General features: G+C 48.4%; 109 protein-coding genes and 1 other RNA gene (1 of these 110 running past the window's edge). 58 read left to right on the top strand and 52 right to left on the bottom strand.

Annotation, left to right across the window (positions count from 1 at the left end):
* Positions 1-98, bottom strand: the 5' end (the start) of a protein-coding gene (locus SD53_RS00540) for a translation initiation factor (protein ID WP_046518392.1). Its footprint begins 301 nt before the window's first position; the window shows 98 of its 399 coding nt (coding positions 1-98); the start codon lies at positions 96-98; its stop codon lies beyond the left edge, outside the window.
* Between the two features lie 265 nt (positions 99-363).
* Here SD53_RS00540 and SD53_RS00535 point away from each other — a divergent pair, with 265 nt between their 5' ends.
* From SD53_RS00535 to SD53_RS00525, 3 genes are all read left to right on the top strand, one after another.
* Positions 364-1,053 carry a GAF domain-containing protein gene (locus SD53_RS00535; protein WP_046518246.1) on the top strand — a complete coding sequence of 230 codons (690 nt, stop codon included), beginning with the start codon at positions 364-366 and terminating at the stop codon, positions 1,051-1,053.
* A 52-nt stretch (positions 1,054-1,105) separates the two neighbouring features.
* Positions 1,106-2,299 carry an amino acid aminotransferase gene (locus SD53_RS00530; protein ID WP_046518245.1) on the top strand — a complete coding sequence of 398 codons (1,194 nt, stop codon included), beginning with the start codon at positions 1,106-1,108 and terminating at the stop codon, positions 2,297-2,299.
* Positions 2,300-2,444: 145 nt separating this feature from the next.
* On the top strand, positions 2,445-3,179 hold the full coding sequence (locus SD53_RS00525; protein WP_241481725.1) for a substrate-binding periplasmic protein: 735 nt from the start codon (positions 2,445-2,447) through the stop codon (positions 3,177-3,179).
* Here SD53_RS00525 and fldB read toward each other — a convergent pair.
* On the bottom strand, positions 3,176-3,712 hold the full coding sequence (gene fldB, locus SD53_RS00520; RefSeq protein WP_046518390.1) for a flavodoxin FldB: 537 nt from the start codon (positions 3,710-3,712) through the stop codon (positions 3,176-3,178). The two genes, SD53_RS00525 and fldB, sit on opposite strands and share 4 nt — an antisense overlap.
* A 93-nt stretch (positions 3,713-3,805) precedes the next feature.
* On the opposite strand from fldB, the gene xerD reads away from it, so the two are divergent.
* The 17 genes from xerD to rpoS all read left to right on the top strand — a co-directional run bounded on the left by xerD (position 3,806) and on the right by rpoS (position 20,455).
* Positions 3,806-4,711, top strand: coding sequence for a site-specific tyrosine recombinase XerD (gene xerD, locus SD53_RS00515; RefSeq protein WP_106693113.1), 906 nt, complete (start codon positions 3,806-3,808; stop codon positions 4,709-4,711).
* Positions 4,712-4,732: 21 nt separating this feature from the next.
* Positions 4,733-5,440, top strand: a complete 708-nt coding sequence (gene dsbC / locus SD53_RS00510) for a bifunctional protein-disulfide isomerase/oxidoreductase DsbC (RefSeq protein WP_046518244.1) — start codon at positions 4,733-4,735, stop codon at positions 5,438-5,440.
* A 21-nt stretch (positions 5,441-5,461) separates the two neighbouring features.
* Positions 5,462-7,183 carry a single-stranded-DNA-specific exonuclease RecJ gene (recJ, locus tag SD53_RS00505; protein ID WP_046518243.1) on the top strand — a complete coding sequence of 574 codons (1,722 nt, stop codon included), beginning with the start codon at positions 5,462-5,464 and terminating at the stop codon, positions 7,181-7,183.
* 135 nt (positions 7,184-7,318) lie between these two features.
* Positions 7,319-8,417 (top strand): peptide chain release factor 2 gene (gene prfB, locus SD53_RS00500; protein ID WP_162198662.1). Its coding sequence is split into 2 segments (ribosomal slippage): positions 7,319-7,393 and positions 7,395-8,417, totalling 1,098 coding nucleotides; the frame shifts between segments, so codons are not numbered across the junction.
* A 27-nt stretch (positions 8,418-8,444) separates the two neighbouring features.
* Positions 8,445-9,971, top strand: coding sequence for a lysine--tRNA ligase (gene lysS, locus SD53_RS00495; RefSeq protein WP_046518241.1), 1,527 nt, complete (start codon positions 8,445-8,447; stop codon positions 9,969-9,971).
* Between the two features lie 195 nt (positions 9,972-10,166).
* A complete protein-coding gene (gene pyrG / locus SD53_RS00490; RefSeq protein WP_046518240.1) occupies positions 10,167-11,804 on the top strand; it encodes a CTP synthase in 1,638 nt (545 codons plus the stop codon).
* A gap of 61 nt (positions 11,805-11,865) precedes the next feature.
* Positions 11,866-13,161: a phosphopyruvate hydratase gene (gene eno / locus SD53_RS00485; RefSeq protein ID WP_046518239.1), complete on the top strand. Its 1,296-nt coding sequence runs from the start codon at positions 11,866-11,868 to the stop codon at positions 13,159-13,161.
* Positions 13,162-13,245: 84 nt separating this feature from the next.
* The gene (locus SD53_RS00480) at positions 13,246-13,890 is read left to right on the top strand and encodes a hypothetical protein (protein ID WP_046518238.1); all 645 of its coding nucleotides are present in this window, start codon (positions 13,246-13,248) and stop codon (positions 13,888-13,890) included.
* Positions 13,891-13,983: 93 nt separating this feature from the next.
* A complete protein-coding gene (gene ftsB / locus SD53_RS00475) occupies positions 13,984-14,268 on the top strand; it encodes a cell division protein FtsB (RefSeq protein WP_046518237.1) in 285 nt (94 codons plus the stop codon).
* A complete protein-coding gene (ispD, locus tag SD53_RS00470; protein ID WP_046518236.1) occupies positions 14,265-14,954 on the top strand; it encodes a 2-C-methyl-D-erythritol 4-phosphate cytidylyltransferase in 690 nt (229 codons plus the stop codon). Before ftsB ends, ispD begins: the two co-directional genes overlap by 4 nt.
* A complete protein-coding gene (ispF, locus tag SD53_RS00465) occupies positions 14,954-15,433 on the top strand; it encodes a 2-C-methyl-D-erythritol 2,4-cyclodiphosphate synthase (protein ID WP_046518388.1) in 480 nt (159 codons plus the stop codon). The genes ispD and ispF overlap by 1 nt, the downstream gene beginning before the upstream one ends.
* On the top strand, positions 15,433-16,485 hold the full coding sequence (gene truD, locus SD53_RS00460; protein ID WP_046518235.1) for a tRNA pseudouridine(13) synthase TruD: 1,053 nt from the start codon (positions 15,433-15,435) through the stop codon (positions 16,483-16,485). The genes ispF and truD overlap by 1 nt, the downstream gene beginning before the upstream one ends.
* 27 nt (positions 16,486-16,512) lie before the next feature.
* The gene (gene surE / locus SD53_RS00455) at positions 16,513-17,265 is read left to right on the top strand and encodes a 5'/3'-nucleotidase SurE (protein ID WP_046518234.1); all 753 of its coding nucleotides are present in this window, start codon (positions 16,513-16,515) and stop codon (positions 17,263-17,265) included.
* A gap of 3 nt (positions 17,266-17,268) precedes the next feature.
* On the top strand, positions 17,269-17,907 hold the full coding sequence (locus tag SD53_RS00450) for a protein-L-isoaspartate(D-aspartate) O-methyltransferase (protein WP_046518233.1): 639 nt from the start codon (positions 17,269-17,271) through the stop codon (positions 17,905-17,907).
* Positions 17,908-17,929: 22 nt separating this feature from the next.
* Positions 17,930-18,508: a YqaA family protein gene (locus SD53_RS00445; RefSeq protein WP_046518387.1), complete on the top strand. Its 579-nt coding sequence runs from the start codon at positions 17,930-17,932 to the stop codon at positions 18,506-18,508.
* 192 nt (positions 18,509-18,700) lie between these two features.
* Positions 18,701-19,360, top strand: a complete 660-nt coding sequence (locus SD53_RS00440) for a peptidoglycan DD-metalloendopeptidase family protein (RefSeq protein ID WP_241481724.1) — start codon at positions 18,701-18,703, stop codon at positions 19,358-19,360.
* 96 nt (positions 19,361-19,456) lie between these two features.
* Positions 19,457-20,455 (top strand): RNA polymerase sigma factor RpoS, encoded by a 999-nt coding sequence (gene rpoS / locus SD53_RS00435; RefSeq protein ID WP_046518231.1) that lies wholly within the window; start codon positions 19,457-19,459, stop codon positions 20,453-20,455.
* Between the two features lie 52 nt (positions 20,456-20,507).
* On the opposite strand, the gene SD53_RS00430 is transcribed toward rpoS, so the two are convergent.
* Both SD53_RS00430 and mutS read right to left on the bottom strand, forming a co-directional pair.
* Positions 20,508-22,451, bottom strand: a complete 1,944-nt coding sequence (locus tag SD53_RS00430; RefSeq protein ID WP_046518230.1) for an alkaline phosphatase D family protein — start codon at positions 22,449-22,451, stop codon at positions 20,508-20,510.
* A gap of 42 nt (positions 22,452-22,493) precedes the next feature.
* Positions 22,494-25,076, bottom strand: coding sequence for a DNA mismatch repair protein MutS (gene mutS / locus SD53_RS00425; RefSeq protein WP_046518229.1), 2,583 nt, complete (start codon positions 25,074-25,076; stop codon positions 22,494-22,496).
* Positions 25,077-25,108: 32 nt separating this feature from the next.
* Here mutS and SD53_RS00420 point away from each other — a divergent pair, with 32 nt between their 5' ends.
* The 5 genes from SD53_RS00420 to metH all read left to right on the top strand — a co-directional run bounded on the left by SD53_RS00420 (position 25,109) and on the right by metH (position 31,589).
* The gene (locus tag SD53_RS00420) at positions 25,109-25,600 is read left to right on the top strand and encodes a CinA family protein (RefSeq protein WP_046518228.1); all 492 of its coding nucleotides are present in this window, start codon (positions 25,109-25,111) and stop codon (positions 25,598-25,600) included.
* A gap of 66 nt (positions 25,601-25,666) precedes the next feature.
* Positions 25,667-26,725: a recombinase RecA gene (gene recA, locus SD53_RS00415; protein WP_046518227.1), complete on the top strand. Its 1,059-nt coding sequence runs from the start codon at positions 25,667-25,669 to the stop codon at positions 26,723-26,725.
* A gap of 249 nt (positions 26,726-26,974) precedes the next feature.
* Positions 26,975-27,901, top strand: coding sequence for a homoserine O-acetyltransferase MetA (metA, locus tag SD53_RS00410; protein ID WP_046518226.1), 927 nt, complete (start codon positions 26,975-26,977; stop codon positions 27,899-27,901).
* On the top strand, positions 27,898-28,962 hold the full coding sequence (locus SD53_RS18985; RefSeq protein WP_046518225.1) for a homocysteine S-methyltransferase family protein: 1,065 nt from the start codon (positions 27,898-27,900) through the stop codon (positions 28,960-28,962). The genes metA and SD53_RS18985 overlap by 4 nt, the downstream gene beginning before the upstream one ends.
* A complete protein-coding gene (metH, locus tag SD53_RS00400) occupies positions 28,962-31,589 on the top strand; it encodes a methionine synthase (RefSeq protein WP_046518224.1) in 2,628 nt (875 codons plus the stop codon). Before SD53_RS18985 ends, metH begins: the two co-directional genes overlap by 1 nt.
* Positions 31,590-31,620: 31 nt before the next feature.
* Here the strand turns inward: metH and SD53_RS00395 are convergent, their stop codons facing one another.
* Positions 31,621-32,316: a flagellar brake domain-containing protein gene (locus tag SD53_RS00395; RefSeq protein ID WP_046518223.1), complete on the bottom strand. Its 696-nt coding sequence runs from the start codon at positions 32,314-32,316 to the stop codon at positions 31,621-31,623.
* Positions 32,317-32,531: 215 nt separating this feature from the next.
* Between SD53_RS00395 and SD53_RS00390 the strand changes: the two genes are divergently transcribed.
* Positions 32,532-33,698: a tetratricopeptide repeat protein gene (locus SD53_RS00390; RefSeq protein WP_052749193.1), complete on the top strand. Its 1,167-nt coding sequence runs from the start codon at positions 32,532-32,534 to the stop codon at positions 33,696-33,698.
* Positions 33,699-33,716: 18 nt separating this feature from the next.
* A complete protein-coding gene (locus tag SD53_RS00385) occupies positions 33,717-34,655 on the top strand; it encodes a M28 family peptidase (protein WP_052749192.1) in 939 nt (312 codons plus the stop codon).
* 14 nt (positions 34,656-34,669) lie between these two features.
* Here SD53_RS00385 and SD53_RS00380 read toward each other — a convergent pair whose 3' ends face one another.
* From SD53_RS00380 to SD53_RS00365, 4 genes are read right to left on the bottom strand one after another with little or no spacing between them, the layout of a single operon-like run.
* Positions 34,670-35,938, bottom strand: a complete 1,269-nt coding sequence (locus SD53_RS00380) for a pirin family protein (protein ID WP_082101732.1) — start codon at positions 35,936-35,938, stop codon at positions 34,670-34,672.
* 59 nt (positions 35,939-35,997) lie between these two features.
* Positions 35,998-37,515: a cryptochrome/deoxyribodipyrimidine photo-lyase family protein gene (locus SD53_RS00375; protein WP_173425674.1), complete on the bottom strand. Its 1,518-nt coding sequence runs from the start codon at positions 37,513-37,515 to the stop codon at positions 35,998-36,000.
* Positions 37,512-38,855 carry an FAD-binding domain-containing protein gene (locus SD53_RS00370; RefSeq protein WP_046518222.1) on the bottom strand — a complete coding sequence of 448 codons (1,344 nt, stop codon included), beginning with the start codon at positions 38,853-38,855 and terminating at the stop codon, positions 37,512-37,514. The genes SD53_RS00375 and SD53_RS00370 overlap by 4 nt, the downstream gene beginning before the upstream one ends.
* Complete coding sequence (locus tag SD53_RS00365) at positions 38,852-40,375, bottom strand: cryptochrome/photolyase family protein (RefSeq protein ID WP_046518221.1); 1,524 nt, start codon at positions 40,373-40,375, stop codon at positions 38,852-38,854. The genes SD53_RS00370 and SD53_RS00365 overlap by 4 nt, the downstream gene beginning before the upstream one ends.
* Positions 40,376-40,558: 183 nt before the next feature.
* Between SD53_RS00365 and SD53_RS00360 the strand changes: the two genes are divergently transcribed.
* On the top strand, positions 40,559-41,116 hold the full coding sequence (locus tag SD53_RS00360) for a ZrgA family zinc uptake protein (RefSeq protein ID WP_052749191.1): 558 nt from the start codon (positions 40,559-40,561) through the stop codon (positions 41,114-41,116).
* A gap of 105 nt (positions 41,117-41,221) precedes the next feature.
* On the opposite strand, the gene SD53_RS00355 is transcribed toward SD53_RS00360, so the two are convergent.
* A complete protein-coding gene (locus SD53_RS00355) occupies positions 41,222-41,779 on the bottom strand; it encodes a DUF3299 domain-containing protein (protein ID WP_046518220.1) in 558 nt (185 codons plus the stop codon).
* 67 nt (positions 41,780-41,846) lie between these two features.
* On the opposite strand from SD53_RS00355, the gene SD53_RS00350 reads away from it, so the two are divergent.
* From SD53_RS00350 to SD53_RS00340, 3 genes are all read left to right on the top strand, one after another.
* Positions 41,847-42,542, top strand: a complete 696-nt coding sequence (locus tag SD53_RS00350; RefSeq protein ID WP_046518381.1) for an ABC transporter ATP-binding protein — start codon at positions 41,847-41,849, stop codon at positions 42,540-42,542.
* Positions 42,536-43,795, top strand: coding sequence for an ABC transporter permease (locus tag SD53_RS00345; RefSeq protein WP_046518219.1), 1,260 nt, complete (start codon positions 42,536-42,538; stop codon positions 43,793-43,795). Before SD53_RS00350 ends, SD53_RS00345 begins: the two co-directional genes overlap by 7 nt.
* Positions 43,796-43,950: 155 nt before the next feature.
* Positions 43,951-45,606 (top strand): diguanylate cyclase, encoded by a 1,656-nt coding sequence (locus SD53_RS00340; protein ID WP_046518218.1) that lies wholly within the window; start codon positions 43,951-43,953, stop codon positions 45,604-45,606.
* 42 nt (positions 45,607-45,648) lie between these two features.
* On the opposite strand, the gene SD53_RS17860 is transcribed toward SD53_RS00340, so the two are convergent.
* Complete coding sequence (locus SD53_RS17860) at positions 45,649-49,503, bottom strand: PAS domain S-box protein (protein WP_052749190.1); 3,855 nt, start codon at positions 49,501-49,503, stop codon at positions 45,649-45,651.
* A 250-nt stretch (positions 49,504-49,753) separates the two neighbouring features.
* Here SD53_RS17860 and SD53_RS00330 point away from each other — a divergent pair, with 250 nt between their 5' ends.
* On the top strand, positions 49,754-50,650 hold the full coding sequence (locus SD53_RS00330; RefSeq protein WP_046518217.1) for a carboxylesterase family protein: 897 nt from the start codon (positions 49,754-49,756) through the stop codon (positions 50,648-50,650).
* Positions 50,651-51,156: 506 nt separating this feature from the next.
* On the opposite strand, the gene SD53_RS00325 is transcribed toward SD53_RS00330, so the two are convergent.
* The 7 genes from SD53_RS00325 to smpB form a co-directional block, all read right to left on the bottom strand.
* Positions 51,157-51,552: a protein-export chaperone SecB gene (locus tag SD53_RS00325; protein WP_046518216.1), complete on the bottom strand. Its 396-nt coding sequence runs from the start codon at positions 51,550-51,552 to the stop codon at positions 51,157-51,159.
* Entirely contained in the window at positions 51,552-51,788 is a 237-nt protein-coding gene (locus SD53_RS00320) for a hypothetical protein (RefSeq protein ID WP_046518215.1), read from the bottom strand. The genes SD53_RS00325 and SD53_RS00320 overlap by 1 nt, the downstream gene beginning before the upstream one ends.
* Positions 51,789-52,334: a hypothetical protein gene (locus SD53_RS00315; protein WP_046518214.1), complete on the bottom strand. Its 546-nt coding sequence runs from the start codon at positions 52,332-52,334 to the stop codon at positions 51,789-51,791.
* 241 nt (positions 52,335-52,575) lie between these two features.
* Positions 52,576-53,667, bottom strand: a complete 1,092-nt coding sequence (locus SD53_RS00310; RefSeq protein ID WP_052749189.1) for a tyrosine-type recombinase/integrase — start codon at positions 53,665-53,667, stop codon at positions 52,576-52,578.
* Positions 53,664-54,023, bottom strand: a complete 360-nt coding sequence (locus tag SD53_RS18560; protein WP_046518213.1) for a hypothetical protein — start codon at positions 54,021-54,023, stop codon at positions 53,664-53,666. The genes SD53_RS00310 and SD53_RS18560 overlap by 4 nt, the downstream gene beginning before the upstream one ends.
* Before the next feature lie 39 nt (positions 54,024-54,062).
* Positions 54,063-54,421: a transfer-messenger RNA gene (gene ssrA, locus SD53_RS18155) on the bottom strand.
* A gap of 167 nt (positions 54,422-54,588) precedes the next feature.
* Positions 54,589-55,071 carry an SsrA-binding protein SmpB gene (smpB, locus tag SD53_RS00300; protein WP_046518212.1) on the bottom strand — a complete coding sequence of 161 codons (483 nt, stop codon included), beginning with the start codon at positions 55,069-55,071 and terminating at the stop codon, positions 54,589-54,591.
* A gap of 120 nt (positions 55,072-55,191) precedes the next feature.
* Here smpB and SD53_RS00295 point away from each other — a divergent pair, with 120 nt between their 5' ends.
* Positions 55,192-55,635, top strand: coding sequence for a type II toxin-antitoxin system RatA family toxin (locus SD53_RS00295; protein WP_046518211.1), 444 nt, complete (start codon positions 55,192-55,194; stop codon positions 55,633-55,635).
* Positions 55,628-55,993: an RnfH family protein gene (locus SD53_RS00290; RefSeq protein WP_046518210.1), complete on the top strand. Its 366-nt coding sequence runs from the start codon at positions 55,628-55,630 to the stop codon at positions 55,991-55,993. Before SD53_RS00295 ends, SD53_RS00290 begins: the two co-directional genes overlap by 8 nt.
* A 63-nt stretch (positions 55,994-56,056) precedes the next feature.
* Here SD53_RS00290 and SD53_RS00285 read toward each other — a convergent pair whose 3' ends face one another.
* From SD53_RS00285 to nadK, 3 genes are all read right to left on the bottom strand, one after another.
* Positions 56,057-56,407, bottom strand: coding sequence for an outer membrane protein assembly factor BamE (locus SD53_RS00285; RefSeq protein ID WP_082101731.1), 351 nt, complete (start codon positions 56,405-56,407; stop codon positions 56,057-56,059).
* Between the two features lie 127 nt (positions 56,408-56,534).
* Positions 56,535-58,202, bottom strand: a complete 1,668-nt coding sequence (gene recN / locus SD53_RS00280; protein ID WP_046518208.1) for a DNA repair protein RecN — start codon at positions 58,200-58,202, stop codon at positions 56,535-56,537.
* A gap of 79 nt (positions 58,203-58,281) precedes the next feature.
* A complete protein-coding gene (nadK, locus tag SD53_RS00275) occupies positions 58,282-59,175 on the bottom strand; it encodes an NAD(+) kinase (protein ID WP_046518207.1) in 894 nt (297 codons plus the stop codon).
* Between the two features lie 188 nt (positions 59,176-59,363).
* Here nadK and hrcA point away from each other — a divergent pair, with 188 nt between their 5' ends.
* The 5 genes from hrcA (at position 59,364) to SD53_RS17855 (ending at position 64,705) form a co-directional block, all read left to right on the top strand.
* The gene (hrcA, locus tag SD53_RS00270; protein WP_046518206.1) at positions 59,364-60,389 is read left to right on the top strand and encodes a heat-inducible transcriptional repressor HrcA; all 1,026 of its coding nucleotides are present in this window, start codon (positions 59,364-59,366) and stop codon (positions 60,387-60,389) included.
* Between the two features lie 29 nt (positions 60,390-60,418).
* On the top strand, positions 60,419-60,988 hold the full coding sequence (grpE, locus tag SD53_RS00265; protein WP_046518205.1) for a nucleotide exchange factor GrpE: 570 nt from the start codon (positions 60,419-60,421) through the stop codon (positions 60,986-60,988).
* 141 nt (positions 60,989-61,129) lie between these two features.
* Positions 61,130-62,410: a PqiA/YebS family transporter subunit gene (locus SD53_RS00260; protein ID WP_046518204.1), complete on the top strand. Its 1,281-nt coding sequence runs from the start codon at positions 61,130-61,132 to the stop codon at positions 62,408-62,410.
* Positions 62,403-64,157: an intermembrane transport protein PqiB gene (gene pqiB / locus SD53_RS00255; protein WP_046518203.1), complete on the top strand. Its 1,755-nt coding sequence runs from the start codon at positions 62,403-62,405 to the stop codon at positions 64,155-64,157. Before SD53_RS00260 ends, pqiB begins: the two co-directional genes overlap by 8 nt.
* Positions 64,157-64,705: an ABC-type transport auxiliary lipoprotein family protein gene (locus SD53_RS17855; protein ID WP_052749187.1), complete on the top strand. Its 549-nt coding sequence runs from the start codon at positions 64,157-64,159 to the stop codon at positions 64,703-64,705. The genes pqiB and SD53_RS17855 overlap by 1 nt, the downstream gene beginning before the upstream one ends.
* Before the next feature lie 20 nt (positions 64,706-64,725).
* Here the strand turns inward: SD53_RS17855 and SD53_RS00245 are convergent, their stop codons facing one another.
* Both SD53_RS00245 and SD53_RS00240 read right to left on the bottom strand, forming a co-directional pair.
* Positions 64,726-65,835: an anhydro-N-acetylmuramic acid kinase gene (locus SD53_RS00245; protein ID WP_046518202.1), complete on the bottom strand. Its 1,110-nt coding sequence runs from the start codon at positions 65,833-65,835 to the stop codon at positions 64,726-64,728.
* On the bottom strand, positions 65,835-67,142 hold the full coding sequence (locus SD53_RS00240) for a peptidoglycan DD-metalloendopeptidase family protein (protein WP_046518201.1): 1,308 nt from the start codon (positions 67,140-67,142) through the stop codon (positions 65,835-65,837). The genes SD53_RS00245 and SD53_RS00240 overlap by 1 nt, the downstream gene beginning before the upstream one ends.
* A gap of 162 nt (positions 67,143-67,304) precedes the next feature.
* Here SD53_RS00240 and tyrS point away from each other — a divergent pair, with 162 nt between their 5' ends.
* Positions 67,305-68,507, top strand: coding sequence for a tyrosine--tRNA ligase (gene tyrS / locus SD53_RS00235; RefSeq protein WP_046518200.1), 1,203 nt, complete (start codon positions 67,305-67,307; stop codon positions 68,505-68,507).
* Between the two features lie 58 nt (positions 68,508-68,565).
* Here the strand turns inward: tyrS and SD53_RS17850 are convergent, their stop codons facing one another.
* A complete protein-coding gene (locus SD53_RS17850) occupies positions 68,566-69,108 on the bottom strand; it encodes a MerR family transcriptional regulator (protein ID WP_082101740.1) in 543 nt (180 codons plus the stop codon).
* 167 nt (positions 69,109-69,275) lie between these two features.
* Here SD53_RS17850 and SD53_RS00225 point away from each other — a divergent pair, with 167 nt between their 5' ends.
* Both SD53_RS00225 and SD53_RS00220 read left to right on the top strand, forming a co-directional pair.
* Positions 69,276-70,127: an SPFH domain-containing protein gene (locus SD53_RS00225; protein WP_046518199.1), complete on the top strand. Its 852-nt coding sequence runs from the start codon at positions 69,276-69,278 to the stop codon at positions 70,125-70,127.
* Between the two features lie 12 nt (positions 70,128-70,139).
* Complete coding sequence (locus SD53_RS00220; RefSeq protein ID WP_046518198.1) at positions 70,140-70,322, top strand: type II toxin-antitoxin system antitoxin; 183 nt, start codon at positions 70,140-70,142, stop codon at positions 70,320-70,322.
* Here SD53_RS00220 and SD53_RS00215 read toward each other — a convergent pair.
* On the bottom strand, positions 70,319-70,909 hold the full coding sequence (locus SD53_RS00215) for a TetR/AcrR family transcriptional regulator (RefSeq protein ID WP_125060832.1): 591 nt from the start codon (positions 70,907-70,909) through the stop codon (positions 70,319-70,321). The two genes, SD53_RS00220 and SD53_RS00215, sit on opposite strands and share 4 nt — an antisense overlap.
* Positions 70,910-70,998: 89 nt before the next feature.
* On the opposite strand from SD53_RS00215, the gene SD53_RS00210 reads away from it, so the two are divergent.
* Positions 70,999-71,499, top strand: a complete 501-nt coding sequence (locus SD53_RS00210) for an HPP family protein (protein ID WP_068226318.1) — start codon at positions 70,999-71,001, stop codon at positions 71,497-71,499.
* Here the strand turns inward: SD53_RS00210 and SD53_RS00205 are convergent.
* Both SD53_RS00205 and SD53_RS00200 read right to left on the bottom strand, forming a co-directional pair.
* A complete protein-coding gene (locus SD53_RS00205) occupies positions 71,456-72,367 on the bottom strand; it encodes an AEC family transporter (protein WP_046518196.1) in 912 nt (303 codons plus the stop codon). The genes SD53_RS00210 and SD53_RS00205 overlap by 44 nt on opposite strands.
* A gap of 27 nt (positions 72,368-72,394) precedes the next feature.
* On the bottom strand, positions 72,395-72,730 hold the full coding sequence (locus tag SD53_RS00200) for a GIY-YIG nuclease family protein (protein ID WP_046518195.1): 336 nt from the start codon (positions 72,728-72,730) through the stop codon (positions 72,395-72,397).
* Between the two features lie 73 nt (positions 72,731-72,803).
* Between SD53_RS00200 and SD53_RS00195 the strand changes: the two genes are divergently transcribed.
* Positions 72,804-74,066, top strand: coding sequence for a DEAD/DEAH box helicase (locus SD53_RS00195; RefSeq protein WP_046518194.1), 1,263 nt, complete (start codon positions 72,804-72,806; stop codon positions 74,064-74,066).
* 12 nt (positions 74,067-74,078) lie between these two features.
* Here SD53_RS00195 and SD53_RS00190 read toward each other — a convergent pair whose 3' ends face one another.
* From SD53_RS00190 to SD53_RS00160, 7 genes are all read right to left on the bottom strand, one after another.
* Positions 74,079-74,600 carry a GNAT family N-acetyltransferase gene (locus SD53_RS00190; RefSeq protein WP_046518193.1) on the bottom strand — a complete coding sequence of 174 codons (522 nt, stop codon included), beginning with the start codon at positions 74,598-74,600 and terminating at the stop codon, positions 74,079-74,081.
* A 24-nt stretch (positions 74,601-74,624) separates the two neighbouring features.
* On the bottom strand, positions 74,625-74,903 hold the full coding sequence (locus SD53_RS00185; protein ID WP_046518192.1) for a peptidylprolyl isomerase: 279 nt from the start codon (positions 74,901-74,903) through the stop codon (positions 74,625-74,627).
* A 137-nt stretch (positions 74,904-75,040) separates the two neighbouring features.
* On the bottom strand, positions 75,041-75,583 hold the full coding sequence (locus SD53_RS00180) for a serine protease external chaperone (protein WP_046518191.1): 543 nt from the start codon (positions 75,581-75,583) through the stop codon (positions 75,041-75,043).
* A gap of 18 nt (positions 75,584-75,601) precedes the next feature.
* Positions 75,602-77,896 carry a S8 family serine peptidase gene (locus SD53_RS00175; protein ID WP_046518190.1) on the bottom strand — a complete coding sequence of 765 codons (2,295 nt, stop codon included), beginning with the start codon at positions 77,894-77,896 and terminating at the stop codon, positions 75,602-75,604.
* A 264-nt stretch (positions 77,897-78,160) separates the two neighbouring features.
* Positions 78,161-79,267, bottom strand: coding sequence for an agmatine deiminase (gene aguA, locus SD53_RS00170; protein ID WP_046518189.1), 1,107 nt, complete (start codon positions 79,265-79,267; stop codon positions 78,161-78,163).
* 1 nt (position 79,268) lies between these two features.
* The gene (gene aguB, locus SD53_RS00165) at positions 79,269-80,159 is read right to left on the bottom strand and encodes an N-carbamoylputrescine amidase (RefSeq protein WP_046518188.1); all 891 of its coding nucleotides are present in this window, start codon (positions 80,157-80,159) and stop codon (positions 79,269-79,271) included.
* Positions 80,160-80,441: 282 nt separating this feature from the next.
* Complete coding sequence (locus SD53_RS00160) at positions 80,442-81,086, bottom strand: peroxiredoxin-like family protein (RefSeq protein ID WP_052749185.1); 645 nt, start codon at positions 81,084-81,086, stop codon at positions 80,442-80,444.
* 154 nt (positions 81,087-81,240) lie between these two features.
* Here SD53_RS00160 and SD53_RS00155 point away from each other — a divergent pair, with 154 nt between their 5' ends.
* On the top strand, positions 81,241-82,401 hold the full coding sequence (locus SD53_RS00155) for an FAD-dependent oxidoreductase (RefSeq protein WP_106693111.1): 1,161 nt from the start codon (positions 81,241-81,243) through the stop codon (positions 82,399-82,401).
* Between the two features lies 1 nt (position 82,402).
* Here SD53_RS00155 and SD53_RS00150 read toward each other — a convergent pair whose 3' ends face one another.
* Genes SD53_RS00150 through SD53_RS00140 form a run of 3 tightly spaced genes read right to left on the bottom strand, consistent with a single transcriptional unit; the run spans position 82,403 to position 87,142 of the window.
* On the bottom strand, positions 82,403-84,739 hold the full coding sequence (locus tag SD53_RS00150; RefSeq protein ID WP_046518187.1) for a beta-L-arabinofuranosidase domain-containing protein: 2,337 nt from the start codon (positions 84,737-84,739) through the stop codon (positions 82,403-82,405).
* Positions 84,740-84,781: 42 nt separating this feature from the next.
* A complete protein-coding gene (locus SD53_RS00145) occupies positions 84,782-85,729 on the bottom strand; it encodes a glycoside hydrolase family 43 protein (RefSeq protein ID WP_046518186.1) in 948 nt (315 codons plus the stop codon).
* Positions 85,730-85,759: 30 nt separating this feature from the next.
* Positions 85,760-87,142 (bottom strand): MFS transporter, encoded by a 1,383-nt coding sequence (locus SD53_RS00140; protein WP_046518185.1) that lies wholly within the window; start codon positions 87,140-87,142, stop codon positions 85,760-85,762.
* Between the two features lie 322 nt (positions 87,143-87,464).
* Here SD53_RS00140 and SD53_RS00135 point away from each other — a divergent pair, with 322 nt between their 5' ends.
* The 3 genes from SD53_RS00135 to SD53_RS00125 all read left to right on the top strand — a co-directional run bounded on the left by SD53_RS00135 (position 87,465) and on the right by SD53_RS00125 (position 92,010).
* On the top strand, positions 87,465-88,502 hold the full coding sequence (locus SD53_RS00135; RefSeq protein ID WP_206539872.1) for an arabinan endo-1,5-alpha-L-arabinosidase: 1,038 nt from the start codon (positions 87,465-87,467) through the stop codon (positions 88,500-88,502).
* 107 nt (positions 88,503-88,609) lie between these two features.
* Entirely contained in the window at positions 88,610-90,004 is a 1,395-nt protein-coding gene (locus tag SD53_RS00130) for a family 43 glycosylhydrolase (protein WP_046518183.1), read from the top strand.
* Between the two features lie 122 nt (positions 90,005-90,126).
* Positions 90,127-92,010 carry a family 43 glycosylhydrolase gene (locus SD53_RS00125; RefSeq protein ID WP_162198661.1) on the top strand — a complete coding sequence of 628 codons (1,884 nt, stop codon included), beginning with the start codon at positions 90,127-90,129 and terminating at the stop codon, positions 92,008-92,010.
* 61 nt (positions 92,011-92,071) lie between these two features.
* Here SD53_RS00125 and SD53_RS00120 read toward each other — a convergent pair whose 3' ends face one another.
* The 3 genes from SD53_RS00120 to SD53_RS00110 all read right to left on the bottom strand — a co-directional run bounded on the left by SD53_RS00120 (position 92,072) and on the right by SD53_RS00110 (position 95,311).
* Positions 92,072-93,685, bottom strand: coding sequence for a methyl-accepting chemotaxis protein (locus SD53_RS00120; protein WP_046518182.1), 1,614 nt, complete (start codon positions 93,683-93,685; stop codon positions 92,072-92,074).
* Positions 93,686-93,749: 64 nt separating this feature from the next.
* Positions 93,750-94,163 (bottom strand): type 2 periplasmic-binding domain-containing protein, encoded by a 414-nt coding sequence (locus SD53_RS00115; protein ID WP_046518181.1) that lies wholly within the window; start codon positions 94,161-94,163, stop codon positions 93,750-93,752.
* A gap of 11 nt (positions 94,164-94,174) precedes the next feature.
* On the bottom strand, positions 94,175-95,311 hold the full coding sequence (locus SD53_RS00110) for a porin (protein ID WP_046518180.1): 1,137 nt from the start codon (positions 95,309-95,311) through the stop codon (positions 94,175-94,177).
* A gap of 588 nt (positions 95,312-95,899) precedes the next feature.
* Here SD53_RS00110 and SD53_RS00105 point away from each other — a divergent pair.
* Positions 95,900-96,709, top strand: coding sequence for an NAD-dependent epimerase/dehydratase family protein (locus SD53_RS00105; protein ID WP_046518179.1), 810 nt, complete (start codon positions 95,900-95,902; stop codon positions 96,707-96,709).
* 15 nt (positions 96,710-96,724) lie between these two features.
* Here SD53_RS00105 and SD53_RS00100 read toward each other — a convergent pair whose 3' ends face one another.
* Positions 96,725-96,925 carry a heavy-metal-associated domain-containing protein gene (locus SD53_RS00100; RefSeq protein ID WP_046518178.1) on the bottom strand — a complete coding sequence of 67 codons (201 nt, stop codon included), beginning with the start codon at positions 96,923-96,925 and terminating at the stop codon, positions 96,725-96,727.
* A 161-nt stretch (positions 96,926-97,086) separates the two neighbouring features.
* On the opposite strand from SD53_RS00100, the gene SD53_RS00095 reads away from it, so the two are divergent.
* Together SD53_RS00095 and cueR are read left to right on the top strand one after the other, a co-directional pair.
* On the top strand, positions 97,087-99,264 hold the full coding sequence (locus tag SD53_RS00095; RefSeq protein WP_046518177.1) for a heavy metal translocating P-type ATPase: 2,178 nt from the start codon (positions 97,087-97,089) through the stop codon (positions 99,262-99,264).
* Position 99,265: 1 nt separating this feature from the next.
* Positions 99,266-99,667: a Cu(I)-responsive transcriptional regulator gene (cueR, locus tag SD53_RS00090; RefSeq protein ID WP_241481723.1), complete on the top strand. Its 402-nt coding sequence runs from the start codon at positions 99,266-99,268 to the stop codon at positions 99,665-99,667.
* Positions 99,668-99,732: 65 nt separating this feature from the next.
* Here cueR and SD53_RS00085 read toward each other — a convergent pair whose 3' ends face one another.
* The 5 genes from SD53_RS00085 to SD53_RS00070 all read right to left on the bottom strand — a co-directional run bounded on the left by SD53_RS00085 (position 99,733) and on the right by SD53_RS00070 (position 105,741).
* On the bottom strand, positions 99,733-101,511 hold the full coding sequence (locus SD53_RS00085; protein WP_241481722.1) for a S8 family peptidase: 1,779 nt from the start codon (positions 101,509-101,511) through the stop codon (positions 99,733-99,735).
* A 387-nt stretch (positions 101,512-101,898) separates the two neighbouring features.
* On the bottom strand, positions 101,899-103,284 hold the full coding sequence (locus SD53_RS00080; protein WP_046518176.1) for a multicopper oxidase family protein: 1,386 nt from the start codon (positions 103,282-103,284) through the stop codon (positions 101,899-101,901).
* Between the two features lie 12 nt (positions 103,285-103,296).
* Complete coding sequence (locus SD53_RS17845) at positions 103,297-104,688, bottom strand: TolC family protein (protein ID WP_162198660.1); 1,392 nt, start codon at positions 104,686-104,688, stop codon at positions 103,297-103,299.
* Positions 104,672-105,358, bottom strand: coding sequence for a hypothetical protein (locus tag SD53_RS18700; protein ID WP_162198659.1), 687 nt, complete (start codon positions 105,356-105,358; stop codon positions 104,672-104,674). The genes SD53_RS17845 and SD53_RS18700 overlap by 17 nt, the downstream gene beginning before the upstream one ends.
* Positions 105,359-105,441: 83 nt before the next feature.
* Positions 105,442-105,741, bottom strand: coding sequence for a hypothetical protein (locus tag SD53_RS00070; protein ID WP_046518175.1), 300 nt, complete (start codon positions 105,739-105,741; stop codon positions 105,442-105,444).
* 290 nt (positions 105,742-106,031) lie between these two features.
* Here SD53_RS00070 and SD53_RS00065 point away from each other — a divergent pair, with 290 nt between their 5' ends.
* Together SD53_RS00065 and SD53_RS00060 are read left to right on the top strand one after the other, a co-directional pair.
* Entirely contained in the window at positions 106,032-106,391 is a 360-nt protein-coding gene (locus SD53_RS00065; protein WP_046518174.1) for a DUF3703 domain-containing protein, read from the top strand.
* 67 nt (positions 106,392-106,458) lie between these two features.
* On the top strand, positions 106,459-108,024 hold the full coding sequence (locus SD53_RS00060) for an ATP-binding protein (protein WP_046518173.1): 1,566 nt from the start codon (positions 106,459-106,461) through the stop codon (positions 108,022-108,024).
* A gap of 53 nt (positions 108,025-108,077) precedes the next feature.
* On the opposite strand, the gene SD53_RS00055 is transcribed toward SD53_RS00060, so the two are convergent.
* From SD53_RS00055 to SD53_RS00040, 4 genes are all read right to left on the bottom strand, one after another.
* Positions 108,078-108,707 (bottom strand): glutathione S-transferase family protein, encoded by a 630-nt coding sequence (locus tag SD53_RS00055; RefSeq protein ID WP_046518172.1) that lies wholly within the window; start codon positions 108,705-108,707, stop codon positions 108,078-108,080.
* Positions 108,708-108,715: 8 nt separating this feature from the next.
* Entirely contained in the window at positions 108,716-108,925 is a 210-nt protein-coding gene (locus SD53_RS00050) for a hypothetical protein (protein WP_046518171.1), read from the bottom strand.
* Positions 108,926-108,983: 58 nt separating this feature from the next.
* The gene (locus SD53_RS00045) at positions 108,984-109,283 is read right to left on the bottom strand and encodes a DUF1330 domain-containing protein (protein ID WP_046518170.1); all 300 of its coding nucleotides are present in this window, start codon (positions 109,281-109,283) and stop codon (positions 108,984-108,986) included.
* A gap of 165 nt (positions 109,284-109,448) precedes the next feature.
* Entirely contained in the window at positions 109,449-110,315 is an 867-nt protein-coding gene (locus SD53_RS00040) for a helix-turn-helix domain-containing protein (RefSeq protein WP_052749183.1), read from the bottom strand.
* Between the two features lie 75 nt (positions 110,316-110,390).
* Between SD53_RS00040 and SD53_RS00035 the strand changes: the two genes are divergently transcribed.
* Complete coding sequence (locus tag SD53_RS00035) at positions 110,391-110,777, top strand: VOC family protein (RefSeq protein WP_046518168.1); 387 nt, start codon at positions 110,391-110,393, stop codon at positions 110,775-110,777.
* Here the strand turns inward: SD53_RS00035 and SD53_RS00030 are convergent.
* Entirely contained in the window at positions 110,774-111,100 is a 327-nt protein-coding gene (locus SD53_RS00030) for a DUF4144 family protein (RefSeq protein WP_046518167.1), read from the bottom strand. The genes SD53_RS00035 and SD53_RS00030 overlap by 4 nt on opposite strands.
* Positions 111,101-111,568: 468 nt before the next feature.
* Here SD53_RS00030 and nhaR point away from each other — a divergent pair, with 468 nt between their 5' ends.
* Positions 111,569-112,480 carry a transcriptional activator NhaR gene (gene nhaR, locus SD53_RS00025; protein WP_046518166.1) on the top strand — a complete coding sequence of 304 codons (912 nt, stop codon included), beginning with the start codon at positions 111,569-111,571 and terminating at the stop codon, positions 112,478-112,480.
* Here the strand turns inward: nhaR and SD53_RS00020 are convergent.
* On the bottom strand, positions 112,477-113,691 hold the full coding sequence (locus tag SD53_RS00020; RefSeq protein WP_046518165.1) for a methyl-accepting chemotaxis protein: 1,215 nt from the start codon (positions 113,689-113,691) through the stop codon (positions 112,477-112,479). The two genes, nhaR and SD53_RS00020, sit on opposite strands and share 4 nt — an antisense overlap.
* Positions 113,692-113,866: 175 nt before the next feature.
* Here SD53_RS00020 and SD53_RS00015 point away from each other — a divergent pair, with 175 nt between their 5' ends.
* From SD53_RS00015 to SD53_RS00005, 3 genes are all read left to right on the top strand, one after another.
* A complete protein-coding gene (locus SD53_RS00015; protein ID WP_046518164.1) occupies positions 113,867-114,097 on the top strand; it encodes a ParD-like family protein in 231 nt (76 codons plus the stop codon).
* Positions 114,066-114,857 carry a type I methionyl aminopeptidase gene (gene map / locus SD53_RS00010; protein ID WP_046518163.1) on the top strand — a complete coding sequence of 264 codons (792 nt, stop codon included), beginning with the start codon at positions 114,066-114,068 and terminating at the stop codon, positions 114,855-114,857. The genes SD53_RS00015 and map overlap by 32 nt, the downstream gene beginning before the upstream one ends.
* A partial coding sequence (locus tag SD53_RS00005) for an SDR family NAD(P)-dependent oxidoreductase (protein ID WP_046518162.1) occupies positions 114,854-115,343 on the top strand: 490 nt, incomplete at its 3' end. The genes map and SD53_RS00005, both read left to right, overlap by 4 nt.

The raw sequence follows: 115,343 nt of genomic DNA, 5'->3' as shown, positions 1-115,343 counted from the left end.
CTGTAGACCAAATCGTGCGTTGCTGCTGTTGCTGCAGGTTCGGCGGGCCGTCCTAATTGGTGTTGCCAGTCGGCCAACGAAATTTTTTTGCCACTCATAAAATAATCTGTGTAAGTCGTTAGAAGGCGCACGATAAACAACAAATAAGTAAACAGCAAGCTCTATCCCCGTCGTTCTTGAAGCTGCAGCTTTGTTACCTGCGCGCTCTCGCCCAAGTCACATAGTGGCCTATGCTCCTTGGGTCTCAATCTCTTGTCGCCTTGCTACAACTCCAATTACTTAGGGTATAGAGTTGAAGAGGCAAAAAAAGCCATTGGCAAATAAAAGGCTTCTGGTAAACTATCACTAATTTTAGAAATCTGGATGGCTGAAGTGTCTGTGCATTTATATCTCGAGCAGTCAGGATTGGCTGCCTTATTAGAAGGGCAGGAAGCTGCGATAGAACACGCTGTTTCCGCACTCAAAACACAACTTGTTGCTGCAGCGGCGCCCGCGGTGAGCTGGTCTTATCAGGTACCTGAGTTAGGCGAAGGTGGAGCTTGTTCTTTGTTTGGTCAACTGGCCGATGAACCTTATGATCTGGCTGCAACTATAGGTCAAAATCAGACCACAGCAGCAGCTCTGAGCCGGTTAACTGCGGTAGTACAAAACTATCAGCAGACCAAGGACAGTGACTGGTTTGGTATTTACCAAAAACGTCAGAATCCGCAAGGTGAAACTGTGCTGGTCAAACTGGCTTATTTTGGTGCAGCCTCACGCGCTGAATTTCCATTAACGGCCGAATTTGCGCAAATCAGTAATAACAGTACAGTGGGACTGACAGGTAAGGCGAAGGTGATCAACGATGTCACTGCTTATCTGACTGCAGGTGGCGAATACTACACTTGTGACCCCAAAGTATTGTCCGAAGCCTGTTTGCCTCTATTCAACAATAAAGGTGAACTGGCAGGTATTATTGACGCAGAAGCATTCAAACGTCAGGCCTACCATACAGAGGCTTTGGTTCGTTTGGTCGCTATTTGTCTTGTGCTGCCAGACTTGTTGCCTGCATGATAAGATGAAACCGAATTGATTTTTTAACACCGCAAACTAATAGGTAATGACTATGTTTTCGCACTTACAGCCGACCCCTATCGATCCCATTTTAGGTTTAATGGCCGCTTATAAAGACGATCCAAATCCACTGAAAGTGGACCTTGGGGTAGGTGTCTACAAAGACGAGCAAGGCCATACGGCTGTGCTGGATTGTGTGAAAAAAGCCGAAGCGCTGCGGTTAAAAAACGAAGATAGTAAAACCTATATCGGGATGGCGGGGGATTTATCCTTTAACCGCCATATCGAACAACTGGCCTTTGGTCAGCACAAAGTGTTGTTATCTGGTCGGGTCACTACGGCTCATACGCCGGGTGGCACAGGGGCGTTGCGGGTGGCTGCTGAATTTATTAAAAAAGCCAATCCAGAGGCCACAGTGTGGGTGACCAACCCTACCTGGGCTAACCATATTTCTTTATTTCAGGCCGCAGGTCTGAAAGTTAAAGAATACAGCTACTACGACTGGGACACCAAAGGTCTGAAGTTTGATGCCATGCTCGCTGAACTGGCACAGGTGCCAGCCGGTGATGTGGTGCTGGTACATGCCTGCTGCCATAACCCAAGTGGTATGGATTTGAACTTTGAACAGTGGAAACAATTTGCCCATTTAGCTAAAGAAAAAGGTTTTACCCCGCTGGTCGATATGGCCTATCAGGGCTTTGGTTTAGGTCTGGAGGAGGATACTCAAGGTCTGCGTTATGTTGCCGATCTGGTGGATGAACTGATTTTATGCAGCTCCTGCTCGAAAAACTTCGGTTTATACCGTGAGCGTATAGGGGCCTGTAGCATAGTCACAGCAGACAGCAAAATCACACAGATTGCAAAATCAGTGTTGTTAAGCGTGGTGCGTAGTATCTACTCTATGCCACCGGCGCATGGCGCTATTATTGTCAGCCATATTCTGGACAGTCAGGAATTAACCGCCTTGTGGCATCAGGAACTGGCGGTCATGCGCAATCGTATCAATGACTACCGTCAGTTGATTATTGATAAATTTGTCGCTGAGGGGATCACACAGGATTTTAGTTTCATCACCAAACAACATGGTATGTTCTCGTTCCTCGGCATTAACAAAGAGCAAATTGAGCGTCTGCGCAAAGAGTTCAGTATTTACATGGTAGGCTCAAGCCGTGTCAGTATTGCCGGTTTAAATCACAGCAATATCGATTATTTCGCCAAAGCCATGGCGCAGGTGTTAAAAGCCTAAATTAGCGGGCAGAACCGACAGAAGGGTGGCGTATGCCACCCTTTTGCTTGCCGGTCAAATACTCCGTGGCAGGAAAGCAATGCTGAATTAAGCTAGCATAAATACAAGTTGTATAAAAACTACTCCACAGGCTTGAGGTTCAGTCGTGATAAAACGCGCAGTGGCTGTTTTGTTTGCTTTATCAGTGATCGGTGTTGAAGCTGCGTCGCTGCGGATCGTGACCGAGTTATCACCGCCACACCAGACGGTTGAAAATGGCCGGGTTGCCGGGGTCAGCACACAAATTGTTGAGGCTACGTTACAACAGGCGGGGCTGCAAAGCCGCATCGAAGTGTATCCCTGGGCCAGAGCCTTTTATATCGCTACCTCTGTGCCTAACGTGCTGATTTACAATATCGCCAGAACCGCAGAGCGGGAGAACGAATTCCACTGGATTGGTCCTGTGGCGAACTACAGGTTAGGTTTAGTCCGGCTGGCCGAACGTACTGATTTGGCTCCGAATCATTTGCAAGACTTAGGTTCTGCTGTGATTGCGGTGCAAAGAGACGATTTCTCTTATCATTGGTTAAAGCAACAGGGAATGAGAGTTGGTAAAGAGCTGCAGCTTTCAGCGGATATTCTTGAATCCTGGCGCTTATTGCTCAAAGGCAAAGTAGATTATGTCATAGATGACGAAGCCGCGTTGAGATTAATGGAGCGACAGTTGGTGCAACCCCAAGGGAGCACACGTTTTGTGCTGGCTATCCCACAGCTTGAGCAAAAAACCTATTTGGCGGCCAGTAAGGACACTGACCCTGCACTGGTAAAAAAGCTACAACAAGCCCATCTTCAGGTGCAGACTACCGCCTTGTATCAGAACGTGATGGCTGGCCGTTTTTAAAGCGCGACCAGCTCATTCATCAACTGAGTCAGCCACAGATTCAGCCGCTGATCGGTTTGGTCATATTGATTTTCCTCATCCAGTGCCAACCCATAAAACCATGCACCGTCTGCAGTGACAGCTTTGGAGGCGATGAAGTCATACCCTGCAGTTGGCCAAAATCCGATCCGGATGCAGTCTTGCGGCGCTATCGCCTGATGCAACATTCCTACTGCATCCTGAAACCATTCAGCATATCCCAGTTGATCGCCCATGCCATAGATAGCGACAATTTTTCCGCTTAAATCAACCTGTGTGATGTCGTCCCAGTGCGCTTCCCAATCCTCTTGCAACTCACCAAAATCCCAGGTCGATATGCCTAAAATCAGCAAATCGTAGTCTGTCATCAGCGTCAGAGGCTGATCTTTAATATTATGAAGTGTTACACTGCTGCCATCGGGCAGGCTCGGGTCCGCAGTTAAAAGGACCTGAATTTTCTCTGCCACTATTTGGGTATAGCAGGTCGTAGAGCCGTAAAAAAGACCAATTTTCATCTGATATGACTCAGCATGTTGTGTGGCCGGCAGTGTAGCAGATGCGTCTGAGCCAACAAAGTCAGACAAAGTAAATTAACCCGGGAGTACTAAGTGGCAAAGGTGTTGGCCGTTTCAGAACAACAGCTTATTCAGGCGTTTTTAGATCAGTTGTGGTTGGACAAAGGCGTCAGTGAACACACCTTAAGCGCTTATGGTACAGATTTGACTAAATTTGCGTTGTTTTTACAGCAACAGGGCCAGCAACTGACCACTGTCGATCAACTACTGCTGAATAATTATCTGGCTTACAGAGTGGATCAGGGCTTTAGTCCGCGCAGTACCTCCAGAGCGTTGAGCAGTCTGCGCCGGTTTTATCGTTACCTGCACAAAACCCGACAGATCAGTGAAAACCCTTTAGCTGATGTCTTTAATCCAAAAATTGGCCGCTCTTTACCTAAAACGCTGTCCGAGCAGGATGTGGACTTATTATTAGCTGCGCCTGATGTCAGTGATTTAATTCAGTTTCGCGACAAAGTAATGTTAGAAATTCTGTATGCCGCCGGTCTTCGGGTCTCAGAGCTCGTTGCTTTAACTTTGCAGCAAATTAATTTGCGTCAGGGTTTAGTCCGGGTCACAGGCAAAGGTAAAAAAGAACGGCTGGTGCCTTTGGGGGAAACTGCAGTGCATTGGCTGGATCAATATCTGCACCAGGGCCGTGGCTTATTGCTCGATGGTCAAAGTGATGTGGTGTTTCCTAGCAGCAGAGGCCAGCAAATGACCCGACAAACCTTCTGGCACCGGATTAAGTTTTATGCCAAAGTGGCAGGCATTAGTGCAGAATTGTCTCCGCATACGGTACGACATGCCTTTGCGACGCATTTATTGAATCATGGCGCTGATTTACGGGTTGTCCAGTTATTGTTGGGGCATAGTGATTTATCAACGACCCAAATTTATACCCATGTGGCGCAAGCGCGTCTGAAAAGTTTACATCAACAACATCATCCCAGGGGCTAACCTGCGGATCAGGAAACAAAGATGAAGAAGTTTAGTTATCTCGCCGTTATGGCAGCCTTTTTAAGTACAGGATTAGCAGCCCAGGCGCTGTTACCTGAAGTGAATAAAGCCTTTTCTGAGGTGGGGTTAACGGTCAAAGCTGTGGCTGACTCCACCGTGCCCGGTATGTTGCAGGTGCAAACGGACAAAGGGTTGTTTTTTATGTCGGACAACAAGCAGTATCTGTTTGAAGGCAATATTTATGACTTAAAAAACAAAAAGCTGGTGAACGAGGACATACTCAAAGATATCCGCAAAGCAGGTGTCAAAGAATTTGATAACTCGGTGATTGAGTTTAAGGCGGCCGACGAAAAATATGTGATCCATGTCTTTACAGACACTAGCTGCGGCTATTGCCGTAAGTTACATCACGAAATGGCTGATCTGAATAAGGCGGGTATTACCGTGCGCTACCTGGCTTTCCCACGTGGTGGAATTCAGTCTGCGACTTACGATGAATTGCAATCGATCTGGTGTGCCAAAGATAACAAGCAGGCACTGACAGATGCGAAAAATGGCAAAGCGGTACAACAAGCCAGTTGCGCCAATAAAGTGGCTCAGCATTACGAGTTAGGCCAGAGTTTTGGTATCAACGGCACTCCGGCTCTGATCTTACCTGATGGTCGCCTGATCCCAGGTTATCAACCCGCTGCAGCTTTAGTGGCCGCCCTGAGTCAGAATGCATCTTAAGCGGAACCATCCTTGAGTATCATGAAAGAATTACAGCGCCGGCCTGTACCGGCGATTTCTGCTGAGCTTGCTCAGTTCCATCCGGTGATCCAGCGTATTTACGCCAGTCGTGGTATCGAAAGCTCTACGCAACTGGCAAGGGGGGCCGCCCAGTTATTACCTTTTACTTTGCTCAAAGGCATGACTGCTGCCGTGGCTTTGCTGATGGATGCGTTACAGCAGCAACAGCATGTTGTCATAGTTGGCGATTTCGATGCTGATGGCGCCACCAGCACAGCCACTTTGCTGACCGGCTTAAAAAGTCTGGGTTTTAAACATGTGGAGTATCTGGTTCCCAACCGTTTTGAGTATGGCTATGGCTTATCTGTGGAAATGGCTGAAATTGCCGTAGCTCAGGGCGCTCAGTTAATAGTCACAGTCGACAATGGTATTTCAGCCTTAGACGGTATAGCGCTGGCAAAAAAAATGGGCGTCAAAGTGCTGGTGACAGACCACCACTTACCGGGTAACGAACTGCCGGATGCCGATGCCATTGTCAATCCAAACCAGCCGGGCTGCGATTTTCCCAGCAAACAACTAGCCGGGGTGGGTGTGGCTTTTTATCTGCTGTTGGCACTGCGCGCTGAACTTCGGATCCAAGGCTATTTTACCGAAGCTCAGCCTGAACCCAATTTAGCTGAGCTATTAGATTTGGTGGCATTGGGTACAGTGGCCGACGTGGTGCCGCTGGACACCAACAACAGAATTCTGGTGCATCAGGGCCTGCAACGTATTCGCAGTGGCAAAGCCCGGCCTGGCATCCAGGCTTTAATTGATGTCGCCAATCGCAAAGCGGAAAAACTCACAGCGCAGGATTTTGGTTTTGCTTTAGCACCCCGCTTAAATGCAGCAGGGCGGTTGGATGATATGGGATTGGGCATCAGTTGTTTATTAGCGCCTGATTTACCCCGGGCCCGTCTGTATGCGGCAGAGCTTGATAGCTTAAATGTCGAGCGCCGTGAAATAGAGCAGGGCATGCAGCAGGAAGCCTTGGCCTATTTACAGCGGTTGTCTTTTGCTTCTGAAGAGTTGCCGGATGTTTTATGTCTGTACCAAAGTGACTGGCATCAGGGCGTCATAGGTATTTTAGCGGGGCGGATTAAAGAGCAATACCACAGACCTGTGCTGGTGTTTGCGCAAGGGGACGAGGGAGAGCTCAAAGGTTCTGCCCGTTCAATTCCTGGCTTGCATATCCGCGATTTATTAGACGAAGTTTCAACGCAATACCCTGGCCTGATTAAAAAGTTTGGTGGCCATGCCATGGCGGCAGGCCTCACTATTGCGCAGGAGCGGTTTGAAACTTTTAAACTGGCGCTGAATTTTGTGGCGAAAAAGTACCTGACACCAGAGCTGTTGACCGCTGTGCTTTACACAGACGGGGATTTAAGCACTGACTGTTTGTCCGTGCCTTTTGCGCAACTGCTACAGCAAGCCGGGCCCTGGGGGCAAGCCTTTCCTGAGCCGGTGTTTGAAGGCGAATTTATCATTCGTCAACAACGTCTGCTGGCCGATAAACATTTGAAGCTGATGCTCGAATGCAGTGACGGCAACCTGGTCGATGCGATTTGGTTTAATGCCGACAACAAAGCCTGGCCCGATGCTAACGTGAAAAAAATCCGCATGGCCTATCAGTTGGATATCAACGACTACCGTGAGCAACAGTCGGTACAGTTGTTAGTCCGGCTGATTGAAAAAATCGGTTAGTCTGCTCATCACCCGGCTGCAGGGCGATAATTCAGTGGCTCTGCAGCTTACTCCAGAGAAAATCATCGGGATGGCTGCATGTCCGCAGAAAAATTGCTACAATCGCCACCAATTTTTTTCTAAGCGCCTTAAATCATGTTTGAAGTAAATCCGGTATACAACGCCATCAAAGATCTGACTGAACGCACCAACGTGCTTCGGGGGTATCTTTGACTACGACGCCAAAAAAGAGAAGTTAGAAGAAGTCAGCCGCGAGCTGGAAGATGCTGCCGTCTGGAATAAACCTGAGTATGCTCAGGCTTTAGGCAAAGAGCGTTCCGCCTTAGAGCAAGTGGTCGGCACCATCGACAAGCTAGATCAGGGCCTGGAGGACGTAGCTGGCTTGGTCGAGTTAGCCATTGAAGCCGAAGACGAAGCGACTTTCCATGAAGCTCAGGCTGAATTGGCCGATCTGGAGGCACAGCTCGCCAAGCTGGAGTTCCGTCGTATGTTCTCCGGCAAAAGCGATCCGGCCGATTGCTATTTGGATATCCAATCCGGTTCTGGCGGCACTGAAGCGCAGGACTGGGCCAGCATGTTGATGCGGATGTATTTACGTTGGGGTGAAGCCAAAGGCTTTAAACCTGAACTGTATGAAGTGACTGACGGTGACGTCGCTGGCATCAAAGGCTGTACTATTAAATTTACCGGCGAATATGCCTACGGCTGGTTACGCACTGAAACCGGTGTGCATCGTTTAGTCCGTAAAAGCCCGTTTGACTCTGGCAACCGCCGTCATACCTCTTTTGCGTCCGTGTTTGTCTCACCTGAAGTCGATGACGATATTGAAATCGAAATCAACCCGGCGGATTTACGGATAGATACCTACCGTGCTTCGGGTGCTGGTGGTCAGCACGTTAACAGAACCGACTCAGCGGTGCGTATTACTCACTTACCGACCAATATAGTGGTGCAGTGTCAGAATGACCGCTCGCAACATAAAAACCGCGATAACGCCTACAAACAGTTACGCGCCAAGTTGTATGAGTTTGAACTGCAAAAACAAAATGCGGAAAAACAAGCGCTGGAAGACACCAAATCGGATATCGGCTGGGGCAGTCAAATCCGTTCTTATGTGCTGGACGACTCGCGGATTAAAGACTTACGCACAGGTGTCGAAACCCGCAATACCCAGGCGGTATTGGATGGCGATTTAGACAAATTTATCGAAGCCAGCTTAAAAGCCGGTTTGTAATTTAGCTCAAAAAATCAGGAATTTACTATGTCTGAACAGAATACTCCTATCGAAGAACATCAGGACGTCAACAAACTGATTGCTGAGCGAAAACACAAGCTGGCTGCATTACGTGAGCAAGGCAATCCTTTTCCAAATGATTTTCGTCGTGACGCCACTTCGGATCAAATTCATGCCCAGTATGAGCACCTGAGTAAAGAAGAGCTGGAACAGCAGCAAATCCGTGTCACAGTGGCCGGCCGTATGATGCTACGCCGGGTGATGGGCAAAGCCAGCTTTGCGACTATTCAGGACGTCGGCGGCAAGGTGCAGCTTTATGTTGCCCGCGACAGCCTGCCTGAGAATGTCTACAACGAAGGCTTTAAGAAGTGGGATTTGGGCGACATCATTGGCGGTAGCGGTGTGTTGTTTAAAACTCAGACCGGTGAGTTGACGGTTTGGTTAGATGAAGTGCGTTTACTGACCAAAGCGCTGCGCCCATTGCCGGATAAATTCCACGGTTTAACCGATCAGGAAGCTTGTTATCGTCAGCGTTATTTAGATTTGATTGTCAACGAGCAATCGCGCAAAACCTTCTTAATCCGCTCAAAAACTGTGGCCTATATCCGTCAGTTTTTTAACAGCAAAGGCTTTTTAGAGGTTGAAACCCCAATGCTGCAAAGCATTCCTGGTGGTGCTTCGGCCCGTCCGTTCGAGACTCACCATAATGCGCTGGATATGCAAATGTTCCTGCGGATTGCACCAGAGCTGTATTTAAAGCGGTTAGTGGTCGGTGGTTTTGAAAAAGTGTTTGAGCTGAACCGTAACTTCCGTAACGAAGGCGTATCCACCCGTCATAACCCGGAATTTACTATGCTGGAATTCTACTGGGCCTATGCCGACTACAACGACCTGATGGATATCACCGAAGAGTTATTCCGTGGCTTGGCTCAGTCTGTGTTAGGCACCACTGAAGTGCAGTATCAGGGCAATGTATTTGATTTTGGTAAACCTTTTGCCCGGATGTCAGTGACTGAATCTATTCTGCACTACAACCCGGAAGTGAAGTTAGAACAGTTAACGACCCGTGAAGCCGTCGCTGCTTTGGCCAAGTCTCTGGGTATTGAAGTGAAAGACAACTATGGCCATGGCCGTATTCTGATGGAAGTCTTTGATGAGTTGGTCGAAACCAAGCTGCAACAACCGACTTTTATCACTGAATACCCGGCAGAGATTTCTCCGCTGGCACGCCGTAATGATCACAATCCGGAAATCACGGACCGTTTTGAGTTCTTTATCGGTGGTCGTGAATTAGGCAATGGCTTTAGCGAGTTAAACGACGCTGAAGATCAGGCTGAACGTTTCCGTGAGCAGGTTGCGCAAAAAGAAGCGGGCGATGATGAAGCCATGTACTACGACGAAGATTTCGTCACCGCACTGGAACATGGTTTACCGCCAACTGCAGGTCAGGGCATTGGTATTGATCGTTTAGTGATGTTACTGGCCGACGCGCCAAGCATCCGTGACGTCATTCTGTTCCCGCATATGCGTCATACAGACAAGCACGGCTCATAAGGCTTTGATTTAAAAGGCAGCGCAAGCTGCCTTTTTTGACTGTTTTAGCTATCAAATCGCGGGTGCAACAATGCCTCTGTGATTTATTATTTTTTTATCCTGCCTTTTGATTGAGCAGCAAGCTGCCCTTTGTTATAATTTCCCCCCGTCCTAAGTTCGTAAATTCTTTATTGCCAATGGCGTCTCAGGGGTCTCATGACTACAAGATACATCTTCGTGACGGGTGGGGTTGTCTCATCCTTAGGTAAAGGCATTGCTGCTGCATCCTTAGCGGCTATTTTAGAAGCCCGCGGCCTGAAAGTGACCATCCTTAAACTGGATCCGTATATCAATCTGGATCCGGGCACCATGAGCCCAATTCAGCACGGTGAAGTGTACGTCACAGAAGACGGCGCAGAAACCGACCTCGATTTAGGTCACTATGAGCGCTTCATCCGCACCAAAATGACCAAACGTAATAACTTCACTCAAGGCCGAATTTATTCGGACGTATTACGTCGTGAGCGTCGTGGTGATTATTTAGGTGCCACTATTCAGGTGATCCCTCATATCACCAATGAAATCAAAAGCCGTGTGATTGCAGGCGCTGAAGGCTATGACATTGCCATAGTGGAGATTGGCGGCACTGTCGGCGATATCGAGTCGTTACCATTTTTAGAGGCTATTCGTCAGTTAGGTACTGAAATTGGTCGTGAACGCGCCATGTTTATGCACCTGACGTTAGTGCCATACCTGGGTACGGCTGGTGAAATCAAAACCAAACCAACTCAGCATTCTGTTAAAGAGCTGCGTTCTATTGGTATTCAGCCGGATATTCTGGTCTGTCGTTCTGACCGTGCTATTCCGTCTAACGAAAAAGCCAAAATTGCACTGTTCACCAATGTGGAAGAGCGTGCAGTTATTTCATTAAAAGACGTGTCCAGCATTTACCAAATTCCGGCGTTGTTAAAATCTCAGGGGCTGGATGAGTTAGTGGTGCGTCGTTTCCATATCACCTGCCCAGAGGCCGACCTGACTGAGTGGGAACAGGTGCTGTACCAGGAGTCTAATCCGACAGGTGAAGTGACTATTGGTATGGTCGGTAAATATGTTGAATTGCCGGATGCATACAAGTCAGTCAACGAAGCCTTAAACCATGCCGGTTTAAAAAACCGGTTAACTGTGCATATCAAATACATTGATTCACAAGACGTTGAAAGCAAAGGCACTGATATTTTGGCTGGTGTGGATGCCATTCTGGTGCCCGGTGGTTTTGGTGAGCGTGGTGTGGAAGGCAAAATTATGGCAGCCCGTTATGCCCGCGAACACAAAGTGCCTTACTTAGGTATTTGTTTAGGTATGCAAGTGGCGCTGATTGAATATGCCCGCAATGTGGCTGGTATGAAGGATGCGCACTCGACCGAATTTAATAAGAACACGCCTTACCCTGTGGTGGGTCTCATCACAGAATGGCTGGATGCAGATGGTAAAGTTGAACAGCGGACTGACAAGTCTGATATGGGCGGCACTATGCGTCTGGGTAGCCAAAACTGTAACCTCAAAGCCAATACCAAAGCCCGTGAGATCTATGGCAATGACATCATCAGTGAACGTCATCGCCACAGATACGAAGTGAACAACAATTATGTTGCTCAGCTCGAAGAGGCTGGCTTAAAGATCTCTGGTTTGTCGGCGGACAACCAGTTGGTTGAAATGATTGAAATACCTACACACCCATGGTTTGTGGCGGGTCAGTTCCATCCGGAATTTAACTCAACGCCACGTGACGGGCATCCGTTATTCCAGGGCTTTGTGGCCGCCGCTTATAAATATCAGAAACAGCAACTCGTTTAATTTGATTAAAGCCGGGCCTCACAGTCCGGCTTTTGTTTATGCAGCATAAAAGGGGATTTACATGTCTGAGATCGTCAATATCATCGCCCGTGAGATCATGGATTCACGCGGTAACCCAACAGTCGAAGCCGATGTGTTTCTGGCCAGTGGTGCTATGGGCCGTGGCTGCGCTCCATCAGGCGCTTCGACCGGTACCCGTGAAGCGTTAGAACTGCGCGATGGTGACAAGAGCCGTTATTTAGGTAAAGGCGTGCGCACTGCGGTTGCCAATATCGATGGTCCAATCAAAGCGGCTTTACTGGGTAAAAACGCCTATAAACAAGCTGAAATAGACCAGATCATGATTGATCTGGATGGCACTGAGTCCAAGTCCAAATTAGGTGCCAATGCGATTCTGGCGGTGTCTTTAGCGGTAGCCCGCGCTGCTGCTGCTGATAAAAAGATCCCCCTGTATCAGCATATTGCTGACTTAAATGGCACTCCTGGTGTGTACTCCATGCCTGTTCCTATGATGAATATCATCAACGGTGGTGAGCATGCCGATAACAACGTCGACATTCAGGAATTTATGGTGCAGCCAGTCGGCGCTAAAACCTTCGCTGAAGCTTTGCGTATGGGTGCCGAAATTTTCCATCAGTTGAAAAAAGAACTGCACAGCCAGGGCTTAAACACGGCAGTCGGGGATGAAGGTGGTTTTGCACCGGATCTGAAGTCCAATGAAGAAGCGTTAACCGTGATTTCTAAAGCTGTGGCCGCTGCTGGTTACGAGCTGAACAAAGACATCACTTTGGCGTTAGACTGTGCTGCCTCTGAGTTTTATGTCGATGGTAAGTACAAATTGTCTGGTGAAGGCAAAGAGTTCACTTCTTATGAATTCAATGACTTCCTGGCTGGTTTAGCCACCCGTTTCCCTATAGTTTCAATCGAAGACGGTTTAGATGAGTCAGACTGGGATGGCTGGAAAGACTTAACCAATAAAATTGGTTCTAAAGTGCAGTTAGTGGGTGATGACTTGTTCGTGACCAACACCAAAATTCTGACCCGTGGTATTGAGCAGGGCATTGGTAACTCTATCCTGATCAAATTCAACCAAATCGGTAGTTTAACTGAAACTTTAGCTGCTATTAAAATGGCGAAAGACGCCGGTTTTACCGCAGTGATTTCACACCGTTCAGGCGAAACTGAAGATGCCTTTATAGCTGACTTAGCTGTAGGTACTGCGGCCGGTCAAATCAAAACCGGTTCTTTGTGTCGTTCAGACCGGGTGTCTAAGTACAACCAATTACTGCGTATTGAGCAGGAATTAGGAGCGAAAGCGCCGTACCGTGGCCGCGTCGAAATCAAAGGCCAGGCGTAAGTCGGCCTAAACAAAACCATCGGGGGCCAGTGTCGTTGCTACTGAGCCCTTGATTGGTTTTGTTGCCTTGATTACCATCAACGGATGAAAAAACATTCAGCCGATCAACATCAGCTGTGGCAAGACCCGGCGCAGGACCTGAGCTACACAGAGCTTTGTAATGCTTTGTATGAACGGGAGTTGATGCGTTATGCCAAAACCGCCCCTGAGTTTTTAGCTGGTCTTCCCAAAAAAATTGCCAGTTTGCCTTTTTATATCCGCCGTTGCGCCAGTAGCATTTTGTCGCACCAATCACCGCTTGAACTGGATAGTCAAAACGCCAGTTGGATAGGACGGCAAAGTCTGCAGTGTCCGGCTAAAGAGCAAGGTATAGAGCAGATTGAACAGTTTTATGTCAAACACAGCAAGTTAGCCTTGATAGTCCCCGTGTACCAAAACCAGCAGGCACAGGAAACCGTCTGGCTGGATTCCGTCGATGAAATAGATCGGGCAGGGCAACGTTTGCATTGCAATGAACATGGCTGGTTTAGTTTTAACGGCACCCCTCTGACCGATGAAAATAGTGACAAATTCCTGCTTAAACCGACAAAAAGCCTGATGACAGCAGCTTGTTGTGGTCATGTGTGGCTTAATGGAGAACGCAAAAGCCCTCGTGTGCTGAGTTTAAGAGAGTTATTACTGGCCAGCCGGTTAAATTGGCAGAACTTTGCTAAGCCTTTTCAGCCTTAAGTCACATTTTTCCTGCATCAGCCTTTATTTTCGGCTTTCCAGTCCGGCCGATAAGCTTCATAATACTTTCATCTCTTCATTTTTTGGTTTGATATGCGCCTGTTGGTTTTATTGCTACTGACGCTGCTTGCAGCACTTCAACACCGCTTGTGGCTTGGCCAACACAGCGTGATGGAGTATTGGGCGCATAAAACGGAATTGGCGAAGCTGGAACAACAAAATGAAGCGCTGGCCAAACGTAATAAATTACTTAAAGCCGACGTCACTGACCTGCAAATAGGTTTGGATGCGATTGAAGAGCGTGCCCGTAATGAGTTGGGTTTGATTAAAAAAGACGAAGTATTTTTCCGGATTATTAGCCCGCTGGACAAAAAATGACCGCTATTCCTGCTATTGCGACTGTGATCCCGGCCGCTGGTGTTGGCAAACGAATGCAGGCGGATAAGCCCAAACAGTATCTGCCACTTTGTGGCCTGACTGTGCTGGAGCAAACTCTGCATCGCTTAAAACAAGTTCCCGCGTTACAACAGTTTTATTTGGCATTAAGTCCGGATGACAGGTATTTTCCTGCATTGCCTTTAGCTACAGATCCACAAATCCAACGGCTGGACGGTGGTGCTGAACGCGCCCATTCAGTGCTCAATGCCTTGCTGCAGATTGAGGCTGAAGTTTTTCCCTGGGTGCTGGTGCATGATGCTGCCCGCCCTGTGGTACGGGTCAGTGATATTGAGCTGCTCATTCAGCGCTGTATTGCAACAGAGCAGGGCGGCATTTTAGCTACGCCAGTGCGCGATACCATGAAACGTGGCTCTGGCATCATTCAAGAGACCATTGATCGCAGCCATTTATGGCATGCCTACACTCCGCAACTGTTTCCGACCGCGCAGCTTCGAGAGGCGTTACAGCAAGCCTTAGCTCAGGGAGTGGCCGTTACTGACGAAGCCAGCGCGATGGAATGGGCCGGATGGCCAGTGCTTTTGGTACAAGGCCATGCGGACAATATCAAAATTACTCAGGCCGAAGATTTAGCTTTGGCCGCTTTTTATCTGGAGCATTCTGTATGATGCCGTTTCGTATTGGTCATGGTTTTGATGTGCACGCTTTTGGTGGTGAAGGCCCTGTTACTTTAGGTGGCGTGAAAATTCCTTACGAACAGGGTTTGCTGGCCCATTCAGACGGTGATGTGGTGCTGCATGCCGTGTCCGATGCCTTGTTAGGTGCTATGGCGTTAGGTGATATAGGCCATCATTTCCCGGACACAGATGCCGCTTTTAAAGGCATCGACAGCCGTATTTTATTGCGCAAGGTGTTTGCCGATGTCAAAGCGCTGGGGTATCAAGTAGGTAATCTGGACGTGACTATTATGGCGCAGGCACCAAAAATGGCGCCTCATATCGATGCGATGCGCGCTTGTATGGCTGAAGATCTGGTGTGTGGTTTGTCACAGGTGAATGTCAAAGCCACTACCACAGAGAAACTGGGTTTTGTTGGCCGTAAAGAAGGCATTGCTGTTGAAGCCGTTGTGCTGTTGGTAAAATCCTGATGCAACCAAAAGCCGAGCTGCCACAGTTAAGTTATCTGTACGGACAACCTGAAACTAGCGCTTTATTACGTGTGCAACCCGATGATTTTATTGTGCATGAAGAGCTAAGTTTTACACCGACTGGCGCCGGTGAGCATATGCTGTTGCTGGTGGAGAAAATTGGTCAGAATACTCAGTATGTTGCGAAATTATTGGCCGAACTGGCAGGCTGTAAAGCCCGTCAGGTTAGTTATGCGGGCTTAAAAGATCGCCATGCGGTGACCCGGCAGTGGTTTTGTCTGCCGGTGCCTATCAAACAGCAGTTGAACTGGCAGGACTGGACTATTGAGGGAGTAAAAATCCTCGACAGCATTCGTCATCAGCGCAGGTTAAAGTTAGGCTCGATAAAATACAACGAATTCATTCTGACCTTACGGGATGTCAGCGATATTCCAGCGTTGCTCGGGCGGTTAGCGTTAGTGAAACAAGGCGTACCGAATTATTACGGCGAGCAACGTTTTGGCATCCAGGGTGGTAATTTAGCTTTAGCCGAGCAACTGTTTTCCGGTGGTGGTATTGAAGATCGGAAAATACGCGGTTTAGCTTTGTCGGCCAGCCGATCTTTTTTGTTTAATTTACAGGTTGATGCCAGGGTTAGAGCCGGGACTTTTAACCAGCTTCTGGCGGGTGAAGTAGTGCAGTTGGATGGCTCTGGTTCCGTGTTTAAAGTGCCGCAGAGTGACGAGCGCTTAAATCAACGTTTGCTTGAGGCTGATATTCACCCCACAGCGGGATTGCCGGGTTTAGGTGAAGCGTTAACGACAGCCGATGCTTTGGCTTTTGAACAACAAAGCCTGAAGCCCTGGCAACATTGGGTGGATAAGCTCGCTGAGTTGAATGTCAGGGCAGAGCGGCGCAGTATCCGCGTCATCCCCATAGATTTAGCGGCCGAAGTACAAGGCCAGCATGTAAAAATTAGCTTTAAACTCTATTCTGGTTGCTTTGCCACTGCCGTGTTACGGGAGCTGGTGGATTACCAGGATGTGCAACGTAATTACGCCACTTTGGATTAATGTTCCGGCGGCGGGGGCAAATCATCAATGCGAATTTTATTAAGTAACGACGATGGCGTGTACGCCAAGGGGATACAGGTGCTGCAGCAGGCTCTATCTGCTATTGCAGAAGTCACTACGGTAGGACCCGATCGCAACTGCAGTGGGGCCAGTAATTCGCTCACTTTGTTAAATCCGTTACGAACTCAGCAGTTGGATAATGGTTTTATTGCAGTCAATGGTACGCCAACAGACTGTGTGCATTTGGCAATCAATCAGTTGTTGGCCAAAGCACCGGATCTAGTGGTGGCCGGTATTAATCATGGCGCTAATTTAGGCGACGATGTGCTGTATTCCGGCACTGTGGCTGCGGCAACAGAAGGGCGGCATCTGGGGTTGCCTGCTATTGCTGTGTCTTTGGCAGGCCGCGATGAGCAGCATTTTGCTACTGCTGCTTATGTCACAGTGCAGGTGATTAAAAAGCTCAAGTCCCAGCCATTGCCTGCGGATCAAATTCTGAATATCAATGTACCTGCAGTGCCATTAGAGCAACTGCGCGGCATTCAGGTCACCCGTTTAGGCCGCCGCCACAAGGCTGAAACTATGCAAAGTGCAATGGATCCATGGGGCAGACCTATTTATTGGTATGGCTCTTTAGGTCCTGAACTGGATGCCGGTCCTGGTACAGATTTTTATGCGATAGCACAAGGATATGCGTCTATTACGCCTTTGCATGTCGACATGACCGCCTATCGCAGCATGGAATTATTAACCGATTGGTTAGATGGAATTGAGTGTTAAGTTATGGCTGTAGTTACCCATCGCAGTGCCGCTGTATTGGCACAAAAGCTTCAACAGGATGGTATTCAGGACAGCAGAGTATTATCTGCTATCGCGCAGACGCCGCGGCATTTGTTTGTCGAAGCTGTGCTGGCGCATAAAGCTTATGAAAATACTGCTTTGCCGATAGGACAAGGCCAGACCATTTCACAGCCTTACATAGTGGCAAAAATGACTGAATTGCTGCTGCAATCACAGCAATGTCAGAAGGTACTGGAAATTGGCACAGGTTCTGGTTATCAGACCGCTGTGCTGGCACGTTTATTTTCACAGGTTTGTAGTGTTGAACGGATAAAGTCGCTGCAGTTTCAGGCGAAACGGCGTTTGCAACAGCTAGATTTACACAATGTTTCGATGAAACATGGCGATGGCTGGCTGGGCTGGGCCAGTAAAGCACCTTTTGACTGCATTATAGTCACGGCGGCACCTCATGAAGTACCGCAGGCGCTGTTACAACAGTTGTCGGAGGGGGGGCGTCTGGTGATCCCTGTGGGGGCTCAGGAACAAGTGTTACGGGTCTTTACCCGCTGCGGCGATGAGTTTGAACAAAAAGATGTAGAAGCGGTACGTTTTGTCCCGCTGGTGCCGGGTGAGCTGGCCTGACGGATATAAAAAGGAAAAAAAGTTGAAAATTTTTCAATGGATGTATGATAAAGCACTGTTGTGGGCAAAACATCGCCATGCCGAACGGTATTTAGCTGGTTTAAGTTTTACTGAATCTGTTATTTTTCCTATACCGCCAGACGTGATGCTGGCTCCTATGGCATTAGCACAACGGCATAAAGCCTGGCGTTTTGCCTGGGTTACGACCTTGTTTTCGGTATTGGGTGGCATTTGTGGCTACTTGCTCGGGTTATGGTTGTATGAACCACTAGTGTTGCCAACCGTCGAATATCTGGGCCATCAAGAGACGTTTGCCAAAGTAGAACACTGGTTTACTACCTATGGTGTGTGGGTGGTGTTTATTGCCGGTTTCTCTCCTATTCCTTATAAGTTATTTACTGTCGGCGCCGGACTGATGCAGATGGCATTTTTTCCTTTTGTGATTGCTTCTTTCATTGGCCGGGCCAGTCGGTTCTTTCTGGTGGCAGGCCTGATGTATTGGGGTGGTGAAAAAATGCAACAAAAGCTACGGGACATAGTCGACTGGCTGGGCTGGGGCACAGTAGCTCTGGGTGGAATCTTGTATCTGGTGTATCGCTAACTGATGAAGTATTGGAGTGTCTGTTGCCTGGTTCTGATCTTAACGGCTTGTAGCTCAAGAGAATCGCCAGCACCCGTCACTACACTCAATGACATCAAAAACTATTACAAAAAATATCCACAAGGTGAAACTGTCTCTGGTTATGTGGTTCAGGCCGGTGACACCTTGTATTCGCTCGCATTCAGGGCGGGTATGGATTACCGTGAACTGGCTCAGCTAAATCATATTCCACCACCATATCGGATTTTTGTAGGCCAAACTTTACGTTTTAGTAACAAAAAATACACTTCGATTCGCGGTGAACAACCTAATTCATCAGTTAAAGCGCCAAAATCGGTGGCTGCTGCAGGTAGAAATCAGTCAGCAACTCAAAGTAAATTAACAACTGCTAACAAAGCTGTTGCGCGCAACAACCAAACGGGTTATGTTCGAAAGCAGACAGTAAAGGAAAATGCAACTTCAGCAGAAAATTCTGTTTCCAGTTCTAAAGTCAGATGGTCGTGGCCAGTTCGTGGACCACTATTGGCTGGCTTCTCAAACGCTGAACATGGTAACAAAGGGTTGGATATAGGAGGGAAAGCTGGTACTCCTATAAAAGCAGCAGCGGCGGGTGAAGTGGTTTATGCAGGTAATGCACTAAGAGGCTACGGCAATCTGGTGATTATCCGTCACAACGACGACTTCTTAAGCGCTTATGCGCATAACCGAAAACTTCTGGTGAAAGAGCGTGATACTGTTGTAAGCGGACAAACTATAGCTGAAATGGGTGATACCGATGCGACCTCTGTCAGGCTGCATTTTGAAATCCGTTTCCGGGGTAAGTCTGTGGATCCAAAGCGATACCTAAAATAATTAAATATAATAAAAACATCACCCCGAAAGGGCGAAGAGGTAAGGATACCAGGCAGTTCAGGTGATACCCAAAGCTTGTAGAAGTGGGAGAAGGAAATGGGCCATAAAGATGACGATGATGTAATTGAATTTAAGGAAGCTGACTTAACAGACGATGTGATGTTAGCTGATGACGACAACGCTGAACCTGATTTAGCCGCTTTAGCAGCGGAAGAAGACAACACCCCAGACGACGTATTCACTGCCAATGATAGCCAGCGAGCTATGGACGCCACTCAGATTTATCTGGGTGAAATTGGTTTTTCCCCCCTGCTATCTGCCGAAGAAGAAGTGTATTTCTCCCGCCTTGCGCTCAAAGGCGACAAAGCTGCCCGTAAACGTATGATTGAAAGTAACTTACGTTTAGTGGTGAAAATTGCTCGTCGTTATATCAATCGTGGTTTAGCTTTGCTGGATCTGATTGAAGAAGGCAACTTAGGCTTGATCCGGGCGGTGGAAAAGTTTGATCCTGAACGTGGTTTTCGTTTTTCAACTTATGCGACCTGGTGGATCCGTCAAACCATAGAACGGGCCATTATGAATCAGACCCGCACTATTCGTTTGCCCATTCATGTTGTGAAAGAACTGAACATTTATTTGCGTGCAGCCCGTGAGTTGTCGCAGCGGCTGGATCATGAACCCACGCCGGAAGAAATTGCAGCAGCGCTGGACAGGCCTGTGGAAGAAGTGCGTAAGATGTTGAAGCTGAATGAAAAAATTACGTCAGTAGATACTCCTGTTGCGGGCTCTTCGGAAAAACAGTTGCTGGATGTGCTGGCCGATGAAAAAGAATTAGGCCCGGAAACTGAATTACAGGATGCCGATATTCGTCAGCATCTGGTGATTTGGCTGGATGAGCTTAATGCCAAACAACGCGAGGTTCTGGCCCGACGTTTTGGTTTATTAGGCTATGAGCCGTCGACGCTGGAAGATGTAGGTAAAGAAATTGGGTTAACCCGCGAACGGGTGCGACAAATTCAGGTGGAGGCACTGCGCCGTCTGCGTGAAATTGTCACCCATCAGGGTCTGAATATCGAAACCTTATTCCAGGAATAAGCCATGTAGTGCAGTGATCAGAAGCTGACTCTCTGATCTCTGCAGTCATGCTTTAAAAATTCAAGTCCATGTCATCACTCTCCTTTTCCAGTTCAAAACTAACCGTATTGCCATCCGAGCACAATTGCTGAATTTTACTCGGTACTCCTTCCGTCGTTAGCTCCACTAACCCTATACCCGCCGCATTGACCAGACGGCGGCCTTTGGTTTCACCTATGGGTTTGTGGTGCGTGATTTTCATCCGCCGTCTTTTGGTAAACCAGTTCAACGGTGAGCGGGAGGCGTACAGCCAGCGGTTGGCTGTATCCAACAAAGCGAGCAGCTTATGTGGAAACTCATTTTTCAGGCCACTGCTGGTCACTTGCCAAATGGATGGGCTTTGCTGTTTGTGCCTGAGCTTTACCTGAAAAACAAAACTGTAATGCACATCACCGGATAAAATGACAAAGTTGCGTGGGGTTTTTGGATGGCGGAATAAATTCAACAGTGCATAAGCAGAACCGGGATGAGTCATCCAGTTTTCAGCATCCACCATCAGTGGTTTACCAAAACTGGTAAATATCCGCTGAATAGTTTCAATCAGTTTCACACCAAACACAGGAGCGGGGGATACCAGCAATACCGCATCGTGCCCCAGCAGTTGTTGCTGTAATTCAGTAATAGCTTCCCAATCCATTAAACCTGAGGGTTTTTCCAGCGATAGTTCAGAGCGCCAGCGTTGAGTGCGGGTATCCAGCACCAACAAAGGCGGTTGGGTAGGCCAACTGTAATGCCAGTCAGAAAATTTGAGCAGACTATTAATGCATTCATCATGAGCTTCAGTGCCGGGTTGGCTCAGCGCCTGCTGGCATAAGGGAACTAACTTTTGTACTTTTTCCGGCGCATTACCAAAACCCTGAAACAGCAAATAACCCATCAGTGCATTGCCAATAATACGGCGGGAAAATGGATGTTCGTAAGCCGTTTGTTCCCACTCTGCGGTTAAATTCCAGTCGTCGGTAATATCATGATCATCAAACATCATAGCGACCGGCAGATGAGCCATTAGACGCCTGACCTGGCCTAAGCCTGCTTTAAAGTCCATCAGATTCTGACTGTAGCTTTTGCAGCGCTTCTGGCGCTCAGGGCTAAAACTATTGAGCACATCTTCCGGCATTTGCAACTCCAGCCCCTGCCATGGCGCAGGCGACCAGACCAGCAGGTACATCGAACATATCTCAGCAAAAGAAATCAAATGGTTATGCGCATTGTCTGTGGTGAAAACCGGCTTTTTAGCACCCTGAAATAGCTGTTTTAATACTTGATAACTGGCTTCAGTGGCCGGTAACAGTTTTTCGCGCTGGTAATAATAGGGCGTGTTGTTATGCAGCTCGTCACTTGAGCTTAAGGTTGCGCAAGGTAAAATTTCGTCGGCAAACTCCAGCCTGGCTATTAACTGATGAATGGCGTACAGCATAGGGGCAGCCACATCGTCTGTGTAGACCTGATCGCCACTTAACATTAACAGCGATGGCCATTGCGCTGGTGCTGTGTCCTTTAACTGCTGGTCAGCACGAACTAAACCATCTCTGGCACCAAAGTGGGGTTTACGGCAAGAACCATGCAACACCGAATGCACCTTGGGTTTAAGGATAAAACCCGGTAAATCCCGTCCCGGATAGACTAAATCGTCCGCCCACTGCCGCCAGTTTTGCCAATCGCTGTTGCTGGTTTTTAACTGCAGATCATAACTAATCCAGCGTTCTGTCGGCAGTGCCTGGCTCAGTTCAAGATCCAGCAACACCAGATGTAATTGACCGGCAAGCTGAATGTGTTGCACAAAAGGCTGTAGCTCTTTGGTGTCAAACTTCAGCATTTCACCTTGTTCAGGCTGAAGCTGAAGTTTGAATGCAACAGGTTCAGAAGTAGCGAACCAGAGACAAAGCCGCTTTGGGGTCAGGCGGCGTAACAGAGGGCCAGCCCATACCAGCGGGAGCTGACTGGCTGCTGTAGACAAACTTAGTTCAGAAATAACCCACTCCTTTTTTCAACCTGATGGTTACAAGCGCTCTTTGAGCTGATACAACAAATCCAGCGCCTGTCGGGCCGATAACTGATCCGGATCCAGAGCGGCCAGTTGCTCTAGTATGGGGTGAGGTTCGGCTTCGACAAATAATTGCTGCTGCAGCGGCTCTACTGTTTTGTTAGCAGGTGCTTTGGCACTGATAACGGACTGTTGTTCCAATTGGCTCAGTTTTTGTTTGGCTTTTTGGATCACCACCCGCGGCACACCGGCAAGCTGTGCCACCTGTAAACCATAACTTTTGCTGGCAGCACCGTCCTGCACCTGATGCATAAACACAATATGTTCATCGTGTTCTACCGCATCCAGATGGATATTGGCGAGGCCCTTTAACTGCGAGGCCAGCTCGGTCAGCTCAAAATAGTGGGTCGCAAATAAGGTCATGGCTTTGAGTTGCTGCGCCAGATAGTCAGCGCAGGCCCAGGCCAACGACAAACCATCATAAGTGCTGGTGCCACGGCCTATTTCATCCATCAGCACTAAACTCTGTGCCGTGGCATGATGCAAAATAGTGGCGGTTTCGGTCATTTCCACCATAAAAGTCGAGCGGCCCGACGCCAGATCATCGGATGCACCTACCCGGGTGAAAATGCGGTCAACCGGGCCTAATACAGCCTTGTCGGCTGGGACAAAGCTACCTATGTAAGCCATCAACACAATCAAAGCGTTCTGACGCATATAAGTTGATTTACCGCCCATGTTCGGGCCTGTGATCATCAGCATGCGCCGCTCTGGTGAGAGTTTTAACGGGTTGGCGATAAAAGGTTCTGTCATCACCTGTTCTACCACAGGATGACGACCTGCTTCTATCTCTATGCCAGGCTCTGGCGTGAGCTCTGGCTGATGGTAATTCAACTGTTCAGCCCGTTCTGCAAAGTTGGTCAGTAAATCCAGTTCGGCCAAAGCGGCGGACAGTTGCTGTAAATCAGCCAGATAAGGTGCTGTTAAATCAAATAATTCATCGTAGAGCTGCTTTTCCAGCGCCAAAGCTTTGCTTTGACTACCAAGCACTTTGTCTTCGTATTCTTTTAACTCAGGAATAATAAAACGTTCGTTATTTTTTAAGGTTTGGCGGCGAATATAGTCGGCTGGCACCTGATCGGCAGCGCTGCGGCCAGTTTCAATGTAATACCCAGCCACTCTGTTAAAACCTACCTTGAGTGAGGCGATGCCAGTGCGCTCTTTTTCGCGTTGCTCCAGTCGCTCCAGATAATCCGTGGCACCTGTAGCCAGCTCGCGCCACTGGTCCAGCTCGGCGTTGTAGCCCTGAGCTATTACTCCACCGTCCCGGATCAGCATGGGCGGGGAGTCGACTATAGCGCGCTCTAATAAATCACAAAGCGTTGGCAGAGGCTGGCATTTGGCAGCAAGCTGCGCCAATAAAGGACTTTGTAGTGTACTAAGTGCAGGTGCGAGTTCAGGCAATAATTGCAAAGCCGCACGTAAACGGGAGAAATCACGCGGCCTGGCGCTACGCAGGGCTAAACGGGCAATCACCCGTTCTGTATCCCCAACTTGTTTAAACCGCGGCTGTAGGCTCTGGTGATGCTGCTGCAATTCAGCCACAGCCTGATGCCGTGCGGCTACTAAGGCCTGATCACGCAGCGGCGCATGGATCCAGCGCTTGAGTAATCGACTGCCCATAGCGGTCTGGCATTGATCCAAAACGGCTGCAAGGGTATGGTCAAACTGACCTGCTAAAGTTTGGGTTAGTTCCAGGTTACGCCGGGTGGCTGCATCTAATACGATGCAGTCCTGATTGCGTTCAAGCGCAATAGAACGGATATGCGGCAACTGAGCACGTTGGGTGTCTTTGACATACCCCATTAAGCAGCCCGCAGCCATCAGCGCCACTGGGGCCTGTTCCACCCCAAAACTTTGTAAATCGCGGGTGCCAAATTGCTGGGTCAATAAACGTTTGGCATTGCTCAGCTCAAACTCCCAGACAGGGCGGCGACGCACGCCTTTGCGGTTGACGATGCTATCCGGCCAGTCCTGCGCTTCGGCATATAAAATTTCTGCCGGGTTTAACCGTTGTAATAGCGCCAATAAATCATCGATATGCGAAACTTCATTGACTAAAAAGCGGCCGCTGCTGACATCTAAGTAGGCAAACCCATAACTGCCTTTGTGCTGGTACAACGCTGACACCAGCGTATCCTGCCGTTCATTCAGCAGGGCTTCGTCTGTGACTGTGCCTGGGGTGACTATTCGCACTACGGCGCGTTCGACCGGGCCTTTACTTAAAGCCGGGTCGCCAATTTGTTCACAAATAGCTGCAGATTCGCCTAACTGCACTAAACGGGCTAAGTAGCCTTCAATCGAATGATAAGGCACGCCAGCCATTGGAATAGGCTGGCCAGCCGATTGGCCTCTTTTGGTTAGAGAAATATCCAATAGCGCAGCGGCTTTTTTGGCGTCATCGTAAAACAGCTCGTAAAAGTCACCCATCCGATAAAACAGCAAAATATCTGGATGCTGACTTTTCAGGCCAAGGTATTGTTGCATCATCGGCGTATGCGGGCTTAGGGCTTGCCCGTCTTTCTGTTCTGGCGGCATAATGACGTATTACTTCCTGCGTTGGATCAAAGATGACAATTCCAGTAACCACCTATCAATTGGCGGCGGAGCTCGGAGCGCTATTATTGCGGAAAAACTTCAGTATCACCACAGCAGAATCCTGCACTGGCGGTGGTATCGCTTACGTGTTGACCGCTGTGCCGGGAAGTTCTGCTTATCTGGACCGATCCTTTGTCACTTACAGCAATAAATCCAAACAGCAACTGCTGGGAGTGAAAGCCGAAACTTTATTGCAATACGGCGCTGTCAGTAAAGAAACAGTACTGGAAATGGCGGTGGGCGCAGCTAAAGCGGCGGCAGCAGATGTCGCTGTGGCGGTGTCTGGTATTGCCGGTCCTGATGGTGGCTCTGCCACTAAACCTGTGGGCACAGTACATTTTTGCTTTGAAATTCAGGGCCATCAGGTATTGTCGCAGCGCCTCTTTGATGGTGACAGAGCGACAGTGCGCCAGCAGGCGATCGATTTTGTGTTGCAGCAGCTCATCTTGTTATTGACAGACTAAAGCAAAAAGACTACTGTATGAGCATACAGCACTTTGAGTGCATCCAAGAATCCACCGGAGAGAGCAATGGACGACAATAAACAAAAAGCACTGACCGCCGCCTTAGGTCAAATCGAACGCCAGTTTGGTAAAGGTTCTATTATGCGTTTGGGCGACAGCACTGCGCTTGATATCGACTTTATTCCAACAGGTTCGTTAGGTTTGGATATAGCGCTCGGCATAGGCGGTTTGCCTTGTGGTCGTATTGTTGAGATCTACGGTCCTGAATCCTCAGGTAAAACCACTTTAACTCTACAGGTGGTGGCTGAAGCGCAGCGTATGGGGAAAACCTGTGCTTTTATCGATGCGGAACATGCGCTTGATCCGGTTTACGCCAAAAAATTAGGCGTTAACGTCGATGATTTATTAGTGTCTCAGCCGGATACAGGTGAACAGGCACTGGAAATTTGTGACATGTTAGTGCGCTCTGCTGCAGTAGACGTGGTGATTGTCGACTCGGTGGCAGCCTTAACACCACGTGCTGAAATTGAAGGGGATATGGGCGACAGCCATGTAGGTTTACAGGCGCGTTTAATGTCTCAGGCGCTGCGTAAACTGACAGGTAATATCAAACGCTCCAATACCTTATGTATTTTCATCAACCAAATCCGGATGAAAATTGGTGTGATGTTTGGATCGCCTGAAACCACCACAGGTGGTAACGCGTTAAAATTCTATGCGTCAGTGCGTTTAGATATCCGTCGTACCGGTTCAGTTAAAGAAGGTGACGAAGTCACAGGTAATGAAACCCGCGTTAAAGTGGTGAAAAACAAAGTCGCGCCACCCTTTAAACAAGCTGAATTTATTATTATGTACGGCGCTGGTATCAGCAAAGACGGTGAGTTAATTGACTTAGGTGTACTGCATAAATTGATCGACAAAGCTGGCGCCTGGTATGCCTATAAAGGTAACAAAATTGGTCAGGGTAAAGCCAACGCCATGAAGTACCTGCAGGAAAACCCTGCGGTGGCCAAAGAAATTGAAGCTGAGTTACGCCGTATGTTGTTACTGGAACCATCCAAAGGTGCACCGTCACCGGCAGAAGATTTTGGTATGGTGCCGGAAGATATGGACATGGATCTGTAAAGTAGAAGAATAACTGCAATAACAGAGATTCAGATGAAAACAAACCCGGCTCAGGCCGGGTTTGTTGTTTTTAAGGCACAGCTTTTTATCCTGTACCTCAGTCAGAAAGCTATGTCGTTGCAAGACTGACAAGGTTGTTTTTTTGGATAGTGTTACTTCGATTTATTTGGACGTCTAAACGTTTAGAAGTTGACATTTCCACTGCATTAAGCCAGAGTAACCTCATTTTTCAGCCTTGTCGGAGATACTATGCCTATTAAAGTCATTGATCAGTTACCTGCAGTGGAAGCTCTTTCTGCGGAGAATGTATTTGTCATGACCGAAAGCAGGGCTTTGTCACAGGATATCCGGCCGCTGAAAATCGCCATTCTGAATTTAATGCCAAACAAAGTCGCCACTGAAATTCAGTTATTGCGCTTATTGGCCAATAGCCCGTTGCAAGTGGATGTGGAGCTGATACGCCTTGATAACCATGTCAGCAAACACACGCCGCAAAATCATCTGGATTGTTTTTACCGCTATTTCTCTGATGTACAGCAGAAAAACTATGATGGTTTGATTATCACGGGGGCGCCTTTGGGTTTAGTCAATTACGAAGATGTCAGTTACTGGCCTCAATTGGCAGAAATTCTGACCTGGGCGGACCGTCATGTCACCTCCACTTTGTTTTTGTGCTGGGCTGCTCATGCGGCTTTGTATCATTATTACGGGTTGCAGCGCGAAATTCGTGGTGAAAAATTATCAGGGGTCTACTGGCAAAAGGTTTGTCAGCCATTAAGCCCATTAGTGCGGGGGTTTGACGATGAGTTTTTAGTACCGCATTCCCGTTATGCCCAGGTACCAAAGCAAAAATACCAGCAACACCCGGATTTGCACGTATTAGCAGAAGCGGACGTGACAGGAGCTTATTTGCTGCAAAACAGCAGTGGTAGCCGGGTTTTTGTTACAGGCCACCCTGAATATGATTTAACCACCTTAAATGATGAGTACCAGCGTGATCTGGCGGCAGGTCTTGAGCCAAAAATCCCTGAGAACTACTATAAACACAACGATCCGGCCAAGGGTCCCCATAAGTTATGGCAAAGTCATGCTTTTTTATTGTTCAGCAACTGGCTGAATTATTATGTGTACCAAGCCACACCTTTTGATATTCAGCAGATAGGGCAGCAGTTATGACCAATAGCCGTGTGTTAACTCCGGACGTCCTTCGTGCTCTGCTGGCAGAGCGTATTCTGGTGCTCGATGGAGCTATGGGCACCATGATCCAGCAGTATAAATTACAGGAAGCGGATTACCGTGGCACTGAGTTTGCCGACTGGCCCACTGATCTGAAAGGCAATAACGATTTATTGGTGCTGACCAAACCCGCATTAATTCTGGATATCCATCGGCAATATCTGGCGGCAGGGGCTGACATTATCGAAACCAATAGTTTTAACGCTACGCCCATCGCTATGGCGGATTACGATATGTCGCATCTATCAGCCCGAATCAATCGTGAGTCGGCCGCTTTAGCGCGCCGGGCCTGTGATGAATACAGCACACCGGACAAACCACGGTTTGTCGCCGGGGTACTAGGCCCTACCAATAGAACCGCCTCTATTTCACCCGATGTGAATGACCCGGGGTATCGTAATATCGATTTTGATACTTTAGTCAGCGCTTATGCCGAGTCGACCCATGCACTGATCGAAGGCGGTGCTGACATTATTATGCTGGAAACCATTTTTGATACGCTAAACGCCAAAGCCGCAGCTTTTGCTGTACTGCAGGTGTTTGATGAACTGGGCTACAGTTTACCTGTGATGATCTCCGGCACTATCACCGATGCCTCAGGTCGTACCTTATCCGGCCAAACCACAGAAGCTTTTTACCACTCTCTTTCTCATGTTGAGCCGGTCAGTTTTGGCCTGAACTGTGCTTTAGGCCCTGATTTATTGCGGCCTTATGTCGAGACGTTATCCGGTATTTCAGAATGTTATGTCTCAGTGCATCCAAACGCCGGCTTACCGAATGAATTTGGTGAATACGATTTAGGTGCAGCAGAGATGGCCAAAGAAATAGCTGACTGGGCCGAGCAGGGCTTTTTGAATATTGTCGGTGGCTGTTGTGGTACCACGCCTGAGCATATCAAAGCGATCAGCGCTGTAGTGGCAGGAAAGCCTGCTCGTCAGCCGAAACAGAAAACACACCAGTTTTATTTGTCTGGCCTGGAAGCCTTTGGTCTGGAGTGGTAATGCGACAACAAGCCCGTTTTATTAACGTTGGTGAACGTACTAACGTCACTGGCTCAGCCCGGTTTAAAAAGCTGATTTTAGAAGGCGAATACGAAAAAGCTTTGGATGTAGCACGCCAGCAGGTTGAAAATGGTGCGCAGATCATCGACATCAACATGGACGAGGCTATGCTCGATAGCAAGGCCGCCATGGTGCGTTACCTGAATTTACTGGCCTCTGAACCCGATATTTCCCGCGTGCCTATTATGGTCGACTCGTCGAAATGGGAGGTGATCGAAGCGGCGCTAAAATGTATTCAGGGCAAACCTGTTGTGAACTCTATTTCGCTGAAAGAAGGCATAGAGCCGTTTTTATATCAGGCTAAATTGTTGCGTCGTTATGGCGCGGCCGTGGTGGTGATGGCTTTTGATGAACAAGGTCAGGCCGATACCAAAGCGCGTAAAGTCGAAATCTGTCAGCGCGCTTATGACATTCTGGTCAATCAAATTGGTTTTCCGCCAGAAGATATCATTTTCGACCCAAATATCTTTGCTGTGGCCACAGGAATCGAAGAGCATAACAATTATGCGGTCGACTTTATTGAAGCCACCCGTGAAATCAAGCGCTTGTGCCCTTATGCCAAGATCTCTGGTGGTGTGTCGAATATCTCCTTTTCGTTCCGCGGTAACGACCCGGTGCGTGAAGCCATGCACTCGGTATTTTTGTACCACGCCATTGGTGCTGGTATGGATATGGGCATAGTCAACGCCGGTCAGTTGGCGGTCTATGACGATATTCCAGAGTTACTGCGCGAGCGGGTGGAAGATGTGATCTTAAACCGCCGCGATGATGCCACCGAGCGTTTACTAGATATTGCCGCCGAATTTAAAGGCGATGGTGCTGTGGCCGTTAAAGAAGATGAAGCCTGGCGCGCCTGGCCAGTCAATAAACGTCTTGAACATGCCTTGGTGAAAGGCATCACCGACTTTATCGATCAGGACACCGAAGAAGCCCGTTTAACGGTAGAGCGGCCTTTGCATGTAATTGAAGGCCCGCTGATGGACGGCATGAACGTGGTCGGTGACTTATTTGGTGAAGGCAAAATGTTTCTGCCTCAGGTAGTGAAATCGGCCCGGGTGATGAAAAAAGCTGTGGCTTATTTACAACCTTTTATCGAACTGGAAAAAGCCGGCACTGGCGCTCAGGCGCAGGGCAAAGTGCTGATGGCCACAGTCAAAGGTGATGTGCACGACATAGGCAAAAACATTGTCGGTGTAGTGCTGCAGTGCAATAACTATGAAGTCATCGACCTTGGCGTGATGGTGCCTTGTGCGACTTTGCTGCAAAAAGCCAAAGAGCTGAATGTTGATATTATTGGCTTGTCTGGCCTTATTACGCCTTCTTTGGATGAGATGGTGCATGTGGCGAAAGAAATGAGCCGCTTAGGTTTTGATATCCCGTTACTGATAGGCGGCGCTACCACGTCCAAAGCTCATACTGCGATCAAAATTGCGCCCAATTACCCACATGGTGTGGTCTATGTGCCCAATGCGTCGCGCAGCGTCTCAGTGGTGCAGTCGCTTATTAGCAAAGAACATAAACCGGCCTTTTTACAGCGGGTCAATGACGAATACGACAGAGCCCGTGATCAGCATGCCCGCAGCCGCCCTGGTGAAAAGTTACTGACGCTGGAGCAAGCCAGAGCCAATAAATTCCGGCTGGATTTAACCAAAGTGGCTGCTGCACCAAAACACCCTGGTGTGCATTTATGGCAGGATGTGGACCTACAGGTCCTGCGCGATTACATCGACTGGACACCATTTTTCCTGACCTGGCAGTTATCCGGTAAATTTCCGGCCATTTTGAATCACCCTGAAGTGGGTATGGAAGCTCGCCGGGTGCACAAAGATGCCAATGCCATTCTGGATTTAATGATCCGGCAGAACAAAGTGCAGGGCAAAGCCGTGTTTGGTTTCTTTCCGGCCAATAGTGACGGTGACGACATTATTGTCTACACCGATGAGAGCAGAACAGTGGAGCGTTGTCGTTTATTTAATTTACGGCAGCAATTGCAGCTACGTAACGACAATCCCAACTGTTGCTTAGCCGACTTCGTGGCGCCTGTCGGGTCGGGCATTGCCGACTATATAGGCGGTTTTGCCGTCAGCACAGGCTTTGGCGCCGATGAACTGGCGGATAAATTTGCCGCCCAGCACGATGATTACAACAGCATTATGGTCAAAGCCTTGGCAGACCGTCTGGCCGAAGCCTTAGCTGAATACCTGCATATGAAAGTGCGTCGTGAATTCTGGGGTTATGCGCCGGATGAAAAGCTGGATAACGAGCAGCTTATTCGTGAGTTGTATCAGGGCATCAGGCCCGCGCCCGGTTATCCGGCCTGTCCTGAACACACAGAAAAAGCCACCTTGTGGCAACTGCTGGATGTAGAAGCCCAAACAGGTATAAAGCTCACGGAAAGTTACGCCATGTGGCCAGGCGCTGCGGTTAGTGGTTGGTACTTTGCCCATCCGGATAGTAAATACTTTGCGGTCAGTAAAATTGGCACAGATCAAAAAGATGAATACGCCGCGAAAAAAGGCTGGACTGCAGAACAAGCTGAAAGCTGGTTAGCACCGAATTTAGGTTAAGGATGGCAGAGCCAGAGCTCTGCCCCTGAATTTAACTGGCGATAGCCGGGTCAACAATAAAACGTTGCAACATTTTAGCGACCTGTCGCTCCGGTAAATCAAATTTAATGCCCAAAGATAACTCCTGTAGTTCCAGATGACAGTTCATTATTTCGCCGGGTAACTGAATTCGCTCTTCTTCGCCTGGCACCAACAGCTCCATCATGACGGCCACTTTATTGATCTGACTGGCATGTGCGTGCAGTTTCATTGAAAAACGACAGCCACAAGGCGAAATATCAATCACAAAGCCGTTATAGAGCGAAAAAGTCTCGGGCAAAGCCCCTTGTTCTACCGGACTGACATAAGCCGGAATAAAGGCCCGGATCCGTTGTTTGGCCCGTAAAGAGCGATTTTCGATTTCCTGAGGGTATTCGAGAAATAACAGATGTACCGGATGATGCGACACGGTTTTAATCATGGCCCGAAAGGCAATGCATTCGCCTAATTCACCTTCCAGCAAACAACGTACTACCGTCATATTGCCCTCAGCAAAAATATCCTTATAGCCGCCATCAATCACCTGTTGTGGCAGTTTTAATACCAGATAGCGATTTTTTTCATAGCCGACCAAAGAGGTCCGGATCCTTAAGCTGCTGGGTTGCGAAAATTGCAAATCGACCAAAGAACCTGGGTGTAAATGGCGAATTTTTTCATGGACGACGGGTGAATGTGACGATTGTTCCATCGATAGTCACCTCTTGCTGGTTATTTGAACAAAATAGTAGCTTTGATTAATAGTGCAAATATGATAAATATGCAAAGATATTTTCTGCTATAGGTACTAGATTTTCTAAATTTACCGAAGGACGGAAAAATGGGATGAGAGGTTTGCTGCAGCACACGAAAGCAACTAAAAATACCCTATAGTTTAATCATCAAACACAAATGCAGATGATGGCTATGAAACTTGTTCTGAACCTTTGCCTGGTTGCACTGTTAGCAGGATGCCAGCAAAACAGTTTTCAGGGCCCGGCCCCGGAAACTTTGTTCAAGGATGATTTATTCCAGCCCATTTCAGGCTCTATCGAGAGCCCGGAACAGATTTTTGCTCTGCCTGAACCAACCATCACAGAGCTACAGTCCCTGATCCGGCCTGTGACGTCGGTGCAAGTAAAAACTGATTTGCTGCTGAATTATTTATTTTCAAAAAAAGGCAGTAGTTTGCTGTATCAAAATGATGCCACCTTAACCGCGGCTGAGACTCTGGCTGCAAGGCAAGCGAATTGTTTGTCTTTGACCATTTTATCCTACAGTCTGGCGCAGGAAATTGGTCTGTACGCCGAGTTCAGAGATATTAAGATCCCGGAATACTGGACGCAGAATAATGGCTACAGCTTGCTGAATGGTCATGTGAATCTCAAAATTGTTGGCGGTAAAAATGCGGGCATGGATGGGAGTCAAAGTTTTGATAAGTTTAATTACATCATTGATTTTGATGTAGAAAACAACAAGAGTCATTTTCCTTCCAGGCAATTGAAAAGAACTCAGGTGATCTCGATGTTCTACAACAACAAAGCGGCAGAGGCTATGGTGCATGGTCAGTATGATCTGTCCTATGCCTATCTAAAAGCGGCTGTTGCTGCCGACCCTACTGCTGCTGAAAACTGGAATAACCTTGCGGTGTTATACCGGCAAAAACAACAATATAAACTGGCTGAACAGGCTTATATTCTGGCAGGGCAGCTCGCTCCGGATCAGTTAAATCCGAAAGCAAATTTAGCTTTGTTGTATGAGGCCATTGGCGAAACTGAAAAAGCTGAGCAGCTCAGTCGTTTTGTCGCCGTCAGGAGAAATCAGAATCCGTATTATCACATTATGCTGGGTAATGAATCCTTGGCAGCGGGATTACCTGATAAAGCTATTCAACACTTTAAGCGCGGCCTGGTGTTGGACAAAAAATCATCTGAAGCCATGTTTGGATTAGCCAAAGCGCATCTGTCCTTGGGAATGCGGGATAAAGCGACTCATTATCTGCAATTGGCTGAACAATCGGCACCCAGCCGTAAAGATAAAGAACGCTATCAGGATAAGATCAGAGTGCTGACAACGGCCAGTGTACAGCATTGATCACAAAGGAGTCTTGTCGTGGTGAAACAGCAGTTGGCGGTGTATTTATGCTTCAGCCTGTTGGTTCTGCCGACATGGTTTCCCCTCAGGGCTCAGCCGCAATTGCTGCAGGATATTCAGCAGTTGTCCGATGATCGAATGGTTGGACGAAAAACGGCAGAAGCAGGAGCCGAGCTGGCCCGACTCTATATTCAACAGCGTTTTTCCGGCCTCCAATTAGACAGCCTGCAGGTCGATTTTCGCCACCCGTTTCAGTACAGTACAGGGTTTAGCCAACAGCAGGGCATTAACCTGATTGCCAGGTTAGCGGGCTGTAGCTGGCCTGATCGCTACATAGTGATGACAGCCCATTATGATCATCTGGGGATTGTGGCTGGAAAAATCTATAACGGTGCTGATGATAACGCATCAGGGGTCGCTACCATGCTGGCTTTAGCTGAGTTGTTAAAGAACCAGCCTTGCCCATCGTACAGTTATCTTTTTATCGCCACTGATGCCGAGGAATCGGGCTTGTACGGCGCGAAAGCATTTGTCGCATCACCTGCAGTGCCGCTTGAGCAAGTCGCTTTGAATCTCAATCTTGATATGCTCAGTCGTGGTGAGCGTTTTAATCAGTTGTATCTGTATGGTACTTTTTCCTTACCTGGCGTATCAGATTATTTGAAAAATCAGCAGTTTGCAGTGAAAGTGAAGTTAAGACACCGCGGCAAGGGGCTGCGAGGCCAGCACAGGTTGGATTGGGCCAATGCCAGTGATCATGCGCCATTTCGGCGGGCTGGTATTCCTTTTCTGTTTTTTGGTGTTGATGGTCACAGCCATTACCATACTGCAGAAGATGACTGGCAAAAGATTAAACCTGAGTATCTGCAGCGGATGTTTGACAGTCTGAGCCGGATTGTACTTTGGCTTGATCAGCAACCGCCTGCCTGGTATCAGGCGGCGCGTAAAAGCCAATGAGAGTCAGCGCAGCGTTATGGCGCCGGGATCCACTCAGGATCATCGGTTAAACGGGGGAAGTGACCGCTGTTCCAGTCCGCTTTGGCTTGTGCCAGGCGCTCTGGCGTCCGGGCTACAAAGTTCCAGTTCAGCAACACAGGGTCTGGTACTTCATCTCCACCTAACAGCATAAAATGCGCACCGTCATCTCCTGCCTGCACCGTCAGATCGTCAGTCATCACCAGCATTTGTCCTGCATTCAACTCTGGTTGTTTCAACGAGCCTTTGGCCAGATAAATCGCCAGTTGCTGTTCTGACTTGGGTAAAGTCAGACTGCTGCACGGATCCAGTTTCAGTTCGGCATAACAGCAGCGGGATGGAAAATTCACCACAGAGGTCTGGGAAAAATATTCACCCAGTAAGACTCTGATCTCACAGCCTGGTACCTGCATCGGCGGGAATAGAACCGCCGGGTAATGTTGAAACGAAGGCTCCGATTCGGCCTGATCTTCAGGTAACAGCAGCCAGATTTGCATGCCCTCGACCTGTACCTGGTCTTGCCGGATATCGGCTGGAATACGTTCAGAATGCGCTATGCCACGACCTGCACGCATCAGATTGATCGCACCAGGCTCAATCCGCTGCCGGGTGCCTAAAGTATCACTGTGTTGCATGGCGCCGGAAAACAAATAGGTGACAGTCGCCAGGCCAATATGCGGATGCTGACGCACATCCCCTTCGGTACTGCCTGCGACAAAAGTGGCGGGCCCCATATGATCGACAAAAATAAAAGGCCCAACCCGACGCTGAGCTTTGGCGGGTAATAACCGCTTGATCATAAAACCAATATCACGGGCCTGTGGCTGAATGATCATAGGCTCGCCCGGGATGGGTGGTGCTGCTTCGGTTTTCAGGCTGGTATGAACCTGAACTTCGCTTTGTGTCATCAATTTATGGATAGGGCATTTATCGGCTATCGCCAGTAACTGCTCGCGCTGCTCTGTGGTTAGATCACCGATCAACTCCAACCTGGCATGCAACTGGTACAAACCTTTACTTTCGGCGCTGTCATCCCGGCTGATTTCTACTTTGACTTCGTCTAACGGAATATGTTTGCGTTTGGCAAATAATTGTAACGTCATGGCTTTGCACGTCGCCACTGCTGCATCAAACAGATCATGTGGATCAGGCCCTGTCTCTGTTCCTCCGGCAGCCTGGGTTAAGTCTGCATTGATCTGATGGCTGTGGATCTGAATAGTCTGTCGTAATTGGCCAGGTGTATGTTGGCTGACGGTGATGGTCATAACTCAATCCTTTTGAAGGTAACTAAACTCAGCTTAACTTAAATTGACAAGCTGGTGTGTTATTCGTTCAGGTCTAAGCTTAGCTGGGCCGCAGCATATGCTGACTGAGTTTTGCGCTTCGATGGCCGTTTCCTGCTGGCGTGGCGCTGTATCACCTGACGTTTTTGTTCGCGCCACCACTGCGGATCCTGCTGTTGTTTACATTCCGTCAAACGCTGTTTGGCCAATCGCATGGCCTGTTGCAGCTCGACCACAGGTAAAGGGTAATCTCTGCCCAGCACACAGGCATAGTGTTGTTGTAACGACAACGGCATCAGCCAGGGTTGATGTAGCCAGCTATCGGGTAACAACGCCAGCTCCGGACACCAGCGCCTGATAAAGTGTCCTTGCGGATCTTTTTGTTGGCTTTGTAAAACAGGGTTGTACATCCGGTTGGGATTGATGCCTGTTGTACCAGCCTGCATCTGAATTTGGGGATAATGAATGCCGGGTTCATAGTCAACAAAACACTGCGCCAGATGCAGTGCCACAGGCCGCCAGTCCAGCCACAAGTGATAACAGGCAAAAGCCACTAACATGGCCCGGGCGCGAAAATGCAGCCAACCTGTGGCCAACAGACTACGCATACAGGCATCGATTAGCGGATAACCCGTATAGCCGTGCGACCAGGCCCAAAACCAGTCACTGTTAAAATCCTGTTTACGCAGCCGGGCGTAACCCGGATGCAGCGCTTCAGTTTCGATCAGCGGATCCGATTCCAATTTCTGAATAAAATGACAATGCCAACGTAATCTGCTGTAAAAGGACGATAAGCCAAAACTCAGGGCTGGTTGCTGTTTGATTGCCCGCAAGGTTTGTTGCTGCAAGGCCCGTAAACTCAACTGGCCATACGCCAGATAAGGACTCAGGCGTGAGCTGCTGTGCAGCGCTTTGTCGGGTAGTGAAATATGCCGGCTGTAGTCTTTGGCCCTGTGGCTAAAAAAGCTGTGTAGCGTGTCGGGCAAGGCTAGCGCGCTTTGCCCCTGACGACAAGGCGGTAAATCCAGCACTCGTTGTGGCCGGAACTGTTGTCTGAGCTGGCGGCCTGCAGATAAAAAAGTTAAAGCTTGTGGGGGCTGAAACAGGCTGCCGGATAAATACTGATCGGCTTGTTCAGCCCACAGGTCTCTGTCGTTTAAAGCACGAAATACCGCGTGTTGATGATACTCACGCCATGGGATCGCCAGTTCGTTCAGCAGTTGCTTTACTGCCAAATCGCGTTGAAATGTCCATAAGTTGCCGGTTTCTTCATGGCTCAGCACCTGACTGATCGGAAATTCCTTACACAACTGTCGGATCACTTGAGTGGCCGGGCCTTTGATCACAAACAAGGGTTGACCCAAGGCGGTCAGTTGCTGGTCCAAAAGCTGCAAAGCTTGCTCAATAAACAGCCATTGCCGTACTGAGGTATCAGGTTGTTGCCAATAATCCGGCTCAACAATATACAAAGGCAACACAGCGCCTTGCCGCGCTGCTTCTGCCAAAGGGCCATGGTCATGAATACGCAAATCGCGTTTAAACCAGACCAGACTGATCATGTGTTACTCTTGAGCTGCTTAAGATAAGGTAACCAGAACTCCTGCTGTTGGACTTTAGCCTCGGGCCAATGCACCAAAGCGCCTGCCGTGGTTTTTTCCGGCAGCCAGCGACGAACAAACTCACCGTGCGGGTCGTGAGTTAATGCCTGCTTGATCTGGTTAAACTGCCGGGCACCGCTATTACCAACACCGGCGATATAAGCCCAGTTACACCAATTGCTGGCGCAATCATAATCCAGTAAATGCTGCTCAAAAAAAGCGGCCCCCAAACGCCAGTCTTGCTGCAATTCAAAAATAAGATAGCTGGCGACATTTTGTCGGCCCCGGTTAGACATCCAGCCGGTATGCAACAACATGCGGATATTGGCGTCAACAAAAGGCAGACCAGTCTGGCCTTTGCACCAGAGTTCAAAACGCTTATCCGGCACAGGAGCAGAAAAATCCAGCGGCGGACGGAAGGCGTTTTTGCTAAACCAGGCGCTGCCGTGTTGCCGCATCTGCCAGCGGAAATATTCACGCCATAACAGCTCAAAACGGATCCAATAGGTGGATTCATTCGCCATCTGCTGTTGTTCAAAATCTACTACCTGCTGCCAGGCATAACAGGGCGATAAACTGCCATTGGCTAAATAAAAACACCATAAGCTGGTGTTCCAGTCGCCATCCAGGGCGTCACGGCTGTGTTTGTAATGAACAACAGCACGTTGCTGCCAGATAAACTTGCTTAAGCGCTCCAGAGCCGCCGCTTCGTTCAGTAATGCTGCTGTTGGGTTATGGTAACGGCTGATAAAGTCTGCGCTGTGGCTATCCAAAGCCTGGCCGGCGTCAGCATAAAACTGGCCGCTAAGCTGGACCTGTTGTGGTGGCTGCACCACCAAATCCGGTTCACGCTGTTTTCTGAAGGCGGAAAAACTTTTGGGTAGTGAGGCTAAATCTGGCCTGAGCTGGTGTTGCAACAGGCTATTGATGTCATACAACCTCAAACTCAGGCCGGTATTCTGTAGTTGTTGGTATTGTTCCGGTGCCGTCGGCTCTGCTGCAATCAGGCAGTGCGCCTGATAGTGCTGCGCTAACTGCTGCAGGGATGTGGTCGTGTCACCGATACGAAGATGCATAACCTGTAGTTTTTGCTGCCATTGTTGTTGCCAGTCCAGCAGGAGTTTTAATTGAGCCTGTAAACGCTGTGTGCTGGCGCGCCTGATGCCGTATTGTTCAGTCAAATACTCGGCGGGATCGAGCACTACAACGGCAATCAACTGATCAAAATCAGCCTGATCTGACAGCAGCAGATTGTCATGCCAGCGCAGCGCCTGATTGAACAACACCAAAGCACGTTTCATAACTGCTCCAGATGGATCAACAATTGCCGGGCCTTGTCGCTGATTTGCGCACGTTCTTCATCCGATTTGCGGTACCAATTCTGATAACTTAGCTGCATTCGGGCATTGCCGGACAGCAAGGCCTGATTACGTTCCAGAAAATTCCAGTACAAGGCGTTAAAAGGGCAGGCGTTCGGGCTGGTCGTTTCAGCCACATCGTACGCACAGCTTTTGCAGTAGTTACTCATCCGCTGAATGTACTTACCACTGGCTGCGTAAGGTTTAGAGGCTAATACACCTTCATCGGCAAATAAGGCCATCCCCAGTGTGTTCGGCAGCTCAACCCATTCATACGCATCGGCATACACCGCCAGATACCAGTTACAGACCTGCTCGACCGACAAACCCGCCAGCAGTGCAAAGTTTCCTGTCACCATCAGACGTTGGATATGGTGTGAATAGGCATGCTCTATGGTGTGGCTGATTGCTTGTTGCATACAGCGCATTTTTGTTTGAGCTGTCCAGTAATAGCCGGGCAAGGGGGTTTGAGCCTGCAAAAAATTACGCTCTTTGTACTCAGGCATCAGCAGCCAATACAAACCGCGGACAAATTCGCGCCAGCCAATCAATTGACGAATAAAACCCTCAGCGGCGTTCAGCGGCACTTTACCTTCTTTGTAAGCCAGCTCTACTTTCTGGCAGACCCAGCGCACATCCAACAAACCACAATTAAGGTACATCGAACAAATACTGTGGAACAGATGAGGTTCATCTAGTTGCATTGCATCCTGATAATCACCGAATAAAGGCAACTGATGCTCAACAAAATGCAAAAACGCCTGGCGAGCCTGCTTGCCCGTCACTGCATAACTAAACTGCTCGGCATTGCCCATATTAGTGGCAAACTGCTGCTGAACTAAGGCGATCACCTGTTGAGTGATCTCGTCGGGTTCAAACCTCAGTACAGGCGGCAACTGCTGTTTCGCAGACAGCGCTTTTCTGTTGCTGGCATCGAAGTTCCACTGTCCGCCCACCGGCAACCCGTCTTGCATCAAAAGACCTGTGTAACGGCGCATTTCGCGGTAGAAGTATTCCATCCGATACTGTTTTCTGTCTTGTGCCCAGTGCCGAAACATGGCTTTGCTGGCGATAAAACGGTCATCCTCCAGTTGAACCACAGGGCGCTGAAACTGGCTTTGCCAGCTTTGTATTTCCTGTTCCAGCCGGTATTCGCCGCACTCGGTGATACAAATCTGCTGTAACTGCGGATGACGGCGAAGCTCTATCGCCACAGCTTCGGTCAGACTACTGACTTTTTGCTGGTAGTCTATATAACTAACCTGGATCCCTTGTTGTTGCAGCACGGCAGCAAAATGCCGCATCGCACTGAAAATCAGTACAATTTTTTGTTTATGATGTGGGGTGTAACTGGCCTCACTGGCGACTTCGGCCATCAAGACCCGGTCTTGAGGTTGCACGTCACGTAAGCTCGACAAGGCAGGACTGAGCTGATCACCTAATACCAGAATTAACTTTGCCATCACTGATTACCACTATTTTGTTTTTTGATACGGCGCTGGCAGCGGAACAGATCAACACCAGGACAAAGGCGGTGATACCGTTGAACTGACAAAAAACTGCGGCAGAAGGCGGTGGCAATGCAGCTATCTGAGCTGTGCCAGAGTTATGATAAAGACAACTTTATCGTTGTGGAGTAGCGGGGCGTGCAGTCAAAAACTTTGGATACATCATTTATTTTCCCGGGCCTGATACTTGGCGCAGCTTTTTGGGCCCATGCAGTGATAGCGCAGGAGCATCAGCATGAAGCTCATGGCAGCCACACTCATGGCGAGGCCGTATTAACTTTTGTACTGGAGGGCAATGAAGCCGAGCTGGCTTTTGCAACGCCAACCGCTAATATCGTCGGTTTTGAACATCAGGCAAAAGATCAGGCGCAGCGTCAACTGGTACAGAAAATGATCGCCGATTTTACCAGTGCTAACTGGTTTAGTTTTGATCCACAGGCCAATTGCGCTGTGACAGGAACTGATATCAGCTCTGATTTAACGGCTGAACGCACCACTCAGCCACAACATGCAGATTTAAATGCCAATTACACTCTGGTTTGCCAGAATCCTGCGCGTCTGCAGACACTGACCTTAGATTTAGCCAGCATAGCATCGGGTGTGGAAAAAGTTTCAGTGCAATGGATAGTCAATGGTGAACAGGGCGCTGCGGATTGGACAACTGGTTCCGGCGCTTTGGTTCTGACGGCCCGGTAAGGAAAAAGCGGACCTGGTCGCACCGAGTTTGCGTCCGGGGTAATCTCAAGCCCACGGCACAAAAAAATCGGCCGGAGCCGATTTTTTTATCGGGTTAATACCAGACTATTCGTAAGTATATTCTTCGATTTTATCGGCTTTCATCGAATAGGCTGATTTGGCCAAATCATGGCTCATCATCTCTGTGGTTAAAGTACCACTGATCCAAAACGGCGAATAAATCATGTCGCCTTTGATTTTTTGTTTGTTGGTGACAAAAATAATCTGGTTTGGTGGCGGTGGTGGAACGTGAATACAGGCGCCGAAATAAGGCACCAGAAAAAATGCCGTCACGTTTTGGTCAGCGTCGTACTCCACAGGCACGATAAAACCCGGTACTTTCACTTTCTTATTATTCAGCTCAGCTTTGACGTTGGCGGACATCAGCACTTCATTCCAGGCTGCCGCGGCAGGGTCCTGATTGCCGAAGGCTTGATTTAATACACCACTTGATGGAGCTTCCCCCCCTTCGTGGCTGATTTCCGGCAATTGTTCCATCTTCTTCAAGTCTTCTTCAGGCAATAAATCTGTCCATTCCAATGCCTTATAGTCGTCTGCTTGTACTGGTAACGCCGTAAATGCGACCAAAGTCAGAATTAACGCCATGTATAACGATTTAACCATTGGAGCCTCAGCCTCTGCATATGTTATAAGGTCACAAAAGAAGCCGTATCATAACATGAGCCTTGAAATGTCAGAGCACACAGACCTGAAAATTCCGGCACTTGAACTCAAATCTTTGGTGTTCAGTTGGCCAGACCAAGCCCCTTTGTTCAACATACCGCAGCTAAAATTAGCCCAGGGTCAACATTTATTCATTTATGGTCCCTCCGGCTCAGGTAAAACCAGCTTGCTGAATCTGCTGGCGGGCATTTACCCTTGCCAGCAGGGAGATATTCTGATCGCGGGCCAGTCAATGGCCGATATGTCTGCGGCAAAGCGGGATCAACTGCGGGCCTCTTCTATAGGTGTCGTCTTTCAGCAACTGAACTTAATACCGTATTTGACTGTGTTGCAAAACGTGTTGCTGGTGAGTGCTTTTGCCAAAAAAATCCCTCAGGCCGAGCAACGGGCCCGTTATTTGTTGCAGAAGCTGGGGTTAGAGCAGCAGCTATGGCAAGCTCCGGCCAATCGTCTGAGTGTGGGGCAACAGCAGCGTGTGGCGATAGCCCGAGCCTTGCTCAGTCAGCCGGCATTATTGATCGCAGATGAACCAACCTCAGCATTAGACCATAAACACAGAGACAGTTTTATGCAGCTCATGCTGAGCGAGGCACAGCTTTGTGGCACTACAGTAGTTTTTGTCAGTCACGATCCTGCTCTTCGCCGTTACTTTCACTTTGAGCTGGATATGGAACAGTTACATCAGGGAGTTCAGCCATGTTAATGCAGTTGGCCAGAGCCAGTTTATGGAACCGTAAAGGCACAGTGCTGATGACGGTCATCTCTCTTACCATCAGTATCGCGTTGTTGCTGGGGATAGATCATATCCGCCATGAAGCGAAAAGCAGCTTTACCAGCACAGTGTCTGGTACAGATTTGATTGTGGGAGCACGCTCCAGTCAGTTGAATTTATTACTGTATTCGGTATTTCGTATTGGTAACGCCACCAATAATATCAGTTGGAAAAACTATCAGACGGTTAAAACACATCCACAAGTCGCCTGGAGTATTCCGATCTCATTGGGGGATTCACACCGTGGTTACCGGGTGATTGGTACCAACGAAGATTATTTTAAGTTTTACCAGTATGGTGAAAAACAAGGGCTGAAATTGGCGCAGGGAAAAGTTTTTGCTGGGGTGTATCAGGCGGTGATTGGCTCTGTGGTAGCGCAAAAGCTGGGTTATCAACTGGGAGAACAGATCATCTTGTCGCACGGCGTGGGGAGCATCAGTTTTACCCAACATAAAGATAAGCCGTTTGAGGTGGTGGGTATTCTGGCGCCCACTGGTACTCCAGTGGATCAGAGTGTGCATATTCCGCTACAGGGTATTGAAGCCATTCATCTGGGCTGGCAGAGCGGTGCTATGCCGGCTCCAGGCAAAAATATCAGTGTCGAGCAAAGCCTGACTATGGATCTGGAACCTAAGGTCATTACCGCTTACATGCTTGGATTAAAGTCAAAAATGGCGACTTTTGCGGTGCAGCGTCAGCTCAATGAATTTAAAGCTGAACCTTTGTCGGCTATTTTGCCGGGCGTGGCGTTGGCAGAGCTTTGGCAAATGCTGAGCATGGTTGAGAATATGCTGCTTTTAATTACGGCTTTAGTGATAGTGGCGACCTTGGTTGGCATAGTCACGACTTTGTTGGCTGGATTAAAGGAGCGCCAGCGTGAAATGGCCATACTAAGAGCCGTTGGCGCACCGGCTTCTACCGTCTTTTTCCTGATCGAGCTGGAGTTACTGCTGATGGCGTTGTTGTCTATCGCCGCGGCTTTGCTGGTGTTAGTCGCGGGGCTCTTTGGATTCCGTGAGCTGCTGGCCAGTCAATATGGGCTCTTTATCAGTATTAATCCCTGGCACGATCAAACCGCGCTACTGCTTGGCGTTGTACTTGGCCTGACCTTAGTTTTAGGCGCTATCCCGGCCTTTTTAGCCTATCGCAGGGCTTTAGCTTCAGGTTTAATGGTAAGACTGTAATAAGATTGAGCAAAGGCAGTTGGGTCTTTGCTCAATTTTTGTTGTTGTTTTAAGCACATAGCATAAAATTTTCTCAGCGATTTTGTATTTGCCGCTAGGATTTGTTTAATCCTTTGTTATAGTAGAACAGCACCTATAACGAACTATGACTGAGCATGACCGCAGATCAATCTAAATTAGAGCAACAACTTGCCAAGCTTCATCAGCAATATATGGAGCGACTAAAAGAAGATATCCCTGTGTTGGCTTCTGAGGTTGGCGCCCTGGTTACTTTGCCCGCTCAGTCCGATTGGCGTGCTGTTATTCTGCCGCTCAAACACAAATTCCACACGCTGGCAGGCTCTGCCGGCACCTTCGGTTTGCCCCAATTGGGCAAACTGGCTAAAAACCTGGAACTGCAGTTAAAAGACTGGATGGCACAAGAGTCTGCTCCCGATCTGGCGGCCATTAATAGTTTTATGAGTATTTTCCAGCAGGTGCAATATGCGCATCAAAGCGGACATCAGGTGATGAATCTGACATCGGCCAGGCTGGATTTGCTCAATGACCAAAAAGCGATAATTTACGTGCTGGAAGATGACGAAGAAACGGCGCATCATCTGACCTTGACTCTCGCTACTTTTGGCTATCAGGTACAAAGTTTTAAACGTATTGCTGAACTTGATCTGGCGCTAAAGACAAAGCTACCCGATGCGCTCATTCTCGACATTTCCTTACCAGATGAAGAACAAACCGGGTTGGAGTACATTGCTGGTTTTCAGAAAACCCTGGTGGAAGCTTTGCCTGTACTGGTCCTGACCAGCCATAACAGTTTTGAGCATCATTTGCAGGCGGTGCGGATAGGGGCCAGAGGTTATTTTGTTAAACCTGTAAACACCACGTCGCTGGAAGCCCGGTTGCAACGTCTGCTGGCGGTGCGCCGGCGTGAAGCCTTCAGGGTGTTGATTGTGGATGATGATCAGCTTTTAGCTGAACATTACGCACTGGTGCTACAAGGCGCAGGTTTGCGGGCCGAGATATTACTCGACCCGTCACAAATTTATGAAGGTCTGAACAGATTCAGACCTGATGTTGTGCTGCTGGACGTGTTGATGCCGGGCTGCTCAGGCCCTGAACTGGCGCAGTTAATTCGTTTGCAGGATGAATGGCTTAGTGTTCCCATTATTTACTTATCGTCGGAGACAGACGGCGAGCGTCAGTTGGCCGCCTTAGTCAAAGGCGGTGATGATTTCCTGACAAAACCTATCACAGACACAGCGCTGATTGTGGCTGTGTTTGCCAGAGCTCAGCGGGCCAGACAGCTTGCAGATATGATGACCAAAGACAGCTTAACCGGCTTGTTGCAGCACGCCCGGGTCAAAGAGCGCTTAAGTCACGAGTTACAGCGCAGTGAACGCACTGGCGAGCCGTTAAGTGTGGTGATGCTGGATATCGATCATTTCAAAAAAGTGAACGATAACTACGGTCACCTGATTGGGGATCAGGTGATCAGCAGTTTAGCCAACCTGTTAAAACAGCAGCTACGTAAAACCGACATTATCGGCCGTTATGGTGGTGAAGAGTTCTTACTGATTTTACCGGATTGTAATCAGCAGCAGGCTTTTGGCTTGGTGGAACAGTTACGTCAGTCCTTTGCCAGTTTACCTTTTAGCTTTGATTACCAGAATTTTCACTGTACCTTCAGTGCCGGGATCAGCCAAGCCAAAGGCGCAGATGATACAGAGCAACTGATCGACCAGGCCGACAAGGCGTTATATAGCTCCAAGCATGCAGGCAGAAATCAAACTCAGTTTTACCAACAACCCAGCTAACTCATGCCTGCTTCAAGGCTCTGGTTGCAGAGCCTTGATCGTTCAGCCTCTTTGCACTAACAAGTTTTTTAGCTGCTGCAATAAAGCAGGTAAATCGATACGGCTTTTCGCCAGCACTAAATCCACCTGATGTCGTTGCGTTGGACTCAACTCCTGAGCCGACCAAATCACCACTGGCGTTTGTGGCTGGTGCAACGCCAATTCCGGTAATAATTCAAGGCCAGAGCCATCAGGCAAGCCAATGTCCAGAATGACCAGGTCAAAAGCCTGACTGCGCAGCAGGTGCGTAGCGGATTTGACACTGGTCGCCTGCACAGATGAAGCAAAGTCGGCCAGATGTAACGCCAGTACCTGGCCTAAATGCGGGTCATCTTCGACATGAAGAATTTTGCTCTCCTGATTTTTCTTCGCTCGCAACAGCAGATCCAGTTTTTCGAGCAACGACGAGGGCGATATAGGTTTTTCCAGCCAGTCAAGCGCATGAATACCGCCAAGTAGTTGGGTATGATTGTCTCTTGATTCAGAACTTACAATCAGTACCGGAGTGGTCTGGTAGGCTTCACGGCTGCGTAGTTCGGCAAACAGAGCTGAACCATGACCATCAGGTAAGTTCAGATCCAGAGTCACACCCTGATAGCTATCGAGATCCAAAGCGGCAACCGCCTCTGCCAGAGTGGCGGCGTTATCGCTTTGATAACCCTGAGTGTGCAGCAGTTGCATAATAAAAGCCGCCGCATGAGGGTCATCTTCGACGACCAGAATTTTCGGCTGCTTTAGACTGGCTTGTTGCGCCTGAGGGAAGTTCAGGTAAAAACAACTGCCTTTGACTGGTAAATTGTAAAAGCCGACCTGGCCTGCCATATGTTCAGTCAGTTCTTTGACTATGGCTAAGCCCAGACCTGTACCCTCACTTTGTCGGCTGTCTGCCCCATCGGCCTGCGAGAATTTCTCGAAAATATGCGCTTTGAATTCTTCCGATATGCCAGGACCTTCATCCTCCACTTCGACCCTGACCACAGTGTCTTTTAGCACAGAGCGCACTTTTACCACTGAACCTGAAGGAGAGAACTTGGCCGCATTGGACAATAAGTTGGCCATAATTTGCTGAAATCTCATCGCATCCACCATGACCAAAGCGTCTTGCTGCCCGCAAATTTTTAGCTTAACTCCGTATTTAGTCGCATAAGGCTGGTTAATTTGTACGGCTTTTTGCAGCAGGTCAGAAATCAGGCAAAGTTTTAGCTCAAAATGCATTTTACCGGCGACCAGTTTATCTATGTCCAACAAATCATTAATCAGTTGGCTCAGCCTGGAGCTGTTATCTTTGGCTATCTCCAGCATAGGCACCATGGCTGGCGGAACCGCGCCTAATACGCCTCCGGTGATCAGGGCTAAAGAACCTGAAATAGACGTCAACGGTGTGCGCAGTTCATGACTGACCATGGAGACAAACTGGTTTTTCATCTGCTCTATCCGGCGACGTTCGGTAATATCCTGAAGAATGGACCAGATCTGCTGTTCACCCTCGTTATTTTTAATCAGTACCCCGGTCACAGACACAGGAACTACATGACCATCCTGATGCTGCAGTTCCTGCTCCAGCGGACCATAGCGCCCCTGTTGTTGCAGTTGCAGCATTGCATGCTCTGCCTGCACTGTGTAGTCAGCTTTTTTCTGAGCTTCCACTGCAACAGCAGGGGGGGGATAACCCAGCATACGATAAAACTCCGGGTTCGCCTCGATGAAAGCACCGTCAGTAAAGCGATTCAGCGTGATGGCCAGTGGCGCCATTTGGTAGAGTGAGGATAATTTTTGTTCACTTGCTGTTAAAGCCAGTTGAGCTTCGTGTTGCAGCGTCACATCCCAAATAAAACCATCTATGTATAACAACTCGCCTTTTTCGTCATACACACCCTGACCTAACTCCTGCACCCAACGTAAGCTGCCATCTTTGTGTCTGAGCCGGTATTCAACATTAAAGCGCTGCCGCTTAGCTAATGCCTGCTGCACCAGGGGATTGGTATGCTGCATGTCTTCAGGGTGGTTTAACTGGGCAAAGCTGATTTCTTTACTTCGGATCAGTTGCTGTGCCTGATAACCTGTCAGTGCGAAAACCTCATCACTGATAAACAACATAGTCCAGTGTTCATCGTTGCGACAGCGGTACACCACACCCGGCAGGTTATCCAGCATGGAGCGGTAACGCTGCTCACTCATCAGCAGGGCATGATTTAGATGCTCTAGTTGAGTAATGTCTATTGCTACCCCCAGAAAACCACGAATAGCATTGTGTTCATCCCGCATGGCGGACACACTCAAACGAACTTGTTTACGATCGCCATTTTTGCAAAGGTAGGTCCATTGCCGTGTTTCGTTTTGCCCTTGTCTGGCCTGATGTACAAAGACATCAAACCCCTGGATCGATTGCTTGTACTTTTTGCTCAGTAACTCTCCCTGAGTTTCAACTTCTGCCGGATCATGAAACAAAGCGGGGCTGTGCTTGCCAACCAGTTCATCAGCGCTGTAGCCGAGCATGCGCTCTGCTCCGGTATTAAACAACCTGATGATCCCCTGTTGGTCGGTTGAAATCAGTGCAACCTCAGTGGAGGAGTCAATCATGGCTTGCAGCCAGGAGCGGGTTTCTAAGATCTCCGCTGCTTTTTCTGCAGCCTCAGTCACATCGGAATGAATACCAAACATCAGCAGGGGCTGATCATCGGCTGTCCAGTTCATCACCTTGCCTATTGCATGGATCCACACCCAATGGCCGTTCTGATGCTTCATCCTGAATTTGGTGTCGTAATAGGGCGTTGCTTTGGAGAAATGCTGAGCCAGTATTTGTTTTGACTGGCGCAGATCATCGGGATGCAGCAGGCTGGCCCACAAATCGATCGAGGTGGTCGTTTGTTGTGACATTCCTAAAAGTTCAAACCAGCGCGCATTGTAGATGGTGGTACCTGTCTGTATATTCCACTCCCAGGTGCCGAGATTCGAGCCATTAATGATGGCATCCATCCGATCATGTTCTTGTTTTAACTGAATTTGTTGCAGGTGAACTTCAGTGACATTGGCGGCAATAATGATGATACTTTCGACCTGACCCCGACGATTTTTTTGTGGCACGAAGTTCACATCGAAAATTTGGCCATTGGCAGGTTTAGCCTGAAAATTGACTGTCTCTCCTGCCAGACAAAGCTCTAAAGACGGTTTGGCATGAAGGAAAGCGTCTTCACCAAAAACTTCAGCAATAGTTTTACCCACGGCAACTTGAGGTACTACACCAAACCACTCTTGATACTTGCGATTACAAAAGATGTAGCGAAAATGAGTGTCAACTTGCCCTAACAACACCGGGGCATGATTAATCACGGTTTCCAGGGTGCGTTGCTGTTTGTAATGTTGTTCTGCTTTTTGCCGTGCTTCCAACAATTGCACTGCCTGCAGCCCTAATAAAGCCAGACTTTGCCGTTGTTCTGCAGTTAATTCTCTGACTTTACTGTCTACTACACACAAAGTACCAAGCACAACACCGTTGCTTAAGGTCAAAGGGGCACCGGCGTACATTCTGATCCCATCTGGTTTGGTGACGTCCGGATTGTCGGCAAAACGTGGATCCTGAGTCGCATCTGACACATACGTCAGTTCGTTGGGCTGCAAAATGCTGTGAGCACAAAAGGAGATATCTCTGTGGGTTTGATGATGATCAAAGCCGATTTTTGTTTTAAACCACTGTCTGTCTTTGTCCACCAGCGTCAGCACAGCACAGGGCGTCTGACATATATAACTTGCCAGTTGCACCAGCGCATCAAAGGCGGCCTCCGGGGCGGTATCAAGGATATTCAACGCATGTAGTGTCGCTAAACGTTCTGTTTCGTTAGGTGGTAAAGCTGCCCGCATAACCTGTTCCAGACAATAACCATAAATAGAGTGTAACTGTTAATTTAAAAGCTTTTAAACAAAAAGCTGAAACAAAGCAGCTATTTAGTTGCTTTAGTTGTGTTGGTAAAGCGGACAAGGCAAACCAGAAGCCAGCGGCTGCCTTGCCACTGAGGCAACTCAGTACTGTTGATGCCGAACTTAGGGATGACAAAGCAGCGAAAGTCAGCGAGCATAGACGCTGCATCCATCGAATCAGACAGGAGTGGTTATGTTGGGAAGAATTCTGTGTTGGTGTGTCGTTTTATTTATCGCAACGGTGAGCGCCTCAGAGCCACAGTTGCTCAGAGCCGATTATCAAAGTGCTGTGGATGGCTTAAAGCGGCAGTATTTTGTTTATTTACCACGGGGGTATGATCAAAAAGCAGTAGAAAAATGGCCGGTATTGCTGTTTTTACATGGCAACGGTGAGCGGGGCAATGGTCTGGATGAACTGGACTACACCCTGATCCACGGCCCTTTGTACGAGGCCTGGGTGCAAAAACGTGACCTGCCTTTTATTATGATAGTGCCGCAATTGCATATGTTTGACATGGGGACGCTACCTTATATTGCCAACCGCACCAAAGCTGATATTCCAAAGCGCCTCGCCGAAGGTGTACCGCCACGCCCTGAGATGTTTCCATCTGACAGTCCGATAGCGCCAGCTCAAGTGGTGAACGATATGGCGAAAGTGCCCGTGTTATTGCCCAATGGTTGGGAGAGGGCTGAGCAGGATCTATTGGCCATGCTTGCCGCGGTGGATAAAAACTACAATACGGACCCCAAAAGACGTTATATCTCTGGTATCAGCTACGGCGGTTTTGGTACCTGGTATATGGCCAGTAAACATCCACAGTTATTCGCCGCTGCCGCTCCCGTTGTGGCCTGGGGCCATCCGGATCTGATACCACCATTGGCCGCTGCTAAACTGCCACTTTGGGTGATAGCTGCAGGCCGGGATTCGGCGATTAACAAAGATAATTTTTATCCGGGTATAGAGAAGCTACGTCAGTTAGGCCACACCAATGTCCGTTTTAGTATGCTGGAACAAGCCGAACACGACGCCTGGCGGCAAGTGTACGAGGGCTGGGATATTTATGGCTGGTTGTTGCGGCAGGAGAGGTAGGGGTTATCTGTCTTACGCGTCCGCCGCGAAACCACAATAAAGCATAAGGCCACCTTGCGGTGGTGGGATAGTTGGGGGGATTTATTCACGGCTTTGCCGCTCACCTCTCGTTTGGCAACGAGAGGCCGCTCTTTGGGCGTTGTCTGCGCTTGCTGCGCAAGCTCCGGCTGAACCCCGAACGGCGCTTCGCGTCCACCGCGAAACCACAATAAAGCATAAGGCCACCTTGCGGTGGCTAGATAGTTGGGGGGATTTATTCGCGGCTTTGCCGCTCACCTCTCGTTTGACAACGAGAGGCCGCCCTTTGGGCGTTGTCTGCGCTTGCTGCGCAAGCTCCGGCTGAACCCCGAACGGCGCTTCGCGTCCGCCGCGAAACCACAATAAAGCATAAGGCCACCTTGCGGTGGCCTTATGCTTTATTGGTGGAGCCGGGGGGATTTGAACCCCCGGAAAATATAGAAATATCATGGAATTTCATTGATACTTGTACTCAAGTCATCATGTAACTAGTTGCTACCAGAGTTTTTCGAAGCGTTATACATTGCTTGAAAATTCACGGTTGGTAACATAACTGCATCTAAACCAGCGTTAAGTGTAAGTGTACCGATAAAACTTCTTAAATAAGGATAGGCAATTGCTGGAGCATTAACCACAGGAAATGGTGACTGCTTAAACTCATCAGTAATTAATTCATCGGTTTCAAATTCAAATGTCTTAACAACTTCTAAATAAAATCTCTCAGCTGTATATAATTCAATAGTAAACATAACAGTAAAATTTTTAGGTTCACCGTCGCTGTATCCATTTGTGAAACTTATTTTTAAATCATCTTCAACACTATGATCCAACGATGATTTCAAATTTAAGCTTTCAACAACATAATCCTTGAGTGCTATTTTCATTACGCAGCATATTCCAACATTGATTCATCATTGCTTGAAAAATATGAATAATCTACACATAAAAAATGCTCGAAGCAATTCACAATTTTCATGTCAATATCATCGTATTTAATATTGATAACGTGACTAGATTCATTTAAATCATAACCAAAACTTTCTATAATATTCTTAAGTTCTTCTAAAGAATAATTTTCAAGTTTTTGTAATGCTATGTCTAATTTATGTTGAATACTCATTTATGCCACCAATCCTGATCTGACTTCTTGTATTGAATCCAACTTTATGATTGAAACGTTTTTAACGCATGCAACCGTGCAGTTTGGTACGTTGGACGATACTTGATTCTTCCTTTCAAAAATAGATTTAATATATAGATTATGAATAACAACATCTGATTCTAAAAGCTCCGCCATTAAATCCCAGAGTATCTTGTTTTGTACATTCGCTGGTTTTCTTGTAATCAAAGGCATAATTTTTTCGTATGTTTCTTTACGAAGCTTGTTGAACACAACTAATCCATCGTTTGTTGTCGTATCAAAAATTTTTGAAGTATCGATAGTCGCCATTAATATGACAAAGTTTGTATACTTATTCGCCCTAGTTTTCTTGCAATAAGCACTAGCTTTAGCCCATTCCTCAGCATTCTCGATCGGGCAGGATATGCCTTCTGTAAAGAAGTATACTCCTTTTCCTAACCAATCGTCTGGATTTTCACTTGGGTAAAAGTTATTCGCCTTGATCGAGTGAATTTTTTGATAATCAGTACCATGGTAAAAGTTCATAACAAGTTATCGGCATCCTTTCATCAAAACTTGCATCCAAAAGTCTTATTAAGCAAAATTTTTGTGTATCTTACCAAAAAAATTACCTATTTCAAGGAAAACGACTTTCTCTTAGAAATTAGATTACGTTAATTTTTTTACTAAGTACATCTAATGAAAAAGTTAGAGAACGCTAATGATGCTTTAATCTTGCTGCAGGTTGGGGCCCTCCGAGCTGCCCCTCCCTACCTGCAGCAAGATTTCAGTCACCTAGCCAACGAGCATAAATCATCCTTATCATGCCCCAATCTTTATGCCCCATCTGTCTTGCAAGCCAAGTAGGGTCCGCACCATTAGTTAGCATGGTCGAAGCGTAGGTGTGTCGGCAGTTGTAAGGGCGTCGATACTTTACTTGGGCCGCCTTTAAGGCTGGCCGCCAATATCGATCCCTTGGGAAACTATCATTTTTCCATGGGGCCATTGTTCTTGGGTCGAGAAAGCAGCGTTGTTGTGGTTGAGGGTTTGGATGGGTTTGATATACCTTTTGAAGCGATGATAAGGCTTCATCATGTAGCTGATGTGTCCGGCTTGAGCTTTCGGTTTTAGTGCCATTATCTCTGCCATTAACAATGGAACGGCGGATATAAATACGCTTTTTCTCAAAATCTACGTCTTGCCATGTCAGGCCCAGTTGTTCGCCTGTTCTGAGTCCAGTCCAGAATGCGAACTGGTAAAAATATCTGGCTGGATTGTCGGGTAGGGCGGCTAGAATTTTTTCTCGTTCTTCGGTATTAAAAGGCTGTGCTTCCTCTTTTTTCCTGACCATGCGAGCTGTGCGGCTTATTGGGTTGGTGTCCAGTATTTCATCCTGTACTTGTTCCTGAAAAATGCTGAGCAGCAAGGCCCGTACTTCATTGATAGTTTTTGGCGAAAGCTCAACGGTAGACATCCAATCTTTGAGCAGAGCTGCCTTAAACTCATTTAGTTTGAGTTTGCCCCAAAGCGGCAAAATGTAGGTCGTGATTTTGCTGTTGTAGCCTCGAATTGTACTGTGAGCCCAGTTTTTCCGGTTGCGTTGAAACCATATACCGACAGCCTCAGCTACTGTTCGCATTGCTGCTTTGTTATTGCTGAATTCAAAGGCTCTGGCGCTGTTAGGGAAGTGGGCCGCATAGTCAAAAGTACCCATATCGATTTCATAGTTTATCTGTTCGCGTTTTCTGGCAAGCTCCTGTAAACGTGTTTTGGTCGGTGTTCCCCTTATTGTCTCCCTGCATCTGATAGTTTGATAATAGAACTCTATCCGCATTGAGCTTTCGCTGGCATAAATGCCCTGATAGTCAGTTGGTTTCATGCTTTAAACTCCTGCTCGATGGAGTCTTGGTAGGCTTGTAGGTTGATATACACACGGCCCTCCCACTTTTTCCAGTGGAAGTTCTGGCGTAATTTACCTTTCAAAATTGGTGTCAGGTCTTGCCCTTTGCCCCTGGTTTTTGCGGCTGGTTTTGTATGGCGGCAACTCAATTTCTTGCTGCGGCTGATGGCAAAGGCCACCTTGCGGTGGCTGGATAGTAGGGGGGATTTATTCGCGGCTTTGCCGCTCACCTCTCGTTTGACAACGAGAGGCCGCCCTTTGGGCGTTGTCTGCGCTTGCTGCGCAAGCTCCGGCTGAACCCCGAACGGCGCTTCGCGTCCACCGCGAAACCACAATAAAGCATAAGGCCACCTTGCGGTGGCCTTATGCTTTATTGGTGGAGCCGGGGGGATTTGAACCCCCGTCCGAAAAACCTAGTTCGTCGGTACTACATGCTTATCCAGTTATTTGGTTAACCCTATGAGCGCCAACTGGCAGGCTATCGTCGGGCGAGTCCGATTGGTTTTAGCATCTTGGCTCCGGACAAAGCCGCCATGCGATCCTGTTAGGGGTGATCTCCCAAAATCCCGGCTTACAGGCATGCGCGGGGGGGAGAGCATCTACTGCTTATTAGGCAGCGATTGCGTAAGTTTCGTCGTTTGCGACTACTAGTTTGCGGCTTTTTTACGAGGCCTACCGCACCTCGGCATGCACCTAAGAGTTCGTGAATCCCGTCGAATCCAGTATCGGCCCCGAATTCTTTTGTCTTCTGAACACTACAGTGTTGAGCGCATTCTACGCTCTGCAGTTCAAGGCAGCAAGGTAAGAACTGGTGTTTTCTTGCTGAGTTTCACTGTTATTACTCTATATGGTGATGAATTGAACAATTTCAAGCTGTAGTGGGGGAGTAGCCCACAACAGTTATCTTTTGCTGTGTTTCATCATCCGTTCTTTTTCGCGCGACCAGTCTCTGTCTTTGATGTCGTCACGTTTGTCGAAATGCTTTTTACCTTTGGCCAGATAAAACTCCAGTTTCACCCAACAGGCTTTCCAGTACATGGAAGTGGCTATTAAGGTGTAACCGTCCTGTTCTTTTTTACCGACCAGTTTGTTCAGTTCACGCTTGTTTAATAGCAATTTACGTGAACGCTCCGGATCGCAGACTACATGAGAGGATGCGCTGTGCAGCGCCTGAATTTGTGCACCAATTAAAAAGGCTTCGCCATCTTTTAAAATGACGTAGGAGTCGGACAAATTGACTTTGCCTTGCCGGATACTTTTGATTTCCCAGCCTTGCAGGCACATACCTGCTTCGAAACGCTCTTCGAGGAAATAGTCGTGCCGTGCTTTTCTGTTCTGGGCTATGGTGCCGCCCTGATTTTTGTTGCTTTGTTTTTTGCTCATCTTTGCTGAACGAATTAACTCTTAAAAGCCAAGGAATTTAATGGCAAAAGGCTTGCGCCTGGGACATTGAGGCTACGGCTAATTCTGTTACAATCGCCGCCTGCATTAAGGGGAGAGAGTATGCCACAAATTGAGCGCAGCGCACTGGTTTTTTACAGCGCGCGCCAGATGTTTGAGCTGGTGAACGATGTACCGCGGTATCCGGAGTTTTTACCTGGTTGTGCCAAAGCCGAAATTCTGCAGCAATCTGCCCATCAAATGGTGGCGAGGTTGCAGGTGAAAAAAGCCGGGATCAGCCAGGAGTTTACTACCCGAAATACCTTGGTCACAGACTCGAAAATTCAGATGCAACTGGAATCCGGTCCTTTTAAAACCTTATCCGGAGGCTGGACTTTTGTGCCCTTGAGTGAAGACGCCTGTAAGGTGGTACTGGCTTTGGACTTTGAGTTTTCCAACAAACTGGTCGAGTTTGCTTTTGGTAAAATATTCAATGAGTTAACTGCGGCTATGGTGGGTGCATTCACCCAAAGAGCGAAACAAGTGTACGGAGAACAACATGGCTGAAACCAAGGCTGTTGAGCTGGCTTATGCCACACCTGCCAAACAAAGTTTGCTGAGTTTAACTGTGGATGCGACTGCCACTGTAGAACAGATTATTTTGCAGTCTGGCATACTTAGCTCTTTTCCGGAGATTGACCTGAGTCAGAACAAAGTAGGAATTTGGAGCCGGACTTGTAAACTGACCGAAGTCCCAAAATCAGGGGATCGGATTGAAATATACCGACCTTTAATTGCTGATCCGAAAGACATGCGTCGCCGTCGCGCTGAAAAAGCCAAAGATGAAGGGCGGGCTAACAAAACAACGGGTGGCAGGGCGCAAGTGCAGAGTGCTGAGGCTGAAGAGCCATCTGAGATTCGATAAATAAGCAGAAAAATCAGACGTCAGTAACGACAGGTCAGAGCTCAAGCTCTGACCCCGGCAAGGTTATTTATCCAGCGGTGTATTAAAGTTGTCCGGCTTTTTAAAGTCACCCGTGATATCCACCAGCTTGTCGTCTTTAAAGCTAGCGATCAGTTGCTTTTCAAAATTCTCACCACGGCCACCTTTTAACGCATAAAAATAATGCCAGATGTCGTCGTCAAAAGCGTTTTCAGCAACAGGGTTACCCAACACAAAACGCACTTGCTCCTTGGTCATTTGTACCCGCAGCTTGTCGATATCTTTTTGTTCCAGAAAGTTGCCTTGTGGCACGTCAATCCGATAAATCCAACTGCTGCAAGCACCCAGAGTCAATGCTGTGGCCAACACAAGGGCCGTTTTCACTACTGCTTTCATCTGTCTCTTCATCTGAATAAGTCTGGCGGCATCATACCGCAAGCGTGGGCTGAAATTAAAGCCTTAATCAGACCTAACTGCACTGGCTAAGTTCTTGCCCGCTAAAAATAATGCTGCTTTGGCTGTTTTATGGCGCACAGAGCAGTTCACGGGCATTGGCAATTGCATTGGCGCTGACGTTTTCGCCAGCCAGCAAACGGGCTATTTCCTGCACCCGCTCTTCGTCTGCCAGTTCACGAATACGGGTTTCTGTCGCTATACCGTCTGTGTATTTTTCGACAAAAAGTTGATGATGACCCTGACTGGCCACTTGCGGCAAATGAGTGACACAAATCACTTGGGTGGACTCTCCCAACTGACGTAATAATCGACCCACACCAGCCGCCACAGGGCCACTGATGCCTACGTCTACTTCATCGAAAATCAGTGTTGGGGTTGTCACTTTCCCCGCTAAAATCACCTGAATAGCCAAGCTGATACGGGATAACTCACCACCAGATGCAACTTTATGCAGTGGCTGTAAAGGTTGGCCCGGATTGGTACTGACCAGAAAATCGACTTGATCCCAGCCGGATGCATTGGCTTTTTCTATACCTGCACTTTCCACTGCGATATAAAACTTGCCATTGGCCATACTGAGTTCAGCCATGCTGTGAGCAATTTTATCGGACAGCTCTAACGCAGCCGATTTACGCAGTTCAGATACAACTTCGGCGGCCTCGCAATAGAGTTGCTGTGCCTGTTGAATTTCAAGCTGAAGTTGCACTATGCGTTCATCATCGCCAGCCAGTTCTGATAGTTGTTGCGACAATTGCTGGTGATATAAGGCCAGTTGATCGTTCGGAATTTGATGCTTACGGCTTAAACTAAGCCACTGGCTCAGACGCAGGTCAATCTCTGCCAAACGTTCCGGGTCTATGTCTACTTTTTCGCTGTAACGGCGTAATTCACGGCCCGCTTCTTCAATCTGCACTAAAGCTTCGCTCAGCATCTGATGAATAGGAGCTAAGGCCGGATCAACTTCGACAAAGTCGTCCAGTTGCTGGCAGGCATGACTTAACAAACGATAGCTATTGGTCTCTTCATCGTCATACGCCAGTTGTAACGCCTGTTGACTGGCTTGGATCAGGCTGTGACTGTTGCTCAAACGCTGATGTTCAGTTTCCAGCTCGGCAAATTCATCGACGCCTGGCGCAAACTGGTCCAATTCAGCCACCTGATACTCCAACAACTGACGTTGGGCTTCCCGTTGCTGCTGACTGCTCTGTAGTTCGCTGTATTCCTGTTTCAACTGTTGCCAGGCTTTCCAATGCTGGCGGCACGTGGCTAAAGCGGCTTGGGTATTGGCATAAGCGTCCAGTAACTGGCGTTGATGATCAGACTTTAATAACAGTTGATGGGCATGCTGACCATGAATACTCAGCAGATGATGGCCTAAAGCTTTCAGTTGCTGCGCCGGCACCTGCACGCCGTTAATATAACCACGGGAGCGTCCTTCGCTGCCAATCACCCGACGCACTATGCATTCATTGCCCATAGCGAGATCCTGCTCGGCCAGCCAGAGCTGGGCAGCCGTTAACTGGCTGATATCAAAGGTAGCGACTATATCGGCTTTATCACAACCCGGCCTTACGGCTAAACCGTCAGCCCGGTCGCCTAAACATAAAGACAAAGCGTCTAAAGCGATAGACTTACCTGCGCCTGTTTCGCCGGTAATGGTGGTCATACCGCTACGCCAGTCAAGTTCCAGCGCGCGCACTATGGCAAAGTTACTGATATGCAGATGATTGAGCATGGTGTTACTCCCTTCCACTGAATAACTGTTAATTTATACAGTAATTTTGTGTTTAGCAAGGGAGTAGTGCAGAGATTTTTTAGTAGAGTTTGCTGCCCCAACCAAGTTTGTTGCGCAACACGTTAAAGTAGCTGTAGCCTGGTGGGTGCACCAGTTTCAGCGGTTTAGGATGTTTACGAATACGGATCTCATCACCCGGCATCACCGCCAGGATCACATGACTGTCGCAGCTCACTTGTAAATGCGCGTCGTTACTGGGCGATACTTTTAGGACTATTTCACTGGTGCCTGATACCACCAAAGGGCGGCTGCTTAAAGTGTGAGGGAACATAGGCACTAAACTCATCGCATCCAGCTCGGGCGTCAAAATTGGGCCACCTCCGGACAAGGAATACGCGGTTGACCCTGTCGGCGTGCTGACAATTAAACCGTCCGAGCGCTGGCTAAATACAAATTCACCATTGATATGAGCTTCAAACTCAATCATATGCGCTACTTTGTCGGCGTGTAATACAGCTTCGTTGACAGCACTGTTACTGCTTTTGACGCAGTCATTGCGATAGACTTCCACTTCCAGCAGGTTACGTTTTTCAGTGACAAAATTACCTGCCAACACAGCCGCTAAAGGAGTTTCAAAATCTTCGGGTGATAAGTCGGTTAAAAAACCCAGGTTACCGCGGTTTACCCCCAGCACTGCCACACCGAATCGGGCTAAAACCCGTGCCGCCCCCAGCATATTGCCGTCGCCACCTACTACTATCGCCAGATCACAGTTTTTACCCAGCTCCACTAAATCCAGCACCTGCACACCAGGCAAGGCTAAAGATTCCGCTACTTTTTCTTCGACATAGACCTGTAACTTTTGTGCTGTTAAGAACTGATACAGGCGAATAAGAGTAGTATTGGCGCCCGGATGGTTAGGTTTGCCAATTAATCCAATGGTTTGAAATGCGCTGCCAGGGTTTTGACTCATGAGTATTCCTTTCAAAGTGCAAATGCAGTATACCCATAGTTTTTCACAGCGAACAGCTTTGCAGGCACAGAGGCAAGACGGCCAAGGCTTGAATTTTTTAATAAAGACCCCACAATACATAGCAGTATAAGCAGGGCGTATTTATTTTTGGTATTTGGGCAGTCTTTTTAACCGGAGTAACAGCGGTAGTGGTTCAGTTAAGCAGACCAGAACTGATATTAAAACTCATCGTCGAGCATTATCTGACGGATGGTATGCCGGTGTCGTCTAAATTGTTGTGTGAGCAATCAGAGCTTGGTGTCAGTTCGGCGACTGTGCGCAATACCATGATGCTGCTGGAGCAGCAGGGTTTTATCCGTTCTCCTCATACCTCTGCTGGCCGGGTGCCAACCACTTCGGGTATCCGCTTATTTATCGATAAAATGTTACAGCTAGAGCCGTTGAGTGGCCGCTGGCTGGATGCTATTCAGGTGAACTTACCGCCACAATTGCCTGTTTCTTTATTATGCCAGCAAGCCGGGCAGTTGCTTGCTAACTTAACCGGCATGGTCAGTATTGTCAGTGCGCCCAAGGGGCAGGGCCGGGTGATACGGCAGGTTGATTTGGTGCGTTTGGCCACAAAACGTTTGTTGCTAGTGGTGATAGACGAAGACGGCGATATTTTGCACCGCGTGCTGTTTAACGATGATTTAATTGATAATCCAACCCTGAGCCGGGTGTTGTGTCTGCTGAATGCGGCGTTGTGCGGACAGGACTGGCTGGATGGGATTTCGCGTTTAGCCTTAATTGCCAAACAAGAATCTGGAGCTGTGCAGACTTTAGTACAAACCGCTATGACACAACTGAGTCTGGATGAGATGCAGCAGCATCAGCCGCTGATTTATGGTCAGCATCAATTGATGCAGGCAAGTGACTACCACCGGGATCCGGAATTGCAGCAAGTGATTGAACTTTTGGATAATCCGTCCTGTCTGGTGAAGTTATTAACGCCTGTGACTGAGGATGCTCAACCTAAATTAATACTCGGACGTGAGTCTGGTATTGAACCTTTAGCCAAGGTGAGTTTGATCTGTGCGCGCTACCGTGCTGAGCCCCATGGCTTTATCGCGTTGCTTGGGCCACGACGGATGGACTACGGCCGTTTTGTGCCTTTAGTGGAAGCTGTCGCACAACAAATGTTTTTTAACTTGAATCATCTTAATCAATCCCCATAATAAGCCAACCTATGGTGGAGTAGTAACTAATGAGCGAGCAAGATAAAGTGCAAACTGAACAACAACAGGCTGCGGAAGCAGCGGCAGAGCAAGAAGTGGTCGAACTGACGCCGGAGCAGGAACTTATTGCAAAGCTGGATGCAGAATTACAGCAGGCAAAAGCCCAGTTGGCAGAGCAGCATGATTTAATGCTTAGAATTAAAGCTGAAGCCGACAACAGCCGTCGTCGTTCAGCTATGGACGTTGAAAAAGCCCATAAATTTGCGCTGGAGCGTTTCGCAGGTGATTTATTGCCTGTAGTCGATAACCTCGAGCGTGCTTTAACTTTCTTAAATCGTGACGACGAAAGCCAAAAAGCTATTGGTGAAGGTGTGGATTTAACCCTGAAGAGTTTGTTGGATACCCTGGCAAAAAACGGTGTGCAGCAAATTGACCCACAGGGTCAGCCATTTAATCCTGAATTCCATCAGGCGATGTCGATTCAGCCAAGTGCCGATGTGGCGCCAAACACTGTGACTTTTGTCATGCAAAAAGGCTACGAGTTAAATGGCCGTTTAGTACGCCCTGCGATGGTGGGTGTATCTAAAGCTGTTGAATAAACAGCGTCCGTAACAAGCGGGGGGCGAAAATCCGGGCTGTCAGCAGCTATGGTTTTCGCCCCTTTAATTTTTACTGGGCTTTATTGTTTCAGGCTTTTACAATAGTCGCATCACAGTGTCGGCATTTACAAAGGAATCTTTTTGTCTGATCTGGAGTCTGGTGTAACGCAGCCTGCGCACGCTAGCGCTGAACTGGTGCTTTGCCGCCACTGCGATTTATTGCAGCAATTGCCGTTGCTCTCTGTTGGTCAGGAAGCAGCCTGCAGTCGCTGTGGTTATTTGCTGGATATGCGCCAGAAAGATCCGGTATTACGTCCTGTGCTTTATGCCGCCAGCTCCTTGTTTATGCTGGTGTTGGCTAACCTCTTTCCTTTTATCGGTATGGATGTGGCGGGTAACGTCCATATTATGAGTTTCTTTGATACCTCCTCGGTATTATTTAACGAACATCAACAATGGCTGGCCGTGCTGGTTTGGTTGTTTATTCAGGCGATACCGGCTTTTTGTATGCTGGCGGTGATTTATATCAAGCTGGGGATGGTAAGGCGGGTGCGGGGTCTGGTTTGGACTGCGCGGGTGCTTTATATGCTCAAACCCTGGAGCATGGTCGATATTTTTCTGATCGGTATTCTGGTCGCCTTTGTCAAACTTGTGGTCTACGCCGATATTTCTGTGGGTATGAGCTTTTGGGCTTTTTGTTTGTTTTGTTTGTTGCATTTGCGCACTTTTCAGGTCATAGACCGTCATGCCTTGTGGGAATCGATAGCGCCGGCGCCTCAGCCTGTCCCGGCAGATTTTGCCGGTCGGACCGGGGTTTCACTGAATTTAGCCAGTTGCAGTTGTTGTACTGCCATAGTGCCGCTGGAGCAAAAGCATTGTGGCCGTTGTGGCACCAAAGTGACGGCCAGAATACCGGCTAGTCTGCAAAAGACCTTGGCTTGGCTCGTCACCGCGACCTTGTTGTATATCCCGGCCAACTTACTGCCTATTATGGAGACGGTATCGCTTGGCAGCAGTATTCAGTCTACGATCATCAGCGGCATCATATTAATGTGGCAGGATGGAGCTTATCCTGTGGCTATTGTGATTTTATTGGCCAGTGTAGTGGTGCCTGTGGTGAAAATTGCAGTGATGTTTTGGCTTTGTTATCTGGCCAGCCACAGTGGACATAAACGCCAGTTGCTGTCGACTAGAGTGTACCTGCTGGTCGATTGGATAGGGCGTTGGTCTATGGTGGATGTGTTAGTGGTGGCTATTCTTGCGGCGCTGGTTCGATTTGATTTATTGATGGGGGTTTACCCTGGTATGGGGGCGATAGTTTTTGCGACTGTGGTGATCACCACCATGCTCGCCGCTATGAGTTTTGACCCACGTTTACTGTGGGACCAACGAAATAAAAAAGAGGAGCAGCAGCGTGGCTAAGACGCAGGGCCGGGTGGCCGCGGTGAAAAAGATCCGACAATTATCCCCGATCTGGATAGTACCAGTGATAGCTGTTGCTATTGGCATTTGGATGCTTTACTACACTCAAAAAAATCAGGGGCCCCTGATTACCCTGGTGACCCTGAATGCTGAGGGCATAGTGGCAGGTAAAACCCAGATCAAAAGCCGCAGTGTGGATATAGGCCGGGTGGAATCGGTGCAGCTATCGGAAGATTTAAGCAAAGTGTTGATCAAAGCCCGGATGGATCCAGGCATTGAAGCTTTACTGAATGAAGACTCGCAGCTTTGGGTGGTTAAACCTACAGTAGGCCGTGGCGGCGTCAGTGGTTTAAATACCTTATTATCAGGCGCTTATATTGAATTGCAACCGGGAAAAGCCAGTGTGCAAAAGTATTATTACGAGCTGCTGGACAGTCCGCCTATAGCACCAGCCGATGCGCCTGGGGTACGGGTGACTTTGTTAAGTGATGATGCCACAGCGCTGGCCGTTGGCGACCCTGTGCTTTATCACGGTTATGCGGTAGGTACGGTAGAGACCAGTCATTTTGTCGCCGAGCAAGGCCATATGACCTATCAGTTGTTTATCCGTGCCCCTTATGATTCGTTAGTCACTGAAAACGTGCGTTTCTGGCAAGCCAGTGGTATGGCGCTGGATGTGTCTGCGCAGGGCGTGCGGGTGGAATTAGCTTCTGTGGCTACGTTGCTCAGCGGTGGGGTGCATTTTGATGTGCTGGACGGTTGGCCTGCCGGGGATAAAGTCGCCAGCAACAGCGAGTTTCAACTGTTTAAAAACCAAAAGGCGATCAAAGAAGGTTTGTATACTGAATACAACGAATACCTGCTGTTTTTTGATGAGTCTATTCGTGGTCTGACCGCGGGTGCTCCGTTGGAATACAAAGGCATACGTATTGGTACTGTGGCTATGGCGCCATACTTTTTTAATATGGACAATCCGTTGGATGTGGCCTTTAACAAAGGTATTCCGGTGTTGGTGCGGGTGGAAGCGGGTCGTCTGGCGGGTGAGATGAGCCTGAAAAAACTGGCGCAGGAATTAGAAACTGCAGTACAACATGGTTTAAGAGCGGTATTAAAAACCGGTAGTTTATTAACTGGTGCTTTGTATATTGAACTGGTGCAAACCGATGCAGTGATTGAGTCGCCTAAAGTCAAACTGGATGAGCCGACTTTGGCTGACGCTGAACCGTCTGACAAAGTTCAAGTCGCCACAGCGCAGACACCGCAGTTTTCCAGTGAAGGTTTTGTACCTGCACCTTTTGCCCTGGCCGAGCACGCTGGTCTGAAGATTATGCCAACAGCGCCCAGTGGTTTAGCCAATATTGAGCAAAAAGTGCTGCAGGTACTGGATAAAGTCAATCGTCTGCCGGTGGAAGATGTGTTAGCACAAAGTTCAGCCACTTTAGCGCAGAGTGAAAAAATGCTGAAAAATGCCGAGCAGTTGATCCTGTCGCTCGACCAACTGGTGAAAAACAATGCAGTGCAGCAATTGCCTGCTGATTTACAACAAAGTTTGGCTGAACTGCGTCGAACTCTGGCGGGCTTTTCGCCTGGTTCACCGGCTTACGAGCGTTTAAATGGTAATTTGCAGTCGATGGATCAGTTATTGCGTGATTTACAGCCTGTGATTAAAACTATGAATAGTCAAAGTAACTCACTGATTTTTAATGCCGATCTACCAAAAGATCCTGAACCTGAGAAGGGCAACTAATGCGTTATTTAGCTTGTGTAGTGTTAAGTCTGGCGTTGGCTGGTTGTGGTAGCTCTCCTGCAGAACTGCAGTACTACCGTTTACCTGCAGTAGCGGCCAAAGCACCGCTAGTCGATAGCAGCAAAGTGTTGGTGATCGAACCTGTAATGGTGGCCAGTTATTTAAATAGCAATGCGCTGGTGTATCAGAACAATGCAGTGAACCTGCAACTGACCCGCACTCATCAATGGGCCGAAGCATTAGACCAACAACTGACCCGTACCCTGCAAGCGCATTTGTCCGCTGCGTTAGCAGACTGGCGTGTGACTCAACAAGCCAGTAGCCCTTCGGACAGTCGCCTGACAGTGCAGGTGACTCAGTTCCATACCACGGCGGATGGAGTGGTGCTGATCAGTGGTCAGGCGCATTTACTCACAGGCGCTGCCGTGAAGCAAATGCCTTTTGAGCTGCAATTGGCTATAGCTGATGATGGCTATGATGAAGTAGTCAAAACTTTAGGGCAAGGCTGGGGACAAGTGGCGACACAACTAGCAAAACTGGTGGAGTAACACTAAGACCGGGCGCGGTGTTAACTGCTAAATTCCGCGCCTAAAACTACAGCTTTCCGTGCGCCCGTTACGTCCGGAATATTGCCCGGGATCTTCTGGTCATAGGCATAAGCCAGCCAGGCAAAAGCCATAGCTTCCACATCATCTGCTTTTACCCCTAAACTGGCAGTCTGCCGCACTTGTACTGCAGGGAATAACTGCTGCAGGTCATTGATCAGTACTTTGTTATAAGCTCCACCACCACAAATAAATAGCTCTTCGATGGCTTCATTATTCAGCGCGACTTTGATGCTTTGGGCAGTAAAACGGGTGAGTGTACGTTGTACATCGGCTGGAGCGTAGTTTTTGGCTTGTAATTTTTGTGCCAGCCACTGTGGATTAAAATACTCTCTGCCCGTACTTTTGGGGCCCTGTAGCTGAAAGTAGGGGTCTGACAGCAGGTTTGCTAACAAATCCTGCTGTATTGAACCTGAAGCGGCATACAGGCCATCTTTGTCGAATAAACCTAAACCCTGTTGCTGGATCCAGTGATCCATTAAGCCATTGCCTGGCCCTGTATCAAAACCCCGTACTGGCTGGTTGGGTTGCAGCAAGGTGATATTGGCGATACCCCCAATATTTAAAATAGCGCGATAGCTGTCTGGTCTGGCGAATATCGCCTGATGAAACGCCGGTACCAGCGGCGCACCTTGTCCGCCATACGCCATGTCTTTACGGCGAAAATCAGCAATGACCCGGATTTGCGTTTCAGCAGCCAAACGAAACATATCACCAATCTGATAGGTAAAAGGAAACTGGGCATAAGGACGGTGACGAATGGTTTGGCCATGACAGCCAATGGCTTCGATCTGGGTCGGGCTCAGTTTGTTTTTCGCTAAGAACTGGTTGACTGCCTCAGCATAAGCCAATGCCAATTGCTGCTCCACTAACCCCATCAGCTCCAGTTCATCCGGACCTGACTGAGTCAATTGATTTAATTGTTGCCGTAACTGAGTAGGGAAGGGGAGAAGCAGGGAGTCAAGCAATTGTGGCTGAAGTGCGTTCTGTTCGGACTTGCCAAAACGAACCAGCACCAGATCGATGCCATCGAGACTGGTGCCGGACATGATGCCTATATACAAACCGGACATTACTCAGCCGCAGCGACGGTGATCCGTTCATGGTTTTGCATTTGCGCAATTAACTGCTTCGCCTGATTAACAAAAGCAATGCGTTCACTGGTTGATAAAGCATCCACCTGAGGTAATTTCACAGTACGTGGATTGCGATGCACACCACCGACTACAAATTCATAGTGCAGGTGAGCGCCTGTGACACGGCCCGTTGCACCTAAGCGGCCTATCACCTGACCTTGTTTCACGTTCTCGCCTTGTTTGACGTCCCGTTTAGACAAATGCAGGTACTTGGTAACTATGTTGTTTTTGTGCTTAATAAACACATAGTTACCATTGACGGCGTTGCGGGTAGAAGCGATCACCTTACCATCGCCAGCCGCCATAATCGGAGTTCCTACTGCAGCAACATAATCAACACCATTGTGTGGTTTTACTTTCTTTAACACTGGGTGTAAGCGGCGAGGATTAAAGTTAGAGCTGACATACTGGAAGGCAACCGGAGCACGTAAGAAGGCTTGTTTGGTGCCCTTGCCATCCGGCTTGTAGTAGGCGCCATCCTTGTGACGAACCGCCTGATAGACCTGACCTTCGTTTTTAAACTGTGCAGCGAGAATATTCCCGTTACCCACAAATTGACCGTCTGCATAACGGGTCTCAAAAATCACACTAAAACTGTCACCAGCTTTGATATCCAGACCAAAGTCGATGTCGTAACTGAAGATGTTGTTAGCTAGCGTCAGCATCTGAGCTTCAGTTAAACCTGATTCCAGACCCGCATTCCAGAATGAACCGTTGACCACGCCACTGACCACTTCAGTACGGGTTTCCACTTCTTTGAGTAACTCTTGCGCCGCAAATTTACCATCGGCAGTACGCTGGACACGTAAAGTTTTCAGGTTGTTGATCGGGTAGCGAATTTCCTGCAGCTTGCCCTGATTATCCAGGCCAAACTCAATTTGTTCACCGGGAAAAATGCGGGTTAAGGTTTTGACTGGTTTACCCAGTTCCAATACTTCCTGCATCGCGGCTTGATCTAATTTAGCTTTACGGAAAATAGTCGACAAAATGTCGCCTTTTTTCACATCAACAGTCACCCACTCCAGTGAGTTATCTTCGTGTGGCAGAGTGGCTAGCTGTTCTGCTGCAATTTTCTCTTCCACCAAAGGGATATCAATACTGTATCTTTTTCCAACTTCCAACTCAGAAGTTTCTGTAGTTCTGGAGGCTGAAGCTTGTTCTGACGGGATCAACAGCATAACGGCAACAATGCCGCTTAAAGCGCCGATTAATAACCGATGTTTGATAGGCAAAGATGAAATCATAGAAAGCGCATCTCTTATTATTATCAGACAAACCAATAAAAAAACGAGCATATAACGATTTTTTACCTGATGCCACACTTTTGTTGGTTTGATCTAAAGAAATGTTTCGTTAGAATGCAGACTTGGAATTTTGCCAAATACAAAGAGATGTAGGAGTAGACCATGGCTCACTGGGAGCAGGCGCTGGCTGAGATAAAACGCGGCTGCGAAGAGATTTTGTTAGAAGAAGAACTTATTGCCAAATTAAAGGAAGGAAAACCTTTAAAAATCAAAGCAGGTTTCGATCCAACTGCACCAGATTTGCACTTGGGCCATACGGTTCTGATCAACAAATTACGAACCTTTCAACAGTTGGGTCATGAAGTTATTTTCCTGATAGGCGACTTCACCGGCATGATTGGCGACCCGACAGGTAAAAATGTTACACGCAAGCCTTTGACCCGCGAAGATGTGCTGGCCAATGCGCAGACCTACAAAGATCAGGTATTTAAAATTCTGGATCCGGCCAAAACCCGGGTGGCTTTTAACTCGGAATGGATGGAGCAGTTGGGTGCTGCAGGCATGATCAAACTGGCCGCACGTCAAACAGTAGCCCGAATGCTGGAACGTGACGATTTTAAAAAGCGTTATGCCAATAACCAGTCTATTGCTATTCACGAGTTTTTATACCCGCTGGTGCAGGGCTGGGATTCGGTTGCCTTAGAGGCTGACATCGAAATGGGCGGCACCGATCAGCGCTTTAATCTGTTGATGGGCCGTGAGCTGCAAAAAGACGAAGGTCAGCGCCCACAAACCATTATTATGGTGCCATTGCTCGAAGGCCTGGACGGTGTGCAGAAAATGTCCAAGTCGCTTGGCAACTATATTGGCATCACAGATGCACCTGGTGAGATGTTTGGCAAAGTGATGTCCATCAGTGACGAGCTGATGTGGCGTTACTACGATTTGCTGAGTTTCCGTCCTATCGCTGATATAGCTGCGCTGAAGCAACAAGCGGCTGAAGGTCGTAATCCACGGGATATTAAAATTGAACTGGCTAAGGAAATTATTGCCCGTTTCCACGACGAGGCCGCAGCAGATGCTGCTGAGCAGGATTTCATTCAGCGTTTTCAGAAAAATGCCTTACCGGATGACATCCCTGAGCTGACACTGACTTTAACTGCAGACAGTATCCAAATCGCTAATCTGTTAAAAGAAGCAGGTTTGGTGGAGAGTACCTCAGAAGCGCTGCGGATGATCAAACAAGGTGCAGTTAAGCTCGATGGTGAAACCAAACTGGAAGACAGCAAAATGGAATTTGCCAAAGGCAGTTGTCATATCTTTCAGGTTGGCAAACGTAAGTTTGCTAAAGTCAGTCTGGTCTAGCGATGAACAGACTGTTGCAGTGAAAAAAACCGGCGATGCCGGTTTTTCACTTTTACTGTCAGCTCGCTTGTTGCAAGCGTGCAAAAAGCAGCTTCTGAAGTTCAGCTTTAAACTGCAACGCATCAAAGGGGAGCTGTAACCAGATGATCTCTATCGCAAGCTGGGGCTGCTCTGCGGATAACAGCGCTAGTTTAACCTGATGCTTGGTCAGTTCCTGCAGCAGTAGTGGCAGATCAACCTCTTGCTGCACAGCTCCCATGATGGCCAGTTGTGGTTTGCGTTCACCCATAAGCAGTAAAGCATCAACCGTGTTGCGGGCCTGCTGTAATTCGACAGGAAAATGCCATTGTTGACATAAAGCCTGTAATAATTTGAAAAAATCTGCATCAAAATCGACGCAGAGCACATAGGTCAAGGGCTGCAACCGCTGTCTTTTATGTAACAACCCCAGTAACGACTCCTGCACTATGCGTCTGTGTCCGCCCGGTGTTTTCCAGGCGCTCAACAAACCCTGCTCAACCCAAAGCTGGATAGTGCGCACAGAAACGCCGAGCAGTTTGGCTGCTTGTCGGGTGGAAAGAAGTTGATGTTGCTCTGACATAATGAGTTTTCTGATTTGATTAAATTTATCATATTTATCAAATGAGTCAGTGTCAACGAACTCTGGATCTTTTGCGACCGATAGCAGGTTTTTTATACGCATTCGCTTGCTCTTTGTCTGAATCAAGCTAATTTGATATTAAATTGATATCAAACGGAGAGGATCTGATGAAAGAGTATCTGGCAAAAAGCCGTAGTGGTTTGATGATGCTAGCTGTGCTGCCGGCTATGTTTATTTTCGCTGGTGTGGCTCTGCTGGCCTTGAGTGGGCCACTGAAACTGGTGGCGATACTGGCGTTGATTTTGCTCGGTATTGGCTTTTTTGGTTTTTATATGGTGCAGCCCAATCAGTGTGCTGTGTTGCAACTGTTTGGTCGTTATGTCGGGTCCGATTTACAAACAGGTTTACGTTGGGCCAACCCGTTTTACAGCAAACAAAAGGTATCGCTGCGGGTACGCAACTTTGAAAGTGGTAAGTTAAAAGTGAATGATCACAGTGGCAATCCGGTCGAAATTGCCGCTGTGGTGGTATGGAAAGTAGTAGACAGCGCTGAAGCCGTATTTGAGGTGGAGGACTACGAAAACTTTGTCAGTATACAAAGCGAAGCGGCTTTGCGTTATTTAGCGTCCAGTTATCCCTATGAAGCGGCAGACGATACCGACATCAGTCTGCGCAGTAATGGCCCTGAAGTGACAGATTTACTCAAAGCTGAAATACAGGCCCGTCTGGATAAAGCGGGTGTGGACGTACTGGAAGCGCGTATCAGTCATCTGGCATATGCACCTGAAATTGCCAGCGCCATGCTGCAACGCCAGCAGGCAAGGGCTGTGGTGATGGCCCGTCAACAACTGGTGGAAGGGGCTGTTGGTATGGTGGAGTTAGCTCTGGCCCGTTTATCGGAGAAAAACATGGTGCAACTGGATGAAGAACGTAAAGCCGCTATGGTCAGTAATTTGCTGGTCGTGTTATGTGGTGATCATCAGGTCCAGCCTGTGATCAACACCGGCACTTTATACTAAACGGAGAGCAGAGTGTCGAAAAAAGCCTTTGCGTTGCGCATTGATCAGGCAGTGCTACAGGCCTTACAGCACTGGGCTGATGATGAGTTTCGCAGTGTCAACGGTCAGATAGAATACCTGCTGCGTGAGGCCCTTGTTCAATCCGGGCGGCTAAAGAAAAAGCCTCCGGCCGAACCCGCTGCAGAACCGGATTAACTTAAGGCCTGCAGCAGCAGTCTGGCTTGTTGTTTGGCATGCTGAGCTACAGTAGCATCGGTATGCAATAAAGCCATATTGATAGCGCCCTCTTTCAATAACATCAGCCCATCAAGTAATAAGGACTGGGTTTGCTCTGGTCGCTGATAGCTCTGAAGGTGAGTGTTCACCAACTGCTTCACCTTGAGCTTATGCTGAGCGCAAAGCCGCAATACAGCGCTATCTGGTCCATGGTATTCAGCGGCGCAGTTTTGAAAATAGCAGCCAAAAAAAGGCCCTAAAGGCTCTGCCTTGCCTTCAAACCAGGCACCTAACGCATCAAAAAGTTTATCTACCGGATCTGTGCCTTCGTTTCGATTCAACTCTTGCTGCAGCCAGTGATAAAAGCGCTGATGTCGAAGTTCCAGCGTCGCCAATAACAACTCGTCTTTGCTGACAAAATGGTGATATAAGGTTTTTTTGGCCACAGCAGACTGTTCTAAAATCTGATTGATGCCCACAGCATGCACACCATAGCGGTAAAACAAAGTTAAGGCTGTTTCAACAAGCTGTTGTTTTTTATCCGGTTCCATAGATGCCCTCAGCACAGTAGCTCCTTAGCTTGACACAGGTAGACCACTCTGTCTACAATGCGAGCTGCAAGTAGACAGAGTGGTCTACTTTATGAGGTGATATAGTGACTGAACATAAAGTCTGGGTGCAAGCTGTGTTGGCGGGGTCGGGTGCGGCATTAGTGATGGCGTTGTTGGCATTATTGCAACAATGGCAGCAGTTGTGGCTGGTCGCTCCTTTTGGTGCTACCGCGGTGATCTTATTTGCTTTGCCGGGGAGTCCACTGGGTAAAGCAAAAAATGTGATAGCCGGACATTTTCTGGCTGCATTGATTGGTCTGACTTTTGTGCATGGTTTTGGTTTAACTGTGTGGAGTCTTTCTATGGCCGTGGGGTTGGCGATAGGGGTGATGGTGCTGCTGAAAATTACTCATCCGCCTGCAGGCGCAACCACCTTGCTGATCATGCTGACAGCACCAGACTGGTGGTTCTTGTTGAACCCTGTGCTGACAGGGTCTGTGCTGATGCTGCTGGTGGCGCATTATTACCACAAGAGCCACCGCAAAGGGCATCAGCACTTGCTTAAACGTAGAGCTGCAGCAGCGCGTACCAAAGTGGCAGACTGATAAAACTAAGCAGCAAACCCAACCCCACTAACGCTGGTACTAATCGCAGTGCCAGCCCCGCGCCAATGGCGATAGCCCCGGCAGAGACCATAGGTGGCATAGCGGCTTCAAATACCACTACCTGCAGCAACAGCGCATCAGGTTGGAATAAGCGTAAAAAGCCCAGAGCCAATAATGGCATCAAAAACAGTTTGACCCCCAGCGCAAAGATCAAAGGTTTAGTGTCTTTGTTATCCAGTTGTAACCTGAACTGGAAACCGACGGCAATCATAATAACCGGCACTAAAGTAGCCGCCAGACTATCCAGTACCAGACTAAAAAATGTCGGGTAAGGCCAAGATTTCAGCGCTAACGCCAGAGCTAAAGCGATAAAAGATGGGAAAGTTAAAATACGTTTGATCATTTGACCTGTAGTAGGTGTGGCGGCATTGGGGTTATACCAGGCGGCCAGGATAGTGGAATAGGTGGCCAGTGCCACAAAAGAACCGGCCTGGTCGTAAATCATTGCAAAAGGTAGAGCGTTTTCGCCAAAAAAAGCCTCGACCATAGGAAAGCCTAAAAAAGACGTATTGCCTAAAGGCAAAACCACCAGCAAAGCCCCTACTGTAGTTTTTTCAAAGTGCCAGATTTTACCCGCCAGTATCACTAATCCGGCAACTATGACCAGCAAGACCCAGGGCGTGATGGCGGGTAACCAGAGTTGATTGGAAAATTCTAACAGTGGAATTTTTTGTAGCACTAAAGCAGGCAGAGCGACAAAAAGTACATACTGATTCAGCACTAAACCTGTGTCTTGCGGAAACTGCGGCAGTCTGCGCAGCAAGGCTCCAATCATCAGATAGATCAGGACTAAAGCAAAATTTTCCATCACAACTCCTTATGCTTTTCAGCCAGTCTAATCTGAAGCTGATCCTGTGCCTATGCGACTTTCGCCTGATAGCTGCTCAAGCAGGTTCAGCTGTTGAGTTTCCTGCCTTAGTAATAACTCTTTGTCCTTTTTAGTCCATTGTTTCAACTGATACTCCAGCTTGCTGGCAGAGGAACGGCAGGGCATGGCATAAGTAAAAGCAAGTCGCAGTGGGCCTTTGCCTTTAAGAGCCTTAGCTCCGCCTTTGAGCTCACCGCTGTGCTGACGTAAGCGTCGTACAGGATCTGTGCTGATGCCAGTATATAAAGCGCCAGTCGCCGTGCGCACCATATAAACAAACCATGGGGTTGGTACTGCGGTCATGCCTTGTTGTGTTCCTTCTGCTACACTAGCGCTGTTTTAAAGGCTTAAAGGCCGATACTTTAAAGGAAATTGCATGTCATTTGCCACGCTTGGTTTAGATCCCCGTATTCTTTCTGCTGTTACAGCCCAGGGGTACCACACGCCAACCCCTATTCAGCAACAAACCATACCTGTGATCTTAGAAGGCAAAGACGTGTTAGCTGGTGCTCAGACAGGAACAGGCAAAACCGCTGCTTTTACTTTGCCTGTATTGCAACTGCTGAGTAAAAACACCGCAAAAGTGAATAACCTGCAGGTGCGTTGTTTAGTACTGACCCCAACCCGAGAACTGGCACAGCAAGTGGCAGACAGCGTCAAAGCTTATGGGGCTGATTTACCGCTGAAATACGCGGTATTTTATGGTGGTGTGTCGATCAACCCGCAATACGATCAGGCAAGCAGAGGTTTAGATATTCTGGTCGCCACTCCAGGGCGTTTGCTTGATCATTTACATCAGGGCACTGTGAGTTTGTCAGAGCTGCAAATTCTGGTATTGGATGAAGCAGACCGTATGCTGGATATGGGCTTTATTCATGATATTAAACGTATTATGGCGCGCTTACCCAAAGAGCGGCAGACGTTGTTTTTTTCTGCCACTTTTGCCAAAGAAATCAAAGAACTGGCTGATACCTTATTAAAGTCTCCTGTGCTGATTGAGGTGGCCAAGCCCAACAGCACTGCAGAGAAAATAGAGCAACTGGCGTATCGGGTGGATTCGCAGCGCAAACGGGAAATGTTGTCTTATTTGATTGGCTCGCGGCAGTGGAAGCAGGTGCTGATTTTCAGCCGCACTAAACATGGAGCCGACCGTCTGGCGAAGCAATTGCGGTTAGATGGCATTGAAGCTGGCGCTATCCATGGCGATAAAAGTCAGGGCGCACGCACTAAGGCGCTGGATGATTTTAAAAACAACAGACTAACTGTGTTAGTGGCAACTGACATCGCGGCCCGTGGTTTAGATATAGAAGAGCTGCCTATAGTGGTCAACTACGACCTGCCGCAGGTAGCAGAAGATTATGTGCACCGCATTGGCCGCACAGGCCGGGCGGGCAACTCAGGTTTAGCCATCAGTTTAGTTACACCTGATGATCTGGTGATGTTACAAGCCATCGAAAAACTAACCAAGCAAGTGATCACCCAACAAGTGTTACCTGGATATGAACACGATCCGAAAATGAATCACAGCAGCAAAAAGGCCGATGCCGAAGAAGAGCGGGTACAAAAAGTCGCCAGCCGCAATAAACAGCTAGCGAAAGAAAAGGCCAAACTACGAGCGCAGTTGTTGGGTAAAAAGTAATGACCAGGCTGGTCAGCCGTCTACAGGTTCAGCCGGGGTGTTTAATGTCAGTTGATAAAAGGCTAAATCTAACCAGCGGCCAAATTTAAAACCTGCCTGACTGATAGTGCCGCTGTGTTTGAAGCCATGTTTGGTATGTAACGCTATGCTGGCTTTATTAGCCGCATCAATACCGCCAATCAGCAGGTGATAATTGTCCAGTTGGGCCCGCTGAATAATTTGCTGCAACACCAGAGCACCATAGCCTTTACCTTGCTGATCTGGCGCCACATAAACTGAATGTTCGACAGAGTATTTAAAAGCCGGAAAAGCCCTGAAGGTGCCATAACTGCCAAAAGCCACCAGTTGCTCCTGTTCATTCAGAAGGCCCAACACCGGGAAATTCCCCGCTGTTTTGTTGGCAAACCACTGCTGCATAGTAGCCATAGTGCGGGGCTGGTATTCGTACAAAGCGGTCGTATTTAAAATAGCGTGGTTAAATATCGCCAGAATAGCTTCGGCATGTTCTTCATAATTACAGGGAACAAAACGCATCCGGCTCTCCGTTTATTGCTGCTGTTAGCTGCGGTACAAGGTTTTAATCAGGTGATAACCAAACTGAGTTTTCACCGGGCCGTGCACTTCCAGCACCGCCTTTTTAAACACGACCTCGTCAAAGGCCCTGACCATCTGACCAGGCTTAAACTCACCTAAATCACCACCTTTTTTGCCGGAAGGGCACAAGGAGTGTTTTTTGGCTAATTCATGAAAACTGGCGCCTTTGGCCAGCAATTGTTTTAATTTCTCAGCTTCGGCAGCAGTTTTCACCAGAATATGGCAGGCGCAGGCTTTGGCCATGCAGATTTCTCCTTCACAATAGAGCCCTATTGTACAACGCGACAGACTATCGGAGCAAAGCCGGATCTGAATTTGGTTGCTATGAATTACCTGCAATAAAAAACCCGCAATAAGCGGGTTTTTACTTAACGTTTGATTTAGTTTGGCTTATACAGCTTTTCAACTACATCTAAACGGGCTTCCTTTACTAATCCGGATTTACGGACTGAGTCAACTAATTCGGTCAGATTAGCACCGGCTGGAGCCTGCATAATGGCAATTTTATCGCCGACAGTCTTCACTGATTTTAAGCCGAACTCTTGCTGCAAACGTTGCAGTGCTGCAGCGTCATTTGCCAGAATAGACAAACGACCAGTAACAACTCCAAGTTCACCTGTCAGTAAATTTCTTACCACAGCATCAGTTTTAACCACACCGTCTGTGTTTACTACTGCCTGTTGTACTAAGGCGCGGCCAGATAAAGTCCCTGCAGCTTTGTCAGCGGCCAGACTGACTGGAGCCAAAGCTAAATCAGGTAACAACTTGTAAACACCAAAATCTGCGTTTTCGACTTTCTTTGCTTTTACTGTTTCAGTTTTAGCTGGCATAAGTCTTTTTAACTCTGGTGAAACTTCGACCGCTTGAGCAGAGGCCATAGTTCCGATAGTGGCCAGAGCAACTAAGGTTAATTTGAATTTCATAACTCTCTACTTCCTCTATTAATGGCCAAATACACGAATAGCTACACCCTCGACAACAGAAGGTTCAGTGTTGTTGACATAGCCATCAACCTCTAAGTAGCCTCCGGTGGCGGCATAGTCAGAGCCGTTCGCATCCAGTACTTTAATAGTCCAGGTACCCTGTGCATTTTCACCATAAAAGGCGTTAGTCAGGAATACGGTATCATTCAGTATATAACCTGGCTGAAAGAAGAAATCTTCTGTCAACGCTGGGATAGTCAGAGCCTGTTTAGAGGATAACAAAACACTCTTAGTTCCAGATGGTGAAGTGACTTCGATGGCTAAGTCGATACCCGCTGTGGTTTGGAAATAACCGTCTACAGTATTGAAACCATATTCCATCTCTGGGTTAGAGATGGAAAACTTCAGTTGAGCACCTTCAAGCACTATGTCATCTGCCACTTCAAGAGTGACTGTAGCACCAGTCACGCTGTTGTCCGGTACAGGTAACGCCAGAGAGGCTGGAGTTTCAGTGGCCGCATAAGAACCGACACCAACCCAATCAGAGCTAACTTCTTCACCTAAGTTCACAGTGTAGTTTTTAGCCATAGCAACAGCTGCACCAGCGTCTACCCGACCAAAACCATATAAGTTATTGAAGTTGTAGCCTGCCGCATTTTCTACCCAACCCTGGTGAGCAACAAATTCACCATTAGCTAATTCTAACGAGACAGGGGCATTTTCTGCATCAACCATAGTGCTGGTTGAAACCAGAATATGACGAATATCACGATAGCTCAGCTCTGGGTTTGCAGATGCAATCAAGGCAACTACGCCCGAAGCATTGGGTGCCGCGGATGAAGTTCCGTTGAAGGTTGATGTGTAGTTACAGCTTGCATTTTCCGGGTGACCTGGATTGTTGAACGGAAAAAATCCTTCGAAGAAGCCAGGGAAATAGAAGCCATCATAGTCTTCTGCTGAAGCAAAACTGCTATAACCACGTAAACAGGTCATTTGGTCGGTAGTTACCATCGCAGGTTCAAACGTACCATACTCACCAGCCGGAGCTGAGACCAGCAGGTTAGCGCCAGCAGTAGAGTAACTGGTGTGTTTTCCATCGCTGTTAACCGCACCCACGCTGAAGTAATAAGGCGTGGCTTGCGAAGGTTCAAAGTTACCGTTGTAACAGGTTAAACCCAAGTCGTTCGCTCCGTTTACGGCACACAAATCGTTATCAAAACTTGTGCTGCCATCCAGGAAGCTATTACCACTGGATTTCATATTCACGGCACCTTTGCCTGAGCGTAATTCGGTCGCACTGAATTGCTGTACTGCTTCTTCAAATTCAGAATAGGCAATAGCTGCAGGTACAGTCAGACCGTAACTGCGGTTAAACACTGCGACTGGCTCAGATGCAGTGATACCGCTGCCTGGTCCGCCATGGCTCAGTACAAAAGCTACATTGCTTTGTTCTTCCAGGTAGTTCATACCAATCAGCTGAGCATCAGGGGCCACACCACGACCACCTAAACCGTTCCAGCCTTGTGCAGCAATTAAACCTGCAACGCTGGTGCCATGATCACCAAAGGCTGAGTTATTCGTTGGGTTCGTTGGATCTGCTGCACCGGGGATAAAGTTTAGTGAGCGATTCGGAATGACGTTACCCTGTAAATCTTCGTGAGCGATTTCCAGACCTGAGTCAACTACTACGGCTACAGTGTTACTGCCGGTTGAGCCAGCAGCGTAAGCGGCAGTGACATTCATGTCTTCGCCAGCCACTAATACATCAGGGTTTTTACGCGATTCAACTACTGCAGCTGCATCTTCTTCAGACAAACCCAGTAAATCAGTTAATAAAGTGAAGTAGGTCTCATACAAAGAGTCACTCATTGAGAACGCTTTTTGGCCAGTGTTTTTTAAATGCCACTGTTGATAAGCCAATGGATCAGTACCCGCACTGGCAATAGTGACTGTCGCTGTCGCGGATTCGCTGCCATCTGACACTGTGTAAGAAAACACTTGCTCACCCGGAGCCATAGGTGTGAAAACAAAATTCAGTCCTGTTACGGCAAGTGTACCTTTGCTCAGTGTGTACACGCCACCTGTTGGCGTCACTGCGGTACCATTTTCTGAAATAGTGGTCAGAGTTAATGCATCCTGATTCGCATCAGTTCCGGCAAAAGCGCCAGAAACCGGGACCCACTCTCTGACTTCAATATTGGTTAATGAGACATTTGTTGCTTGTGGAGCAATGTTTTTATTTCCATCACCACCACAGGCTGCAAGAGCAACCAGCACAGCAACGGATAAAGCAGAATATTTTAGCTTAGACATTGTGTTGTTCTCTGTTCCGTGATTTCAAGTTTTTGTTATGAGCTTGTTGGTTGTTATGTGCGCACATTTACAACTAACTGCCATTTCATCCTAACATGTTAATAAATTGAAACTCTAGTGATTTGTTTGTGTTTTTTTTCAAGAGAGAAAGTGCTTTGATTTGTATAGTTTTTTGTATTTATTTGTTGTTTTTGGTGGTTTTTAAACCAAAAAACGGAGCCTGTGGCTCCGTTTATCGGGAATTGGAAATTAAGCAACGAGGCCTTATGCAGGTTGTTGCTGGGTAATACAGTGCACGTTACCGCCACCTAATAAAATCTCCCGGCCAGGCACAGTCACCACCTGATGCTTCGGAAAGACTTTCGATAAGATGTCGATCGCCACCTGATCGTTGGCATCGTCAAACACTGGCAACACCAAACCACCATTGCATAAATAGAAGTTGATGTAAGAACCGGCTAAACGGGCTTCGGATTCACGAGGTACAGCCGCACCTGTTAAATCGACTGTGGCATATTCGTCGGCTTTGGCCAGCATAGGAGCAGGGACAGGCAGTTTGTGCACTGTGAATTTACGCCCTTTGGCGTCCGTGCTGTTTTCCAGTACTTCTAAAGCCGCCCGTGAACGTTCGTACTGCGGATCGTTTTTATCGTCCGTCCAGGCCAATAAAACTTCAGCCGGGCCGACAAAACAGCACATATTATCAACGTGACCGTCGGTTTCGTCGTTAAAAATGCCTTCTTTGAGCCAAATCACTTTGTCGATACTCAGGTAATCCGACAGCATCTGCTCGATTTGTTCGCGGCTTAAATCCGGGTTACGGTTTTTATTCAGCAAACACTCTTCAGTAGTTAATAAAGTGCCTTCGCCATCGACATGAATAGCGCCCCCTTCCAGCACAAAACCTTCAGTGCGGTAACGTGGCGTGCCTTCGATGTTGGCAATCTTCTGCGCCACCTGATCGTCTCTGTGCCAGGGGAAATACAAACCGCCCTCTAAGCCACCCCAGGCGTTAAAGGTCCAGTCCACAGCTCGTACTTCTTTGCCATTGGTCACAAACGTAGGGCCAGTGTCACGGCACCAGGCGTCGTCTGTGGAGGTTTCGACCACACGTATCGGGTGAGTGGTTGGCTCCAGGCTCAACTGTGCCTGCGCATTGGCAAACTGAGCGGCAGAAGCCAATACAGTCACAGGTTCAAACCGGGCAATGGCACGAATCACCGCACAAAAAGCCTGCTGTGCTGGCTTGGCGCCTAAACGCCAGTTGTCGGTGCGCTCTGGCCATACCATCCAGGTTTGTTTGTGGGGGGCCCATTCGGCCGGCATATAAAAACCGTCGGCACGAGGCGTACTGTTTAAGGTGACAGCCATCTTAGTTGTTCCCTTCAGTCGGGATAGTTTTGCCGTCTTTAGTTAGCAGTGCGCCATACAAGTCGATACGACGGTCACGGTACACGCCCCAGTTGCGACGGTTTTTTGCGGTCTCGTCTAAATCGAAGGTATGCACTAACACGGCTTCGCTGACTTCGTCGGCTTCCTGCACTTTGGCGCCAAACTCGTTGGCAATAAAAGAGCTACCGTAGAAAGTAATAGCGTAATCGTCTTCGGTTTCACGGCCAATACGGTTGGATGCAATCAGCGGCACTAAGTTAGCAGCGGCATGACCCTGCTGAGTACGTTGCCAGTGTTCGCGTGAATTGACGGTTTCGTCATGAGGTTCTGTGCCGATAGCAGTAGGGTAGAACAGCAGTTCTGCACCCATTAACGCCATGCTGCGGGCACATTCAGGGAACCACTGATCCCAGCAAATGCCGATACCAATTTTGGCATAGGCGGTATCCCAAACTTTAAAGCCTGTGTCACCTGGCGTGAAATAGAACTTTTCGCTGTAACCAGGGCCATCAGGAATATGGCTCTTACGGTATAAACCTAAGTTACTGCCGTCAGCATCAATCACGGCCACAGTGTTGTAAAAGCAGTTACCGGCTTTTTCATAAAAACTGATTGGCAGAACAACTTTCAGCTCTTTGGCAATTTTGCTGAAGTGTTGGATAGCCGGATTGTCTTCGACCGTGGTCGCGAACTCTAAATATTCATACTTTTGTTTCTGGCAGAAGTAGTTACGCTCAAACAGTTCCTGCAGTAGGATGATCTGGGCGCCCTGAGCTGCAGCGTCACGGACTAAGCGCTCACCACGGGCAATATTTTCGTCTACATTCCAGCCACCAATCATTTGGGTGGCGGCCACAGTTACCTTACGCATGCAAAGTCTCCTCAAGCCAGAGCTAGTTATCAAAACGGAATTCAAATCAAAAGATGCAGCTACTCTAGTCAGTTTTGCCCCCAGGGGCAACTAACAGCGCCAACCAACAGGGGCAACCGACAGCGGCAATCAAAAGCCAGGGCTGCAAGGGCGCGCAAAATGCCGTATTTTTGCGTGCTCGTCAATGAGTTTCAGGTCATTCGGGCTGAGTTTCAGGGCAGTGATAGCTGCCCTGAATTAACAGTGGGTGGATATGCAAAAATACTGGGTTTTTAGTGAATTTTACTGGTCGGTTTGTTTAGCCAGCCGAGCCGCCAATAGCAGTAATTCGGGCTGTAACCGGACTTTGTAATTAATATGCTGGTAGCTGTACTGCACTACACCTGCTTTGTTCAGGATATAGACCGCAGGCACAGGCAGAACTACTTTGCCGCTGCTGGCCTCCTTATTCAGATTCAGTTTGTAGCTATTTAAATAGGTCGCGCTGGTTTTTTCATCCAGATAATAAGCCACACCAAAAGCCGAGCTTAGATTGAACTGACTGTCAGAGAGCAGGGTATAACTAATAGCAGCGCCTTTGGTGTCTTTTAAGCTGGCCTGAATCGCAGCAGGGCTGTCTGGTGTTACGGCAATCAACTGATACCCTAAAGCTTCAAGTTTAGGTTCAATCTGACGTAAAGCCGCCAGTTGCAGGTTGCAATAAGGACACCAACCACCACGGTAAAACACCAGTACTGTGTCTTGTTGTCTCAGGACTGTACCAAGCTCGACGGCTTTGCCTGTGGCATCCTGCAGACTGACCAGAGGCGCAGACATACCGTTTAATAACGGCTTAATATCTTCAGGGCTTTGGGCAATACGGGGGGCGGCCAACAGATTAAAACTGAACAGGCTGAGGCTAAGTAACAGAATATGCTGGATTTTCATTTTGGTTTCTCCTTAAGTGATATGAGCTTATATACCGGAGTTGCCTGAAGAATCTTTCAGCCACTGCTGAATAAGTGACGAATAATTGCTGATTTAGCGCAAAGTAAAAACCGAAAAGCAGGGTAGAATGTTCTGAAGTGAGCAGGAGGTTGTTGTGCTGGATATATTAATTGTTGGTGGTGGTATGGTGGGCGCTTCAGTGGCGCTGAAGTTAAGCCGTGCAGGTTTACAAGTGGGCTTAATCGAAAAACAACCAGTCACAACCTTTGAGCCACAAGGCGCTATTGACCTTCGTGTATCGGCTATCAACAGACGTAGTGAAGAGTGGCTGACAGAGTTAGGTGCCTGGTCTTTATTACAGCAATGGCGTTTATGCCCTTATAAACGATTACAAGCCTTTGAAGCTGAACAGGCCGGGCTGACGTTTCATGCCGATGAGCTGGCGCTGACTCATCTGGGCCATATCATCGAAAATAATCTGATCCAGCAGGCGCTCTGGTCTAATTTTCCTGCCAACCTGCACCTGTTTTGCCCAGCCACTGTCACTGGTTTTACCCAGCACGCTGATTATGCCAGTGTCAGCACTGCAGAATTTGGTGAGCTCAACGCCAAACTGGTAATAGCCGCGGACGGTGGGCAGTCGCAGCTGCGTCAGTTAGCCCAAATTGGCGTGTCGGGTTGGCAGTATCAGCAAAGCTGTCTGGTGGTTACAGTCACTACAGAATACGAGCAGCAGGATATTACCTGGCAGCAGTTTAATGAATCAGGCCCACGGGCCTTTTTACCTTTGCCGGGCAAGCAGGCCTCTTTAGTCTGGTACGATCATCACCATAAAGTGAAACAGCTTGCGGCTTTAGCTAAACCCGCTTTGGCTGAGCAAATTCAACAGGCTTTTCCAGCTAAGCTTGGCAAAATTACAGTGGAACAAGTGGCCAGTTTTCCTTTGGCCCGGGTGCATGCGAAGGACTATGTCAAAGGACGGCTGGTGCTGGTCGGGGATGCGGCTCACAGTATTAACCCGTTGGCGGGCCAGGGCGTCAATTTAGGTTTTGCAGATGCGATGTTGTTGTCTGAATTGCTGGAACGCTCTGTTGCCCAAGGCAAGGATTTAGCTGATGCCGAATGGTTAAAGCAGTATCAAAGCACACGTCAGCGCGAAAATGCGCTGATGATGTCGGCTATGGATTTGTTTTATCAAAGCTTTAGCAGCAGCTTGCCGCCTGTGCGTTTTTTACGTCAGCTTGGCTTAGCAGTGGCAGAAAAAGCTGGTCCGTTAAAACATTGGGTCAGCCGTTATGCGGTTGGCATCAGTTAAGTTACAACTTCAGCAAAAGTACCTGATAGAGTCCACCCGCTATGCTGCCGGGCTTGGCGACGAATTTGACGCGGAAGTGATCGGCATTTTTCGGCAGCATATCGTTGGGGATAGGGTAATCGACGCTGTACCAGTCCGGTCCCAAGCCGCTTTTAAGCTCCACGTCGGTCAGCTTTTTATCATCCAGCCAGATTTCAAACGCTCGTCCGCCATCCAGGCCAAAATACTCCAACCGTAAGGTTAGGTTTTGCTGGCCCTTGTGGTTTAACTGATAACTAAACCAGCTTTTACTGTGCCGCCAGTGTCGGCCTGCATTGACACCCGCTTCGCTGTGTTCACCCTGATAAAAATGATCCGATTCAGGCTGCTGCTCGCCTGGATAAACTTTATCCAGCGTTTGATCTTCCAGCAAAGCGGCGGCTTTATCTTGCTGTTGTTGCAATGCTTTTTGTTGTTGCCAGAGTTCAAGGCTTCTGTGCTGAAAGTAGATTTGGTATCTACTGTCGTGCAACCGGAAAAAGGGAATAAGCTCAGGCTGACCTTGCAAAAAGCCCTGACCTGTGCCAAATGCCAAGGGTTGATTAGGCAGGCGCTGTAAGCTGGCAAGAAAGTTTTTGCTATCGCCAATATACAGGGGGGCAGCAGACACAGGGCAGGTGGGGCCTGAGGCTATATGACCCATACGGCTGTCGTCAGCAACAAAGCTCAAACTTTCGTTTGGAAAAGGCGTGCTGCGACTGGCCAACACTATAGGCCCAAACAAGACAGCAAAATAATCCGGTTTGGCTGGCATAGCTTCCAGACTTAACTGCATCGGCAGCTCAAGTTTTATTCTGTCGCCTTGTTGCCATGGCCCTGAGAGCAAAATAGCTTCTCCGGCTTTGGCTGTCACCTCTACTGCTTTGCCATTGCGCCAGAGCCTGACAACTCCGGCCCAGGATGGATAACGTAGCTGCAGCTTTAGTCTGCTTGGCGCCTCAAAAATCAGTTCAGTTGTGGCTTCATCGGGGAATAAGGTTCGCTGCTGTAGTTTTATTTGGGGAGTGTTAATGCGGGAAGCTATCCATAAATTGACATGCAGGGCGTTGTTATCCAGGCTGTAAATAAACTCGCCATGTTTGCTATGACTCTCAATGCCAGAACCGACACAACACCACATAGCTTGATCCACTTTGGAGTAAACCCGGTAGTGCTGTGGCCGCATCGGAGTAAAATAAACAAAACCGCCATGCTCCGGATGTTGGCTGGCCAGAATATGGTTCCACAAACCCCGCTCATAATACTCCAGGTATTTGCTCTGACCGGTCTGGCGGTACAACAGCATAGAGAGTTTTAACATATTGTAGGTGTTGCAGGTTTCAGGCCCTTCCACTTCATTCAGCATAGGGTTGAAGTCGTCTTTCGGGTGAAAGTGCTCCCGCACACTGTTACCACCTATAGCGACAGTGCGCTGCTCTACGACCAAAGACCAGAAAAATTCGGCCGCTTTGAGCCAGGCTTTATCGCCGGACAATTCGGCAATACGGGCTATCCCCACTACTTTGGGAATTTGGGTATTGGCATGCAGGCCGGTCAGCTTGTCTTCGCCTTTGAGCAGCGGCTGCAGGATACGTACTTCGGTAAAGCTTTTAGCCAGAGCCATATAGTCAGGGTCGTCAAAAATAACCGCCATATCAGCCAGCACTTCGTTCATGCCACCATGTTCGGTCAGCAGCATCTGTTGGATGTGTTGCGCTGATAAGTTTTTCACCAGCTTTTTCAGCCAGTTGCCGTAATTGAATAACAAATTTTTTGCGCGCTGATCGCCACTGTGCAGGTAAATATCCCGCAGGCCAGCGAAGGTTTTATGAATATTGTAAAAAGGCACCCAATGTTGATTCAGGCTGAATAAATCAGCCTCGATCTGGCCCTGCTGAATTTGCTGCCATAAGGCTTTACTGCCGGGCACACCACCTAAATACCCTTGTTGTACCTGCTGGATTTTCTGAAGTTCAGTCAGCAGATAATCCAACCGGGCTTTGATCTGCTGATTGGCTGTAGCACTCCCCAAAAATGCCAGAGCACTCAGGTAATGCCCCAGCATATGACCGTCTAAACCACTATTCTCCCAGTTGCCGTAGGATTCCACTTTGCTTTTCATACCTGCTTCACGGCGCAGCGGTGCCAGCAGTTTGTCCGCATCCAGCGCTAGCAAGTACTGCAGATTGGTTTGCTCTGAATGCAAAAAGGGACCGTCTGTCAAGCGAATTGAACTTAACGGCACTGTATGAATTTTTGCTGTTTCAGCGGCTTGTAGAGAGACGCTGAAGATGAAAAACACAGAGACTAATAGTCGCATTCATCACACCTTTTGGGTCAGAGCCAAGGCTCTGACCGCTGTTTATTCCTGCAAAGAGGGGCGGCCAAATACTGGCATGCCGTTATCATCCCAACGCAGCGCTTTGACATAGGTATGACGGTTTGGATCCCAAAGTGGATCGCCGACTATTTCAGTGTAGGTGCGGGCGTGATACACCAGTAAGTCGGTACTGCCATCGGCGGATACAGTAAAGCTGTTGTGGCCCGGGCCATACACTTGGTGTTCGAAGCAGCTTTGCAGCACTGGCTCTTTTAGTTTGTGCCAGCTTTGTGGGTCTAGCAGGTTGGCGTTCTCATCGGCCCACAATAGCCCCATGGCATAGTTTTCATCCGTAGCGCTGGCGGAGTAGCTGATAAAAACTTTGCCGTGGCGGGTCAACACACTGGGGCCTTCATTGACCCAAAAACCGCGGGTTTCCCAATCAAATTCAGGTTTGCTTAAAAGCACAGGCGCGCTACTGATTTTGTCCGGCGTATCCATGGTGGCGATGTATAAATTGCTGTTGCCTTCGATCTGATTATCTTTTTGCGCCCATACATAATACAGTTGGCCCCTGTGTTCAAAGGTGGTCGCGTCCAGACAAAAAGTATCGATACCGGTATCAATCTGGCCTAAAAACTGCCATTGCCCTTCAACAGGGTTAGCGTCTTTGCAGCAGATCACATACATTCGGTGCTGAAACAGTCTGTGTTTGATCTCACGGCTGGGAGCTGCAGCAAAGTAGATATACCAGGCCCCCTGGCGAAAATGAATTTCCGGTGCCCAAATAAGCTCTGAATAAGGCCCTGTCTCTGGTTTTAACCAGGCGGTGATCGGTGTTGCCTGAGGCAGCTCTTCAATAGTGCGGGCGCGGCGCAACTCGACTCTGTCATAAGCTGGTACCGAGGCGGTGAAATAATAATAACCATCGGTATGGCGATAAATGCAGGGGTCGGCCCGCTGCTCAATTAAGGGCGTTAATAATCGCATAAAAACTCCAGTGCGGTATCAGTAAAAAAGCTATTTAGCGTTCATCCACTGAGCTGCTGATGCCTGCTCAGGTGTTGCTGGCTTGAGATGACCAGCTCCCATGTTCTGATAAAAGCTGTCGGTAATTTTGTATTTGTACATCAACAGGCCCATCAGCAAATGGAAGAACCCCGGGATCACCGACAGCATCAGCGCTATACCCAATAAGCTGAATTCGCTTTGTACCTGATCCGGCTGATAATCAAAAAAGGCCAATAAGCTACCAACGACAAAACCTGCTATGCCCATACCTGCTTTCTGGCAAAAGGAGATACCACCAAAAGCTAAACCTGACACCCGCTGGCCTGTTTTGTATTCTCCATAATCTACAGCCTCAGCAATGGCCGACCAGAACACAGGCGCATGCAAATCCACCACAAAAGACAGTAAAAAATACAACACAAAAGCCAGCCAGATATCACCGGGTTTTACCAGTACAAACAGCAGCACACTTAGCACGGCCACCACAATCTGGCTTTGCCGGAATAGTTTGACTTTGCAATGATGTTTGGTAATCCAGGTCGACGCCACCATGGCCAGAATAGCGGCGACTACACCTGTCGATAAAAAGGCAGACAGCAAGGCTGCATCTCCGCCCAGATAATACTTGGCGTAATAGGCCGCCACTGAGCCACGAATGACATAACCAATGGTACCCGTCACACAGACGGCGCATAAAATCAGCCATTGATCATTTTTTAACAACAGCTTTAACTGACTAAAAAATGGTTTGGTTTCCACCTGATGTTGTAAACGCTCAGTGGTATTGAAAAAGCAGAATAAAAACAACAGGCTGGCCATAGCACCCATCAAACCCATAGCGGCCTGATAACCAGCCGCCAGTTGGTCTTCCCCCCACTGCGCTGCCAGCACAGGCACTATAATCGTCACTAAAAAGGCGGCAATTTTGGCAAAAAATAACCGATAGCCATTGGCGGATAAGCGTTCTTTTGGACAATCGGTCAGCACCCCAATAATGGAAATATAGGGGATAGTGACAGCGGTAAACATCAGGGTAACGAAGATGTAGGTGGCATAGGCCCACACCAGCTTGCCGTTGTACTCCAGATCCGGTGTGGAGAAAGTTAAAAATACCGAAATACCAAAAGGGATCGCCATAAAGAGGAAATAAGGCCGGTAGCGGCCCCAGCGGGTAGTGAATTTATCGGTGATCATGCCCATCAACGGGTCGGTCACTGCGTCAATCAGTCGTACCACCAGAAACAAAATGGCAACGTCTGCGGCTTTTAAGCCAAAGATATCGGTGTAAAAAAACGTGATAATCAGCATCATGGAAGAAATCACAACATTGACCGCCATATCACCGGCGCCAAAGCCAATTTTCTCCATGACAGATAGTTTATAACCTGCCATTCGACTCCCCTGTGGATCTATAGGTTTTATGCTCAGTTTCTCTGCTCAGTCGTAAAACTACAGCGGATCCCGATGCTAAAGCCTGTTTTATCTTGTTTATAATCTTATAGTATTACTAATAGATTCAGCTTACAAGCCAGAGCGCGACTCTGAATGATTTCGGTTCATTAGTCACTATCTATCTGTTTTATAAGATTATTTTTTGATTATCTCTGCTGAGTTTCTGCGCAATAACCGACAGTAGTGGTTCTGCTGTGGATTGCGTGTTGCGTTGAACTTATGCTATTTGTAATACAAATTCAACTAAAACAGGATGAGCCGTATGCACAAGGGCAAATTTTTCATCACTTGGCTTGGAGTAGCGGTGTTGAGTGGCGGTATGTTTTTTTCTGATCCGCTTCAGGCTGAGCAAGTCAGTATTCATGATCCGGTCATGGCCACAGAAAAAGGCCAGTATTTTTTATACAGCACGGGGCCTGGTATTACCTTTTACCAATCCGACGATCTGAAAAACTGGCGTTTAGCCGGTCGTGTTTTTGCGCAGGAGCCGACCTGGGCCAAATCTGTATCGCCGGGCTTTGACGGCCATATCTGGGCGCCGGACATTGTGCAGCATCAGGGCAAGTTTTATTTGTATTACTCGATTTCGGCTTTTGGTAAAAACACTTCGGCTATTGGCGTGACTGTCAACACCACTTTGGATCCAAAAGATCCAAATTATCAGTGGGTGGATCAGGGCATAGTGCTGCAGTCTGTGCCACATCGGGATTTATGGAATGCCATAGACCCTGCCGTGATTCTGGATGAGCAAGGTCAGGCCTGGATGAGTTTTGGCTCTTTCTGGGCGGGGCTGAAACTGGTGAAGCTGGATCAAAGCCTGACCCGTATAGCGCAACCCGAACAATGGCATACGCTGGCAAAAGCCCAGCGACCAGCATTTTTAGATGACGCTGAACCAGGCCCTGCTGAACTGGAAGCCCCTTTTCTCTACAAAAAAGGCAAGTTTTATTATCTCTTTGTTTCTTATGGCAAATGTTGCCGTGGTAAAGACAGTACTTACCATATGGTGGTCGGGCGTTCTACAAGCTTAACCGGGCCTTATCTGGATAAAAACGGTAAAGATTTAGCCGCAGGTGGCGGTTCTGTTTTATTAAAAGGTAACAAAGACTGGCCTGGTCTAGGCCACAACTCAGTATACGGTTTCGACGGCAAAGATTATCTGGTGTTTCATGCCTACGAGTTGGCTGATAACGGCCTGCAAAAACTGAAGATCACTGCATTGCAGTGGGATAACAACGGCTGGCCTTTGGTAAATGAAAAAGACTGGTTGGGGTATCAGAGCCTGTTATTAAAAAATTAGATAAAAGTTGCGTTTGTATGGAACTGTTCTAGTTTATTTAGTTGTTATTGTATGACAAATAACAATGGCAACTAGATAAAACAAATACGACAGACAAGGACATACTTATGCAACAACACAATATCAGGCCGCCAGCATGCTGGCGGTTTGGCCTGCTCGGACTGTTGAGTGTTTTCTGCGCCGCTGTGCAAGCCGTCACTATCACTGGAGTACCTAACTCTCATGATCCGGCCGGGCTGATCAAAGACGGCGATACCTATTTTCACTTCACTACAGGGCAGGGGATTTGGTATTCCACTTCGACCAACCTGACCCATTGGTCTGCGACCAGCAGTCCGGTATTTCCGTCAGGCTGGCCGGCTTGGATCAATACGGCTGTGCCCGGTTTTACCGGAGCATTTTGGGCACCTGATGTGATCCAGATGAAAGGCTACTACTACTTGTATTACTCGGTATCAACCTTTGGCAGCTCACGTTCAGCCATAGGAGTGGCCCGTACAGTGTCGCTTAAAAATCCCAATTGGCAGGATTTAGGTATGGTGGTCAGCTCCAGCGGTGCCAGCACTGACATCAATGCGATAGACCCCGCTCTGTTTCGGGATCATGACGGCCGGATTTATCTGAGTTATGGCTCCTTTTTTGGTGGGTTAGGGCTGGTTGAAATCAACCCCGCCACAGGAAAAACCCTGGGCAATGTGCAGCAGATATACGGCGGGAACCACCAAAGTATTGAAGCACCATATATTAGCAGGCAAGGCAATTATTATTATCTGTATCTGAACCGTGGCGCCTGTTGTCAGGGCAGCAACAGCAGTTACTACATTCAGGTAGCGCGCTCCACTTCAGTCTGGGGACCTTATCAGGAAGAGCGTAGTCTATTGCCCAATCAAAGCGGCAATTATAAAGGTCCAGGCCACATAGGTGTACTGAAAGACAGCGGCTGCCAGTATGTGTCCACTCACTATTACGACTTGAACGATGGCGGTAATGCCAAGCTGGACCTGCTGAAAATGAGCTTTAGCACGGGCTGGCCCAGCTTAACCCGCAATTTTACTGTCGCCAGTTGCGGTGGAGTCAGTGAAGGCACCTATCGTATTAAAGCCCGCCACAGTGGTAAATATTTATCGGTAGACAATGCCTCTGCTGCTCATGGCGCCATGATAGAACAATACAGCCTAAGTTCTGGCTTACATCAGCAATGGCAACTCATTAGTTTGGGAGATGGCAGCTATAGCCTGATCAACAGCCACAGCGGCCAGGCACTGGATGTCTGGGAGTTATCAACAGCAGCAGGGGCCAGCATAGCGCAGTGGCCTTATTGGGGAGGCGCTGGCCAGAGGTGGTTATTGGAAGATGCAGGCAACGGTTATAGCCGTATCCGTTCTGTCCTGAGTAACCAGGTGCTGGATGTCAGTGGCGCCAGCACTGCCAATGATGCCAAAGTGCTGCAATGGACTGTGACAGGTGGCACCAACCAGCAGTGGTTACTGGAGAGATTATAAGCTACCCGGCGGACAGCCAAATCCACTGTCCGCCGCTGTTGTTTTTATCGTCATTTCGTTTTAGACTTCTATGGTCTTATTGTAATACAAATATAAAATCAACAGAACGGACAAGGTTTATTATGACGTTAACTGACCAGCCTTTGCCAGGCTTCAAAGGCTACCGTATGCCATTGGTGATCAGCTTTTTATCGTGCTTAGCGGCCTGTTCACCTGAGCCTGCTCAGGAGCAGACATCAGTGCCCGTTGTGCCGGCAGCCGTCACTGCACCGGCTGCCACCAGAGAAGATCAGAGTTTTACTAATCCATTGTTTGCCAACGGTGCCGATCCCTGGCTGGAATACTGGCAAGGCAATTATTACCTGACCACTACCACCTGGACTTCTCAGTTGGTGATGCGTAAATCGCCGACTCTGGCAGGCTTAGCCAGTGCTACCCCTGTCAATATCTGGTCTGAAACCAACCCGAAAAGCTGCTGTAATTTCTGGGCTTTTGAATTTCATCGCTTGCAGGGGCCTGATGGTCCTCGCTGGTACATGATGTATACCTCGGGCAAGCAGGAAAATCTGGATGGCCAGCATTTGTCGGTATTGGAAAGTGCAGGGGACGATCCAATGGGGCCTTACCAGTACAAAGGCTCTCCTATGCCAGATAGCTGGAATATAGACGGTAACTATTTAGAGCATAACGGAAAATTGTATTTGCTTTGGTCTGAGTGGGTGGGTGATGAACAGTTAAACTGGATCAGTGAAATGTCCAACCCCTGGACCTTAACCGGCGAGCGAATGGTTTTGTCCCGCCCGTCTTTGCCCTGGGAGCAATCTGGTCGTAAGGTCAATGAAGGGCCCGAAGTACTGAAACATCAGGGCCGAACTTTTGTTGTGTACTCCGCCAGTTTTTGTGACACGCCCGATTATAAGCTGGGGTTGTTGGAGCTGACGGGGGATAATCCGATGCAGGCCAGTTCCTGGACTAAAGCAGAGCAGCCCGTATTTGAACGTGGCAATGGCGTTTTCGGCCCCGGACACAATGGCTTTTTCAGATCCCCTGACGGTACGGAAAATTGGCTGGTGTATCACGGTAACAACAAAGAAACCGATGGCTGTAGTGCAACCCGCTCGGTAAGGGCGCAGCCTTTTACTTTTACAGCCGATGGGACACCGGACTTTGGTACTCCGGTGCCAGAGGGCCAAACTGTTGCTGCACCGTCAGGTGAACAGGGACCGTTAACCCTGGTGCCTGAGGGAGTGAGATGGCAACTGATCAACAGAGCAACAGAGTTATGTCTGGCTTCATCAGCACAGGGACTGACAGAGCAATCTTGCACTGAGCAGACTGAGTGGGTGTTGGATCCGACCAGCAAAGGCCGCTATCGGCTTGCCGATCAGGAAGGGCGCTTTATTGGCGCGCATGGTGATGTATCGGCCTGGGTCAATCAGCCAGGCCAACAGTGGCTGTTAAAAGCGGGTAAAGACGGATATTTCCAGCTACTCAACGCCTCCGGGCAAACTCCATTGACTGCAACAAACTGCAAGGCCGATGCGGCCGCCTCGTGCCAGGAGTGGTTATTGCTTCCCGCCAATAAGACGGTGCTGAGCAGCAGGCAAAGCGGTAAGGTGCTCAGTACCCAGGATTGTGCAGCAACCAGTGGGGCGCAGGTCATCCAACAAAGTTGGACGCAACAAGGCTGCCAGCAATGGCGATGGAAAGCAGGACAAGCCGGCCATGTTCAACTGCAAAACAGCCTGAACCCGGAACTTTGTCTGACAGTAAAAGATGAGGCATTGGCCGCTGGTGCTGATTTAGTCCTGGGTAACTGTGCTGCTAAATCCAGTCAGTGGGCCTTACAACTACTGGACAATGGTGCGTTATCTTTGCTGTCTGTACATACAAAGCAGCGAGTCGATTTACCCAGTTGTAGCTTATATGACCAAGTGACACTGAAGCAGGCTCCAGAGCACTCTGATGCCATATGTCAGCAATTTCAGCTCAGAGCTGCAGACTGAGATAAGCCGGGGCAGAGCAGCATAAAGACGGATACTTGATGATGCTGTGCCCCACAGTGAGTTATTCCCGGAACTTAGACGAGACTGTATTGAGTTCTTGCGCCAGAGCACGGAGTTGGTCAGAAATATCAGCCACGGTATTTTGCACCTGAATAGTTCTGCTGAACGAATCGGCCATCTGATGTGTGTTATCCAACACCAAACTGGCCACCATGGTTTGTTGTTCCGTCGCTGTCGCTATCTGCGCATTGACCATATTAATTTTGTCAATTTCCTGATTGATAAGCTCAATAGAGCTACCCGCCTCTGCGCTGAGTACAGCGCTGTTATTGGCTTTGGTTACGGCTTGATCCATCAGTCGTACCGCACTGTCGACATTTTGTGTCAGCTTGCCTAACAAATCACGGATAGTGGTCACTGAGGACGCTGTGCGGGACGATAACAACCGCACTTCATCTGCAACCACAGCAAAACCACGGCCCTGCTCACCAGCCCGGGCGGCTTCAATAGCGGCATTGAGTGCCAGCAGGTTGGTTTGATCGGCAATATCGTTAATGCTTTTTAAAATACCACCCACTTCCTGAGTTTGTTTCGCCAGATCGGTAATTACTGTGCTGGTCTGTGCTATTTCGCCAGCCAGATCTTTGGATGCCTGCACTGAGGATGTGGTTTTTTCATAACCCAATTTCGCCAGGCGACTGGCATCATTGGCACTGCCCGACGCAGCATTGGCGGACTGGCTGATGTCTTTGACACTGCTTTGCATCTCTTCCATGGAGTGCGACACTGTGTCAGCATCATTTTTTTGCTGACTGGTCATACTGTCCAGTTCGCGCATCCCTCTGGCCAGTTCGTCTGCTGTGCGGCTGACAGGGTCGACTAAATGAGCGATGGCCACAAAAGAGCTTTGCAGCAAGGCGATAAATTCGTTGAAATTGCGGGCGACAGCGCCAAACTCGTCTTCTGAGTCAATGCTCAGCCGGCTGGATAAAGAGCCTTTGCCTGACGCTAAAACCTGTAATGAGCTGGCCAGATTATTGGCTGTTTTACTGATATTCCGACCAATCACATGGCCAACAACAGCCATAATAATCAATAAAACCGTACCGCTTAATACGATGATCAGCACGGAGCGCTCAGAAGACGCTGACATATCGACCAGTATCTGCTGGAAATTATCATCGGTTTGCTTCTCATAAGCGACAAAACCGCTTTTTGCTGTTTCGTATAAGGCGGTTTTATTCTGAATAATACTTTGTGCTGCGTTCATATCTAAGGTGCCGTCAATCATTGACTGAGCAATTTGTGCGGCAGCTTCGGCGTAGGCACTAAAGTTCTGCTCCAGTGTCTCTAACTGCTTCTGATTGGCGGTATCGAGTTTTTTCAGCCGGGCCAGATTGGCAACCACCCGCTCTTCTGTGGCTTTCGCCGTGCTTAATATATCTGGATCAGACAACGAAACCGACTGAGTAAAAAACTCTTCGACGGCATTAAATTCCACCACCGTTTGTGAGGCGAGTTTCGAGCTGTCATACATTTTGTCTTTAATCAGCACAATGCTGTCGGCATTGCGGGCGGTAAAGTAAATGGACGAGGTCAGTACTATTAAAAAAGCCAGAATTGCGATGGCAATAATAAGCCAGATTTTTTTTAATAAACTCAGGTATTTCAGCATAAGTAGTATCCAGAATATGGCTTACAACAAAGGCAGGTGAGCACGTCACCTGCCTGGACCCGCTTTAGTTCAGTGTTAAAGCGACCTTCACACTGCCAGTGACCGCTGCGGCACTGACATAACCAATGGCGGCGGGGTTTTTCGCCACTGCATCCAACACTTCCTGCTCTGATGCCAACTCTTTCGGCGGTGTCCCTTTGCCAGTAAATACCAGTTTAGACCAATACGCTTTCATCTGACTGGAAGAGCGGCCCAGTGCTTTTTGATCAAAGTCGGCCCGCACTGCAACAGCTTCGGCCAGATTCACCGGCTCAGCCGCTTTACCGTCGGTAAAGGTTTTGGCGCGACCAGTAAATAGCTTATTGATATCATCCTGCGACAAGGTTGCCGCATTGGACGGGTGAACGATCACTGCGACATTGGCTGCGGCCATAAAGCTCAGTGCCAGAGCAGGTATGAGTATTAATTTTTTTAACATGATTAGATTCCTTAAAACACCAGATCGACGCCAACAACCAATACGCTGTCTTTACGATCAGCCGTCTTATTGTCTGCGTTGGTGTATTGAGCTTTCAATGCTGCGGACGGGTGGAAGTCATAACGGACACCGACGTTAATACTGTCGCGCTCCAGCTCCAGACTATTCACTAAACCAGCCACTGGTGTGAAAATAGGCGATGCTGTCGGGACAGCGGCATAAATCTCGGTTTTGGCTTGGTTGTCTTCTTTTTCAAAAGACACATAAGGTGTGATGCTATCAAAACGATGACCGATCGAAATGTAATAGGATTCCTGATCAGAAATAAATGAATCGTCTACAGTCGCTTTCGTGACTTCGGAGACCAGCAACCAATCGTTTTTATCAATGTTAAAACCGATACCGGCAAAAGAGCTGGATTCGTCGATGATGTCTAAGTCTTTCGCTAAAGCACCCAGGCCAAACCCTGTGAGCTGTGCATACAGACCTGTCACAGGCGTATCTAATGGGTCGACATAAAACGTAGTTTTACCTATCAGGTAGGCGACGCGGAATGAGTAACCGTCCTGTCCTAATTCCCAGGCAACCCCTGTGACATTATCTATTTGTGCTTCTGCAGTGGCATCGCCAATGGCCGCATCACCGTCGTAGCTGCCGACGATCAGTTGCAGCGCCGAATCGAAATTACCTAAGGTCGTCGTATGGTAAAGCGATGCACCTTCGATGTTATCAAAGCCTAAACCGTAGACGCTTTGCGGTACCCGTGACCAATCATAGGCATAGCCTACATCACGGAAGTCTGAGTATTTATAGAATGGCGTTCTTAAACGACCGGCATTGACCCGCAGGCTATCCGTTAAGTCGTAACTTAAAAACGCCCATTCAAATTTTACATCCCAGTCATCGGTACCACGACCTAATAACTGAGCGGTAACAGATAATTTATCACCTAAGTCGGACTTTACCTGTAGTGCGGCCAAACTCTCATTTTTAAAACTAAAATCATTGTCGTAGCCATAGAGCTCGTCGTCGCTGCTCAGTGCCATACCGCCTTTGATCGAAGCGAAACCATTGATGTCCACTGCGGCCTGGCTGGCACCGCAAAGAGACGCAGCTATAGTTGCTGCCAGTAATTTACGTTTTAACATTAGAGTATCCTCATCGATTTTATACTGTGGTACGTTTTTGCAGGCTAAACAGGTTCAGCCTTTAAAAAATCACTAGTCAACCTTGACTAAGTTTTTGTTTTCTATAAGGTGTGCAGCCCTGCTTCTGGTCGGATGTCCCTGTCTGATTTTACTGGCGTCAGACTGTGCCTGTTGTCCTGTACTGACTTTTGTCGCCCCAATTATACAAGTCGTCGAATTGAATTACTAGTTTTTTCATATTTATCAATTTTTCGCACAGCAAGCGCAAGATAAACTTCAAACCTTGCTCGTTAACCATAGTCAATCCTCTGATGGGAGTTGATATTTTTGTTTGATTTACAACAGTTTTTGCTCTGATCGATAACGACAGCATGCCAGTCACTGCGACCAGCTATAACTAAAAGTGGGCTGACAAGATACAAACAGAGTGGTGCTTAGCTGCCTGTTGATGCCTTTCCTCATCAGGACAGACTTTGTCAACACACAAGTTGCCTCGGTAGCAAGAGAACGAATTCGATAAAACCACGCAGGCTGATTCTGTTACTATCGATGTCATGTCCGTAAATATCAGGGGTTGAAGGCTCAGGTATGAAAATTTTAGTGATAGGAGCGGGCTGGTTGGGGACTCAACTGGCAAGCCAACTTAAAGCTGATGGCCATGAATTATGGCTCAGCAGCCGCAGTGCGGCAAAAGCAGCCAGTGTCAAATCGCACTATAACCACTTTGTGTTGGATTTATCACAGTCTGTCAGGCCTGATGCTGAACTAGAGGCTCTGTTTAAAGACGCTCTGGTGATTTGTACTGTGCCTGCCAGTCGTTCTGATGGGGCAGGCTACATCAGAGCGCTGACTCAGTTGGCTGGTCTGATGAAGCAATTGGGCTCAGTGGCTTGTATTCACATGAGCAGTACCGGCATTTACGAGGGATTAACAGGCGCTGTGGATGAACAGAGCCAGTTACAGCGCTCTGATCCCCGTATTGAGTTGCTCGAAACCGGTGAAACATTAGTAGCAGCGGCTGTGCCTTGCTGTACCTTACGTTTGGCCGGTTTAATTGGTCCTGGCCGTCACCCGGCCCGGTTTTTATCCGGCAAGCCTGCTGGGGCGGCTGACGTAGCTGTAAATATGGTGCACAGCAGTGATATCTGCGCCGCTGTTTCAGCCATAGTGCAGCAGCAGTTATGGCCTGAGTTGTTTAATTTATCCTGTCCTGAATTTTGCTCAAAAGCTGAGTTTTACTTCACTGCCTGTAAACTGGCTTCCTTGCCAGCTCCGCAGTTTGAGTCAACACCTACCGCGACGCCAAGCCGCAGAGTGCTCAGTACTAAATCTCAGACTATCGCTGGTTTTCAGTACCAATTCAGCTCAGCGTTAGCAGCTTTGCCATTTTGTAGCTAAGCTGCGCCCTGTCTGCTACCGTTCTGTTGCCGGGTAACCGGCATCATCCAGCGCCGCAATAATTTCCTCTGCGGTTAACCGGCTCTCTACGCTGACCTGTTGCAGTGCTAAGTCTGCTGTTACTTTGGCATCAGCCTGCAGCGCTGCGATCGCTTTATTAACCATACTGATGCAATGATTGCAGGTCATACCCGTGACGTTCAATTGGACTTTCATTTTATCTTTCCTCTGGAGTAGTTGGAGGCCACCATGATCTAAGTTTGACCTGTGGTAAGGTCAACTATTATTTTTGATTTTTTTTGGCTTGACCTTACCCTGATGGCAAGCTTTAGCCTTGTTTCTGTCGGGCTCACGCCCTTTTGATCCGGAGTCATGGTATGTCTGAGCAAATTCAACTGAATATCAACGGAATGAGCTGTGCGTCCTGTGTGGGACGTATTGAAAAAGCATTAGTTAAAGTGGCGGGCGTAGAGCAAGTGACTGTCAATCTGGCCAGTGAAACGGCCACAGTCAGGGGCTTGGCTGTGCCAACTGACTTACTGATAGCGGCGGTGGAGAAAGCTGGTTATCAGGCCAGTTTGCCAGAAAAAAAGATCCAGGCTGAACAGAAACAAACGGCTTTTTATCAGCAGGAATGGTGGCCTGTGCTGGCAAGTATGGTGCTGACCTTACCTTTAGTGCTGCCTATGGTTGGTTTACTTTTTGCTCAGGATTGGATGCTGGCGGCGTTTTGGCAATGGCTGCTGGCTACACCAGTACAGTTTTATTTTGGTGCACGTTTTTATAAAGCGGGCTGGGCCGCAGTGAAAGCTGGCAGTGGCAATATGGATTTATTGGTGGCCATAGGCACCAGTGCGGCCTATGGCTTGTCTTTGTACTTGTGGTGGAGTTTTACTGCGCTACATGGACAACACGGCGCACCTCATTTGTATTTTGAAAGCAGCAGTGCGGTTTTAAGTCTGGTGCTTTTAGGGAAGTATCTGGAACATAGAGCGAAAAAACGTACCACTGATGCGCTAAGAGCGCTGGAGAACCTAAAACCCGCAGTAGCTACAGTATTTCGGCAGGGGCTTTGGGTGGATGTTAAAGCAGAGACAGTGCAACAAGGCGATTTAGTCCTGGTCAAACCCGGTGAACGCATTCCGGTGGATGCGGTGGTGGAGCAAGGTCAGAGCCATGTGGATGAAGCTTTGATCAGCGGAGAGTCTGTGCCTGTCAGCAAAACGCAGACGGATAAAGTCACAGGGGGCTCTGTTAATCTGGATGGTGTACTGCAAATCCGTGCTACTGCAGTGGGCGCTGAATCGACCTTATCCCGCATTATTCAACTGGTAGAGCAGGCGCAGGGAGCCAAGGCACCAGTGCAGGCCTTAGTCGATAAAATCAGTGCTATTTTTGTGCCTGTGGTGTTACTGATCGCCCTGGCGACTTTGCTGGGGTGGGGGGTGCTGACGAACGATTGGGTGACGGGTATTTTAAATGCAGTGGCTGTGCTGGTGATTGCCTGTCCTTGTGCACTGGGATTAGCAACACCCGCAGCTATTATGGCAGGCACAGGTTCAGCCGCCCGCTCAGGTATTTTGATTAAAGACGCTGTGGCCTTAGAGCAGGCTAAAGCTGTAACTCTGGTGGTGTTTGATAAAACCGGCACCTTAACTCAGGGCAAAGCTGTGGTGCAGCAAGTCAGTAATCTGGCTGATGAACCCGATGCATTGTTATGGGCTGCTTCATTGCAGCAACACAGCGAACATCCGCTGGCTAAAGCGGTAGTGAGTTACGCCACAGCACATCAGGTGGCCGCTGTGGCAGTAACCGAGTTTCAGGTGGTCGCGGGCAAGGGGGTACAAGGCAAAGTACAAGGGCACAGTCTGGTGCTGGGTAGTAGCCACTGGATGCAGCAGTTGGGGCTGAAGCTACCGTTTGAGCAAATTAAAATTGCTGGTGCTTCTGTGTCCTGGTTAGCTGAGCAACAAGCGAATGACAGCTATAAGTTAGTCGCACTGTTTTGTTTTACCGACCAATTAAAGCCTGACGCTATACACGCCGTGACCTTATTAAAGCAGCAAGCTATTGCCGTTGCTATGTTAACGGGTGACAGCACAGAAAGCGCTGCAGCCATAGCGCAACAACTGGGTTTAACCGACTGGAAAGCGCAGGTTTTGCCGGCAGAAAAAGCTGCGGCTATTCAGAGCTGGCAGCAGCAGGGCTATCAGGTGGCTATGGTTGGCGATGGGATTAATGATGCACCTGCTTTGGCTCAGGCCGATTTAGGTATAGCGATGGCGAGCGGCACTGAAGTCGCTGTCAGTGCCTCGGCTATGACTCTGATGCGCAGTAAGCCGTCGCTAGTCAGTGCTGCGTTGCAGATCGCCAGACTGAGCTACGGTAAAATTCAGCAAAATCTGTTTTGGGCTTTTATTTTCAATGTGATCGGTATTCCGTTGGCCGCTTTGGGTTATTTAAATCCGGTTATTGCCGGAGCAGCTATGGCATGTAGCAGTTTAGTGGTGATTAGCAATGCCTTGTTGTTACAGCGCTGGAAAGCTCAGGAGTAAAATGATGACAACTTTAGTGACCATAGGCCAGGCGGCCAAACAGACCGGACTTTCTGCCAAAATGATCCGGCATTATGAAGAGGCAGGTTTACTTAAAAAAGCCAACAGGACTGATGCGGGTTACCGCTTGTATAACAGCCAGCAGTTGCAACAACTGAGTTTTATTAAGCAAGCCCGAACCCTGGGTTTTTCCATAGCTCAGGTCAGTTCTTTACTGGACTTATGGCGAAATCCACAGCGCAGCAGCAAAGAGGTTAAACAACTGGCTGAACAGCATCTGGATGAAATTAAACAAAAAGTTGCCGAGCTACAGCAGATGCAAAAAGTATTACAGCAATTGGCGGACAGTTGTTGTGGGGATGATCAACCCCAGTGTGCCATTTTAGATGGTTTACAACGATGAAAATCGAAGCATTGTAAAAAGAAGATCCCGACTTACGCCGGGATCTTCAGCCAACAGCCCAGGGATTAAGGTCTGTAAGAGGTTGTTAAGCTTATACCTGACGCCGCGGTGTAACCACGGATACCTATGTGGTAAGTGGCTGCAACCGGGTTATTAAAGGTACAGCTTTCTGTATTGCCATTGAGGTATGGGCGGCAATCATAAGTTGATGTCGTCGGTTGTGAACCACGACGTACATACAGATCGGCATCACCTGTACCGCCAGAGGTATTGACAGTCAATACACTCATACCCGCTGGTACTACGACTGTGTAGTATTTCCAGCTATTTGCGCCTACGCTGATATTGTTGATGGTCGAAGTTGAGCCTGTACCACCGCCACCACCTGTACCTGAGGCGGCAGCAACTGCAGCGGCTGCGTCAACTATACCAGTACCACAACTGGTACAAGTCGCAGGGAAAGCACGGGTGGTGGTTTTCAGGATGGTTTCAATTTCATCCGGTGTTGCCGCTGGTTTTTTCTGGGCAATTAATGCCGCTACACCCGCCACATGAGGTGCAGCCATAGATGTACCCTGGCTGTAACCATAGCTGTCTGAACCTGGTGTCGTAGTACCAGTGTTATAAGTCGACAGTACACCATTTGGATCATTGGCTGAGTTCATCGCACCACCCGGAGCTGCGACATCAATAGAGGTGCCGTAGTTTGAATAGTACGCACGACCACCGCTGCGGTTGGTGGACGCCACGTTCACAACACCAGCGCAGTTACCCGGGTTGAAGTTGTTGGCGTTTGAGTTGTCGTTACCTGAGGCAATCACAATCACAGTGCCACGTGAACGGGCTGAGTTAATAGCGGCCTGGGTGGTCGAGTCACAGGCACCTGAACCACCTAAACTCATGTTGATCACTTTGGCTGGGTTAGCGTTTGCCGGAACACCTGCTACTGTGCCACCTGAAGCCCAGATGATACCGTCAGCGATATCTGAAGTATAACCACCGCATTTACCCAGTACACGCACTGGTACTACTTTAGCGCCATAGGCAACGCCAGCTACACCTGAGCCGTTATTGGTCACTGCAGCGACTGTACCTGCAACATGGGTACCGTGCCATGAAGAATCCTGAGCTGAGTGAGTACCACCACATTCGTTAGCTAAAATCCAGTCACCGGGATCACGGGCATCAGAGTCACGGCCATTGCCGTCGTTACCGACAAAGCTGTCAGAAATCATGTCATAGCCAGGCAGGATATTGGCATTTAAATCAGCGTGTGGACGGTAACCTGTATCCAGTACAGCCACTACCACACCAGCACCAGTGGCGTTGTCCCATGCCGTGTTTGCGCGTAAACCGCCGGTAGACTCATAGTAATGCCATTGGCTGGTGTACTGCGTGTCGTTTGGTGTCGCTGCGATTTGTAACATGCGGTCTTCTTCAACCGACTCTACCATTGGATCCTGAGCAAGCAGCTCAATAGTACGAGCTGTTTCAGCTTTTGACAGGCGACGCTCCGCTTTAACGACATGACGGTTGGCTACTGCTAAAGAGCGCACAAAACTCATCGGCTCACCAGCTCGGCTGGATAATTCAGACGCGGCATGAGCTTTTAACTGACTGACTGAGTTTGCAGCCATGCCGGTTAAGCCCTGAGCAGATAAAGTGGCAGCACTTTTATACTTGACGATAAAACGGGTTGGCGGCTCGATAGCTTTGGTTTCGTTGATCTCTACCGTGATACCAGATTTTTCGGGGGCAGCCTGTACAGCAGTCGCCACCAGGGACAGCGCGGACAAAGTAAGCAATGAGACTTTGGATAAGTTGAAGGTTTTATATTGCATCATGTTCTCTCGGATTATTGTTATTTGAAATGCCTCATCCATGGAAGCCCTGTCCCTTATTTAGTTAATATGCTGGGCAGGCGGTATGATAATTGGTCAATATTTTGTTAATGTAAATAGGTGTATATTTATCAAATTTAATCTTTTGTTTTCACTTTTTCGGTTTTGTCAGAACTTTATGCGATGAGTTGCTTGTGCGGGGCGGCGAAAATGCTGGGTTTGATTACAAATTGTCACAAGTGTGTATTTATTGAAAGTGTTATTAGCTATATCAAAAAGGTATAAAGGATGCTGTTTTATTGGTCAGTTGTTTGTTTTTTGCCGGCCTTTGCCAGTGCCGGCAGAGTCACTGGTCATGAAAAAGCCCTGAGACCAGGGCTTTTTTTCAGTTTAATGGTGGGCGTGTGAATGCGGTTTTCTTACCTTCAGAGTCTCTGTACTTTCTGTGGTGTCTGTCTTTGCAGAGGTCACCTCTGGTACTGAGCCTGTCCATTCTGTCGCTACTGTGCCTTCAGGATGCTGGTACCAGCCCGGATCTTTATAATCGCCAGGTGCCTGATCTTTACGGACTTTAAATACGCTGAACATACCCCCCATCTCTACGGAGCCAAAAGGCCCGTCACCCGACATCATTGGCAAGGTGTTGGCCGGTAGCGGCATCTGCATTTCGGTCATATCTGCCATACCACGTTCACCCATCACCATATAATCCGGCACCAGTTTGTTGATTTTTTGCATCAAACCACTGTGATCCACCCCAATCAGCGTCGGTACGTCATGGCCCATCGCGTTCATCGTATGGTGCGATTTATGGCAATGGAAAGCCCAGTCCCCTTCTTCGTCGGCCAGCAGTTCAATTTGCCGCATCTGACCTACAGCCACATCTGTCGTGACTTCAGGCCAGCGGGCAGAAGGTGGCACTGGACCACCGTCTGTGCCTGTGACGGTAAATTCATGACCGTGAATGTGAATAGGGTGATTGGTCATGGTCAGATTACCCACCCGGATCCGGACTTTATCGTTTTTACGTACCACTAACGGATCGATGCCGGGGAAGACGCGACTATTCCAGGTCCACAGATTAAAATCGGTCATGGTCATGATTTTAGGCGTGGCACTGCCGGGCTCGATATCGTAGGCGTTTAGCAGAAAACAAAAATCGCGGTCCACTTCGTCGATATGAGGATGGGCCTCTTTTGGATGGGTGATCCACATGCCCATCATGCCCATCGCCATTTGGACCATCTCGTCAGCATGAGGGTGATACATAAAAGTACCGGGGCGGCGGGCGATAAACTCATACATAAAGGTTTTACCAGGCTTAATGGCGCGCTGATTTAAACCGGCAACTCCATCCATACCATTAGGTAAACGCTGGCCATGCCAGTGGATAGAGGTATGTTCGGGTAACTTGTTGGTGACAAAAATCCGCACTCTGTCGCCTTCTACCACTTCGATAGTCGGGCCTGGCGACTGGCCGTTATAGCCCCATAAATGTGCTTTCATTCCTGGTGCCAGTTCACGCACTACGGGCTCAGCCACCAAATGGAATTCTTTTACGCCATTATTCATCCGCCAGGGCAAAGTCCAGCCGTTTAGCGTAACCACAGGGTTATAAGGCCGGCCAGAGTTGGGTACTAGGGGATCCATAGTGTCAGCAGATTGCTGGATCACAGGCTCAGGTAAGCTGGCCATTGAGCTTTTGCTGACTGCGGCTACACCTACAGCAGCTGTAATAGCACCGACTTTTTTTAATAAATCACGACGGGTTAGCATCACATTCTCCTGTTAATGACCAGCGGCAGCAGCCGAAGTGTTGGTGGTTTCCATGGCGGCAGGCAACTGCAGTGTTGGGCTGCCCCACAGCGCTTGTTGTAAAGCCAGTTGTGAGAGATAAAAATCGCGTTGGGCTGTCATTTGTCCTGTCACAGTGCTGACCTGTGCCTGAGTGTCGGCAATCAATTCAAATACACCAATCAGCATGCCGTTATACCGCAGTACATTTTGCTGATTGATTTTCTGCGCCAGTGGCACTAACTGGTCCTGATAATGCCGGGCAACCTGATAAGAATGCTGCTGCAGGTTGTACGCCTGACGCACTTGCGACAATGCTTTTTGTTCCAGAGCTTTGGCCTGCCACCAGGCTTGTTGATATTGAGCCTGTGCTTTGTTGATGCGCTGTGCACCAGAGTCAAACAAGGGTAATTCAAAGCCTAAAGCCACTTCACGCTCAGTGCTGTGCTGCACTGAGCCTGCAACTTCGCTGGATAAACCCCGGACAAAACGGCTGTTTTTATTTTGCTCAAGTTGTAGCTGTAGTTGCTTTAATCTGACTTTAGCTTGTTGCAGATCCAAGCGTTGTTCCAGCGCTTGCTGTTCTAACTGATGCTGTGGTTGCATTTCTGTTGGAATAGCAGGCAGATAAGCAGGTAACTGCAAGGACACTGCAGCGTCAGACAGACCAAGCGCAAGCAGCAGGCGCTCGCGACTTTGGTATTGCTGTTGCTGTGCTGTCGCCAGTTGCAGACGGATCTCTGCAGCAAACTTTTTTTGACGCGCTTGCTGCAGTTCGCTGTAGTTACCGACCTGATACATACGACTGGCCAGTTCGGCTGAAGCATCAATTGCTTCCTGCACTGTCTGCAGATAACTAAAACGCTGTTGTGCCACCACGGCCTCAATAAAAGCGCTACGGCTTTGAGTGACCAATTCCAGCAACTTCAGGGCAGCCTGTTGCTGTTGTTGCCTGGCTTGTTGTTCTGCTATGGCCTGATTGGATTTTAAAAATAACAAGCCAAACAAGTCAAAAGAGAAATCAAGCTCGGTGTTATAGCCCTCTTCTTCACGACTACGGATCACTCTCAAACCCGGATTGGGTAACAAACCAGCCTGAGCTAATTCTGCTCTGCTGATTTCGAGTGACGACAAGGTGGCCAGAAAATCAGGGTTGTTTAATACCGCGATGCGACTGACGTTTTGTAACGACAGAGGCTCGGTTAACAGTCGTTTGACTTCCTGTTCGGTCTCAGCTCTTAACGCCGGATCCACCGGAGCTAGTGTTAGCTGTTGCTGCTCGGCTTGTTGTATCAGTGCATTATTTTGTTGCAACTGCGAGGTCCCGGCACAAGCGCTCAGTAAAACCAGCACAGTCAGAGGCGATAATTTAGTGATGATGCTCATGCTGCGCTCCTGCTGCCGGCTGTGGTACTGTCCGCTTTGGTGTCGCATGGCCTGAATGCCTGGAATGATCCATCTCAGATTCAGTCTGGTGGCCGCTGTGGCCTGAATGATTGGAACGATCCATGTCAGATTCAGTCTGGTGTCCGCTGTGGCCTGAATGCGTGGAATGGTCCATGCTAGGCTTAGTCTGGTGCCCGCTATGGCCTGAGTGCGTGGAATGATCCATGTCAGATTCAGTCTGGTGGCCGCTGTGGCCTGAGTGTGTGGAATGATCCATCTCAGATTCAGTCTGGTGGCCGCTGTGGCCTGAGTGCGTGGAATGATCCATGTCAGATTCAGTCTGGTGGCCGCTGTGGCCTGAATGCGTGGAATGATCCATCTCAGATTCAGTCTGGTGTTCGCTGTGGCCTGAATGCTTGGAATGATCCATAGCGCTGTGATTGCCATGAGCACCATGACCACCTGCTTGCTGGGCATAAAATTGCCAGCCACCTAATTCAGCGACTCTGTTATTAGCCTGAGTCCAATCCAGTTTTTTTGGCTCGGAATGACTAAAGATTGGCGGCAGTTGTTGTAAGACCGATACCTCTTGTGAAGCAATAGATAAAGTGGAGTGGGCCGCCAATAGCGCCAGAGCACAATGAAGTGCAGTATGCGTGTATGAATTCATAAAAAAATCCTGGTTTACACTGAAAAATCTGTAGCAAAGCCTGATAAGCCTCAGCTTTTGCCTATGAAAAAAGATATTCAGTGCTAGAAACGAGGAGGACGCTCCAGACCGGAACTGGTTAGAGAAAACAGCAGGGAGTTTGAACTGAAAATACGTTCCGCTTGATTTTTTTCCGGTAATTTGCCCGATGGATCCATCATTACCATGACTGTTGTACAACTGACAGCGCAACCCGAACACGAACTTTGCTGTCCGTTGTGTTGCGGGTCAGAGTCGTGCATTTGCGGCATCACCATGTCGGCATGCTGTTCAGCGCTATGAGCCGAGTGATCTATCACCTGATGCGTTGCAGTGTCAGCGCTTTGATGATGGGGCTGTGACATTGGGTGATTGCTGTGGTCTGGACCACAACACAACATAGCGGCAGTCGCTACTCCTTTAAACAGAAGTAGGCTGATAAGCACCATTAACCTGAGCCAGGGAGTGTGTCCCTGATTGCTGTTCATGTTTTTCCGCTTGCCCGCGCCATGTAATAAAATTGCCGCTACCCTAATACAAAACAGCCTGAAACTCAAGACGTACAAGAGCTGCGAGCCTGTGGGCGCAGCTCTTGACTGAACGGCAAAGCGGCGTCATTGTAAACAAAACTTTCTGATAGGAACCGAATGCTGTTATGGATTCTGCTGCACAACAGGCTTTTTACCACGAGATAAAACAAGCATTAACGGCGCGTCGTCAACAGCAATGGCAAGCGGCCTGGTATCATCTTGAGCGGGCTCATATTTTAGGCCAACAGAATTTTATGCTGCATTGGCATAGCCATTGGCTGATGTTAAAACTGGCCGCCGATCAAATAAACTGGCCTGAAATCCGTGGACAGGTATTACGGCTGTTACTGACCCCTGTGGGGCATATCACAGGTCGTTTACCACCAGGCAATCCGGGGTCCAGTCGTTATCCTGTATTACAAGCTTCAGCCGTTCCGGATGATTTGCAGGTTTATCTGCGTAAGTCCGAGCAACGCCAGCCTTGAGGTGGGGTGTTGCATTTTGTGGTATGGTTTGAGGTAGATCTTTTGTTGTCAGCCAAGGAGCGCAAGCATGCAGGTTGCCGAAATTCCTCACAATGAGCAGGACAGATTAAAAGCCCTGTTAAAGCTACAGATCCTGGATACCGAGCCTGATGCCACTTTTGATGCAATCACCTCTCTGGCGGCGACGTTATTTCAGGTCCCGATAGTGCTGGTGTCACTGATTGACGCGCAGCGGCAGTGGTTCAAGAGTAAGCAAGGTTTGGATGTGTGCCAAACTGATCGCAAACTGGCGTTTTGCGCTCATGCTATTTTGCAGAGCGATGTGTTTATTGTCGAAGATGCTGCTCAGGATGAACGCTTTGCGGCAAACCCCTTGGTCTGTGCTATCCCCAATATCCGTTTTTATGCCGGATGTCCGTTAATAGATGCAAATGGCTTTGCACTAGGAACTTTATGTCTGATTGACCGCAAACCACGGCAGATGACAGAGCAGGACAAGGCTGTGTTGCGTAAACTGGCTGTTCTGGTGATGGACAGACTGAAGGAGCACAAACAAAAACTCCAGACTGAACATAAATTGCAATTGCTGGATTTGTTGCTGGACTCTATTCCGGATGCGTTGGTGGCCTGTGACAGCGATGGCCATCTGGAACAATTTAACAAAGTAGCGCGTGACTGGCACGGCGTGGATGTTCGAAAATGTGAAGCCGAGTTGTGGAGTCACCACTACAACCTTTACGAAGAAAATGGCCACACAGTGTTGCCGGTGGAACGAATCCCGTTACTCCGTGCTTTTCATGGTGAGACCGTAGTTGGACAGACGATCTGTATTAAAAGTAAAGGTCAGGCGCCGCGTTGGGTCAGTTGTCGTGGCGAACAGCTAAAGACCCGTTCAGGCCAGTTGTTGGGCGCTTTGGTACTGATGCATGACATCAGCGAGCAAAAGCAACTGGAGCAGATGAAAACCGATTTTATTTCCACCGTCAGTCATGAATTACGCACTCCCATCACCGCCATCAGTGGCGGTTTGGATCTGGTGATCAATCAGGTATTAGGGCCAATCCCTGACAAGGCTTTAGCCATGTTGAAGGTCGCCAGCCAAAATAGTAAACGTCTGCAGTTACTGGTGAATGACTTATTGGATATGGAAAAACTCAGCGCAGGAAAAATGGATTTTTATTTGCAGCCTTGTGATTTAGCCGAAGAGTGCCAGCAGGCTATTGCGCAAAACCAACCTTATGCTGATAAATTTGGTGTGCAATTGCGCATACTCAATACAGAACCAGTGCGGATGCAACTGGACAGCCACAGGTTGCAGCAGGTACTGAGTAACTTGTTGTCCAACGCCATTAAATATTCAACAGCAGGTGCTGAAGTGACCTTAGGGTACACTCAAGTGCAGGATAAGATCCGCATTGAAGTCAAAGACAGCGGAGAGGGTATTCCGCTGCATTTTCAGGAGAAAATCTTCCAGCGTTTTGCTCAGGCCGATGGTTCTGATTCCAAAGCTAAATCTGGCACCGGACTGGGGCTTGCGATCAGTAAAGCCATTATTGAGTCTATGGGCGGCTGCATAGGTTTTCATTCCGTACCAGGCGAGGGCACAGTATTTTTCTGTGATTTTCCGTTATAAACACAGACAGAACTGAAGCTAACTAGCGCTGGTGTTCAGCTCTGTCTGCGGCCTTAGTTTTTCCTTAGCGGAATTTGTTCCAGTTCCAATGCCGCTTTGACCTCTGGCAATTCGCCCATACGGTCCAGGTACTGTTGCAGTGAGTGCAATTGCGCTACGCCGGGTACAGCAGACAAACCCCAGCGAATAAAAGGCAGCAGGTAATAGTCGGCCAGGGTCAGTTGGTCACTGAGCCAGTACTGGTGGTGCGCCAATTCCTGGTCCAGTTCAGTAAAACGTTGTAATAAACGCGGTTGTGCCTGCGTACTGACGGCAGTTGTTGAGCCAGTATCCTGAACAAAACGTTGGGGGCGCCACAAGGTGGCAAAATCTATGTGTAAGGTATTGGACAGCCAGGCCATTTTGGCCAGAACTTTTGCCTGCAGCAAGGGCTCAGCGGGTAATAATCCCTGTGGATGGCGTTGTTCCAGCCAAATCAACAAGGCCATGGCTTCGGTCAGTGCGGTGTCCTGAAAAATAACTACAGGTACGCGCTGTGCCGGATTGAGCTGACGGAATGAGTCAGTCTGGTGTTGCCCCTGAGCCAGATCAACTTTGATTGGCTGATAGGGCACGGCTGCCTTTTTTAACTTGATTTGAACAGCTAAAGAACAGGCTCCACTGGCATAATAAAGTTGATACATAAAGGCTCCTATCGGCGGCCGACCCAGGCTAAGGGGGTCACACCGCAGTCCTGGATTAGCTGGATTAATTTGTCCAGACTCAGCAAAGTTTCAATCCACAAGGTGTTGCAGCGTTGCCCTTGCTCGATACGGCTAAAGGGATCAAGGCGTGACAACTGATCGCGAATATGGTCGAAGGTTCCTTCCCGGTGTAAGTCCTGCACAGTGATCTCAATCATGGTACTACTCCGATCCTGTTTGGGTCTACTCAGGCTAAAGCTTGCCTCTGGGGCAGGGTCAAGCAATGTGGTAACGTGCCAGTATATGGGTATTCGTCACCGACTTTTCAAAGTAGCGGGCTTTGATTTGCAGATACTCAGGATGACTAAAAAAGCTTTCCATCCACTGCTCTGAGGCAAAGTGAATAGTAAACACTCTGTTGATCGCTGAATTTGCCGGCTTTAGGGTCTGCTGTACCACAAAATCGTAGCCAAAATCTCCCTGATGTTGCAGTAACAAAGGGGTCATCTGGCGGCGATATTCTGCGTAGAGCCGGGCATCATTCAGTTCTAATCCAACCAGCAATTCGATACGCATCAGGCTACTCCTCTAAAAAGTGGCGCAACTTTAACCAGTGTCTTCACGACAGACAAGTAATTAACTGTAACTACACTGTTTACTAAATCGACATAATATCGGCTCTGTAGCCTGCGATTGAGCAAAGATGAAGCCGGCTACAGGGGCAGGGCCTGTCAGGCGCTATCAGTTTACCTGAGGTTGGCTGATAAACAGTGGATGTTTTTGCCGTCGATACAAACCCGGTGGCTGCTGATAATGAGCTTTGAATACTGTTGAAAAATGATAAGGATTACTAAAGCCTGTTCGCTCTGCGATCTGTTCAATACTCAGGCTGGTGCTGGTAAGTAACATAGCAGCCTGGCGCAGTCTTAGTAATTGCAGGTAGTGTTTGGGCGTATGCCCCCAATGCTGTAGACAAAGCCGGTGTAATTGTCGCTCGGATAAAAAAGCGCTATCCGCCATTGCGGCGACTGTCCATGCTTTAGCCAAAGAGGTCATCAATCGCTGTCTGAGCTGCTCTAAAGGCGCAACCATGCTGTGCTGCCTGACTCTTTGGGTCAGGAGCTGCAGTTGCTGACAACAGAGCGTACTACTCTGATCGGCCTTGGGATTTTGCTGCTCATTATAGAGAAACTGTAACAGGAGTTTTAGTTGCAGAGCCTGATCGGTTGTGCCTGATTGATAGCTGCTCAAGGTGGGAGTTGTTGTGCTGTAAAACAGGATCCAGCATAGCTGCCAGGGTGTCGTTGTATCCGGATCGGCCAGTTGATACTGAACTGGACTGCCAGAAGGCAGCCAGACCCAATCGCCGGCGTGCTGCATTTGCCAGTGCTCCGCTAATTTCACCATCCCCTGACCTGATACTGTCACCAATAAAGTATCTATGCCCGGCAGCACACGCTGGATTTGATACAAGTGTTGTAGCTCAGAGTATCCCGCCAGCCAAATCCCTTGTTGTGCCAAAGCAGGTAAAAGAGAGTCACAGCAAATCCATTCCTGGCAGTCTTCCCCAACCAGAATGATTGTGTTGTTGGCAGTTTTTGAAATCATGATGTCATTCTCAGGCATTTTTTAACTGGGTATTTCTAAATACTATGGCAGAAATTGATATGTGAGGAGTGCTTTATGAAAATCGAACATCTTGCGATCTGGACTGAGCAACTGGAGTTGTTAAAAGAGTTTTATTGCCGTTATTTTGGCGGTAAAGCAGGCAGTTTGTATCAAAACCCACGGCATGAGTTTGCATCCTATTTTATTGAATTTTCGCAAGGGGCCAGGCTTGAGCTGATGCAGATGCCGGTTTTGCCCAGACCTTACCCGCCGGGCCGACAGCATCTTGGCTGGGCGCATCTGGCCTTTGCCTTAGGTTCAGAGCAAGCGGTGGATCAGTTAACAACACAACTGGTTCAAGACGGTTACACTCACCTGGATGGTCCACGCCGGACTGGCGATGGGTATTATGAGAGCACAGTGTTGGATCCGGAAGGAAACCGGCTGGAACTGACAGTTTAACTGTTGTGCTTAAGCAAGCTAAACAATGTTTGAATGTCGGGAGCCTGAATTTTTGTCACACAGGTCTGAGCGGATGCAAAAAAGTGTGCTTGAACCAAGGCAGTCAACTCTGGTAGTGCAAACTCTTTCACCATAGAGGGGGCGACAGTCTCCACAGGGCAGGGCTTGAGCGGATAGGCCCGACCTGCACTGTCGATCAGCAAATCATCAGACAACAGGTAAGGCTGCTGCAACTGATAGTGCTGCATAAAGTGGCTTTGGGTTTCGGACAACAGCAATTCATCCTGACCTGACAATTTGAGGATGGCGGGAAACTGGATCATCTGAATAACCTCTGGATTCTTTGTTGTATTGTAGCCTGAACCCAAGGCAGGTCGTCACGGGTTCACAACAGAATAAGTCCCCCTCAACATATTTCACTCTATGATTGGGGCGAAGCTCTGTTTAAAAAGCCAGGGCAGTCAACAAAGCTGTAGCTCCAAGGGCGAGGGCTAAATCGTCGCAACAAGTATCCGGCCTCCGCCAGAGGCGAAGGCGTGCTCTCGGCGAAATGCCAAACTGTTGGCATTTCGAAAGACCGCTATCCCCCTGACAGTTGCGACATACCGCCCATCCCTGAACATAAAAAAGCCCCTTGCAAGCAAGGGGCAAAAGGCGCGGATGAGCCTATGGGTTAAACTATGTCTGTGACATTCTGCAGGAACCTCACAACAGTTATCGTTATACGCTCTTTACTTTGTCAGTAAAAATCGAATATAACTTCTAATATGTTCGTAAATAATTGAGTTGAGATGACCCCTGTTAATTACAACCAGCTATATTATTTTTATCTGGTCGCTGAGCACGGCAGTATTGCACGGGTCAGTGAGTTGCTGCATATCACGCCGCAAACCATCAGCGGACAAATCAGTGCTTTTGAACATGGTATTGGCACTGCGCTGTTTTCCCGGCAGGGTAAGCGTTTGATCCCAACTGAGCTGGGTGTGGTGGTGCAGCGTTATGCCGCTGATATCTTTCAATTAGGAGATGAGCTTAAAGCTGTACTGACCCGTCAGCACAGCAGTTGGCAAAATTTTAGTGTTGGGATCACAGACGTTTTGCCTAAGGCTTTTGTTTATGAAATGCTCAGACCTATTTTGCAGTTGCCGATCAAGCTGATTTGCCGTGAGGGTGAGCAAGCCGGATTGCTGTCTGAACTTGCGATCAATAAACTGGATATGGTGCTCTCGGATCAACCTATTCAGCCTGGCAGCCATGTTAAAGCTTATAGTCATTTAGTGACCGAATCTCCGATGGCCGTTTATGCCTGTGAGGCTCTGGCAACGCAGTTGTGTGCAGATTTTCCGCGTTCACTACAGGATAAACCTTTTCTGTTGCAAGGTAAAAAATCCATTATCCGTCAACAGTTGATGGGGTGGTTTAATGAAGTAGAGGTGCAACCGGATGTTGTGGCTGAATTTGATGACAGTGCCTTAATGCAGGCTTTTGCCCAGCAGGGCCTGGGGGCATTTGCTGCCCCTTTGCTCCTGGAAAGCCAACTGCTGAATAACTACCGCTTACTCAAAGTGGGTGTGATCCACAGAGTGACAGAACGTTTTTACGCTATATCACCCGAGCGTAAGCTGACTCACCCGGCCGTGTTGCAATTGGTAAAAGCACTGCAACAAAATAACCTCAGTCCCGATAAAACTCCGGTTCGCTAAGCGGCTGAAAAAGGTTGTAACTGCTGTTGTGTGCGCTTTGTGCCAGACAGTAGCTGGTCCGTGGCCTGATCAATAGCCGCCATTTGTTGATACGCCAGATTAGTGCCTTGTTCAATTTCTGTCAGATGGTGGTGATTTTGCTCTGAGCTGTGAGCCAGTTGCTGCACGTGTTGCTGGATATGATGCAACTGCTGCTGGGCATTTTTTAGCTGTTGTTCCAACTGACTGAAATCATTGCTGGTTTGTTGTATTTGCTGCTGAGCCTCGCCGGCTTGTTGCTGCAGTTGCTCGGATTCGTTTTTGGTATCACGAACCAAGACATCCATTTCATTAAGAAAACCAGAGATTTGGCCTGTCGCGCTGTTGACTTTCGCCGCCAGAGTCCGCACTTCATCTGCGACTACGGCAAAACCCCGACCCGCCTCACCAGCCCGAGCCGCTTCAATGGCTGCATTCAGCGCCAACAGATTGGTTTGATCGGAAAAGTTTTCTACCATCAGTAATATCTGCCGCACATTCTCAGCATTTTTCTGCAAACCTGTGACAGTGCCACCAAAGTTAGCCAGGAGCTGTTCGATTTTATACAACTGACTGGTCAACTGGTTAAGCTGAGTGCTGGCCGTTTTGGCATTATCGACAGTGCTGGTGGCAACTTGTATCACCTGATCGTTGCTTTGTACTATCTCGGCCAGACGCTGTAACGACTGATCACTTTGTGAACGGATTTGCTGACTGCTTTGTTCTGCCCCCTGCAACTGGCGTCTGGTGCTGTGTACCGCTTCAGCAACTTGCTGGTTGACAGCAAAATTGCTCGAAGCCTGCTGATGAATGCCCCGCAACATGGCTGATAACTGGTCGACAAATAAGTTGTATTGCTCTGACAACGTACGGAATTCGTCAAAGGTAAAGGCAGGTAAACGGGTTTTTAAATCGCTGCCAGCTTGATTAGCTTGCTGTAACGCATCGACTAAGGCTTTCACCGGGCGCACGATCAAATGCATCAGATAGCCTATGGTAAACAGAAAAGCTCCTGTGCCCAGCACTAAAATCCACCACCAGCTCTGCCCGGCAGCCCCCTCGTCTGGATAAGCCGCAAACATCGCCAGCCAGAAAATCAGCGTTAAAAAGCCGATATTACCGACAATTTTTAACGTCAGGCTATAGAAAAATTGCCGCTCGACTGCATTGTAGATCTCGTTAAATAAGCTCATGTTCCGACTCTCAGTCTAAGTTCCAAACCCAAGTGCTGATACTGAACTTTAACCCTTTGCCACAGCCAGGGTATTGTTCTATGTCATACCATAACCAGTTTTTACTCGTTTTTTAAGTGCAGAAGACGGATTGTTTTTATATAATGTGTATATGTTTTATATATAAAGTGTAGCTATGGGTATAGTAAAAATATCTGATGACCTGCATGACGATTTGCGGGAAGCCAGCAGGGTGATGGCGCGCTCTATCAATGCTCAGGCTGAATTCTGGATCCGGGTGGGGATGCTGGCTGAGTTGAATCCGCAGCTAAGCTACCAGGACTTGTGTCGTCAATTATTGAAAAACAAATCTTCTACTTTGCAGGACTTACTGAATGAACTCGATCCATCTGAAAACCCCGGCTGAGCTGGATATCCAACACAAAGCCGGACAGTTACTGGTACAGGTCTTTCTGATGCTGGACGAGTTAGTCAAACCCGGCATCAGCACCATGCAAATTAACGATGCGGTGGACGCATTTATCCGTGGACCGCTCGCCGCCAGACCCGCCAGCAAAGGCCAGTATGACTACCAGTATGTGCTTAATAGCTCCATTAACGACGTGGTATGCCATGGCATACCCAAAGCTACAGATATTTTAAAACAAGGTGATATTGTCAATTTGGACATTACTCTGGAAAAAGATGGCTTTATCGTCGACTCCAGTAAAATGTACTGTGTAGGCAAGGTCAGTCCTTTAGCACAGGCTTTGGTGGATGTCACTTATCAGGCGATGTGGCAGGGCATTTATCAGGTGAAACCCGGCGCCCGTTTAGGTGATATAGCCTCTGCAGTGCAACAATATGCTGAACGGCATGGTTATTCGGTTGTACGCGAATACTGTGGTCATGGCATAGGCCGTGAGATGCATGAAGAACCACAAATTTTGCACTACGGCAAAGCAGGCACAGGTCTTACTTTAAAGCCTGGCATGGTATTTACCATTGAACCTATGATTAATCAGGGCGACAGGCGGGTAAAACAAAAATCTGATGGCTGGACTGTAGTGACAAAAGATAAGAAGTTATCGGCGCAGTGGGAGCACACAGTGGCTGTGACTGATACCGGTTTTAGCGTGCTGACCCTGCGGCCTGAGGAGCAGCATTTAGTGCAGGTTGGCCAATGATGACTAAAACTATACTGATCACCGGCTGCTCCGGCGGCCTGGGAAAAGCATTAGCTGTGGAGGCTAAACGGCAAGGCTACCGAGTGTTTGCCACAGCCCGAAAAGAGGCCGATTTGCAGCATCTACAGCAGTTGGGGCTGGAAACCATAGCACTGGAAATGACCAACCCAGATTCTGTGAAACAAGCCGTATTGCAGTTGCAACAACAGGCTGGGCGCCTGGATATTCTGGTGAACAATGCAGGTTTTGGTGTGATGGGCCCGGTTTTGGATGCCGGCGCTGAGGGTTTACGTCAACAGTTTGAAGTCAATGTCTTTGCCGCGGTGGATCTGACCCGGGCCTGTTTGCCGCTGTTACTGCAAAGTAAAGGGCTGGTGGTCAATATTGGCAGCGTATCAGGGGTATTGACCACACCTTTTGCTGGCGTGTACTGCGCATCAAAAGCCGCCTTGCATAGTTTGTCTGACGCACTACGAATGGAGCTGG

The sequence above is a fragment of the Rheinheimera mesophila genome, assembly GCF_000986865.1.
Lineage (GTDB): Bacteria > Pseudomonadota > Gammaproteobacteria > Enterobacterales > Alteromonadaceae > Pararheinheimera > Pararheinheimera mesophila.
The sequence above is the reverse complement of the archived record's forward strand: the minus strand, read 5'-3'. Positions and strand labels throughout refer to the sequence as shown.

What these genes read in the sequence shown, in the direction of transcription:
- SD53_RS00535 (WP_046518246.1), top strand. Translation starts at nt 364, where the DNA reads ATGGCTGAAGTGTCTGTGCATTTATATCTCGAGCAGTCAGGATTGGCT.
- SD53_RS00530 (WP_046518245.1), top strand. Translation starts at nt 1,106, where the DNA reads ATGTTTTCGCACTTACAGCCGACCCCTATCGATCCCATTTTAGGTTTA.
- fldB (WP_046518390.1), bottom strand. Translation starts at nt 3,712, where the DNA reads ATGAAAATTGGTCTTTTTTACGGCTCTACGACCTGCTATACCCAAATA.
- dsbC (WP_046518244.1), top strand. Translation starts at nt 4,733, where the DNA reads ATGAAGAAGTTTAGTTATCTCGCCGTTATGGCAGCCTTTTTAAGTACA.
- recJ (WP_046518243.1), top strand. Translation starts at nt 5,462, where the DNA reads ATGAAAGAATTACAGCGCCGGCCTGTACCGGCGATTTCTGCTGAGCTT.
- lysS (WP_046518241.1), top strand. Translation starts at nt 8,445, where the DNA reads ATGTCTGAACAGAATACTCCTATCGAAGAACATCAGGACGTCAACAAA.
- pyrG (WP_046518240.1), top strand. Translation starts at nt 10,167, where the DNA reads ATGACTACAAGATACATCTTCGTGACGGGTGGGGTTGTCTCATCCTTA.
- eno (WP_046518239.1), top strand. Translation starts at nt 11,866, where the DNA reads ATGTCTGAGATCGTCAATATCATCGCCCGTGAGATCATGGATTCACGC.
- SD53_RS00480 (WP_046518238.1), top strand. Translation starts at nt 13,246, where the DNA reads ATGAAAAAACATTCAGCCGATCAACATCAGCTGTGGCAAGACCCGGCG.
- ftsB (WP_046518237.1), top strand. Translation starts at nt 13,984, where the DNA reads ATGCGCCTGTTGGTTTTATTGCTACTGACGCTGCTTGCAGCACTTCAA.
- ispD (WP_046518236.1), top strand. Translation starts at nt 14,265, where the DNA reads ATGACCGCTATTCCTGCTATTGCGACTGTGATCCCGGCCGCTGGTGTT.
- ispF (WP_046518388.1), top strand. Translation starts at nt 14,954, where the DNA reads ATGCCGTTTCGTATTGGTCATGGTTTTGATGTGCACGCTTTTGGTGGT.
- truD (WP_046518235.1), top strand. Translation starts at nt 15,433, where the DNA reads ATGCAACCAAAAGCCGAGCTGCCACAGTTAAGTTATCTGTACGGACAA.
- surE (WP_046518234.1), top strand. Translation starts at nt 16,513, where the DNA reads ATGCGAATTTTATTAAGTAACGACGATGGCGTGTACGCCAAGGGGATA.
- SD53_RS00450 (WP_046518233.1), top strand. Translation starts at nt 17,269, where the DNA reads ATGGCTGTAGTTACCCATCGCAGTGCCGCTGTATTGGCACAAAAGCTT.
- SD53_RS00440 (WP_241481724.1), top strand. Translation starts at nt 18,701, where the DNA reads ATGGATTACCGTGAACTGGCTCAGCTAAATCATATTCCACCACCATAT.
- rpoS (WP_046518231.1), top strand. Translation starts at nt 19,457, where the DNA reads ATGGGCCATAAAGATGACGATGATGTAATTGAATTTAAGGAAGCTGAC.
- mutS (WP_046518229.1), bottom strand. Translation starts at nt 25,076, where the DNA reads ATGCCGCCAGAACAGAAAGACGGGCAAGCCCTAAGCCCGCATACGCCG.
- SD53_RS00420 (WP_046518228.1), top strand. Translation starts at nt 25,109, where the DNA reads ATGACAATTCCAGTAACCACCTATCAATTGGCGGCGGAGCTCGGAGCG.
- recA (WP_046518227.1), top strand. Translation starts at nt 25,667, where the DNA reads ATGGACGACAATAAACAAAAAGCACTGACCGCCGCCTTAGGTCAAATC.
- metA (WP_046518226.1), top strand. Translation starts at nt 26,975, where the DNA reads ATGCCTATTAAAGTCATTGATCAGTTACCTGCAGTGGAAGCTCTTTCT.
- SD53_RS18985 (WP_046518225.1), top strand. Translation starts at nt 27,898, where the DNA reads ATGACCAATAGCCGTGTGTTAACTCCGGACGTCCTTCGTGCTCTGCTG.
- metH (WP_046518224.1), top strand. Translation starts at nt 28,962, where the DNA reads ATGCGACAACAAGCCCGTTTTATTAACGTTGGTGAACGTACTAACGTC.
- SD53_RS00395 (WP_046518223.1), bottom strand. Translation starts at nt 32,316, where the DNA reads ATGGAACAATCGTCACATTCACCCGTCGTCCATGAAAAAATTCGCCAT.
- SD53_RS00390 (WP_052749193.1), top strand. Translation starts at nt 32,532, where the DNA reads ATGAAACTTGTTCTGAACCTTTGCCTGGTTGCACTGTTAGCAGGATGC.
- SD53_RS00380 (WP_082101732.1), bottom strand. Translation starts at nt 35,938, where the DNA reads ATGACCATCACCGTCAGCCAACATACACCTGGCCAATTACGACAGACT.
- SD53_RS00375 (WP_173425674.1), bottom strand. Translation starts at nt 37,515, where the DNA reads ATGATCAGTCTGGTCTGGTTTAAACGCGATTTGCGTATTCATGACCAT.
- SD53_RS00370 (WP_046518222.1), bottom strand. Translation starts at nt 38,855, where the DNA reads ATGAAACGTGCTTTGGTGTTGTTCAATCAGGCGCTGCGCTGGCATGAC.
- SD53_RS00365 (WP_046518221.1), bottom strand. Translation starts at nt 40,375, where the DNA reads ATGGCAAAGTTAATTCTGGTATTAGGTGATCAGCTCAGTCCTGCCTTG.
- SD53_RS00355 (WP_046518220.1), bottom strand. Translation starts at nt 41,779, where the DNA reads ATGGTTAAATCGTTATACATGGCGTTAATTCTGACTTTGGTCGCATTT.
- SD53_RS00350 (WP_046518381.1), top strand. Translation starts at nt 41,847, where the DNA reads ATGTCAGAGCACACAGACCTGAAAATTCCGGCACTTGAACTCAAATCT.
- SD53_RS00345 (WP_046518219.1), top strand. Translation starts at nt 42,536, where the DNA reads ATGTTAATGCAGTTGGCCAGAGCCAGTTTATGGAACCGTAAAGGCACA.
- SD53_RS00340 (WP_046518218.1), top strand. Translation starts at nt 43,951, where the DNA reads ATGACCGCAGATCAATCTAAATTAGAGCAACAACTTGCCAAGCTTCAT.
- SD53_RS17860 (WP_052749190.1), bottom strand. Translation starts at nt 49,503, where the DNA reads ATGCGGGCAGCTTTACCACCTAACGAAACAGAACGTTTAGCGACACTA.
- SD53_RS00330 (WP_046518217.1), top strand. Translation starts at nt 49,754, where the DNA reads ATGTTGGGAAGAATTCTGTGTTGGTGTGTCGTTTTATTTATCGCAACG.
- SD53_RS00325 (WP_046518216.1), bottom strand. Translation starts at nt 51,552, where the DNA reads ATGAAAATAGCACTCAAGGATTATGTTGTTGAAAGCTTAAATTTGAAA.
- SD53_RS00320 (WP_046518215.1), bottom strand. Translation starts at nt 51,788, where the DNA reads ATGAGTATTCAACATAAATTAGACATAGCATTACAAAAACTTGAAAAT.
- SD53_RS00315 (WP_046518214.1), bottom strand. Translation starts at nt 52,334, where the DNA reads ATGAACTTTTACCATGGTACTGATTATCAAAAAATTCACTCGATCAAG.
- SD53_RS00310 (WP_052749189.1), bottom strand. Translation starts at nt 53,667, where the DNA reads ATGAAACCAACTGACTATCAGGGCATTTATGCCAGCGAAAGCTCAATG.
- smpB (WP_046518212.1), bottom strand. Translation starts at nt 55,071, where the DNA reads ATGAGCAAAAAACAAAGCAACAAAAATCAGGGCGGCACCATAGCCCAG.
- SD53_RS00295 (WP_046518211.1), top strand. Translation starts at nt 55,192, where the DNA reads ATGCCACAAATTGAGCGCAGCGCACTGGTTTTTTACAGCGCGCGCCAG.
- SD53_RS00290 (WP_046518210.1), top strand. Translation starts at nt 55,628, where the DNA reads ATGGCTGAAACCAAGGCTGTTGAGCTGGCTTATGCCACACCTGCCAAA.
- SD53_RS00285 (WP_082101731.1), bottom strand. Translation starts at nt 56,407, where the DNA reads ATGAAAGCAGTAGTGAAAACGGCCCTTGTGTTGGCCACAGCATTGACT.
- recN (WP_046518208.1), bottom strand. Translation starts at nt 58,202, where the DNA reads ATGCTCAATCATCTGCATATCAGTAACTTTGCCATAGTGCGCGCGCTG.
- nadK (WP_046518207.1), bottom strand. Translation starts at nt 59,175, where the DNA reads ATGAGTCAAAACCCTGGCAGCGCATTTCAAACCATTGGATTAATTGGC.
- grpE (WP_046518205.1), top strand. Translation starts at nt 60,419, where the DNA reads ATGAGCGAGCAAGATAAAGTGCAAACTGAACAACAACAGGCTGCGGAA.
- SD53_RS17855 (WP_052749187.1), top strand. Translation starts at nt 64,157, where the DNA reads ATGCGTTATTTAGCTTGTGTAGTGTTAAGTCTGGCGTTGGCTGGTTGT.
- SD53_RS00245 (WP_046518202.1), bottom strand. Translation starts at nt 65,835, where the DNA reads ATGTCCGGTTTGTATATAGGCATCATGTCCGGCACCAGTCTCGATGGC.
- SD53_RS00240 (WP_046518201.1), bottom strand. Translation starts at nt 67,142, where the DNA reads ATGATTTCATCTTTGCCTATCAAACATCGGTTATTAATCGGCGCTTTA.
- tyrS (WP_046518200.1), top strand. Translation starts at nt 67,305, where the DNA reads ATGGCTCACTGGGAGCAGGCGCTGGCTGAGATAAAACGCGGCTGCGAA.
- SD53_RS17850 (WP_082101740.1), bottom strand. Translation starts at nt 69,108, where the DNA reads ATGTCAGAGCAACATCAACTTCTTTCCACCCGACAAGCAGCCAAACTG.
- SD53_RS00225 (WP_046518199.1), top strand. Translation starts at nt 69,276, where the DNA reads ATGAAAGAGTATCTGGCAAAAAGCCGTAGTGGTTTGATGATGCTAGCT.
- SD53_RS00205 (WP_046518196.1), bottom strand. Translation starts at nt 72,367, where the DNA reads ATGGAAAATTTTGCTTTAGTCCTGATCTATCTGATGATTGGAGCCTTG.
- SD53_RS00200 (WP_046518195.1), bottom strand. Translation starts at nt 72,730, where the DNA reads ATGACCGCAGTACCAACCCCATGGTTTGTTTATATGGTGCGCACGGCG.
- SD53_RS00195 (WP_046518194.1), top strand. Translation starts at nt 72,804, where the DNA reads ATGTCATTTGCCACGCTTGGTTTAGATCCCCGTATTCTTTCTGCTGTT.
- SD53_RS00190 (WP_046518193.1), bottom strand. Translation starts at nt 74,600, where the DNA reads ATGCGTTTTGTTCCCTGTAATTATGAAGAACATGCCGAAGCTATTCTG.
- SD53_RS00185 (WP_046518192.1), bottom strand. Translation starts at nt 74,903, where the DNA reads ATGGCCAAAGCCTGCGCCTGCCATATTCTGGTGAAAACTGCTGCCGAA.
- SD53_RS00180 (WP_046518191.1), bottom strand. Translation starts at nt 75,583, where the DNA reads ATGAAATTCAAATTAACCTTAGTTGCTCTGGCCACTATCGGAACTATG.
- SD53_RS00175 (WP_046518190.1), bottom strand. Translation starts at nt 77,896, where the DNA reads ATGTCTAAGCTAAAATATTCTGCTTTATCCGTTGCTGTGCTGGTTGCT.
- aguA (WP_046518189.1), bottom strand. Translation starts at nt 79,267, where the DNA reads ATGGCTGTCACCTTAAACAGTACGCCTCGTGCCGACGGTTTTTATATG.
- aguB (WP_046518188.1), bottom strand. Translation starts at nt 80,159, where the DNA reads ATGCGTAAGGTAACTGTGGCCGCCACCCAAATGATTGGTGGCTGGAAT.
- SD53_RS00160 (WP_052749185.1), bottom strand. Translation starts at nt 81,086, where the DNA reads ATGAAAATCCAGCATATTCTGTTACTTAGCCTCAGCCTGTTCAGTTTT.
- SD53_RS00150 (WP_046518187.1), bottom strand. Translation starts at nt 84,739, where the DNA reads ATGCGACTATTAGTCTCTGTGTTTTTCATCTTCAGCGTCTCTCTACAA.
- SD53_RS00145 (WP_046518186.1), bottom strand. Translation starts at nt 85,729, where the DNA reads ATGCGATTATTAACGCCCTTAATTGAGCAGCGGGCCGACCCCTGCATT.
- SD53_RS00140 (WP_046518185.1), bottom strand. Translation starts at nt 87,142, where the DNA reads ATGGCAGGTTATAAACTATCTGTCATGGAGAAAATTGGCTTTGGCGCC.
- SD53_RS00135 (WP_206539872.1), top strand. Translation starts at nt 87,465, where the DNA reads ATGCACAAGGGCAAATTTTTCATCACTTGGCTTGGAGTAGCGGTGTTG.
- SD53_RS00130 (WP_046518183.1), top strand. Translation starts at nt 88,610, where the DNA reads ATGCAACAACACAATATCAGGCCGCCAGCATGCTGGCGGTTTGGCCTG.
- SD53_RS00125 (WP_162198661.1), top strand. Translation starts at nt 90,127, where the DNA reads ATGACGTTAACTGACCAGCCTTTGCCAGGCTTCAAAGGCTACCGTATG.
- SD53_RS00120 (WP_046518182.1), bottom strand. Translation starts at nt 93,685, where the DNA reads ATGCTGAAATACCTGAGTTTATTAAAAAAAATCTGGCTTATTATTGCC.
- SD53_RS00115 (WP_046518181.1), bottom strand. Translation starts at nt 94,163, where the DNA reads ATGTTAAAAAAATTAATACTCATACCTGCTCTGGCACTGAGCTTTATG.
- SD53_RS00110 (WP_046518180.1), bottom strand. Translation starts at nt 95,311, where the DNA reads ATGTTAAAACGTAAATTACTGGCAGCAACTATAGCTGCGTCTCTTTGC.
- SD53_RS00105 (WP_046518179.1), top strand. Translation starts at nt 95,900, where the DNA reads ATGAAAATTTTAGTGATAGGAGCGGGCTGGTTGGGGACTCAACTGGCA.
- SD53_RS00100 (WP_046518178.1), bottom strand. Translation starts at nt 96,925, where the DNA reads ATGAAAGTCCAATTGAACGTCACGGGTATGACCTGCAATCATTGCATC.
- SD53_RS00095 (WP_046518177.1), top strand. Translation starts at nt 97,087, where the DNA reads ATGTCTGAGCAAATTCAACTGAATATCAACGGAATGAGCTGTGCGTCC.
- cueR (WP_241481723.1), top strand. Translation starts at nt 99,266, where the DNA reads ATGATGACAACTTTAGTGACCATAGGCCAGGCGGCCAAACAGACCGGA.
- SD53_RS00085 (WP_241481722.1), bottom strand. Translation starts at nt 101,511, where the DNA reads ATGATGCAATATAAAACCTTCAACTTATCCAAAGTCTCATTGCTTACT.
- SD53_RS00080 (WP_046518176.1), bottom strand. Translation starts at nt 103,284, where the DNA reads ATGCTAACCCGTCGTGATTTATTAAAAAAAGTCGGTGCTATTACAGCT.
- SD53_RS17845 (WP_162198660.1), bottom strand. Translation starts at nt 104,688, where the DNA reads ATGAGCATCATCACTAAATTATCGCCTCTGACTGTGCTGGTTTTACTG.
- SD53_RS18700 (WP_162198659.1), bottom strand. Translation starts at nt 105,358, where the DNA reads ATGAATTCATACACGCATACTGCACTTCATTGTGCTCTGGCGCTATTG.
- SD53_RS00070 (WP_046518175.1), bottom strand. Translation starts at nt 105,741, where the DNA reads ATGTCACAGCCCCATCATCAAAGCGCTGACACTGCAACGCATCAGGTG.
- SD53_RS00065 (WP_046518174.1), top strand. Translation starts at nt 106,032, where the DNA reads ATGGATTCTGCTGCACAACAGGCTTTTTACCACGAGATAAAACAAGCA.
- SD53_RS00060 (WP_046518173.1), top strand. Translation starts at nt 106,459, where the DNA reads ATGCAGGTTGCCGAAATTCCTCACAATGAGCAGGACAGATTAAAAGCC.
- SD53_RS00055 (WP_046518172.1), bottom strand. Translation starts at nt 108,707, where the DNA reads ATGTATCAACTTTATTATGCCAGTGGAGCCTGTTCTTTAGCTGTTCAA.
- SD53_RS00050 (WP_046518171.1), bottom strand. Translation starts at nt 108,925, where the DNA reads ATGATTGAGATCACTGTGCAGGACTTACACCGGGAAGGAACCTTCGAC.
- SD53_RS00045 (WP_046518170.1), bottom strand. Translation starts at nt 109,283, where the DNA reads ATGCGTATCGAATTGCTGGTTGGATTAGAACTGAATGATGCCCGGCTC.
- SD53_RS00040 (WP_052749183.1), bottom strand. Translation starts at nt 110,315, where the DNA reads ATGATTTCAAAAACTGCCAACAACACAATCATTCTGGTTGGGGAAGAC.
- SD53_RS00035 (WP_046518168.1), top strand. Translation starts at nt 110,391, where the DNA reads ATGAAAATCGAACATCTTGCGATCTGGACTGAGCAACTGGAGTTGTTA.
- SD53_RS00030 (WP_046518167.1), bottom strand. Translation starts at nt 111,100, where the DNA reads ATGATCCAGTTTCCCGCCATCCTCAAATTGTCAGGTCAGGATGAATTG.
- nhaR (WP_046518166.1), top strand. Translation starts at nt 111,569, where the DNA reads ATGACCCCTGTTAATTACAACCAGCTATATTATTTTTATCTGGTCGCT.
- SD53_RS00020 (WP_046518165.1), bottom strand. Translation starts at nt 113,691, where the DNA reads ATGAGCTTATTTAACGAGATCTACAATGCAGTCGAGCGGCAATTTTTC.
- SD53_RS00015 (WP_046518164.1), top strand. Translation starts at nt 113,867, where the DNA reads ATGGGTATAGTAAAAATATCTGATGACCTGCATGACGATTTGCGGGAA.
- map (WP_046518163.1), top strand. Translation starts at nt 114,066, where the DNA reads ATGAACTCGATCCATCTGAAAACCCCGGCTGAGCTGGATATCCAACAC.